This is a genomic window from Streptomyces sp. NPDC047017 (genome assembly GCF_040644175.1).
Classification (GTDB): Bacteria; Actinomycetota; Actinomycetes; order Streptomycetales; family Streptomycetaceae; genus Streptomyces.
Genome location: NZ_JBEYVW010000011.1, coordinates 83,145 through 198,487 on the forward strand (window position 1 = coordinate 83,145; position 115,343 = coordinate 198,487).

Genomic DNA, 115,343 nt, shown 5'->3' on the forward strand with positions numbered 1-115,343 from the left:
GGCCAGCGCCTCGGCGACCGCCGAGAAGAACCGGACGGCCTCGTGCGGCAGCGCGCCCGCCGGGGCGGGCGGGACCGCGGCGAGGACGTCCGCCGCGGCGAAGTCCGTGCCGTCGACGGTGCAGACCGGCTCGTCGCCCCGGCCGTCGAGGAGACGGCGCAACGGCTCCGTGTCCACGGCGTCCGCCTCGGGTGCGGTGGCGTGCCACAGGTACTGGCCGGCCGGGGCCGGGCCCGCGGTGTCGTCCGGATACCGGGCCCGGACGGCGAAGCCGGCGTCGGTCAGGTCCTTCTCCCACTCCCCCACCGTCGGGAAGACGGTGTCGGTCCCGCCGCGGCGGTCGGTGAAGCGGGTGCGCGGGTCGGCGGCGTGGCCGGACGAGGCCGGCGGGGAGAGCAGGAACTGCATCGAGGTCAGGACGGTGTCGCAGTCGCCCGCCGAGTCCACCAGCAGCAGTGTGCCGCCGGGTGCCAGCAGGCGGCGGACCCGGCGCAGGGTGGCCGGTACGTCGGTCGCGTTGTGCAGCACGTTGGCGGCCACGACCACATCGGCGGCGCCCACCGGGAAATCCTGGGCGGTGAAGTCGGCGTCGATGTCGAGCGGCGCCGTCGCGACGCCGAGGCGGTCGGCGGCGGCACCGGTGTGCAGCGGGCTGAGATCGGTGAACAGGTAGTCGGACGCGGACCGGTGCGGCAGGGCCTTGAGCACCGCTTCGGTGGCGGCCCCCGAGCCGCCGCCCAGTTCCACCACCCGGACCCGGTGGGTGCCGTCGCGCCGTCCGGCCTCGGCGGCCACCAGATCCGCGCACCGCTCGTGCAGCCGTCCCGTGAAGGCGTTGCGCTGGTAGGCGCCGAGGGAGGTGACGGCGTCGCTGTCCTCGGGCAGCAGGTCGGTCAGGGTGACGCGGTCGCTCAGCAGGTCGGGCAGGTGGTCAAGGGCGGCGCGGTGCAGTCGGGCCATCTCGGGAGGGAAACCGAGCCGTGCGTAGCGGGCGGGCAGTTCGTGCGGGGCGGGCGAGTCCGCCGGGGCCGCCTCGTGGAGGACGCCGGCCTCGTCGCGGCGGACGACGCCGGCCGCGATGAGCGCGGCGAGCCAGCGGTGCAGGAGACAGCGGTGGCGGGGGGCCACCGACAGGGCGGCGGCGACGGCGTCCGCGGTGCCCGGCAGTCCCGGGCGGAGTGCGGCCGCCATGGCGCTGCGGCTGAGGTGATCCAAGTGGTGCAGCTCGCGTCGCAGCCGGAGTTCTCCGCGGGCGTCGACGGACATGGCGGTCACAGCGCCCCCACTTCGGTCACGGCGTCCGGCGCGAACGGGTCGGCGTCCTCGGGCAGCAGCTCGACCCGCGCGTACGGGGCCGTGCCCTCCCCCGCGGTACTCCGGGTGAGCGCGGCGACGGCGGTCTCGGCGTCGAGCACGTCGGCCGCGAAGTGCCGGCCGGGCGGTACCTCGCCGCGCAGCACACTCGTCGCCGTGTGCGCGGCGACCGCGCCGCTCAGCGGGGCGTTGCCGGTGCCGTGCAGGACCGCGGTACGGGTGGCGCCGCCCGTCCTGAGCACCACGGCCAGGGTGACGGCGGGCGGGCGGCCCGCGAGGTCGAGCCGGGCTGCCCGGCACAGGCGGTGCGCCGCCTCGTCGGGCGGCAGCACGTGCACCCGGTCGAGGGCGGCGAGCACGTGCTCGCCCTGGATCAGGGTCAGCCAGTCGCCGTCGCGGACGCCGAGGGCCCGCGCGGTGCGGGCGTCCTCGGCGCAGAGCTGGGGCAGCTCGGTGCCGGTGCCCGGGAAGAACGGCAGGTCGGTGACGGTACGGCGGGTCAGCGCGCGTCGCCGTGGCGCTCCGTCGCGCCAGGCGGCCAGGGGTCCGGGTCCGATGGCCGAGGCGCCGTGCAGGTACTCCAGGGCGGAGGTGGTGGTGAACAGGTCCAGCACCCGGGTGCGCACGGTGACCGTGTCGGGCCGGCTCGTCCCGGCGGCCCGCGCCCACCGGGCCACGGCCCTGGGGAACAGGCCGGTCAGGCCGGGGCGCAGGCCCGCGGAGAGCACGGCGCTGCGGCCCGCGTGCCGGTAGCGGCCGTCGTCCAGGACCGCGTGCAGGGCGTCGTCCCCGGCGGCGTCCACGTAGTCGACGCCCGTCCGCAGCGCGGCGCAGGCGGCGGTGGCGCCGGTGAGGTGCGACGGTCCGGCGCAGTTGACCAGGACGCTCAGCCCGTCGGAGAACGCCGCCACGCTGTCGCCGTCGCGGACGTCCACCACCCGGTGTTCCACCGGCGCGCCGGCCGGCAGCGGGCGGGCGCAGAACTCGGCCGCCGCGGTCGCCGACCGCCCGCCGACGCGTACGGGGTGCCCGGCCCGGAGCAGGGCCAGGACGGTGTGGGCGCCCACGTCGCCGTAGCCGCCGATGACGCCGATCACCGGGTCACCTCCGCCGTGCCGTCCGGCACCAGGCGCCAGCCGCGGCTGCGGCGGCGCCGCTCCCAGAAGCGGGCGTACAGGCCGTCGGCGGCGAGCAGTTCCTCGTGGGTGCCGCGCTCGCCGATCCGGCCCTGGTCCAGGACGAGGATCTGGTCGGCGGCCACGACGGTAGACAGCTGGTGGGCGATCACCAGCAGGGTGGAGTCCCGCATGAGGGTGCGCAGGGCCTGCTGGACGTACTTCTCGTTCTCCGGGTCGAGGGCCGCGGTGGCCTCGTCCAGCAGGACGACGGGGGCGCGTTTGAGCACGGCTCGGGCTACGGAGACGCGCTGGCGTTCCCCGCCGGACAGGGCGGCGCCGCCCTCGCCGACGCGGGTGGCCGAGCCGTCCGGCAGCCGCTGGACGATCTCGTCCACGCCGGCGATCCGGGCGGCCTCGCGCACCTCCTCGTCGGTGGCGTCGGGCCGGCCGACGCGGATGTTGCCCTCCAGGGTGTCGTCGAAGAGGTACACGTCCTGCTGGACCAGGGAGAGCTGGGTCATCAGCTGTTCCACCGGCATTCCGCGCACGTCGGCGCCGCCGACGCGGACCGCTCCGGCGTCCGTGTCGAAGAAGCGGGCGATGAGCCGGACCAGCGTGGTCTTGCCGGCGCCGGACGCGCCGACCACCGCGGTCATGGTGCGCGCCGGGACGCGCAGGGAGACGTCGCGCAGGACCGGGTCGCCGTCCTCGTAGCCGAAGGTGACCTTGTCGAAGACGATCTCGCCGGGCTTGTCGAGGGCGGCACGGGCGGCGGTGTCGGGCAGCGGCGGCTCGTCCAGCAGGGCGGCGAGCCGGCCGAGGTCGTTGCCGGCCATGCGCAGCATGCCGCTCATGCCGGCCGCCTCCGACAGCGGGCCGACGAACCGGGCGGCGAGCGCCAGGAGCGCGACCAGGGCGGCGGGCTCCACGGCGTCGTGCAGGGCGAGGGTCACGCCGGTGGCGACCAGGGCGGCGAAGCAGAGCTGGACGGCGAGCCCGTTGGCCAGCAGCCGCGGCATGGTCTCGGCGAGCATCCGGCCGCCGGCCGTGCCGCGTTCCTCCACCGCGGCCTCCAGCGGGGCGTAGCCCTCGCGGTCCCGGCCGAAGGCCCGCAGGGTCTGCTGCGCCCGGGCGAACTCCACCACCCGGTTGCCGGCGAGGGCGTCGGCGGACTCCCGCTGGTGCTCGCTGCGGCCGATCCAGGAGGCGGACCAGCGGTGGGTGGCGTACAGCAGCGGCGCGCAGCACACCAGGACCAGGCCGAGCCGCGGGTCCAGGACGAGCATGGCGAGGACGACGGTGGCGGGGGTGAGGACACCGCTGACGACGGGGGTCAGCAGGTGGGCGAAGACGTTGGTGACGGTGAAGGTTCCGGTGGTCGCCGACCGCGCGACCCGGCCGACCTTCTCGGAGGTGAACCAGCCCAGCGGCAGCCGGACCAGATGGTCGCCGAGCCGGTCGTGCAGGGTGGTGAGGGTGACGACGGCCAGTGCGAAGCCGCGCATGGCCTGCTGGTAGCGGGCGGCGCAGGTGGCCACGACGAGGACCGCGAGCACCGCGAGGTGCCGCAGCGCCCCGGAGGTGTCGCCGTCGAAGACCGCTCGCAGCACGGGTACGAGGAAGGCCATGGCGACGCCCTCCAGGACCGCGTAGGCCGCCAGCCAGCTGAAGTAGCGGCGCAGCTCGCCCCGGTGCTCGGGCCCCAGGACGGTGGCCAGGTGGCGGATCATCGGTCGGTCTCCTCGGTCCTCTCGGTTGCCTCGGCCTTCTCGGCCGGCCCGGTCTTCTCGGCCGGCCGGGTCTCCTCGGTCGGCCCGGTCTTCTCGGCCGGCCCGGTGCCGGGTGTGCCGGCGGGGCGGTGGGCCGCCCACATGCGGGCGTAACGGCCCTTCGCGGCGACCAGTTCGGGGTGGGTGCCCTGCTCGGCGATCCGGCCCGCGTCGAGCACGACGATCCGGTCGGCGCCGGTGATGGTGGACAGCCGGTGGGCGATCACGAGGACGGTGCGGCCTTGTACCAGGGTGGACAGGGCGTCCTGGATCTCGGCCTCGGACTCGGGGTCGGCGTAGGCGGTGGCCTCGTCGAGGACGAGCACCGGCGCGTCGGCGAGCAGGGCGCGGGCGATGGTGAGGCGCTGGGCCTCGCCGCCGGAGAAGCGGGCGTCCTCGCCGACGACCGAGTCGTAGCCGCGCGGCAGCCGCGTGACGCGGTCGTGGACGCGGGCGGCGGTCGCGGCGGCGACGAGTTCGGCGTCGGTGGCGTCGGGTCGGCCCAGGCGCAGGTTGTCGGCGACCGTGCCGTGCAGCAGCTGGACGTCCTGGAGGACGAACCCGACGTGCCGGTACAGCTCTTCGGGCGCGATGTCGCGCACGTCGGCGCCGCCGATACGGACCGCGCCGGCGTCCACGTCGTGGAACCGGGGCACGAGCGCGGCGAGTGTGGACTTCCCGGCGCCGGACCCGCCGACCAGGGCGGTGACGGTGCCCGCCCGGCAAGTGAGGTCGATCCCCCGGAGTACGGGCCTGCCCGGGTCGTAGCCGAAGACGACACCGTCGAGGACGACGTCGTGGCCGTCGGGCCGCTGCGGCCGGTCGGTGACGGGCAGTTCCGGGACGTCCAGCAGCGCGGTGATGCGCCCGGCGGCGGCCACCGCCTTGCGCTGCGCGGTCAGGCCCTGGTTCAGGGTGAGCAGGGTGGTGGGCAGGACGGCGGCGACGAGCACCTCGGCGAGGACGTCGGCGGGTGTCACCCAGCCCTCGTGGGTGAACCAGACGCCGCCGGCCAGGCCGACGACGGAGATCACCGGCACGGACAGGGCCATGGAGGTGTACGCCTCCAGCCTGAGCACCGGCCGCACCCAGCCGGCGTACTGGTCGCCGTAGGCGTGCACGGCCTCCCGGTAGCCGGCGTGGGCCCGGCGGGTGCCGCCGAACACCTTGACGACACCGATGCCGTGCACGAACTCGACCACGGCGGCGCTCACCCGGCCGAAGGCGGTGTCCAGTTCGGTCATCTTCTCGGCGAAGCCGCGCATCATGACGGCGTACGCGGTGAAGTAGACCGGCAGGGTGGCGAGCGCGAGGAGGGCGAGGCGCCAGTCGGCCCACAGCAGGTAGCCGAGTCCGGCGAGCGGCAGCGCGACCGCTCCGGAGAGTTCGACGTCGTGGTGGGCGATGTGGTGGTGCAGGTCGTCGATGTCCTCCTGGGCCGCCTTGCGGACCTGTCCGGAGGTGGTGGACGAGTACCAGCCGAGCGGTACGCGGCCGAGCTTGGCGACCATGCGGCGGCGCAGGTCGGCCTGGAGCCGGCCGTCGGCGAGGTGGGTGATCCACAGGGCGGCGCCGTTGCAGCTCCAGCCGACGACCAGGGTCACGGCGACGACGGCGGCCGCGGTGATCACCCGGTCGCGGTCCAGGGGGCCGTCGGCGAGCAGCGCCCGGCCGATCTCGGCGATGCCGACGAAGGGCGCCAGGCTGGTGACGGCGCCGAGCGCGCCGAGCACGATGCCGAGCCGGGTCATCCGGGCGACGGGGCGGCGCAGTTCGCGCAGGGCCTCGGCGGTGCGCCGGCGTTCGTCACGCTCGGTGTCCGGTGCGGTCCCGTCCGGCCGCTCGGGGGCCGTCGCGGGTTCGGTGGTGGTGATCGTGCTCATCGGGGGGTGTCTCCCTCGGTGTCCCGGGCCGGCCGCAGCGGGGCCGCGAGATGTTCGGCGACCGTGTGGACGTACGGCGGTTCGATGACGCTGAAGTGGTTGCCGGGGACGTCGGTGACGGTGAAGCGGCCGAGGCACATCTCGGCCCAGAACGGCTCGGCGAGGTGGCCGACGCCGCCGGTGACACCGAAGGACTGCTGTTCCTTCGCGCGCAGGAACGTGATGTCGCCCGCGTAGGGCTCCAGTTGGAGGTGGGCTGCCTTCATGCTGTGCCGGCAGGTGCGGAACAGGGCCGGTACCAGCTCGGCGTCGACCGGCACCTGGGCGTTCTCCCCGGCGGCGCGGGCGTAGGCGGCGAGCCGCTCCTCCTGCGGGCGTCCGGCGGCGCGGCGGGCGGCGGCGGCCACGGCGGCCAGTGCCTCGTCGTCGTCCAGTGCGGCCAGCGCGCCGGCCGGGATGCGTCCGCCGCCGCGCTCGGTGAGCAGTTCGACCGCGCGGTAGACGTCCTCGGCGGGGACGCCGGGTCCGAAGACGGCCGGGACGGGGTCGAGGCCGAGGTTGGGCACGAAGATGGATTCGTAGGCCAGTTCCTCGTCGGTGTCCAGGAACATCGGGATGCTGTCGACCAGGGTGAGGTCGTCCACGCGCAGTCCGCGTTCGGTCAGCCGCCGGGCCACCTCGGTGGCGAGCAGCCCGCCGAGGCAGTAGCCGATCAGCTGGAAGCGGGTGTGTCCCTCGTCGGCCAGGCGCCGGGCGTACCGGTCCGCGACGGTGGCCACCAGCCGGTCCGTCGAGGTCGCCGTGTACTGGCCGGCGTCGGCGACGGCGACGCCGATCACCGGGCCGAGGTCCTGGGCGGCGAGGGCGCGGCCGAGGTGCTGGAAGTAGTCCAGGGTGCCGAGGGCCGCGTGGAACATGACGCGCACGGTGCCGTCGGGGTGCGGAGCGCCGCCGAACGGGACGAGCAGGGCGTTGCCTCCGGTGTCGCGGGCCTGGCCGGTGGCGGGTCCGGGGGCGGGGCGTGCCGTGGTCCGCAGGGCGCGGGCCAGTGCCTGGACGGTGGGCTCGTTGAGCATCTGCCGCAGCAGGGTGTCGTAGGTGAAGTCCGCCGCCTCGGGCAGTTCCTCCCGCAGCCGGCCGGCCACGCGGGCGAGGATGAGCGAGTCGGCACCGCGGTCGTAGAAGTTGTCCTCGGGCGTGAGCGCGGTGATGCCGAGGGCCGTGGCCCACAGCGCGCACAGGCGCTCCTCCAGTCCGGCGTCGCCGTCCGCCACGGCCGGCTCGGCGCCGGCCAGTGCGCCGGGCCGCCGGGCGGCCAGGGCCCGGCGGTCGATCTTGCCGTTGGCGGTGACGGGCAGTGCGTCGACGATCTGAAGGTGGGCGGGGACCATGGCCGCGGGCACTCGTTCCGCGGCGAAGGCGGTGACCTGCTCCGGCCGCACCGGTGTCCGGTCCGTCTTGGCGCGCAGCACGAACAGCCGGTGTCCGGCGGCCTCGAAGGGGTGGCCGGGGCCGGGTAGGGTCAGGACGTGCTGGGCGCCGGCCCGTTCGAACAGGTCGCGCCAGCCGGCCTCGTCCAGCAGCGGGCACGTCCCGTACTCGCGGTCGCCGTCGCCCGGCTCCATCATGAACCCCTGGGTGAGCAGGATGTGCGGGTGGGCGCCGACGGGTTCGGTCACCACCAGCAGCCCGCCCGGGGCGAGGAGCCCGACCGCGGCGCGTACCGCACGGGCACTGTCCCGGGCGCTGTTGAGCATCCCGGCGCAGATCACGAGGTCGGCGGAGTTCGGCGGCAGCCCCTGGGCGAGGAGGTCACGGTCGGCGTCGACCACTCCGTAGCGCACTGCCTGCCCGTGGAACGCGGTGCGTGCCCGGGGCAGGAAGGACGGGCTGACGTCGGTGAACAGGTAGTCGACGTCGAGACCGTCGAGCAGCGGCAGGACGGATTCCGTGGTCGCGCCCGTTCCGGCGCCCAGTTCGACCACACGCAGCGGCCCGGGGCCGTCGTGCTCGGCCGCCCGGCGGTGGATCACGGCGGCGACCGCGGCGTTGAGGTGCCGGGAGAGGGCGTCGTCCCGGTAGACGGCGTGGGCGGGGGTGTCGTCGCCCTCGGGGAAGAGCAGGTCGAAGGGGTTGAGGCGGTCGTCGAGGAGTTCGTCCAGGTGCTCGGCGTGCGCGCGGTGGTAGGCGAGGTACTCGTCGGTGCACAGGCCGTCCGCGACGCCGCGTGCCGCCTCGTCCCAGGCGCGGGCGGCCTCCTCGTCGCCGGTCTCCCGTACGACGCGGTAGCGGTCGTCCGCGTCCCGGCTCAGCAGTTCCGCGTCCGTCAGCGCCGCCAGCCAGTGCCGGACCAGCCAGCGGTGGCGCGGGGCCACCCGGGCGGCGTCCAGCACCTCTTCCGCACTCCGGGCGCCATCGGACTCCGCGCTCCGGGTCTGCTCGGATTCCGCGCTCCGGGCCTCGTCGGTCAGTGCTCCGCGCCGCCGCAGGGCGTCGGTCATCGTCAGCAGGGACGCCCGTCGCAGGGCCGCGTGGTGGGCGGTGATCCGCTCGGCCGCGACGCCGGGCAGGACACGGTCGGCGTACCGCTGCGCGGCGGTGCGCAGCCGGGTGTCCCCGGCGGTCTCGTCCGGCGGGGTACGCGGGGCCGGTTCGACGAAGCCGAGCAGCGTCCGGTCGCCGTCCTCGTCGCTCACCACGGCCGCGGCGGCGCCGATCGCGGGGTGGGCCAGCAGGGCGGCCTCGACCTCGCCGAGTTCGATGCGGTGGCCGCGGATCTTGATCTGGTTGTCCTCCCGGCCGAGGAACTCGATCTCCCCGCCGGGCAGATAGCGGCCCACGTCCCCGGTCCGGTACAGGCGCTGTCCGTCGTGGGGGTGGTCCGGGAAGCTGCGGGCGGTGAGGTCCGGGTCGCCGAGGTAGCCGAGCGCCAGCCCGTCTCCCGTGATGCACAGCTCGCCGGGGACCCAGACCGGGCAGTCCAGACCGTCCTCGCCCAGGACCCGGAAGCCCTGGTTCCGCAGGGGGATGCCGTACGGGATGCTCGCGCGGGTGTCGTCCGCCTCGGTGATCGGGTGGTGGATGGACCAGATGGCCGCCTCCGTGGCACCGCCCAGGGACATCAGCGACAGGCCGGGCAGCAGGGTCCGCGTCCGGCCGGGCAGCGGCACCGGGATCCAGTCGCCGGAGAGCAGGGCGATGCGCAGGGTGGGCAGTTCGGTGGGCTCGGTGGTCAGGTAGTCGGCGAGCATGTGCAGTTGCGCCGGCACCGAGTTCCACAGGGTCACGCCGTGCTCGGCGATCAGCTGTGCCCAGTGGGAGGGGTCGGCGCCGCGTGCCGGGTCGGTCAGGACCAGGGCGGCGCCGGTGGCGAGCGCGCCGAAGACGTCGTACACCGACAGGTCGAAGCCGAGCTGGGCGAGCTGGAGCACCCGGTCGGCGCCGGTGACGGCGAACCTGTCGTTGATGTCGGTGACGGTGTTGAGCGCGGCGCGGTGGGAGGTGACGACTCCCTTCGGGTCGCCGGTGGAGCCGGAGGTGTGGATGACATAGGCGGGTGCGTCCGGGTCGCCCGCCTCCGGCACGGGTATGAACGCGCGGGGGGCGAGGCGGTCGACGTCGATGCGGTCCACGCCCTCGGGCCGGCCCGCGCCGTCGTCCACCCAGGACTGGGTGAGGACGTGCCGGACGCCCGAGGCGGTCAGCAGCCGGGCGCGCCGCAGCGCGGGCTGGGTGGTGTCGACGGGCACATGGACGCAGCCGGCCAGCAGGACACCCAGTACGGCGGCGGCCTGCTCGGGGCCCTTGTCCATGACGACGGCGATCCGGTCGCCGTCCGCGCGGCCCGCCGCGTGCAGGGCGTCGGCCACGGCCCCGGCGCCGCGGGCCAGCTCGCCGTAGGTGACCGAGCCGAAGGCGCCCAGCAGGGCGGGCGCGTCGGGGCGGTCGGCGGCGCGGGCGAAGAAGCCCTCGTGCAGCAGGCCCTCGGGCGACGGTCCCGCCGTGTCGTTGGCGGCGCGGCGCTCCTCGTCCTGCCAGGCGGGCAGCGCGACGGGCTCGGCGCGGTCCCACGCGCCGGGGTCGCCGGCGAGCGTTTCGAGCAGTGCGCCGAAGGCACCGAGCATGTCCTCGGCCATGCCGTCGGGCAGCACGCCCCGCCTGATGTCCCAATGGATCTCCAGGTCGCCGGAGCCGTCGCCGACCTGGCAGTCCAGGAAGACCTGCGGGGTCTGGGTGATGCCCGCGCCCAGGGTGCGGCCACTGCGTTCCGACGAGCCGGGGCCCAGCCCCAGGGAGCTGGTGAACACGTACGGCATGAGGGCGGCGTCGCGGCCGCGGGCCCGGGTGAGGTCGCGGATGACCTCCACGCCGGAGTACAGGCGGTGGTCGAGGTCGGTGAAGAGCCGCTCCCCCAGCCGCTTCGCGCGTTCCGCGGGAGCCGCCCCGGTCTGCTCCTCGACCGCGAGCAGGGTGACGGAGGTGAAGTCGCCGACCAGGCGGTCGACGTGGGGGTGCAGGGGCAGGCGGCCCAGGAGCGTCAGGTTGACGGTGAAGGACTTGCGGCGGCTCCAGCGCTCCAGGACCGACACGTACGCGGCGAGGACGGCGGCGGTGGGGGTCAGTCCGCGGGCCGTCGCCTGTTCCCGCAGCCGCTGCCACGCCGGCCGCGGCAGGCGGTGGGACAGCCGCACGAAGCGGGGCTGTCCCTCGGTGGGCGTGGTGACCAGCGGCAGGTCGGGCGCGGGTGGCAGGGAGGCGAGACGCGAGCGCCAGTAGTCGCGGTCGCGGCGGTGGCGCGCGGTGTCCCGCAGCGCGCGTTCGGCCAGGACGTAGTCGCGGAAGGAGATCGCGCACGGGGGCAGAGCGGTGGTGTCCGAGGGGTCGGGCGAGGCGAGGAGGGTGTCCAGCTCGTCGAAGAGGATCGCGGCGCTGGCCCAGTCGGCGACCAGGGAGTCCAGCGAGAAGTGCAGTACGTCGCCGTCGGGCAGCCGGGTCACCCGCAGCTCGAACAGGGGCCAGCGGGCGGTGTCGTAGGTGCGGTGGCCCATGACGGCCCGCGCCTCCTCCATGTGCTGTGCGCTGCGCCGGGGGTCCTCGCGCAGGTCGGTGACGGCGACCCGGCAGCGCGGCACCTCGGGCAGGACCTGCTGGTAGCCGTCCTCGTGGACGATCGCGCGCAGCATGTCGTGCCGGGCGATCAGGGCGTTCCAGGCGTCCTCCAGGGCCGGGGGGTCGAGCCGGGGGTAGTGGATCTCCAGGTAGCCGTGGCAGGCGACGCCGCCGTGCCCGAACGGGTCCCGCCGGCCCAGCAGATAGGCGCTCTGCACGTCGGTGAGCGGGAACGGCTCGTGGGCGGCCGCGGGATCGGCGGTGACCGTACGGGCGGTGCCCTCCGCGTCGAGCAGGGCGACGATCCGGTCGCGGTGCGTCCGCAGGGCGGCACGGCGTTCCTCGGTGAGGACGCCCTGCGGCGCCCGGAACCGTATCCGGCCGTCCTCGCTCCACAACTCGACGCCGAGAGAGGTGAGTTCGTCGAGGAGCGCGGCAGCGGTGGTGGGTGCGGTCATGACGTGGAGGACCCCTTGCCGTGGGTGGTGGGCGGTACGGGTGTGGTGTCGGCCGGGAGCAGTACGGCGCCGTGCAGCAGGGCCGGTTCCAGCGGGTCGGCCAGTCCGGCGATGTGGACGGCGCGGACGGCGGTCACCGGTGCCTCCTCCAGCCGCAGGTCCGGTGCGTCGCCCGCGAGGCGGGTGACGGCGGGCAGGTCGTCCGGCCGGACTCCGAGCACGATGCGCGTGATCGCCCGGGCGCCGTTGGGGTGGCTCGTGCCGGCCGGATGCTGGCGCGGCTCGTAGGGCGTGACGAGGAACGGGAGGCGTCCGGATCTGGGGTAGGCGAAGGCGAACCGGGTCTCGGCGCCGTCGGGGCGCCGGCGCGTCCAGCGCACGGCGCGTCCGCAGGGCACCCCCTCACCGGTCAGTTGCGCGGTGACGGCGGCCAGTTCGGCGTGCTCGACGAGCAGGGCGAGGTCGCAGAAGCCCTCCTCCTGGCGGGCCCAGCGGACCATGCGGCCGCCCGCGCCCCGCCCGAAGCGGAGATCGACGGGCAGCCGCATGAAGCGGGCTCCGGGCGGCGTGGTCAGCAGCTCGATCACCGGGCCTTCCCGGAACCAGACGTGCGCGTGCAGCGCCCTGTGCTCGGGAGCGGTCGCGTAGGCGACCTGGAAGCCGGCGGCGCGGAAGCTGTCGACCGCGCGGGGCAGGTCGTGCACGCGTACCAGGACGTGGCCGCACCGCTGTGCGACGGACCGGCGGGGAGCAGGGTGGGTCATCGGGGCGGGCCTTCCGCGGGGTCGGTGGCGGACGGGGCGGCGGCGCCTTCCGCGGCGTCCCGCAGGGCGGTGACAGGCACGACGGGTGGCTCGGGTGGGCTGATCAGCTCCGGCATGCCGAGCTGGGCGGTCAGGTCGGCCCAGCAGCGGGACACCGACAGCGCCCACTGCCCCGCGCCGGGGCGCAGGACGGGGTCGGCGGCGGCATCGCGCAGGCGGCGCAGGGCGGTCAGGACGGCCCCGGGCCACAGGCGGGCGAAGACGTGGTGGTAGCTGTCGGCGGCCGGGTGCAGTTCCACGGTGGAGGGCGTGGCGAGCCGTTCGGTATCGGGGCCGGCGAGGACCAGGCGGCCCGTGGCGTCGCGGGGCGCGTGCAGGCGCGGGTTCCACAGCACCGGCCCGTGGGTGTCGGCGAGGGTGAGGACGCCGGCGTCGGTGCCGAGGGAGACGCGGTGCAGCAGGTGGGAGTGGTTGTCGGGGTCGTCCGGGTGCACCTCGTTCTGCACCCGCAGGGTGACGGGCGCGCCGCCGACGACGGCGTGCAGGGTGCGGAAGGGCTGCGTCCCGTCGGTGAGCCCGGCGAGTTCGGCGCCGGGTCCGGATTCGGCCCGGAAGGCCCAGGGCCGCAGCGCCCCGGCGGCCCGGCCGAGGACGTCGAGCAGGGGGTAGGCGACCTGGCTGTTGCAGGCGGCGTCGATGAACCGGAGCGGGCCCCGGGCGCGCAGCGTCTCGGCGGCGGCCAGGAAGGCGCGCACCGGCGCCAGGTCGGGGTAGAGGGTGCCGACGGCGTAGGCGGCGTCGCCCTCGCGCGCCGCCCGCAGGTTGTCGGCGAGTTCACCGGCGTGGACGGGGTGCTCCTGGAGGACGTGCAGTCCGCGGCGCAGTGCGGCGCGCGCGAGGTCGGAACCGGGGCCTCCGGTGGCGCCCGAGCGGACGACGACGCACAGGACGTCGGTGTCGTCGGGCAGCTCGGTGACGTCCGTGTGGAGCGGCACTCCGGACTGCTCGGCCAGCTGCCGGGAGTAGTCGCCTCCCCTGGCGAGGATGCCACTGAGGGTGAACCCTTCCGGGTCGCTACGGACCGCGTCCAGGTAGACGCGGCCGAAGGCGGTTCCGGCGACCACCACCCGCAGCGGTCGTCCGGCGCGGCTCACGAGGCGGTCACGGCTGCTTCGGCTGCCGCCCCTTCACTCTCGGGCACGGTCCCGTCCTCGGCGGCGTCCGCCGAGGTCGCGGGTACGAGGTGGCCGCTGACGGCGCGGAGTTTCTCCCGGGTCTCCTCCAGCTCCCGTGCCGGGTCGGAGCCGGCCACGACGCCCGCTCCGGCGCGCAGCCAGGTCCGGCCGTCGCGGCGCAGCACCGTACGCAGCACGAGGGCCGCGTCCAGGGTGCCGTCGGCCTCCAGCCGGACGACCGCGCCGCTGTACAGGCCCCGTTCCCGTTGCTCCGCACGCCGGATCATCGCGGACGCGGACCGCTTGGGTATGCCGGAGGCCGTCACGGCGGGGAACAGCGCGGCGAGCGCGTCCCACCGGTCGCGGCCCGGCGCGAGCCGGCCCCGCAGCCGGGAGGCGAGATGCTGCACACTCCCCCGTTCCGCGACGGCCATGAACTCCTCGGTGCGCACGGACTCGGGTCGGCACACCGTGGTCAGCTCCTCCTGCACCAGGCGCACGGAGACGGCGTGCTCGTACACCTCCTTGGCGTCCCGGTGCAGTTCGGCCCGGCGCAGGGCGTCCCTGCCGGGATCGCCGGTCAGGGCGCGCGTCCCGGCCAGTGGCTGCGCCGTGACCAGTCCCTCGGCGTCGACCCGGGCCACGATCTCGGGGCTGTAGCCGGCGGCTTCCCAGCCGCCGTGCCGCAACAGGAAGGAGCGGGCCGGCTGATGGGCACGCCGTCCCGCCACGTACGTGGCCGGCAGGTCCAGTTCTTCGGGCACGGTCACGCTGCGGGAGACGATGACCTTGTCCAGCTCCCCGGCGCGGATGGCGCGTACGGCGTCGGCGACGGCGGCGCGGTAGCGGTCCGCGCCCTCCTCCAGGTCCACGGTGACGCGCCCGGCGGCGGGTTCGGCGGCCGATGCCGCGGCCAGACGCAGTCGCCGTTCCAGCGTGTCGAGGGCGCCTGGGTTATCGGCCCGCAGTACGGCCGCGGACGGGGTCAGCCGGATCTCGCGTTCCGGGACGACGAACCGGGCGAGGGGGGCGGCGGCCGACGGCAGCTCGTCGCCGGAGCAGGCGTGGGTGAACTCGAAGGAGATCCAGCCGTGTGCCGATCCGACACCGCCGGTCCTCGACTGGAGGAGGTGCCCGGCGGCGGACAACGGGTCGGCTCCCGGCGGCAGTTCCACGGCCACGCCATCGGTGCCGTACGACCGGACGGACGCTGCGTCCACTTCGACGACCGCGGCCTCGCCTTCACTCCATACGACGGCGCCGTCCTGTTCGTACAGGAGATGGGGCGCTTCGGTGGCCGCGCAGAGGGCGGCGGCGACAGCCACGGGATCGCCGCTGAAGGGCAGTCCGCGTTCGGGGAAGGGGTCCCGAGGGGTCACGAAAGGTTCTCACTTTCCAGTCGACAGCGGGCGCCGGTGGCCGCGGCGGTACGGGTGATGTCCACGAGGAGGCGCAGCACGGGCTCACGGCGGGGGGTGAAGTAGAAGTGGCCGCCGGGGAAGGCGCGCAGCCGGAACGGGCCGGTGGTGTGTGGCGCCCAGGCACGGGCCTGGGCCTCGTCGACCTCGGTGTCCCTCTCCCCCAGCACGGCGGTCACGGGGCAGCCCAGCGGCGGGGACGCGGGGCGGTGGTAGGTCTCCGCGAGCCTGAAGTCGGCGCGTACGGCGGGCAGGTAGGCGTCACGGACGGCGGGGTCGGTCAGCAACTCGCCCCGGGTGCCGCCCAGCCGGACCAGTTCGTCGACCAACGCGTCGTCGGGCCGGGTGTGCGTGTCGCCGCGCGCGGGCAGCGAGGGAGCACGGCGACCGGAGACCACCAGATGGCCGGGGGCGGCCCCCCAGGCGGTCAGCCGGAGCGCGGCCTCGTAGGCGACGATCGCACCGAAGCTGTGCCCGAAGAGCACCAACGGCCGCTCGGCCAGCGGGAGAAGGGCCGCGCAGAGACCGGCCGTCAGGCTCCGCAGGTCGTCGGCGGGCGGTTCGGACAGGCGGTCCTCGCGCCCGGGGTACTGCACCGCGGACAGCTCCATGTCGTCGGGGAAGCGGGCTCCCCACGCCGCGTACGGGCCGGCCGTGCCTCCGGCGTGCGGCAGGCAGACCAGGCGGGCGGAGGGGCTGTGCCGGGGCGTTCGGCAGCGCAGCCAGGCGTCCGTCATGGGCGGTTTCTTCCCTTCGGTGGCAGCGTCCGGGCGAATCGGTCGCCTCATCGGGGCGCACACGAGGCCGCGCACGGCGGATGCGAATCGGCGGGATGCCGCCGGCGCCACCCATACAAGCCTTACTGAAAACGATTGTCAATCCCGTTAATGGGGGAAGCAGGCCACGCCGACTGCCGGGCCCCGGTCGTCAATACCGACAAGGCCCACTTGAGTTTGAAAATGATTATCATGTATGACTAGACGCGATTCCCGGCCCTCTGGGCGACCCGGCACCGTCCGTGCACGCGCCCATACGTACTCGGAGTGTCATGTCTCATCGCCCTTCCCTTCCCTTCCCGTCCGTGACCCGCCGCCATGTCCTGTCCCTGATCGGGCTGGGGGCCGCGACCGCGGCCGTCCCCTCGCTCACCGGCTGCTCTTCCGACCAGGGCACGGCGCCCACGGTGACCGGTGCGCCCACCGGCACGGCGCGGCGCGGCGGCACCGTCCGGCTCGCCTTCGCCGGAGCGGGTGCGGCCGAGTCCCTCGACCCCACCGTGGGGACCTCTCCCTGCGACCTCGCCCGCTACTCGGTCGTCTTCGACACGCTGTTCCTCTTCGCCGACGGCGAGGCCGAGCCCGCGCTCGCCACGGCCGCCGAGGTCGACACCAGGGCGAAGCGCTGCACCCTGACGCTGCGCCAGGGAGTCACGTGGCACGACGGAACACCCTTCACCGCCGCCGACGTCGTGCACACGCTCAAGTACCGCTCCTCCCCCGACCGCGTCTCGCCGAGCGAGCTGTCGGCCTACTTCGACCTCGCCGCCGCCGAGGCCGGTGACGATCACACCGTCGTCGTACCGACCCTCCGGCCCGCCGGCGACCCGGCGACCCTCTTCGCGGGCGCCGGGATCTACGTCATCAAGGCCGGCACCTCCTCCTTCGCCGCCAACTCCGTCACCGGCACCGGGCCTTACCGCCTGACGGCCTTCAAAGCGGGCGTGGAGACCCGGCTGGAGCGCTTCGACGGCTACTGGGACGGCAGCGGCCACGCCGACAAGATCGTCCTGCTCAGCGTCGACGACGCCCAGGCCCGGGTCAACGCGGTCAGGGACGGCCAGGCCGACTACGCCTCCGACATCTCCTTCACCACGGCGAAGGCGGGGGCGCCCGGCACCGGCCTGCAGATCCGTGACGCGGGCAAGAACCTGCGCACGACGTACGGGTTCGTCCTCAACGTCACCCGCCCCCTCCCCTCGGACCCCCGGGTGCGGCAGGCGATCAAGCTGGGCATCGACCGCAAGGCACTGGTCGAGGCCGTCTTCCTCGGCTACGGAGAGCCCGCCAACGACCTGTTCGGGGCCGGCGCGCAGTACTACCTCGACGACGTGCCCGTCCCCGAGCGCGACACGGCCAGGGCGAAGCGGCTGCTGAAGGAGGCCGGCGCCACGGGCAAGCCCTTCGTGGTGCGCACGGCCGAGTACGAGACGGGGCTGAACTCGTCGGCGGAGCTGTTCGTCGAACAGCTGAGAGGACTCGGTCTCGACGCCTCACTGGTCAAGGTGAGCACCACGGAGGGGTACGAACCGTCCGGCATGAAGGCGTGCGACGCCATCTCCTTCCCCCTCGGACCGGTTTCCCTGGCCCTGACCTACACCCGGTCCGCGGCCTTCGAGACGCTCGCCTTCCCGGACAAGGAGCTGACGGACGCCGTGGCGACGGCCGTGTCCACCACCTCGGAGACCGCCAGGGCCGATGCCTGGACCAGGGCCCAGCGGGTCATGGCGGACCGCGGCAACTGGATCGCCTGGGGGCGCGGTGACGTGCTGAGCCTGGCGAAGGCCACCCTGACGGGCATCGAGAACCGCGAGTCGCCGAAGTACCCCTGGCTGGGGAAGGTGGGCTTCACCGCGTGACAAGAGACCTGGTCCGGTATGTCACCGGGCGGCTCGTGACCGCCGTGGCCCTGCTGGCCGCGCTGTCTTCGGTGGTCTATGCCGGCGTCGATCTGCTGCCCGGCGACCCCGCCACCGCCCGGCTCGGGGTGAACGCCACACCGGACCAGGTGGCGGTGGCCCGCCAACGGCTGGGACTGGACGAGCCGTTGGCCCACCGCTACCTGAAATGGGCCGACGGCCTGCTGCACGGCAACCTCGGCACGTCGGCGAACGGCACACCCGTCGCCGGTATGCTCTCCGGCCGCCTGGAGAACACCGCGGTCCTGGCCGGCCTGACCGTCCTGCTCCTGATACCCCTCTCCCTCGTCCTCGGTCTCGTTCTGGGCCGCCGGGCCGAGCGGCGGGCCGACCGGGCCGGCTCCGCCCTGCTGCTCCTGACCACGGCCGTACCCGAGTTCGTGGTCGCGGCCATGCTCGCCCTCGTGGTGGGCGCGCAGTTGCGCTGGCTGCCCGCGACCTCCCTGGTCCCCGCGGGGGACTCCCCGCTCACCCATCCGGACGTGCTGGTGCTGCCGGTGCTCAGCCTGCTCTGGGTGAGCCTCGCCTACGCGACGCGTGTGATCCGGGCGCAGACGCTGGTCGCGTCGCGTGCCCCGCACGTGGAGGCGATGCGGCTCAACGGCATCCCCGAACGGACCGTGCTGTACCACGGTGTCCTGCCCGCCGTGCTGCCCTCCGCCGCCCAGATCTGGCTGATCACTTCGGCCGGGCTGCTCGGCGGCACGGTACTGGTGGAGGCCGTCTTCGGGTATCCCGGCATCGGCCAGGTACTGGTCTCCTCGGTCAGCACCGGCGATCTGCCGGTCGTGCAGGCGCTCGCCGTGCTCATGGGGGCCCTCACCCTGCTGGCCACCATCGCCGCGGACGTCATCGGCGCCGCGGTCGGAAGGACGCGATCCCAGTGAAGACCTCCACACCTCCACCGCGCGTTCGCGGCCCGTTGCCGCACTCCGCGGGTCTCTCCCGGTGGCGGGCCGGCAGGCGCACCCTGGTCGTGGCGGTCGTGATCGGCGTCGTGCTGGCCGTCGCCCTCGCCGGGCCGTGGCTCGCGCCGCATTCGGCGACGGAGATGGTGGCGACGCCGTACGCGCCGCCTGCTGCGGCACACCCGCTCGGCACCGACCACCTCGGCCGCGACGTACTGTCCCGCCTGCTGCGCGGGGGTCCGTCCGTCGTGCTCACCACGCTGGCCGCCACGGTCGTCACCGTGGCGCTCGGCACCTCGGCCGGGCTGGCGGCGGCCCTGGTCGCCCACCGCCGGCCGGCCGCCGAGGGCCTCGTCATGCGCCCCTTCGACGCCCTCGCCGCGCTGCCGCCGATGCTCGCCCTCCTGCTCGTGCTCACGGCGGTGCCCAGCCGGGCCGGTGTCGTACTCGCGGCGTGTGCCGCGGGCGTACCGCTGTCCGCGCGGGTCATCCGGTCCGCCGCCCTGCCCGTGCTGCGCAGGCCGCATGCGGAGTTGTCGCTGGCCCGGGGCGAACGGTGGCCCTGGGTGCTGCGCAACGAGGTGCTGCCACTCGTCGCCACCACGGTGCTCGCCGACGCGGGGCTCCGGTTCGTCTTCTCCCTCTATCTGGTCAGTGCGGCCGGCTTCCTGGGCGTCGGCGTCTCCGGTTCCGACTGGGGCACCCTCGTCTACGAGGCCCTGCCCGGCGCCGCGCTGCAGCCCTGCGCACTGCTGGCACCGCTGGTCCTGATCGCCGTCCTCGCCGTGGGCGTCAACCTGCTGTCCGACGACGTGACACACCCCGACGACGAGGAGTGAGCCAACGATGCTCGCAGTCGAGAAAACGATGCTCGCCATCGAGAACCTGGAACTGCGCTCCGCGCGAGGCCCCGTCCTGCGCGGCGTGTCCCTCACGGCGGAGGCCGGAGAGGCGCTGGCCGTGGTCGGCGCCTCCGGCTCCGGGAAGACCACGCTGGCCCTGTCCGTCCTGGGCCACCTGCGACCGGGCATCGCCCTGAACGGCGGCCGGGTACGGGTGGACGGGCACGACACACTGCCCGTGCCCCACCCCGCGTTGCGCGGCGGCACGGTCGCCTACCTCGGACAGGACGCCGGTACGACGCTCAACCCCTATCGCCGGCTGTCGAGCACGCTGTGCACGGCGCTGGGGACACGGGACGCCCAGGGGCCCGAGGCCCTGCTGCGCCGAGTCGGCCTGCCCGCCTCGTTCGCGCGCCGGCGTCCCGCCGAACTCTCCGGCGGCCAGCAGCAGAGAGCCGCCCTGGCCGTGGCCCTCGCACGCGGCCCCCGGCTGCTCGTCCTCGACGAACCCACCTCCGCCCTCGATCCCGCGGCGAAGGAGGAGGTCCGCGCGGAGCTTGCCCGGGTCAGCAAGGCCGGCGTCGGCCTCCTGTGGATCACTCACGACCTCTCGTCGGTCGCGGGGCTGGTCGACCGGGTCGTGGTCCTGGCGGACGGCCGTATCGCGGAGGACGCACCGGCCGGCCGGGTCCTCGCGGCTCCGGCGTCACGGCCCGCGGCGGCACTGGTCGACGCGGCCTCACCGGTTCCCCGTCGACCGCGCGGGCAGGCCCCCGGCACGCCACCGGTGCTGCGCGTCGACGCACTCGCCGCGGCGCTGGGCGACCGGCGGGTGCTGGAGGACGTCGGTCTCACCGTCCGCCCAGGACGGTGCCTGGCCGTCACCGGCGCGTCCGGCAGCGGCAAGACGACCTTGGCGCGCTGCGTCACGGGACTCCACCAGCCCGCGGGCGGGTCGGTCCTGCTCGACGGGCGCCCTCTGCCAGGGCGAGCGCGCAGGAGAGCGGTGACGGACCGCGCGGCGATCCAGCTCGTACCCCAGAGTCCGGCGGAGACGCTGCATCCTCTGCGGCCGGTCCGCGAGGCCCTGGTACGCCCCTTGCGGGTCCTGGGAGGGATGCGGGACCCGCACCGGATCGACGAGGAGATCGAGCGCCTGTTGTCCCTGGTCCACCTGCCGCCCGAGCTCGCGTGGCGCACCCCCGGCCGGCTCTCCGGGGGCCAGCGCCAGCGGATCGCCATCGCCCGGGCGCTGGCCGCCGGACCGCGGGTCCTGCTGTGCGACGAGATGACCTCGGCGCTGGACTCGGTGACCCAGGCGTCCGTCCTCGACCTCGTGCGCGGTCTGTGCGAGGAGCGGTCACTCAGCGTGCTCCTCATCACGCACGACCCCCAGGTGGTGCGGCGGGTCGCCGACGACGTCATGGTGCTGGAGGGCGGCCGCCTGCACCGAGGCGACGCCGTTCCCGCCCTGTCGTGAAGAGGCCCTGAGCCGGCACCGGGTGGCCGTGGCCGGCAGCGGGGCGAGGGACGGCACGGGGCGGGGGACGGCACGGAGGTGCCGTCCCCCGCCCCGGACGGATTCACCAGGACGACTTCGTCACTCCGGGCAGATATCCGGCATGGGCCTGCTCGCGCACGTTCACCCGCGAGAGGCCGAACTTGCGCAGGTGACCGCGCGGACGGCCGTCGACGCTGTCCCGGTTGCGCACGCGGGTCGCGCTCGCGTCCCGGGGCTGGCGGCGGAGTTCCGCCCGCGCGGCCGCCTTCTCGTCGTCCGTGGCCCGCGGCGAGGCCAGGACCGCCTTGAGTTCGGCGCGCCGCCGCGCGTAGCGGGTCACGATCAGCTTCCGCTTCTCGTTCTTCGCGATCTTGCTCTTCTTCGCCATCAGACACGCTCCCCACGGGCCCGGATCCGGGCGACAGCGGCCTCGATGCCGATGGCGTCCACGGTCTTGACGGCACGCGCGCTCAGCCGCAGCCGGACGTGACGCCCCTCGCCGGGCAGCCAGTAGCGCTTCTTCTGGATGTTGGGGTCGAACCGGCGCGGGGTGCGGCGGTGCGAGTGGGAGATCTTCTTGCCGAAGCCGGGTTCGGCTCCGGTCAGTTGACAGTGGGCGGACATGCGGAGGCTGCCTTTCTCTTCACCGGTTATCGGTAATGGAAATCATTGTCGTATGCTACCCCCATGGCACGCAACGAACTGCGCCCGATCATCAAGCTCCGCTCCACCGCCGGGACCGGCTACACCTACGTGACCCGCAAGAACCGCCGGAACGACCCGGACCGGCTCGTCCTGCGGAAGTTCGACCCCGTCGCCGGACGCCACGTCGACTTCCGCGAGGAGCGCTGACAGCACCGCCCTCGGCCCGACCACCACCACACCGACCCAGGGAACGCACCCCATGAAGCCCGGAATCCACCCCGCCTACCGCCCGGTCGTCTTCCGCGACAAGGCCGGAGACTTCGCCATCCTGACCCGCTCGACGATGACCAGCGACAAGACCGTCGAGTGGGAGGACGGCCACACCTACCCGGTGGTCGACGTCGAGATCTCCTCGGCGAGCCACCCCTTCTACACCGGCACCGCCCGCGTGCTGGACACCGCCGGCCGCGTGGAGCGCTTCGAGCGCCGCTACGGACGGGACGGGGGCCGCCGATGACCCTCGAAGGGCCGATGCCCGTGGTGATCGTCGGCGGACTGCACGCCGACGCCCGCCGCGCCACGGTCGACCGGCTGCTGCGGGAGGTGCCCGGCAGCGTCGCCCTGCACCACGACCTGTCCACCGCTCCGGCGGGCACCGTGCGCCGCAGCGTGCGCGACACCACGGGCGACACCTGCTGGGGCGAGACGCCGTTGGTCAACGACTGCGCCTGCTGCGCCCTGCGCGAGGACCTCGTCCCCGAACTGGAGCGGCTCGCCGACAGCGGCCTCACCCGCCTCGCGGTCGTGGAACTGTGGGACTCCGTGGAGCCCCGCGGGATGGCCGAGGTCGTCGCCGCGCATGGCGACGGCGCCTTCCGGCTCACCAACGTGGTGACCGCGGTGGACCCCGCGCTGGTCCTGGCCTGCCTGTCCAACGGCGACGACCTCGCGGACGCCGGACTCGCCGCCGCCGCGACGGACCAGCGCACCGTGGGCGACACCTTCGCACGGCAACTGGAATACGCCCCCGTCGTCGCCCTGGCCGACAGCCCCGCCACCGGTCTGGACGACCTGGCGCTCCTGCGGCAGTTGCACCCCACGGCCAGTCATGTCCGCATCGGCTCCGGCCGGTTGGGCGGTATCGCGGTCGCCGGTTTCGACGTGGACGCGGCGGCGGCCGCCCAGCACCCGGCCTGCGCCCGGCTCCCCCACGACTGCGACGAGGAAGGGGTCAGCACCCTGGTCTGGCAGCGCCGCCGCCCCTTCCACTCCGGCCGCCTCTACGAGGCGCTGGAGGACCTGTGCTGTGCCGCGGCCCGCAGCCGGGGGAGGTTCTGGCTGGCGGACCGGCCCGACAGCCTGCTCGCCTGGGACGCCGCCGGGGGCGCGCTGTGCGTGGAGAGCGCCGGGCCGTGGATGGCCTCTCTCCCGGACGCCGCCTGGGAGATGATGCCCGCCGAGCGCCGGACCGCGGCCGCGCTGGACTGGCATCCCGAGCACGGCGACCGCTGCCAGCACCTCGTCTTCACCTCGCCCGGTCTGGACCGGACAGGGCTGCTCTCGCTGCTCGACGCCTGTCTGCTCACCGACGACGAGCTGGCGTCCGGACCCGCCGCCTGGCCCCGGCCCACCGGCTTCGACCAACTGCTCGACCCCGTCGCCTGACTCGTCCCGCCTCACCGCCAAGGAGGGCTCCGTGCCCCGCCCCACCAAAGCCACGCTCGCCCGCAAGAACCGGCCGAACCCGCTCGACGCGGCCGGCATCACGTACATCGACTACAAGGACACCGACCTGCTGCGGAAGTTCATCTCCGACCGCGGCAAGATCCGCAGCCGCCGGGTCACCCGGATCAGCCGGCAGCAGCAGCGGCAGGTCGCCACGGCCGTCAAGAACGCCCGCGAGATGGCCCTGCTCCCCTACTCCAGCCGCTGACCTCCCCACCACCGCCCCTTCCCCGCAGACGAGAGGACCGTCATGGCCGTCCCCAAGCGCAAGATGTCGCGCAGCAACACCCGCCACCGCCGCGCCCAGTGGCGGGCGAACACCCCGCCACTGGCCCCCATCACCCTCGAAGGAACCACCTATCTGGTTCCCCAGCACCTGAGGAAGGCGTACGAGCGCGGCCTCCTCCGTCCGGAGGACTGAAGCAGCATGCCGCACGACCACCTGCCGGTGACCGTCCTGTCCGGTTTCCTCGGAGCGGGCAAGACCACGTTGCTCAACCACCTGCTGTCCAACCGCGAGGGACTGCGTGTCGCCGTCATCGTGAACGACATGAGCGAGATCAACATCGACGCCGCGCTCGTGCGCGGTGGCGGGGCCGCTCTCTCCCGTACGGAGGAGCGACTGGTCGAGATGACCAACGGCTGCATCTGCTGCACACTGCGCGACGATCTCCTCGAAGAGGTGGACCGCCTCGCCAGGGAGGGGCGCTTCGACTACCTCCTGATCGAGTCCAGCGGCATCTCCGAGCCCTTGCCGGTGGCCGCCACCTTCTCCTTCGCACGCGACGACGGGACGACGCTCGGCGACCTCACCCGGCTCGACACGATGGTCACGGTCGTGGACGCGGCCAACTTCCTCCGGGAGCTGGGGGACGGCGACGAGCTGGCCGCGCGGGGCCTCGCGCCCTTCGAGGACGACGAACGCACGGTGAGCGATCTGCTGATCGACCAGGTCGAGTTCGCCGATGTGATCGTCCTGAACAAGCTCGACCTCGTCGACGAGGAGTCGGCCGAGCGCCTGCGCTCCATCCTCACCCGGCTCAACCCGGGCGCACGCCTCCTGGACAGCGTCCGGGGACGGGTACGCGCCTGCGACGTACTCGGCACCGGCCTCTTCGACGTGGAACAGGCGCAGCAGGCGCCCGGCTGGGTGCGCGAACTCAACGGCGACCATGTCCCGGAGACCGAGGAGTACGGGATCTCGTCCGCCCTGTTCCGCTCCGACCGTCCCTTCCACCCGGGCCGTCTCTGGCGGCTGGTCACCGAGCGGTTCGACAGCGGCGAGTTCGGAACGGTCCTGCGCAGCAAGGGCTTCTTCACACTGGCCGGACGCACCGGGGTGACGGGACTGTGGTCCCAGGCGGGTTCGGTCGCCCGTTTCGAGCCGGCCGGGGTCAGCGACGCCGCAGCGCCGGAACAGCGGGCCCAGGAGCTGGTGTTCATCGGTACCGAACTGAACGCGGCCGCCCTGTGCACCGCCCTGGAGGACTGCCTCCTGGACGGCGACTGGACCGGCGGCGACGACCCCTTCCCCGTCTGGGACGTCCCGGAGGCCCGCGAAACCTGCGTACACGAGCAGCACGGCACGGCAGTGCCCGTCTGACGACTCCGGGCCGGGTGGTGGCCGCAGCCACGGCACCACCCGGCCCGGTCGGCCTGGTTCCGGCGTCTTCCACCGGGGAGGTGACCATGCGCGGCTTTCCTCCGGGGAACCAGCGCTCGACGCGGCAGCGCCGCGAACTCCTGACCCTGTTCCAGGCGTGCGAGGACTTCGTCTCCGCCCGGTCCTTGCACGCGACGGCGGAGTCCGCCGGCATCCTGATCGGCCTCACCACCGTGTACCGCACCCTGCGCATGCTCGAAGCCGACGGCGGCGCGGACGTGATCCGCGACCTGAACGGAGAACGGCTGTACCGGCCACGGCCCGCCGAGGGGCATCAGCACTACCTCGTGTGCCGGGAATGCGGACTGAGCCGCGCGGTGGAGGCCGAACAGGTCGAGAGCTGGGCGCGAAGCGTCGCGGCGGCCACGGGTTTCACCCGCGTCGACCACGTCGTGGAGCTGACCGGCGTCTGCCAGGACTGCGGCCGCCCGGAGCTGTCCGAGCCGCGCTGACGCCCGGCCACGCGAAGACGCGGAACCGCCGCCCGCCGGCGCATCCCGAGGCTTCCCACAGCCGGTCAGCCGTGAGGCGGCGGGCGAGTGGTCAGTGGTCGCCCGGGAGGAGGGTGAAGTCGGCCCAGTCGAAGCCCGGTGCCACGACACAGGTGACGAGCACAGGATCGTCACCGACCGGCCGGGCGCACTGCCACCGTCCGGCGGGAACGGCCGCCCACAGCGCCTGTCCGGCCGCCGGATCGGGGCCGAGGAGGGTGGTGGAGGCTGTGGCGGCCGAGGGCTCGGCAGCGTGGGTGAGGGACAGCGGGCTGCCGCTGTGCCAGAGCCACAGCTCGTCACACGCGACGCGATGCCGGCGCGACTGCTCGCCGGGACCCAGAAGATAGTGGATGGCGGTGGCGGCCGGACGCCGTCCCCGGCCGGTGTCGACCTGTTCGCCCGCCGACCACAGCCTTCGGTACCAGCCCCCTTCGGGATGCGCCTGCAAACCCAGCCGCACGGCCAGATCCGGCCGGTCCTGCCCGGCGGCACCCGTCACCGTGTACCGCTCCTCTTCCTCACCACTGTCCACCACGGCTCCTTCCCTCTCGCCCGCGAGACGCCCTTCCGTGACGTGCCCATGAGTGTCCTCCTCTCCCTTCCCTACGCCGCCCGATCTCACCTCCGGCACGCCGAGGACCCCGGCGGCGTCGTGGTGGAGGGCAGGGCTCAGGCGGAACTACGCCCGCCGGCTCATGGTGGAGGTGGCTGGTGCGAAGGCGGCGATCGCGTCGGCGAGGTCGGCCGGAGCTTCCAGCGGGATCAGGTGACCGGTGTTCGAGATCACCGTGAAGCCGGCTCCGGGGAGGTGGGGCAGCAGGTTGTCACGGAGCACCTGTTCGGGTTCGACACGGTCGTGCTCCCCGGCGACGAGGAGAGCGGGGACGTCGATCAGGCGGGTGTGTCCGGTGATGTCCTCCGCGATGCCGTGCAGCGGCCACTCCGTGCGGGCGGCCTCGGCGCCGGCGCGTGAATCGGTGACGATCTGCGACTTGATCGATGCGGGCAGCCCGGTCGCGGTGAGCACTGCGTCCCGTGCGCCGGCGACGGACTCGTCGGAGTCGTACGCGTGGGAGAGGCTTTCCTGGTACTCGGGAGTGATCTCCGCGGCGGGCTCGGCCGGTGCGGAAGCGACGAGGACGATCCCCCGGAGGCCCGCGGGCCGGGTCGCCGCGACCAGCTGTGCGACCTTGCCGCCCATGGAATGTCCGACGAGGACGTAGTCCGTGACGCCCGTGCCGGCGATCACGTCGAGCGTGTCCCCGGCGAGCCGGCGCAGCGTGCAGGGGCCGGACATGCCGCGTAAGCGGCTCCACCCGCGGAAGTCGACGGTGAGCATGTCGCGGCCGGTGAGGCGGTCGACGACGAGGTCCCATGTGCGGGCGGAGCCACCCCAGTAGTGCAGGAACACAAGAGTCGGCCCGGTCCCCGGCCGGTGGTCGTAAACGGGCAGCAGCGCCCGCTGTGTCGCGTTCATCGGTGACTCCCTCGATCAGCGTTTCCAGCGTTCCGCAGCGGAACTTCTCTGCTCCCATGGAATCTCCATCGCTCTGCCGGGGCATCGCCGCGACTGGTCGCCCGATGGTGGAAACTGGACACATGACCGTGATCCGGCAGATGACGTACCGGCCCGTCGGGAAGGGTGCCGCCGCTGTCGAGACGATGACGTTCGACCGCCTTCGCGAGCTGAACGACGGCGGCACGCAGCGCGCCGACTTCCATGTCCTCGCTGTCGTCGACGCCGGGCCCGGATCTGTCACGGTGGATTTCCGCCGGCACCCGCTCGGCGACCGGTCCGCGGTGTGGGTCGCTCCCGGCGCGGTGCACCGCTGGGACGACATCGCCGGCGTGACGGGGCACCTCCTGCTGTTCGTCCCGACCGCGCCGGTCACCCGCGCCACCCGGGAGCTCGCCGCGGCCCCGCACCCGGTGGCGCGGTGGACCATTCCCGAGGCCGACTGGCCCTTCGTCGACGCCGCGCGGAACCACCTCCTCCTCGAAGCCTCCGATGCGCCCGGGGACAGGGACACGACGACGGAGTTGCCCGAGATCCTGCTCTCCGCGCTCATCGTCCGGCTGCGGCCACCGCACGGCGCGGCCCGGTCGGCGAATCCGCTGTTCGGACTGTTCCGGTCCAGCGTCGAAGCGCATTTCCGGGAGCATCACGACGCCGGCTACTACGCCCGGGCTCTGGGATACGCGCCGCGTACGCTGTCGAGAGCGGTGCGGCAGGCCACCGGCCGCACCGCGAAGGCGTACATCGTCGACCGGATCGTCCTGGAAGCCAAACGGCTGCTGGCGCACCACCGCCTCCCTGCGGCCACCTGCGCCACCAGGCTGGGTTTCCCCGACGCGTCCAACTTCTCGGTGTTCTTCCGCCAGGCGACCGGCATGCCGCCGGGCGCCTGGCAGGCGACGGTGACCGTCGAGTGAGAGCGGCGCGGCGGACTGCCTGCCGGACCGTTCCCGGTGGGCCGGCCGTGGTCCGTCCGCGGGCGTACCGGCTTCTTCACCAGGCGAGTTCCGGGTGCCGGTCGCGGACCGGGCTGACCGATTCGAGGGCCGCCCCCAGCCGCAGCAGGGTGGGCTCGTCGTACCAGCGTGAGACGAGCTGGACGCCGATCGGCAGGCCGTCGGCGGCGGCCCCGAACGGCAGGGAGAGGGCCGGCAGCCCGGTGAGATTGAACGGGACGGTCGCCCGCATGATCCCGCGGGCCGGCACGGTCACCCCGTCGACCTCGAACTTCGGCCGGGCGAACGGAGGGGCGGGGATCGGGCACACCGGGCACAGCAGCACGTCGTAGCGCTCGAAGTAGCCGGTGAACAGCGAGCTGAGCGCATCGACCTGTTGCTGCGCGTCGAGGTAGTCGGCCGCCGACACCTCCGGTGCCTCCAGTGCCCGCAGGATCACCCGGTGCAGGTCGCCCTCGCGGCCGGCGGCGACCCGGCGGAAGTACGGGACCACTTCCGCGGTGAACAGCGTCGCGCTCAACTCGGTCGCGTCGACCGCCTCCAGGCCGGTGAGCGGTGCCGGTTCGACGACGCAGCCCAGCTCCCGCAGTGCCTGACCGGCGGCCGCGACGACGGCCGTCACTTCGCGGTCCACCGGGCCGAACGCGGGCTCGCAGGCCCAGCCCACCCGCAGACCGGCCGGTGCCGAGTGGCCGTCGACGGCCGCGTCCAGCGGCGGCGCGTGCCGTACGTGGCCGTCGACGCCGTCCGGTCCGGCGAGCGCCACGAGAGCCGTGGCGATGTCCCTCACACTGCGGGCCATCGGCCCGACATGCCAGTAGCGGCCGGGTACTTCGGGCCAGTGGCCGGTGATCGGGACCCGCCCGCGGGTTGCCTTCAGGGCGACGATGCCGGTGTCGTGGGCGGGTCCGCGCACCGAGATCGCCACATCGCTGCCCAACCCGAGGGCCGACATCCCGGCGGCGATGGCCGCCGCCTCGCCGCCGCTCGATCCGCCGGGGGTCCGCTCGCCGTTCCAGGGATTGCGCGAGAGGCCGAAGAGCAGGTTGTCGGTCTCGGTCCAGTACGAGAACTCCGGGAGGTTGGTCTTGGCCACCGGAATCGCGCCGGCCGCCCGCAGCCTCGCCACTGCCGTCGCGTCGGCCTCGGGGACGCGGTCCCGGAAGAGAACCGAGCCACGGGTGGTCACGGCCCCTGCCACGTCCAGCGCGTCCTTGACCGTGAACGGCACACCGTGCAGCGGTCCGACCGGCTCTCCGGCCGCCACGGCCGCGTCCGCCACCCGCGCCGCGGCGAGCCCCTGCTCGGCGAGCACGGCCACCACCGCGTTGAGTTTCGGGTTGACCGCCTCGATCCGCTCCAGGTGCGCTCGCATCACCTCCACCGCGGACATCCGTCGTGTGCGAACGCGCGACGCCAGCGCGGTCGCGTCCAAGTGGAACAGCTCGTCCCCGTCCACCGAGCACGCCCTTTCCGTCACCATGGACTCCTCTCCTGCGGCCGATCAGTGTCCGTACGTGCTCTTCCCCCGAAGTCCGGCGGCGAGCCGGCGTTCTCAGTGTCAGGCGGTGGCCATGAACGGTGTCACCGACCGGCTCTCCGACCTGGCCGCTCACACCGGCTGGGCCACCTTCCACCACGCGGCCGGGGCCTGGATCGACAACTCCTCGCAGAGCTTGGCCACACATCTGCGCCAAGCCGTCGACGATCTGCGCTCCCTCTCCGTGACGGCCCGGTCACCCTCACCCCCAAGCACGGCATGAGCGTCGACACTGCCCCGCCCACCATGTGGACTTCGGCGCTCTCCCGCCCGTCGAAGGAACGCGCGGTTCAGGTGAGCTCGCACTCCGCCGAGTCGTCGATCCGCACGGCCTCGAACGTGCCCAGCCACCGGTCGACGAGGGACTCGGGCCGGATGCACGTGGCTCCGCCCTTGGTGTCGCCGATCCAGACCGTCTCGTGGCGGGTGTTGATGACCTGGAGCGGGGCGGGCAGCGGGGCCGGCAGCTCCTGCCAGGGGCTCACCTCGTCGTACTCCTAGACGACTTGGCCGTCCTTGACGAAGCGGACAAAAGGGTATGCGCAGGGCGCCGCGGGGATCGGCGGGTCCGTGGGCTCGGCTTGCGCGGTGGTGGCCGCCCCGCCGAGCGGAAGCACGGTGGCCGCCGGTACGGTCATGAAGCCACGCGACCCGGCAATTGCCCTCACACGTACCCCGGTTGTTGAGAAGTCCTGATCGAATTGACCCCGATCGACACACTGTCCCCACAGGTCGCAAGTCTGGTCAAGGACCGGGACGGGCACCGAATGGCCGGCCGGCCGAGAGGCTGCGCTGGTGCTCGATTTGCGCCGATGTGCGCGAAGTCCCTCGCCGCCCACTGCGCGGGCCTCTTGGTCGAGTAGAGTATCGCCGGGTGCGGCAAGATACGAGGAGTCTGTCTTGACCGCGGTCAGCCTTGAGCACACCACCGTCCCCGCCGACACCGGCGAGGTGACGCTCCTGATAGCCCGTCGGGTGGATCCCGGCCATGAAGCCGCGTTCGAGCGGTGGGCGAGGGGCATTCTCGACACCGCCGCGACGTTCCCCGGCCATCTCGGTTACGGCTTCTTCCGCTCCTCCGGCGGCGACGCGCCCTGGTTCCTCGTCCACCGGTTCCAGGACGCGGAAGCCTGCCGCGCCTGGCAGGAGTCACCCGAGCGCGCGGCCTGGTTCGCCGACTGCGACGGGCACCACCACACCGAGATCGCCCGGCGGACACTGACCGGCATGGAGACCTGGTTCGCCAAGCCGGGCTCCACCCGGCCGGCGCCGCCCCGCTGGAAGATGGCGATCAGCGCGACCCTGGCCATCTACCCGGTCTCCGTACTCGGCGGCCTCTTCCTCGTGCCCCACCTGACCACACTCCCCGTCCTCCTCAGCAGCGCGGTCACCGCCTGCACATTCAACGTGTTCATGACGTACGTGTCGATGCCGGCCGTCAGCAGGCTCCTGCGCGGCTGGCTCACCTCCGCATAGGGGCACCACGCATAGGGGCACCTCCCGCCGCCCTCTATCCGCCCTCCTCCGTTCGCCCGCTCCGCTCCGTGGACCACTGGTGCAGGATGAGGGCCGCGTGCAGGTCGATCTGGCCGCGCGGGTCGGACACCCGGCGGCCGGTGAGGGCTTCCGCTCGCTCGATCCGGTAGTGCACGGTGTTCACGTGCAGGTGCAGGGCGGCTGCCGTGCGGGTCCACGACGATCCGTTGTCCAGGAAGGTCGCCAGCGTCTGGAGCAGTTCGGTGCCTTTCTCGGCGTCGTACGAGATGACCGGGCCGATCGTGTTCGCCTGGAAGGCGTGCGACACCGTGGGCGGCAGCCCTCCCAGCACCGCGCCCAGGCTCGTGACGGCGGAGGTCGTGCAGACTCGGGGCACCGGGTCCGGTCGCTGTCCGGAGGCATCCGCGAGATAGCGGGCCCCGCGCAGGGCCGGCGCCAGGTCGCGCGGCAGGGCTTCCGGGCCGACACCGACCGCGAGGGCGAGGTCGGCGTCGATGAGGCCCTGCACGTCCGGGAGGTGCTCGGTGAGCCGCTGGGCGAACCGGTCCGGCGGCGCGGCGACGAAGCCGACCGACTCATCGGTCCCGCCCGGGCACACGGCGAATTCCACCGCGCATGCCGCGAGCAGTTCGTTGGCGGCGTCGACGGCCCAGGCGGCCGACGCCCCGGGGGTTCTCACCACGACCGGAGTGAGCGTGGTGTCGCCGGGAAGACCGCAGTCCTGCACGATGCCGGCTGTCGCCGCGGTGTCCTTCGCTTCGAGCGCGGCGAGCAGCGCACCGGCTCTCGCGCCGCGTACGGTGAGCCGTTTGCGGTGCTGCGCCAACCTCGTGGACAGCAGGGCCGCGACCTCGTCGAGCACCGGCCGCTGGCGTGCGGCGACCGCCGGCGTGGTGCACAGCCACCACCCGTCGAAGGGCGACCCCTGGTCCGTACCGACCGGCACCCGTGCGCCGCGTGCGCCGGGCCGGGCGCTCGCGGCATGCGGATGCGTGCTCGCGATCACTCGGCCGGCGAGAGAGGTGAGCGTCAGCTCCGACAGCCCGAGGCGCTCGACCGCCAGCCGGAGCGCGTCATCGAGCGGGGCCGCCGAGGCGATGCTGCCGAGAAGCTCGTCCCTGACCATGGACGGCAGGGCCGGGGCGTCGGATGCGCGCACATCGGCCCAGAGCCGGACGTAGATGCTGTCGAGGACCGTGCGGAATGTGGTGCTCCGCGGCACGGAGAACAGCGGAAGCTCGTGGTCCCGGCACGCCTCGACCAGCTCGTCCGGGATCCCGCCGTGCACCCCTTCGCCGGCGATGAGCGCCACGGCGCCCGCGGCCCGGACCGCGGAGACGAACGCCCGCGCGGTCCCACAGCGGTCCGGCTGCCACCAGACCAGGCCGGTCAGTACGATCTCCCCCGGCGACAGGTAGGTCGAGGGATTCGCCATGTCGGCAGTCGTGACGCCCGTGACGGCGCGCCGCAGCGCGTGGGGCGGCGCCCACAGCGGCGTCAGCCCGAGGTCGGCGAGTTCCATCACCTGTTTCACCAGCACAGTGCCATCAATATCAGCCTCGGTATGGCTCGATCACATCGCCCACCGGCGGTTCGGTCGATCAACCGAACGCGGGCCCGGAGATCCGTATGCGGCGGGCATGCCGGGCGGCGGGCCCGGAGCGCTTCACTTGTCCCGTTCCGAGCCGTCGATCCCCGGCGGCGCACGTGGCGATGGGGTGCGCGGTGGACTTGAACACGATCGAGACGTGGCGTCCGGCGCGCACACGGCAAGATCTCGTGCTGGCGCCGGGTGAGGTGTTCCTCGGCGGCGGGACCTGGCTCTACTCGGAGCCGCAGGTGGGAACGACCGGTCTGGTCGACCTGGCGACGATGCGCTGGCCTTCGGTCGAGGACACGCCTTCAGGGGGGCTGCGTATCGGAGCCACCTGCACGGTGGCCGAGCTGTCCCGTATCCGGCGGCGCGAGGGCTGGGCGGCGCATCCGGTCTTCTTCCAGGCGGCCTCCGCCCTGCTCGCCTCGTTCAAGATCTGGAACATGATGACGGTCGGCGGGAACATCTGCCGCTCGTACGCCGCGGCGTCCATGGTGTCGCTGGCCGTCGCGCTCGATGCCACCGCGCTGATCTGGACCGCGGACGGCGGCGAGTACACGATTCCCGTCGCGGACATACCCACCGGAAACGGAACCAATACGCTCGCCGAAGGCGATGTGCTGCGCTGCATCGACATCCCCGCCCACGCGCTGCGCGCGCACACCGGGTTCCGCAAGATGGCGCTGGTCGAGATCGGTCGCAGCGCGGCGGTGCTCACCGGCCGGCTGGACGAGTCCGGTGCGGCGGTGTTCACCATCACGGCCGCCACCTTGCGCCCGGTGGTGCTGCGCTACGACGCCCTGCCCACGCCCGTCCGGCTGCGCGAGGACGCGCTGGGCGCGGACGGCTACTACACCGACCCCATGGGCAGCGCCGACTGGCGCCGCGCCGTCAGCGCCGTGCTGCTCGCGGAGATCCTGGAGGAGCTGCAGGCATGGAACTGAACATCAACGGTGAGGACTGCGCGGCCACGCCCCGCCCCGGGCAGTGCCTGCGGACCTTCCTGCGCGACCAGGCGCACTTCGAGGTCAAGAAGGGGTGCGACGCGGGCGACTGCGGGGCCTGTACGGTGCTGGTCGACGGCAAGCCCGTGCACTCGTGCATCTACCCGGCCCAGCGGATCGAGGGGCGGCGGGTGACCACCGTCTCCGGCCTGGGGACGGTGGACCGGCTCCATCCGATGCAGCAGGCGTTCGTCGACAACTTCGGTTTCCAGTGCGGTTTCTGCACCGCGGGCATGATCGTCACCGCTTCCACGCTCGCGGAGGACCAGCTAGACGACATGCACCGGCTGATGAAGGGCAGCCTGTGCCGGTGCACCGGGTACCGGTCCATCCGCCAGGCCATCGCGCAGGGCGTCATGGCCGCCGGTGCCGAGGACTCGGGCAACTCCCCGGGAGCATGCGGGTCCGGCGCCCGGCCCGAGGGCGTTCAGCCGGGCATCCCCTGCCCGAAGTCGAAGGTCGGGACCTCGGTGAACCCGCCCGCCGCCAAGCGGGTGGTCACCGGGACCGAACCGTACACCTTCGACATGGAACTCCCCGGCGCACTCCATGTGCGCGTACTCGGCTCGCCGCACGCGCACGCCCGCATCCTCGACATCGACACCACGGAGGCCGAGCGGCTGCCCGGGGTCGAGCTGGTGCTGGACCACCGCAACGTCCCCAGGACCCGCTACTCCACCGCGCAGCACGAACGCCGTACCGACGACCCGCACGACACCAGGATCCTCGACGACGTGGTGCGCTTCAGGGGGCAGCGTGTCGCGGTCGTGGCCGCGGTCTCCGCGAGCGTCGCCGAGCAGGCCTGCCGCCTCATCGAGGTGACGTACGACGTGCTGCCCTCGGTGCACGACCCGGAAGAGGCCATGTCACCGGGCGCGCCCATGCTGCATCCCGAGCTGCTCGACAGCGACCAGCCGGCGGAGGAGCTGCCGCGGGACCCGGCACGCAACGTGGTCGCCGCCCTCCACAACGGCGTCGGCGGGGACGTCGACCAGGCGCTGGCCGATTCCGACGTCACCGTGCACGGGGAGTGGCGCACCCAGCGCGTCTCGCACATGCAGTTGGAGACGCACGGCAGCCTCGGCTGGCTCGACGACGACGGCAGGCTGGTCATCCGCACCAGCTCGCAGGTGCCCTTCCTGACCCGCCGCACGCTGTGCCGGCTGCTCGACCTGCCCGAGGACAGCGTGCGCGTCTTCACCAAACGCGTCGGTGGCGGTTTCGGCGGGAAGCAGGAGATGTTCTCCGAGGACATCATCGCCCTCGTGGTCCTGCGCACCGGTAAGCCCGCCATGTACGAGATGAGCCGCAACGACGAGTTCGCGCGCACCTCGGTACGCCACCCGTTCCGCGTCCGGGTCACTCTGGGGGCCGAGCGGAGCGGCAGGCTGACCGCGATCAAGCTGCGTGTGCTGGCCGACACGGGTGCCTACGGCAACCACGCGCCCGGGGTGCTGTTCCACGGCTGCGCCGAGTCGATCAGCCTGTACAACGCTCCGGTGAAGCGCGTCGACGCCGAGTCGGTGTACACCAACAACGTGCCGTCCGGTGCCTTCCGCGGCTACGGCCTCGGACAGGTGATTCTCGGCGTCGAGTCCGCGATGGACGAACTCGCGCTCGCCCTCGACATCGATCCGTTCGAACTGCGGCGCATCAACATGGTCGCCGACGGTGACCCCCTCGTGGAGGCGCATCCGGCCGACGACGGACTCGTCTACGGAAGCTATGGCCTCGACCAGTGCCTGCAACTCGTGAAGGAAGGGCTCGACCGCGGCAACGGCGTGCTGCCCCCGGCGGGCGGGCACTGGCGTGTCGGTGAGGGCATGGCAGTCGCCATGATCGCGACGATGGCGCCCTTCGGCCATGTCTCCAAGACCACGCTGACGCTGAAGCCGGACGGGACCTACGTCGCCGGTGTGGGAACCAGCGAGTTCGGCAACGGCACCACGACGGTGCACACCCAGATCGTGGCGACCGACATGTCGACCGAGCTGGACCGGGTGCGGCTGACGAATTCCGACACCGACGGGGCGATCTACGACACCGGGGCGTTCGCCTCGGCGGGCACCACGGTGGCGGGCAAGGCCCTGCACGCCGCCGCGATCTCACTGCGTACGCTGCTCCTCGGTGTCGCCGCCCAGCTCACCGGCAGCGAGCCCGCCGACTGCTCGCTGTTCCCCGACGGCATCCGGACCCCGAAGCGGATCGTCCGCTTCCGTGAGGCCATCCGTGCCTGCCCGGTGGCCCACCGGGACGGCGACGGCGTGTTCGCCCGCGGTGACGAACTGGGCGAGTTCCGCTCGCTGGCCTGGAACGTGCACGGGGTCCGCGTCGCCGTCGACGTCCGCACCGGCGCGGTACGCATCCTGCAGTCCGTGCACGCCGCCGACGCCGGCACCGTGATGAATCCGCAGCAGTGCCGCGGGCAGGTGGAGGGCGGCGTCGCCCAGGCCCTCGGCACCGCACTGTCCGAAGAGGTCATGCTCGACGAGCAGGGCAACCTGCTGACTCCGGTGCTGCGCGCGTATCGGATCCCGCAGATGAACGACGTCCCGGAGACCGAGGTCTACTTCGCCAAGACGTTCGACGAACTCGGGCCCTTCGGCGCGAAGTCGATGAGCGAGAGCCCCTACAACCCCGTACCGGCCGCCCTGGGCAACGCCATCCGCCGCGCCGTCGGCACCCGGCCCTACGAGACGCCGTTCTCCCGGGACCGGGTCTGGCGCATGCTCAACGACCCGGACGCGGTGCCCGGCTGGTGGAAGCTGGCGCGCGTGCGCGTCGAGAACCGGACCAAGCAGCTCTCCGTCACCGGCTGAACGCGGCCGCGCGCGGCCGGCCATACCGGAATCAGTCCCTCCCCTCTCCCACCGATCTCCCTCGATGACGACGCACGGATGTGGTACCTATGCGGGACATCGCCGCACAACTGCTGGAATGGATCGACGCGGGTCAGCCGTTCGTCGTCGCGTCGGTGACCGGTGTGAGCGGCAGCGCGCCCAGGGGGCCGGGCGCCGCGATGGCGGTGCGCGCCGACGGCGCCGTCCTCGGCAGCCTCTCCGGCGGATGCATCGAGGGCTCGGTGCACGACGCCGCGATGGAGGTGCTCGACACCGGCGTACCCGTCCGGATCAGCTTCGACTACGACCCGGACAACCCGTTCGCCGTCGGCCTGACCTGCGGGGGTGTGATCGACGTGCACATGCAGCGCTTCACCCCCGCAGCGGGCGGCACCCTGGCGGCGGCGCTGCGTGCCGCACGCTGCGGCGAGCCGGTGGCGGTGGCCCGCGTGCTGGACACCGGCGCCCTGCTGGCGGTGTACCCCGCCGGCTACGACGGCACCACGGGCGACCCCGGCCTCGACGCACGCATCGCCACGAAGGCGCAGGGCCTGCTGGCGCTGGGCAGGACCAAGCTGCTGACGTTGTGCCAGCCGCCCGCGGGCGCCGATCCGTCCGGCCCGGAGGTCTTCGTGGAGAGCTGGACGACGCCGCCCCGGATGCTCGTGTTCGGCGCCATCGACTACGCGGCGGCGCTGGCCCGGATGGGCAAGTTCCTCGGCTACCACGTCACCGTGTGCGACGCGCGCGCGGTGTTCGCCACGACCTCCCGGTTCCCGGACGCGGACGACGTGGTCGTGCAGTGGCCGCACAAGTACCTCGCCGACTGCGAGCCCGACGAGCGGACCGTCATCTGCGTGCTCACCCACGAAGCCAAGTTCGACGTCCCCGTGCTCCAGGAGGCGCTGCGGGGCAAGGCTTGCTATGTCGGCGCCCTCGGCTCGCGCCGCACGCACACCGACCGCCTGCGGCGGCTGCGCGACGTGGGACTGAGCGATGTCGAGCTGTCCCGACTGCACTCCCCCATCGGGCTCGATCTGCGCGCGAACACGCCGGAGGAGACGGCGGTGTCCATCGCCGCGGAGATCATCGCCACCCGCACCCACGCCCCGGCCCGATCCCTCACCCACACCAGTGGACCCATCCACGTGACGCTGCCGTGAGGGCCGCCCGCCGCGTCGACTTGTCGACCTGAGCCGGGCCCGGCGATGACGGACCCCGCGGGCGGCCGATGACGGACCTCGCGGGTGGCCCATGGTTCACGTCATATCAGGCCCTGCGCCCGGAGGTCGGCCGCGTACTTGATGATCAGGTCCGGTGACAGGTGCGGGATGTCGTTCTCCTCGTCGAGGGCCGCGGCCCGTACCGCCGCACGGAACCGGTCCGCCGGAAGGGCCGATCCGGTGAGTGGCTTCTCCGGCTCGGCGAAGGCGTGCAGCAGGGGCAGCAGCGAATGCCGCTTCTGGCGGTCGGGCAGGCCCCGCAGGGCGGTCTCGAAGCGGGCGAGCCACTCGGCGTGGTCCTCCACACGGGTCAGGGGGTGTCCGGCTGCGGCCAGCCAGTCGACGAACGTGTCGAGGGAGATGCCGTCCTCGTGCGGGTTGACCACGTTGTAGGTCCAAAAGCCTTCTCGTACGTCGTCGCCCAGCGAGGTGACGGCCCGCGCGGTGAAGTCCACGGGGAGTGCGTCGTGGTGTGCGCCGCCGTCACCGGTGCCCCGGGCGTAGAAGCTGCCGGGCGCGATGCCGGTGGCCAGCAGGCTCAGCAGGAGGCGGGTGAAGACGTCCGGGATGTTGAGCTGGCCGCGGTAGCGCGGGTGCGCGAGGATCAGGTTCGAGCGGAGGACGGCGACCGGCAGGCCGAACGCCTCGTGCGCCTCGCGCAGCAGCACCTCGCCGGCCCACTTGCTCGCCGCGTAGCCGTCGGCGTACTCACCTTCGAGGTCGCGGGTCCGGCAGGCGGTGCGGATGTCCGCGGACTCGTCGGCCGCCGCCTCGTTCCCGAAGGCGACGGCGACCGTCGACAGATAGGTGAACTGCTTGGCCCGGGAGGTGATCGCGAGCCTGATCAGTTCGGCCGTTCCCCGTACGTTGGGACCGAACAGCTGGTCGTAGGGCAGGAGATGGTTGACCAGGGCCGCCGGGTGGACGATCAGGTCCACGGTGTCGGCCAGTCGCCGCCAGGTCTGCTCGTCGAGCCCGAGGCCCGGTTCCCCGATGTCGCCGGCGATCACCTGGAGATGCCGGTCGGCTGACTTGCGGTAGCGCTCCATGAGTTCGGGGTCGCCGCTGTCGAAGGCCGCGTCGAGCCGTGCCCGGGCCGCCTCGGCGCAGGAGCCGCGGACCACACACACCAGGGTGCCGCCGCGCTCCGCCACGCGCTCCAGCCACTCAAGGCACAGGAACCGGCCCAGGTAGCCGTTGGCGCCGGTCAGCAGCACGGTACGGGCCTCGGGCAGCGGTCCGGCCGGCCGCGCGGCCTGCGCGATGGTCCGCGCGTCGAGGAACGCGTCCAGCCGCAGATCGGCCGCGTCGAGCCGCGTCGCGTCAGGGCCGTGGACGCTGTCTGCGGTGGGACGGCGGTGTTCCGAGTCGAGCGCCCGTTCGATGTGATCGGCCACCTGCCGCAGCGTGTTGACCGGGTTGAGGACCACGTCGACAGGGACGTCGACGTGGAAGATCTCCTTCAGCAACTGGGAGAACGACAGTGCCGTGAGGCTGTCGCCGCCGAGGTCGAGGAAGCGTGCGCCGGGTTCCACGTCCCCGTCCTCCTGCCCGAGGAGCGCTCGCGCGACCCGCAGCACGGTCTCCGGTACCGGGTGGTCGGTGCCGGCCTGGCGCAGTGCCCGCAGTTCGTCGGCCTCGCGGTCGGACAACTCGGTGTACAGCGCTTCGAGACGCTCGCGGTAACGCTTCGTCAGGGCGGGTCGCAGTGGCTTGCGCATGCCGGAGAGCAGCCCGTTCTCCTGCGTGAACGGCTCGCGCTCGATGAGGAAGTCCCGTGGGATCTCATAGGAGTTCAGTCCCGCCTCGACGGCGAGGGTACGCAGGGACTCGCGCAGGATCGGCTTGAGGCGGCGGGCGTCCCCGGCGGCGCGGTCGACGGCTTCCTTGGTCGGCACGACGACCGCGAGCAGGTAGGCGCGGGCGCTGTTGCCGTACAGGAAGATCTGCCGGACGACCGGGCTGCCGTCGAAGAGCGCCTCCAGGCGGGAGACCGTCACGAATTCGCCCTGGGACAGCTTGAGGACGTTGGAGCGGCGGTCGACGTACCGCAGTTCGTCGGGGCCGACGCGGGCCATGATGTCGCCCGTGCGGTAGAAGCCGTCCTCCTCGAAGGCCTCGGCGGTGGCGTCCGGGCGCCGGAAGTAGCCGGGGACGAGCCGGTCGGACCTGACCAGCAGTTCGCCCCTGGGGTGCGGCGAGTCGGTCGTGAAGTATCCCAGCTCGGGTACGTCGGCCAGCTTGTGGCCGGTCACCGGCGGGCGCAGCACCCGGCCGTCGAGGGAGACGATGCCGGCTTCCGTCGACCCGTAGCCGTCGAGCAGTCTGACGTGGAGGCAGTTCTCGACGAACGCCGTCATCTCGGCGCTGGGCGGGGCGGAGCCGCTGACGGCCCGCAGGAGGCGGCCGCCCATGACCTTCTCCCGCAGTTCCTCCCTCACCTGCTCCGCCGGGTCGGCCGCACCGCCGCCCTTCCCGGTCCGGCGGGTCAACTCGGCCTGGTAGTGCTGGAAGAGCATGTCGGTGATGCGGGGCACCAGGAGGAACTCGGTGGGGCGGACCAGGGAGAGGTCCTCGAAGAGCGTCGACAGGTCGCTGGACGCCGCGAAGCAGGCGAGGCCCCCCTTGGCGAGGGTGCTGAACAGCACGCCCCTGCCCATCATGTGGCTCAGGGGCAGGTAGTTCAGCACGATGGAGGGCCGGACCGCTTCGCCGGGTACGAAGTCGACCCAGAACCGCCTGACCAGACGCTCGGGGTACATGGCGCCCTTGGGGATGCCGGAGCTGCCCGAGGTGTAGATCAGTGCGCTGAGCGCGTCGGCCGCCGATCCGTCGGGAACCTCGGGGAGCGACGGCAGCGTCCTTCCCCGGTCGATGACCGAGGCCAGCGTGTCCAGGGTCACGCCCCGGCTCCGCGCCGCGAGCCGGCCGCGCGCGGAGTCCAGTTCCTCCTGGTGGGCGGTGACCTCCGGGCGGTGGCCGATGACGATGATCCTGCCCAGCGAGGGGGCGTTCGCCGCGAGGTCGAGCGCGACCTCCAGGTGGTCGGCGTCCACCACGAGCAGGCGCGGTCCGGTCTGCTCGACGATGGGGGCCAGGTGTTCGGCCGAGGACCCGGCCTGCAGGGGGACGGACACCGCGCCGGAGCGGACACAGGCCAGATCGACCACGGTGTACTCGGCGCTCGTGGGACCGAGTACGGCGACGAAGTCACCCGGCATGACGGCGTGTTCGGGGTGATGCCGCCACTCGGAGGCGACGGCGCCGACCCGTTCCCACAGTTCGGCGTAGGTGAGGGTGTCGAACCGCTTCAGGAGGCGCAGGGTGGTGCGGCCCGTCTCCGGCTCGGTGACCGGCTCCGTGGCGCGCTCGCCCAGGGCGGGGCGGTCCGCGTACGCCTCCATCACCGTGGCCACCAGGGCGGCGAGCGGCAGTCCGGGCCGCCGGATCGCCTCGGTGACGGCGTCCAGGGGCGCGGTGTCACGGAACTGCGCGTCGGTCGCGTACAGGTGGGCGCTTCGTCGGTCGGTGCGTGCGTCGAGTTCGTCGGTCAGGCGTCGGGAGCGGGGCACGGGTGGTCTCCTTCGCGGCCGTACGGGCGTGTTCACGTGTTCCTGTGGGCGGCGTTGCCGCTCGGGTGGGGTGGTCGTGTCAGCGGGAGGGCCGGCGCAGGCGGCGGTCCTGTCCCGCGCCGTGTCCGGCGACCGCCGTGGCGATGCCGAGGACGGCCAGGACGGTGAGCGGGAGTGTCCAGCTGTGTGTGGTGTCGTGCAGGATGCCGAGGAGGAGGGGGCCGGCCGCGGCCACGAGGTAGCCGATGGACTGTGCCATGCCCGCCAGTGCGGCGGCTTCGCCGGAGCTGCCGGCGCGCTGGCTCTGGAAGGTCAGCGCGAGAACGAGGCACGCGCCGCCGCCGAGTCCGAGCAGGGTGCAGGCCAGGACGGACAGCGCGGGGGCGGCGACCAGTACGGTGAAGCCGCCTGCCACCAAGACCGAGGCCCCGGCCGCGGTCCAGCGCTGGTCGTGCCGCCCCCGGGTGAGCAGGGGCAGGAGGCTGCCGGCCGCCAGGGACACCACCTGATAGGAGAAGAGCATCCATCCGGCCGTGGTGCTGCTCATGCCGCGGTCGATCAGGATGCTGGGCAGCCAGGCGACGGCGGTGTAGAAGGCCAGGGACTGCAGGCCCATGAAGAGCGTGACCTGCCAGGCCAGCCGCGACCGCCAGGGCACCGGGCTGTGGCCGCCGCCGGTGGACACCTGTGGCTTGTCACCCCGCATCCGCGGCAGCCAGGCGAGGAACGCCGCGACCGTGAAGGCGGCACCCCAGGCCAGCGCGGTACGCCAGGAGCCCGGCACGGTGTGGGCCAGCGGCGCGGAGATCCCGGAGGAGACCGCGGCCATGAGGCCCATGACGGTCACGTAGAGAGCGCTGACGCCCTGGATACGGTGTGCGGGCACGCTCCGTCTGATCAGCGCGGGCAGCAGCACATTGCCGAACGCGATGGCCGCGGACAGGATCACCGTCCCGGCGAAAAGGCAGAGCACGGAGGGAAGGGAGCGCACCACCGTGCCGACGGCCAGCACACCGAGCGCCGCCACCAGCAGGCGAGCGCTGCCCAGCCGGTGGGAGGCCCGCGCGACCAGCGGCGAGGTCGCGGCGAACGTCAGCAGCGGAAGGGTGCTCAGCAGCCCGCCCCAGCTCGATGTCAGGCCGCTGCCGTGCTCGATCTCCGGCAGCAGGGCGCCGACACCGGTGAGAGCGGTGCGCAGGTTCGCCGCCACGAGACAGATCGCGACGAGGAGCCCGACCGGCACGACGGCGGGCCGGGCGGGGCCGGCGGCCGGTGACCCGGAGACGGAGACGGAGTCCTGAGGGGACATCGCGGTCGGCCGCGGACTCACCGCTCCCCCACTGCTCGTGGTGTGCCGGTCTCGTGGTCGCGGGTGAGCCGCACGATCGCGGCCGCCGCGTCGCGGGCGCCGCCCTCGTCCCGGGCCTCGATCGCGTCGACGAGCCGCCGGTGCAGGCGGGCGTGCTCCTCGGCGTGGACGGCGTCCCAGGACAGGCCCCCCAAGGACGAGGTGAGCGCCGTACCGAGATAGTCGTACACCTCCATCAGCAGGTCGTTCCCGCTCGCCCGGACCACGGCCCGGTGGAACAGCGCGTCGACACTCGTGGCCGCGGACGTGTCCTCACCGGCGCAGGCCGCGTCGGCGTCGGCCAGCAGCTCCCGCAGCTGCTGCAACTGGCTCTCGCTGCGACGCAGGGCCGCGGCTCCCGAGGCGTACTCCTCCAGTACGGTCCGCAGCTCCAGCACCTTGTCCCGCTGCGCGGAACTCGCCCGCCGCACCATGACCGACTGAAGCTCGCTCGACGAGCGGACGTAGGTGCCGTCGCCGGCCCGGGGCTCCAGCAGGCCCAGGTGCACCAGCGCCCCGACCGCCTCCCGCAGCGTGCTGCGCCCGACCCCCAGCTCCTCGATGAGTGCCTGCTCCGGCGGAATCCGCGTGCCCACCGGCCACCCGCCCGACTCGATGTGCGAGCGGAGACTGTCCACGAGCTGAGCGGACAGGCTGGCGGTGCGGCGGGGTGCGCTGATGCGTTTCATGGAGACACCGTACACAAACATCAGACGTTTGAACATCATGTCTTCGAGGCCCGCTCGACGAGACGAGAGAGGACCCCGATGCCGCCCTGATGCCGCCGGCTCGATGACTCCGGGCTGTGCTCCATCCGCGTGACGCGAGGGGGGGCCCGGGGGGGGAGGGCAAGGCGCCGAACGCCCTACGGCACCGGCCGGTCCACCGAGGCCCTCGCCGGGCGTTGCCTGACCGCCTCGCGAGCATCGCCGGAGTCGCGGTGAACGCGGCGTACCGCACGACCGCGGCCGTCCGGGACGACGACCGGATCAAGACGCTGAAACGCCGAGGGGTTCGGCCGCGCCGGCTTCGAACTGTCTACGCAAGCGCGCCCCGCTCCACTCGTGGAACTGCTCAAGACGCGTCGCCGATCAGCCCGAAGTCTTCCGGGAACGCTTCCAGGAACCCCCGCGCTCTACCGGCGGACCGCCGAGATCAGGCCCCCGGGCCGCTCTTCGCGCTGTGGCGGGGTGCTGATCGGGCGGCCGTAGGCGGCAGCGCGCTCGCGCAGGGTGTGGCTGTCGGCCTTCCAGCCGTGCCCGGCCAGCCGGCCCACCGGGTCGTCGGGCATCCCCGAGACCCACAGGGAGGCCGCCGATCCCGGCGCGGCCTCCGCGCCGAAGCGCTCGATCACGCCGCGCGAACCCAATGTCAGCCCCATCCGACTGCCCGCCGCCGACCGCGCGCCGATCCGGGCCAGCAGCAGCTCGACCGCGTCCTCGGGCAGATAGATCAGCAGTCCTTCGGCGATCCACACGGTCGGCACGGCCGGGTCGTGCCCTGCGGCGGCCAGCGCGCCCGGCCAGTCCTCCCGCAGATCCACCGCGACAGTGATGCGCTCGCAGCGTGCGACGGCCCGCTCCTGGCACAGCACCGATGCCTTGAAGCGCAGTGGCGCGGCGGTGTCGACCTCGAACAGCCGGGTGCCCTCGGGCCAGTCCATCCGGAAGGCCCGGCTGTCCATGCCGGCGCCGAGCGACACGACCTGCCGGATCCCGGAGGCGGACGCCTGCCGCAACAGGTCGTCGAGGAACTTCGTCCTGATGACGATGGAGAACGACACGGCCAGCCGGCGGCGTCGCGCGGCCTCGTCACCGGGCGGCGGCGAGGAGGGCCACAGGCCGCCTGCGGCGGCGAAGGCCCGTGCCAGTGGGTCGCGGAACAGGGCGTTCTCCCGCCCGGTCTCCAGCGCCCGCACCCTGGCCACCCCCACCGCGGTGGCCCACACTCCCGACGGCCGCACCCGCTCCTGCTCATCAGTCACCGCGCCACCTCAGATGAACGAATACAAGGCCAGGCGCGGCACCCATGGACATGGACGCCGAAGCCCGGGTGCCGCCGCCATCGAACGGCGCCGGAAGGCTCGGTCGCCTCCTGGTCGTATCCGGCGGTGAGGCCGGCTCGGTCAGTAGGCCGAGTTGACGTTGTCGATGGAGCCGTAGCGGTGGGCGGCGTAGTTCGCGGCCGCGGTGATGTTGGCCACCGGGTCGGTGATGCTCTGCGCGGTACCGGCGACGTGGTAGGCGTTGAAGGTGGGGTCGATGACCTGCAGCAGGCCCTTGGACGGGACACCGTTCTTTGCGTTGACGTCCCAGTTGTTCTGGGCGTTGGGGTTGCCACCGGACTCGCGCATGATGTTGCGCTTGAGGCCCTCGTAGCTGCCCGGGATGCCCTTGGCCTTCATGACCTGCAAGGACTCGGTGATCCAGCCGTCGAGGTTGTCGGCGGTGCCGGCCTTGTGCCGGCCGGCGTCGTGGCTGGTGTGGGTCGAGACCTTGGCCGCGGTGGCGGCGGGCGCCCGCGTCGTCATGTCGGCGGCCTGCGCGCTGGCGGGCATCAGGGTCAGGGCGACGGCCGCGGCGCCGGTCGTGGCGAGGCCCGTGAGACCGATGGTGCGCAGGCGGGCGATGCGGGTGCGGGTGGTCATGGCCATGCGAAAGCTACCTTCCGTAGGGGACATCGTCTGCCGACCGCTGGCGTACCGCGGCGGCACAGGGGCAGCCGCGATCAGGAGCGGCAGGCCCACAGGGAGTCGCTTGCGTCCGGTCGTACGGCTCGCAGCGACGACAGCCATGATTAGCGGCGGTCGGCACGGGGCGCAATGGTGTGATCTACTACCCACTTACGGAGAAATGGCCCGAGGTGGGCGCAAAGTGGAGATATTCCCTTTTCAGGAGCTTCGGCAGGTACGGCCCTCTTTAGGATGTGACCTCCCTCGCATGGTCGGCATCACGCCCCGAAGCGCCAGGCCCCTTGCCGCACACCCTTGGCTCCAAGCGCCACTTGAGGGAGGTTCGCTCAGACTCCGGACCTGATTTGTGCGCCTACGGGGCTTGCGCGAGGCGTACGGGAAGCACGGCGCCGTCGACGGACTCGATCTCGACATCCGGCACGGCGAGATCTCCGGCATCCTCGGGCCGAACGGTGCCGGCAGGAGCACCACCGTGGAGATCCTGGAAGGCCACCGCCACCGCGACTCGGGCGAGGTGGACGCGCTCGGTGAGGACCCCCGCCGGGCTCGAACTCACGGTGGCTGACCGCGACCGACCGCCCCGGACGACGACCCCGTCCTTCCAGTAGGGCTCCAGGAGCACCAGCGATGATCCGGATCCTGCTCGTCGACGACCATCCCGTGGTGCGGGAGGGCCCGTGCGGCATGCTCGATGGCCAGCCCGGACTGGAGGTCGTCGGCAACGCGTCGTCGTCCTCACCACCTACGAGACGGACCGCGCCATCCTGCGCGCCGTGGAGGCCGGTGCCGCCGGGCACCTCCTCAAGGAGGGCTCCAGCGCCGAGCCGGCCGAGTCGGTCCGGGCCGGCGCACGCGGTGAGACGGTGCTCGCGCCCACCGTGGCGGCGCTCGTGTCCCGGCTGCGCGGGGGCGAGCCGGACCGGCCGCAGCTGTCCCAGCGGGAACTGGAGGTGCCGGCCCTGGTCTCCGAGAGATCAGAAGTCGTACGGCTTTTCGGTGCTCCAGTTCAGCACGTCGGCCTCGCTCCAACTGAACTGCGCCTTCTGGCCCTTGACGTCGACCGAGGAGAAGGGACCTTCGTGACCATCCGCGCCGCGCAGCGCGATGGCGAACGAGTGCGCCGTGTGGCTCTTCGAGCCGTACTCGAAGAGGCTCACCGCGCTGTAGACCTTGCCTCCAGGGCGTAGCGCGATGTGCTTGTCGCCACCCGGGTTGTCCTTATTCGAGTGCGGCAGTGCGGCAGCATCCACGTCCCCGCCCAGCTTCACGGCCGGGTACGAGGTGACCCAGCACGGCTTGGTGCCCTCGTTGGACATGGTGACCAGCAGGTGGTCGCCCTGCTGGTCGGCGAACCGGTGCACCGCCGTGACCAGCACCCCGTCTCCGCGGCACTGCGGGGCGCCGCCCGAAGTGTCCTTGCCTGCGCCCTCGCCGCCCCCACCCGAGGTGGCCTTCGGGCTTGCCCCCTCCTGGCCGCCACCACCGCTGACGGTCGGCTCCGCGCTGCTCTTGCCGGGGCCACTGGATGGGGGCTGGCTCTGCGCGGTATCAGCCGCGTGGTCGCCGCCCGCCGCCTTCGAGCCGTCATCGCCGCCGCAGGCGGTCAGGCCCAACGCCAGCGCCGCGGTGACGGCGGCCAGGGCGGCGGAGCGGGCGGTACGGCGGGCACGGTGCGTGGACATGATGACAACTCCCCATGGTCTGTCAGGACGCGGCACCTTACCCCGCTCCCGCCGGGCGGCCGCATCGGCTGTTTCCCTGTACCCCATGAGATGACACGCGGACGGGCGTCGTTCACCCGGATGTGTCCGCATCGGGTAACAGGACAACTGAGACAACCGGGTCCGGGCACCACCGTGTTGGCGCCGACTCCCCCACCGCAGAGGCGGTTGGAGCTTCCCCACCGTATTGAACAGTGATTCAATCCTTGCCGAGCCGAGGCAGCCTCGGCGCGGCAGCCCCCACGAGGATGCGGAGGTCCCTGCGGTGAACCTGACGTGGATGCTGGAGGGGTCGGCCCGCAGTTGTGGCGATAAGCCGGCCCTCGTGTCCGATCTGGGGTCGATGACGTATGCCGAGTTGCTCGCGGCTTCGAAGCGGGCCGCCGCCGTGCTGCGGGAGCGCGGAGTGCGGCCGGGGGACCGCGTAGGGGTGATGACGTACAACACCCCTGCCTTCGCCGTGGCGGCGTTCGGGATCTGGCGGGCCGGGGCCGCACTGGTGCCGGTCAACCACAAGTTGACCGCGTCCGAGCTGACTTACCTCGCCGGGCATTCGAAGCTGCGGGTCGCCGTCGTCGCGGAGGAGTTGTCCGGGCGTATGCGCGAGGGCGCCCCCGAGGCCGATGTGCTCACCACGAACGACACGGGTGACGGAGAGTTCGACAGGCTGGTCGCCGGGGCGCCGGAATGGGAGGGGGTGGAGGTCGGGCCCGAGGCCGTCGCGCAGGTGCTGTACACCTCCGGGACGACCGGCGCGCCCAAGGGCTGTCTGCACTCGCACCGCGGGCTGTCCGCCGTGCCCGCGTACACGACGGCCGGCGCGGGGCTGCGCCGCGAGGACCGGTTCCTGCTGGCCATGCCGATCTGGCACGCCTCGCCGCTGAACAACTGGTTCCTGTCGATGATCTACCTGGGCGGCACCGTCGTCCTTTTGAAGGAGTACCAGCCCCTCGCCTTCCTCGAAGCCGTGCGGAAGCACCGGGTCACGGCCTTCTTCGGTGCCCCCATCGCCTATCTCGCCCCGCTGAAGGCGCTGTCCGCGGCGGGAGTCGGCCTGTCCGGCTTCGACCTGTCGAACGTGCGGCTGTGGGCCTACGGCGGGGCGCCGCTGGGCGCCGAGACGGTACGGACGCTGGAGGCGGCGTACGGCCGGGGCCGCTTCTGCCAGGTGTACGGGATGAGCGAGATGGGGCCGGTGGGTTGCGTGCTCCCCCCGCAGGACCAGCTCGCCAAGGCCGGATCGATCGGGGCGGGCGGCATGCCGGGCGTGGACATCCGCGTGGTCAGGGACGACGGCCTGGACGCCGGGGCCGGCGAGACCGGGGAGCTGTGGCTGCGGTCGGGGACCCGCATGCTGGGGTATCTCGACGATCCGGAGGCGACCGAGCGCGCTTTCGAGGGCGACTGGTACCGGTCCGGGGATCTCGCGCGGGTGGACGAGGACGGTTACCTGTTCCTCGTCGGACGGATCAAGGACGTCGTCATCACCGGCGGGGAGAACGTCTACTCGCCCGAGGTGGAGGAGGCGATCCTGCAGCATCCGGCGATCCGGGACGCCGCCGTCGTCGGGCGGCCGCACCGGGACTGGGGCGAGACCGTCGTCGCCGTGGTGGAGGCCGATGCGGCGGTGACACTGGAGGAGTTGCGCGGGTTCCTGTCCACCAGGCTGGCGAAATACAAGGTCCCCCGGGATCTGGTGGTGGTCCCGTCGCTGCCGCGTACGCCCTCCGGCAAGGTGCAGAAGCACGTACTGCGCGAGCAGGTGCGGAGTGGCCAGGCCAGTCAGACCGGCCAGACCGGCCCCTGACGCGCCTGGCGCCATGGGCCGGGCCCTCGGCGAGACCCGACGGCCCGGCCGGCCCTCGTATGTCTCAGTTGTCTCAGTCCTCCTGCTTGCCCGCCCGCACGATCGTCCCCTGCGCCAGGGCGACCAGGCGCTCCTCTCCCTGCTCCGAGACGACGTAGATGGAGCACTGGCACACTGCCTGACGCCGGGTTGTCGCGGTCGCCTCGGCGCGGGCGACGACGAGGGCGCCCACGGCAGGCCGAATGTAGTTGATCTTGTATTCGGCGGTGAGCGCGTCGCCGCCGAGGGCGAGTCCGCCGGCGAAGGTCAGCGCGTTGTCGGCCAGGTAACTGAGGACTCCTCCGTGGACGAAGCCGTGCTGCTGCTGGATCTCGGGCCGGTTGGCGATGCGGATCTCGGCCGTGCCGGGCCCCGCGGAGGTGAGTTCGGCGCCCAGGAACATGCTGAACGGCTGAGCCTTGAAGATGCCGTGTGCGAAACCGGCGAGGTCCGTGGTCACGAGTGCTGTCCTGTCGCTCGGGGTGCGGCGGGGGTGGAGGTGGGGATGGGGGCGGCCGGGTCCGGCTCCGGGCCGGTGAGGCGCTCGTCGATGGTCTGCTGGAACATCGCGAGCAGTCCCTCGGCAAGGCCCAGGACGTGGTGGTCGCTGCCGCCGTGCAGCAGGTGCCGCTGCACGTTCTCGGCGATGGCGAAGTCCTCCTGGTCGAAGACCGTGTCATTGGTGAACTGGAAACGCTTGGCCAGCGCGCTCTGTCCCGCGGAGCCGGGGAAGTCGCCGTCGCGGTAGAGCATTTCGTGGGTCCAGATCGTGCGGTCCGGTGCCAGGGGCCAGAAGGTGTTGATGGACACGTAGTCGGGATGCAGGATGAAGAAGGTGTTGGGGAAGAGCGTGTAGTACACCGAGGCGTAGTCCAGGATGCGCCACTCCTCCTGCGGTTTCAGAGCCGTCTCGCCGATGTTGGTGCGCGCGGCGGACAGCCGTATGTGCGGCCCGTCCTCGTCGTGCGCGATCACCCCCTTCTTGAAGGCGAAGGCGAGGGTGTCCCGGTGCAGATACGGGACGTGGTAGCCCTCCAGATACGTCTTGATCAGCAGCTTCCAGTTGGCCTCCTTGATCACCTTGGTCTTCTTGTACTGAACGAGCGAGGCCACGTCGAAGTTCACCAGGTCCTCGTAGAACGTCCCGAGGAATCCGGGGATGTCGAGCGTCTGTCCGGGCGTGCGGCCGACCCAGATCAAGCCGCCGGCCTCCGCCGCGGGCAGTTCCACAAGACCGTAGTCGCAGGTCTTGACGCCGGGGAAGTCATGAGCCCGGGTGATGCCCTTCAGAGTGCCGTCGAGTCCGTAGACCCAGCCGTGGAAGGGGCAGATGAAGTTCTGCACCGTTCCCGCCGGCTGGTCGGCGAGGCGGGCTCCGCGGTGGCGGCACTGGTTGTAGAAGGCGCGGACCCGGCCGTCCTCGCCCCGGACGACGACGTAGGGGAACTGGTCCCAGTCGCTGGTCAGGTAGGCCCCGGGTTCGCCGAGCGCCGAGGCGTGCCCCGCGATCAGCGGGTAGTGGGAGAAGGCCGAGGCGATCTCCCGTTCGAGGAGGTTCTCGTCGGTGTACTTGGTGACCGGGATCGTGACGACCTCGTCGAGCATCTTCTCGTCGCGGCGCGTCTCGCGCAGCGCCAGAAGACGCTCGATCATCGCCACTTGTTCGCTGTGCTGCATCGGGCCCCCCGTGACAGGTCAAGCTCTGAATACTTGTTCAATTCATGGTACGGACGGTACGGGGGCCAAGGCAATGAGACTCAAGGACTACCGGGTGGTCGGGTCAGGAAGGTACGCGGCCGAGGGCTCGCAGGCAGAAGTCGCGGATCTCCGTGACCAGTTGCTCGTCCGGCACCTCCGCCTGCCGCGACACCTCCGGTGTGAGCCTGCCGACCAGCGCCTCGGAGATGGCGCCGATGGCCGCGCCGGCCGCGATGGCCGCGTGCTGCCGAGCGAACAGCCCGGCCGTGATGCCGTCTCGGATGACGCCCTCGCACAGCTGCGCGTACTCGCGCCGGTACACCAGCCGCTCCCGCTCCACCACCGGCGAGACCGGTTCGAAGAGCAGGGACCATGCCAGCCGCCGCCCGCGCAGGGCTCGCCGCGTGAACGTGTCGGTGAACGCCTTGAGCCGGGCCTCGGGATGTATGGGCGCGGCCTCCACCGCACCGCGTACGGCGGCCAGTTCCCGCCCCGCGGCACGCCGGAAGACCTGCGCCAGCAGCTCGTCCCTGCTGCCGAAGTACGAGTAGAGCGAGCCCGCGCTCACCCCGCACGCCGCGGCGACCGCGGCCACCTTCGCCCCGGCGAAACCCTCCCGGGCCACCAGCTCGTGCGCGGCGCGCACGAAGGCCTCCTCCTTCGTCTGAGCGTGCCGCTTCGTACGCTCCGTACGCCGATACACCATGGCCGGTGCTGCGCCTTCCGTCTTGCTGGCAGGAAGCAACAGTGAACCAGGAGACACTCGGGAAACACCTGCGGGGTGCGACAGCGGGGTTCGCGCAAGGGCGCGGAGGCCCCTGCAACCGGTACGTGCCGCCGGCCCGCTCCAGGTCAGGTCCGGGTGCCGCCGGGCCGGGGATTCCCGAGGCGGATGAGCGCCCGCTCCTTCGGGTCCGAAGCCTCGCCGGGCGGGTACAGCGACTTCCACAGCAGCGCCGACGCGAAACTCCTGTACGGCGACCAGGGAGCCGCCTTCTTGCGCGTCTCCCCCACCGTCGGCAGACGGGTCATGCCCCACTGCCGGCGCATGGCTTCACGGATGCCTTTGTCCTGCGCCGGGAGAACGTCCGGGCGGTGCAGCTGTCGCATGAGGAAGGCCTGTGCCGACCAGAGGCCCACGCCCTCCACGGTGGTCAGCACGTCGATGACCCCGGCATCGTCCATGCCTGCCAGCGAGTCCAGGTCCGCTGTCCCCGCCACCTGCTGACGGGCCAGGTCGAGGACGTGGTTGGCCTTGGCATCCGACAGTCCGAGGGTCCGCAGGCGCCGTGTCCCCAGGGACAGGATGCCTTCCGGGGCGGGCACTCCTTGAAGTTCGTCCGCGATCCTGTCGTAGACGGTGAACGCGGCGACAGCGGAGATCCGTTGGCCGGCCAGGTGCAGCACCATGGCGGCGAACAGGCTTGTTCCGGTCCGTCCCCCGTCGAACCACACGTAGGGGTCGGGCCGCCCGTACCTCTCGACCAGCTCTGCGAGAACCGGCTCCGTGGAAGCCAGCCGCTCGTACTCTCGCTCGAACCTGCCCGGCACGCCTACCTCCTCGCCGCCGCCGAGGGACATCGCCCGGCGCGCCGGCGAGGAGACCCGGCGCCCTGCGTGCGGTCCTTGTGGCCCCGAGTTATCCCGACGAGGTTCCCCGGAGGCCGATCCCACCGTGTGTCGCCGCGCGGTGTCGGAGCCACTCGGCCTTCGTGCTGCCGACCCAGGACCGAAGGGCATCCGCGCGTTCCTGGATCAGCGCCATACGTGCCTCCCATTCAGCTCCGGCCTTGTGATCGGGGTGTGTGGTGATCTGGCCCCCGTGCTTCCGGTAGACGAGTCCGGTCTCGCCGATGAACCATCCGTCCGCCAGGGCGTCGAGTCCGAGCAGGAGCCCCGTGTCACCGGAGGCCGGCAACGCCATCCATCCGCCGAGCAGCGCCAGGAGGGGCCGTCGGACGCACAGCGTGGCGGGGTGGATCTGAGGGCGGCGGTGCTGAGCCCAGAAGCCGTAGGCGCTGCCCCGAGAGAGCCGGCCCGGTGCCGGGTCGTCGAGTTCGAAGGAGGCGGTGCTGCCGTCCTCCAGCAGATCGATGGCCCGCGACGTGGTCCAGCCGACGGTGGGTTCGCTCTCCAGGAGGGCGATGTCACGGGCGAGGGTTCCGGGGGTGAGCTGGTCGTCCGAGTCGAGGGTCTTCACGTAGCCGCCGGTCGACCGGGCGAAGGCCAGGGTCCGTGCCACATGCGGACCGCCGTGGCGGGACGCCGAGATGCGGATGCGCGGGTCGTCCGTGGGCAGTTGGGCGCCGGCCCCGACGTCGCTTCCGTCCTCCTGCACGCACCACTGCCAGGACCAGCCGCTGGGAAGCGTCTGCGCGGCGAGCGACGCGTACGCGTCCGGAAGGAACTTCGCACTCTCACCGTGCACGGGCGTGACGACCGAGATCACCTTGTTCATGCATGCCTTTCCGCAGTCGTCGCCTCGTCCCGGGGTCGATCGCCCGATCGGGTGAGTGTTGCATGCGTTCGGCATGGTGAGCGCGGCGGGTCGCGGCTCCGGGGGCCGTCGTGTGTCCGGGGCCGTCAGGTCGCGGTCACGTACGAGTTCGGCGGCGTGAGCACGCTGAAGGTGGTCCGCCGTCGTGGATCTCCCGCTCAGCGCACCGTGCGGGTCACCGCTGCTCGGCGTCGGTGGCCGGCTCGCCGAGGTGTTCGGCGAGTTGGAAGAGCGCGGGCAGTGCGTGCGCGATGGCCGCGCGGTCGCTGCTGCCGAGGGCGGTGAGGGCCACGTCGATGCGCCGTTCGTGGGCGGTGGTCCAGGCGGCGAGTTTCTCGTGACCGGCGGCGGTGAGGGCGACGACGGAGGCCCGGCGATCGGCGGGATCGACGTCACGGGTGACCAGGCCGGCGGCGATCATCTGGCCGATCAGGCCACTGACCGTGCTCGGTGCCAGGCGCCGGCGGGCAGCGAGGTCGCTGATCCGTGCGGGAGAGTGCTCACCCAGCACCTGCAACAGTTCGACCTGCGCCATGGGGAGGGTCTCCCACGGGTAGTCGGTGCGGATCGAGGAGCGCAGCGCGCGGCGCAGCCGGGTCACGGCCTCGGTGAGCTGGCGGGCCTCCGGCTCCGTCCCGGCGGGACGGGAGGCGGTGACGTCGGACCTGGGCTGCGCAGACATGGGGAAAGAGTATCCGGATCAAACTCGGGTACGGGAAGCCGCCCACGCCTCGGACGCCCCTGCGTCGGCTCCTCGGACGCGCCTGCGTCCGCTCCTCGAACGCGCCGGTGTCGGCTCCTGGGGCACGCCTCGTACGCGACAGTCTCGGCCCCTCGGCCGCCCGCCATAGAAGCTTCGGTATCCGATGTATCGTCGGGTGGATCCTTCCCGGCCCGCCGCCGGGCCCGCTGCCTGCAAGAAACGGTCCAGCCCATGAACCTGGCGTACCTGCCCAGTCCCTCGCAGGGGGTCTGGCACCTCGGTCCGGTGCCGATCCGCGCGTACGCGCTGTGCATCCTGGCCGGCGTGTTCACCGCCGTGTGGCTCACCGGCCGCCGCTGGGCGGCGCGGGGCGGGCGCCGCGAGGACATCGCCGACATCGCCATCCGGGCCGTACCGTTCGGCATCCTCGGCGGCCGCCTCTACCACGTCATCACCGACCCCGAGCTGTACTTCTCCGCCGGGCAGCAGCCCGTCCGCGCCTTCTACATCTGGGACGGCGGCCTGGGCATCCCCGGCGCCGTGGCCCTCGGCGCCGTCGGCGCCTGGCTCGGCTGCCGGCGCCGCGGCATCAAGCTGTCCGACTTCGCCGACGCGGCCGCGCCCGGGCTGGTGCTGGCCCAGGCCATGGGCCGCTGGGGCAACTACTTCAACCAGGAGTTGTACGGCCGCCCCACCCACCTGCCCTGGGCCCTGCGGATCGACCCCGCGCACCGCCCCACCGACATGCCCACGGCCGGTCTCTACCACCCCACGTTCCTGTACGAGTCGCTGTGGGACCTCGGCGTCATGGCGCTGCTGCTGTGGCTGGACCGCCGGCACCACGGGCGGCTGCGCCGGGGACGGCTCTTCGCCTGCTACGTCCTCGCCTACACCACCGGCCGCGCCTGGATCGAGGCCCTGCGCATCGACCACGCCAACCACTTCCTCGGCCTGCGCCTGAACGACTACGTCTCGCTGATCCTCTTCAGCGGCGCGCTCATCCACCTGATCTGCACCCGGCGTCCCCGCGAAGACGACGACGCGCCGTATCCGCCGGGTGAAGCAGCGGAAGCGACGTCCGCGCCTGATCGGACACCGGCACGCGAACAGACGTGACGGCCCGGAGGAGGCGGCGCGCGTCGACTCCGCGGAGCCGTCCCCGCGGCCCACTCGATCCTCATCGGAGTGCCAGGGCCGCATCCGTGCGGGGGCTCAGCCAGGCGGACACGATCGCGATCGCCGAGGCGGCCACCAGGACGGCGGCGGCCAGCCGGGCCCCGGTCTGCGTCCCGCCGCCCGCCAGGTGCAGGGCGAGCGTCACCAGGGCCACGCCGAGAGCGGTACCCAGACCGCGCGTCATGTTGACCAGGCCACCGCCGGTACCGGAGGAACGGGCCGGTATCGCCCCCATGATCATGGCGTTGTTGGCCGGGGTGAACATCCCCAGCCCCAGTCCCGTCACGGCCAGTACGGGCACCAGCCAGGCGATGGTCAGCGGGACGATCAGCAGGGCGGCCGGCGCGAGCAGGAAGACGACGGCACCGGCCACACACCGCGTACGGTCCGCGAGGCCCGGCGGCAGGAACCGGTCACCGCCGGTCGCGGCGAGCGCGAAGCCGGTCGGCAGCGCCGTCAGTACCAGCCCCGCGGTCAGTTCGGACGTGCCCCGGGCCGTGAGGACGACCGGCACCAGCACCAGCGGACCGAACAGCACCAGATACCCGCTCAGCGCCCCGATGAGCCCGGACATCACCGCCGGCACCTTGAGCAGGGCCAGATCCAGCAGCGGCGCCTGCGCCCGGCGCTGCCGGCGGACGAATCCCCAGCCCGCCACGACCGCCGCCACGAACAGGACGGCCACCCCCCAGCCGGGCACCGCGAGCCCGGATGCCGCGGAGACGCCCATCAGGGCGCTGGTGGTCGCCACCGCCAGCAGGGCCAGCCCGGCCCAGTCGAAGCGGGCGACACGCGTCCGGGCCCGGGTGCGCGGCAACAAGTAGTGCCCCCCGACCAGCGCGATCACGCCGATCGGCACGTTCACGCCGAACACCCAGCGCCAGCCCAGCGTCGACACCAGCGCCCCGCCCACCGTCGGTCCCAGCGCCAGTCCGAGTGCCTGGGCGGCGGCCTGCACGCCCAGCGCGGTACGCATCCGCTCCCGCGGCGCGCTGGTGGTCACCAGGGCGACGCTGTTGGCCTGCATCATGGCCGCCCCCGCCGCCTGCACCACACGGAACACCACGAGTGCCGCCAGGGAGGGAGCGAGGCCGCAGGCGGCGGAGGCCAGCGTGAAGACGGCGAAGCCGTACAGATACAGCAGTTTGCGGCCGTGCGCGTCCGACAGCCGGCCGACGGGCACCAGCAGCGCCACGAGCGTCAGCAGATAGGCCAGCGACACCCACTCCACCGCCGCCAGCGACGTGTGGAACTCGGCGCGCAGACTGCCGTAGGTCAGCGTCACGATGCTGGCGTCCAGTTGCCCCATGAACGCGCCGAAGCAGACCATGCCCACGGCCAGCCACCACGCGTTCGGCCATGACCGCACCCCTTCGGGACGGGGACGCTCGGCGGTGAGCAGCGTGGCCCAGCGACTCATGGACGCGGGGGGACGTATGCGGGTGTCCATGCCCCGATAATATATCGGTCCCCGAAATACTTTGCTACCGGCCTATTCGGGCCCTCGCGGCGGCGAGTGAGCCTCCCCTGTTCGCGGCGCTCAGTTCTCCTCGCCGTCGGTCTCGGCGAGTCGGGTGGTGACGTCGTCGGCGAAGCGGGAGAGGAGGCGGACGAGGTCGTCGCGGTCCTGGCGGGGCCAGTCGGCGAGGGTGTCGGTGAACCAGCCGAGCAGGGAGGCGAGGTAGCGGTCGACGGCCTCGGCGCCGGCGTCGGTGAGCTCGATGAGGCGAGCCCGGGCGTCGTACGGGTCGGGGACGCGGCGCACGAGGTCGCGCTTCTCCAGGAGCTGGACCTGGCGGGTGATGTGCGGACCCACGACCTGCATACGGTCGGCGATCTCCCCGATCCGCAAGGGTTCACCGGCCGTGCGCAGGGTGACGAGCACACCGACCGCGGAGCGATCGCGTCCCAGACCCGCGTCCTCGGCGGCGCGTTCGACGAGGCGCCCCCGGCTGACGGCGGCGCCGAGCCGGGTGATCCGGGGCAGCACGGCGAGCAGGTCGGGGCGCGGCGGGGCGCCCGGTTCGCGGGCCTCGCGGGGCTCGGAAGATTCGGCGGGCATGGACACCTCCGTTGCATACCTGAGTTAGGTATCTGTATGGTGGGGGTCAGTCGCCGCCCACAGGGGGCGATGTACGACCTTCGTAAAGATACCTCACTCAGGTACGCATCTGCTGTCCATCCGGTGCGTGCCGTCGACGAGCCGGCGGGGATGCCCCCGCCGGGAAAGTGAGAGGCCATGAACACCGAGTCACGTCCCGCCCGTCGCGTACTGATCTCCGGAGCGAGCATCGCGGGCCCCGCGCTCGCGTACTGGCTCGACCGGTACGGCTTCGAGGTGACCGTCGTCGAGAAGGCCGCCGCGGTGCGGGGAGGCGGCTACGCCATCGACATCCGCGGCACCGCCCGCGAGGTCGTCGAGCGTATGGGCCTGCTGCCGCGCCTGCGCGCCGCCCACGTCGACAGCCGGCGGATCACCTTCATCGACCCCGCCGGGCAGGCCGTCGGCTCGCTGCGCCCGGAGCAGCTCACCGGCGGCGAGGCCGGTCTCGACCTGGAGGTGCGGCGCGGTGATCTGGCCGACGCCCTCCAGGAACCGCTGGGCGACCGGGTCGAGTTCCTCTTCGAGGACTCCATCGCCGCGCTGGACGACGCCGGGGACGCCGTCCAGGTGACGTTCGACAGCGGCACCCGCCGCAGCTTCGACCTCGTGGTCGGCGCGGACGGACTGCACTCGAACACGCGCCGGCTGGTCCTCGGCCCCGAGGAGCCCTTCCACCACTATCTCGGGCACGTCTTCGCCGGCTTCACCCTCCCCAACGAGTTCGGCTTCGCCCACGAGGCCGTCATCTGGAACGACGTCGGGCGCTCCGCGGTGCTGTACGCGCACGAGCCCGCCGACCGCATCCACGGCTTCCTCACCTTCACCCGCGATGTCCCGCCCTTCGACGCCTTCCGTGATCCGCGGGCCCAGCGCGAACTGGTCGCCGCGCGCTTCCCGGAGCGGGCCTGGCACGTTCCGCGTCTGGTGGAGGCGATGCGCGACGCCGACGACCTCTTCTTCGACATCGTCAGCCAGATCCATCTGCCGGCCTGGTCGCGCGGGCGCGTGGTGCTCGCGGGCGACGCCGCGCACGCCACCTCGTTCCTGTCCGGTCAGGGGTCGAGCGTCGCCCTGGTCGGCGCGTACGTCCTGGCCGGCGAGTTGGCCGCACACGCCGACCACACCGCCGCCTTCGCGGCCTACGAGCGCCGGATGCGTCCCTTCGCCGAGCGCAACCAGGCGTTGGCCACCGGTGGCGGCACCATGGTGACACCGACGACACGTGAGCAACTGGAGTCCCGTAACGCCCTGTTGCGCGACCCCGGGGCCGTCGACCAGGAGATGGCGACGGCGGGCGCCCGGGCGGGCCGGGACGCGCACTCGGACCTGCGGCTGCCGGACTACGCCGGGACGCTCTGACGCACAGCCCGCCCGGCCCGTCCCACCCAGCGCCCCCGGCACGCCCGGTCCGTTCGGTACCCCTCCCCCAGCCCCCACCCCGCGCCGTCGAAAAAGTTTCCGGTTCGATGCAACCCGGTGCCGGGCCCGTGCGTATACGAGGCGATACACGCACCTCGCACGGGGGAGATCTCATGTACTTGGACCGTTCGGCCGGTCGGACCGCCGGCCGTCTCGGCGCCGCTGTCACGGCCTGTGTCGCTCTGTTCTCGGCCGCCGGCTGCTCGACGGACGGCGGCACCGGCGTCCGTACGGCCGCCGACGCGCCGGCCGCCCAGGCCGGCACCGCGCCCGCGAAGGCCACGGGCGCGGACAAGGGCGGCACCGGCCGGGCGTCGGACGGGCGCCCGGCACCGGCCGTGCCGGAGCCCGCCGTGCTCGCGCACGCGACGGTGCACGTGACCGACGGTCAGACGGTCGGTGTGGGCCTGCCGATATCGGTCACCTTCCCCGAGCCGGTCCCCGCCGCCGGGCGCAAGGCCGTCGAGGACTGGCTGCGCGTACAGACCTCGTCCGGCACGGCCGGCGCGTGGAGCTGGGTGAAGGACCGCAACCTGCTGGACGGGCAGCGCGTCGACTTCCGCCCCGACACCACCTACTGGCAGCCCGGCACCAGGATCACCCTCCGGGTCGGCTCGCACGGCGAGCGCCACTTCACCATCGGCCGGTCCCTGGTCGCCACGGTCGACGTGAGCAGGCACGAGATGACCGTCCGCACCGAAGGCGGGACCCGGCACATACCGGTCACCACCGGGAAGCCGGGGCTGGACACCTGGAAGGGGACGATGGTCGTCATGGACAAACAGTCCAAGATACTCATGGACTCGCGCACCGTGGGCCTCGGTGCCGAGTACCGCGGCGACTACTACTGGGCCGTGCACCTGACGACATCGGGGACGTACGTGCACCAGAACCCGCGGGCGAACACCGAGGCCGGACACCGCAACGTCACCCACGGCTGTGTCGGCCTCGCCACCGACGGGACCGCCGAACGCTTCTACGACCAGGTCATGGTCGGTGACGTCGTCACGGTCACCGGGTCGGCGAAGGACACCGTCGCCGCCGGCAACGGCTACGGTGACTGGAACCTGACCTGGACGCAGTGGCTCGCGCACAGCGCCGCCGGCCGGACCACGACCGCATGACCCTCCCCGCACCAGCTGTACGCGACGCGCCCGGCGCCGTGAGAGAGAGCACGGCACGATGACCGAGGACGAGTTCGACAGCTTCTACACGGCTGCCTACCCACGGCTGGTCGGGCAGCTGTACGCCCTCACGGGGGACCACGCGGAAGCACAGGACGTGGTGCAGGAGGCGTTCGTACGCGCCTGGGACCGGCGTTCGTCCGTCCTGACCGGCGACCGGGCGCCCGAGGCATGGATCCGCACGGTGGCTCATCGCCTGGCGATGAGCCGCTGGCGGCGGGCGCGCCACTGGTGGGAGCTGGTCCGGGGCGAGCAGGCGCCCCGGCCGGTGCCCGAACCGAGCCCGGACCATGTGGCGTTGGTCGCCGCCCTGCGGCACCTGCCCGAGGCCCAGCGGACCGCGATCGTGCTGCATCACCTGTGTGATCTGAGCGTGGAGCAGATAGCCGCCGAGACCGGCGCGGCCGTGGGCACCATCAAGGCGCGCCTGTCGCGCGGCCGCTCGGCACTCGCCGCGCACCTGGTGAGCGAGGAACCCCACCCGACGGAGGAAGCCTGTGTCTGATCAGCCGCCACCGCATCCCCTGACCGCGGCGGACCTGTCGTCCCGGCTCCGTGGCCTGGCCGAACACGGCGAGACGGCGGCGCCGGCCACGGGGGCGCAGGTGAGAGGCCGGGCGGCACGCCGCCGCCGCGGCCGGCGCGCCGTGCTCTCCACCGGTGCGCTGGCAGCGGCGGCCGTGACCACCGTCGCCGCCGTCACCACCGGCGCGCTCGGCTCCTCGCACAAGCCGGCCGCGCCGCAGGCCTCCCCGTCCCCGGCGCCCGTCCAGCGGGTGACGGTCGATCTGGACGCCCACACGCTGACCGTCGAAGGCCACAGGTTCACCATCGGCGCGCCGGTGAGCTTCTGCCCGATCGGCGAGACCACGGTCACGGTCACCGCCAAGTACCCCGTCGTGAACCTCCGCCCCAGCGAGCAGCACGTCGGCCGTGCGGGGCCCCGGAAATGGGCGGTGACCTTCACCGACCGCGGTCACCGCCAGCGGCTCCTGCTGTTCGCGATGGAAACCTCCGACCTGCCCGCACTCGGCAAGGACGGCATCCTCGGCGCCGTCGCCCTCGCGCCCGCGGACGGGAAGCGGGTGTACGACATCATCCGGCCCGGCGCCCGCGTGGAGTTCACGGGCCGGCAGGCCGCGCGCACGACCGCCTCGGACGCCGCGTGCATCGACCGGCAGCCGGTCACGGGCGGCCACTGAGGCCGGCTCGCGGGGGCGGGCGGGCCGGGAGGAGGGGTCGCGTTCACCGTCGAGGCGGGGCCTCTCCTGCGGGGCCGCCCTCGGCGGGACCGACCGGAAGTTCAGGATCCGACCGGTGTGCCGGGGGTGATGTCGTACGCCTTCCGCACCAGGTCGGGGCGGCGTCCGTCGTTCAGCTGCCGGTCCCACTGGGAGTCGACCTGTGCGCGGATCTGCGGCTCCGTCTCGGCGGGGAGGACGTTGCGGTAGCGGCGTTCCTCGCCCAGCAGGACGCTGACGGTCTGCCGGTAGACCGGCTCGGGGTCGTACTGCTCGTGCGGGAAGGCCAGTTCGGCGTAGTCGTAGAGGCGGTCGGCGGGATCGTCGCGCCATTCCTTCCACGTCTCGAACATGGTGTCGTTGAACCCGGTCAGGAAGGGGCCCGGGTTGATCGTCGCGACCGTGACACCGAACTCCCCGAGTTCCTGGTCCAGAGCGTCGGCGAACGCCTCCACCGCGTGCTTGGAGCCCGCGTAGGCGCCGGTGAACGGGTCGACGGTGAGGCCCGCGACCGAGGACATGAACACGATGCGTCCGCTGCGGCGGGCCGCCATCTGCCGGGCGATGCCCTGGGTGAGCAGGACGGGCCCGAAGACGTTCACCTCGAACTGCCGGCGCAGCCGCTCCTCGGGGATGTCGGCGCCGGCGCCGCCCTCGGCGACCCCGGCGTTGTTCAGCAGGACCTCCACGTTCCAGCTCCAGGCGTTCTCGCGGTCGCCGGGCTCGGTGACGTCCAGTTTCTCGACCCGCAGCTCGACGCCCCGCTCCCGGGCCTCGGCGCGGACCGCGCTGACCTGGGCGATGATCTCCACACCCGCGATCACCTCGTGTCCGGCCGCGGCGAGCCGCAGCGCGACCTCCTTGCCGAATCCGCTGCCCGCGCCGGTGATGAGAATCGGTCCCGCCATGTTCTCGCGCCCTTCTCCTGCTGGTGTCCGGTTCCTCCCGGACCATGGATGTCCTTCGGCTGCTCGTACCCGCCTCCGGCGCGTCTACAAGGCCACGCTTGCCGCCCTGGCCACGGGGCTGTCCTGTTCGCATGAGCCGCCGATGACCCTGCGGGCCTGGGCGAGACCTGCTGTCCGAGCAGCGCACATGAGAGCCACGTTAGGTCCCGGACAGGCCGGACGCCTTTCGGCAAGGCCGTCCAAGAAGTCCCCGCCTCCCCCGGCGGGGCCGTGCTCCGACGCGGCCTGGGGTGTCCGGCGAGGCCGGTCCTGTGCTGACGGTCGTGCAGGTACTGGGGGTGAGCAGCGAGGACGAGATGGTCGCCTGCTTCTTGGGCGGTGAGCTGTCCAGCCGGAGGTCCGGCCAGAACCTCCGGTCCCACCTGGCGGCAGCCGGGCAGGTGGAGCAGTCGCTGACGCATCCGGACCTCTCCGACGCCGGAGCGAACCGCGCACGTCGCGCCCTGCTCGCTGCGACGCGCGGGTACGGGGAGAACCGCGGCCTGTTCGAGAACTTCCCCGCTCACGTCAGGTGGACCAGGGCGCTCCTGACCGCCGGGGAGGCGGCCGGCGTGCGCTACCTCGACTGTTCCTACTGGGTCGAGCTGTCGGGCGGCAGCCGTCGGCCGGCCGACGCGGCCGCACGCGTCAAGGCGGGGCTACGGGGGTTCGCCGTGCCCAACGAGCCGTTCGTCGAGGCAGCCCCCGCGCTCGCCCGAGGCGAGTGCTTTCCTCCGCTCGTCCTCGTCGGCGAGAGCCAGGACGACCTGGTCTGTCTTGAGGGCCAGCTGCGCCTCACCGCGTACGCCCTCGTCGGCTTCCCTGCCGGTATCGAGTGCCTGATCGGTACCTCGCCGGCCATGGGGCGCTGGGCGCGGTAGTGCGGTCACGCCAAGCGTCCGGCGCTCCCCCCTCCCGCCGTCGACGGAGCTGCCCGCCCCAGCACGACGCGGCGCGGTCCGGGTGCCGGCCCGCGGACGGGGTTCGTCTCGGTGAGGCGGCGGTTCTACGATGATGTTCCTGCGTTCCAGGTGCGGACAGGAGGCGCGGCGGCAGGTGTTTTCGGTGGACGTCAGACCGGTGGGTGCGGCGACGGTGCTCGGGCTGCGCGGGGAGCTGGACTTCGACAGCGCGGTACAGCTGCATGAGGCCGCTGACGCGGTTCTGGTCCAGCGACCGGTGACGAAGCTGGTGGTGGTCGACTGCGCCTCTTTGGAGTTCTGTGACTCCTCCGGTATCGGCGCTCTGGTCCGGGTCCACCAGCGTCTGTCCGGTGCGGACGGACTGCTGCGGCTGGCGGCCGTGCCGGCGTCGGTCGCCCGGGTCTTCACGCTCACGGGCCTGCACCAGGTGATCGCCATGCACGCCACTACGCAGGAGGCCCTTGCCGCCGGCTGGGGCGGGCATGACAGTCTGGCCGGTGACCGTGCCGGATCTGACGCTGTGGAGGGGTGGGAAAGATGACCGGGAGCCCACAACGGCCGGACGCCCCGTCCCGACCCGAAGGGGTCCGGGAGCGGTCTGCGGAGGGAGTCCGGGAGCGGTCTGCCGAGGCGGACCTGCGGGCGTTGTTCGGTGAGTCGACGGCTGTCTTCGCCTCCATGGCCGGCCCCGCCCACCTGCTGGAGACGGCGAACCCGGCGTTCTTCGCCGCCATCGGCCGTACCGGCCCGCCTCGCACGGGGCTGCCCATCGGGGAGCTGATGCCGGAACTGGCCGAGCAGGGCTTCATCGGCTTGCTGGACCGGGTCTACCGCAGCGGTCGGCCCTACACCGGCCGGGACGCGCGGGTACTGCTTGGTACGGGCTCGCAGGCGCGGGAGGCGTTCTTCGACTTCTCCTACGAGCCGCGCCGCGACCTGGGCGGCAATGTCATAGGGGTGCGGGTGATCGGGGTGGAGACCACCCAGGTCAAGCATGCCCAGAGGCTGACCGCCGAGCACCGCGCTTTGCTGGAGCAGATCGCCCGCCAGGCCCCGCTGGACGACGTTCTGGACGGCATGGCACGAGTCATCGAGGAGCTGTCGCCCGGGGTGCTGGTCTCGGTGCTGCTCGCCGACGAGGACGGACGCCACCTGCGCCACGGGGCCGCCCCGAGCCTGCCGGACTTCTACAACCGGGCCATCGACGGCATCGCCACCGGCGACGGCGTCGGGTCGTGCGGCACCGCCGCCCACCGCCGGCAGCCGGTCATCGTCACGGATGTCGCCACCGACCCCTACTGGGACGACTTCCGTCACCTGGCCGACCGCGCCCGCCTCGCCGCCTGCTGGTCCACTCCCATCCTGGCCCGCGACGGGCGGCTGCTGGGCACCTTCGCCATGTACCACCGCGTCCCGCGCGCGCCCTCGGACGCCGACCTCGCACTCGCCGGCGTCTTCGCGGACACCGCGGCACTGGCCATCGAACGCCATCTGACCGAGCAGGCCCGCCGGGCCGCCGAGGCCCGGGAGAAGGCGGCCCGGGACGACCTGGCCTTCCTGCTCAAGGCCAGCACCGAGCTGGGCGCCGACCTGGACCACGCGCAGATCCTCCAGCGGCTGGCCGACCTGTGCGTGCCGGCCCTGGCCCCGCTGTGCGCCGTCGACATCGTCGAGTCCGGCCGGGTACGCCGGGTGGCCACCGCCGCGCCCACCCCCGGCGACCAGCGGCTGCTGGCCTCCCACATCCCGGTGTACGACGCCGACGACGACGCCGTCGCCCGTGTGCTGGCCTCGTCCCTGAGCGAGGTCGCCCGCCGCACTCCCACCGGCCCCGGGCCCTGGAGCGACCTCCAGGTCACGGGATACGTGTGCGTGCCCCTGGTCGACCGCGGGCACGCCTTCGGCGCCCTGACCCTGCTCAGCACCGGCGGGCACACCTTCGACGGGCACGCCGTGGCCCTGGCCGAGGAACTCGCCCGCCGTGCCGCCTCCGCCGTCCGCAACTCCCGCCAGTACACCCAGCGCGTCACCCTCGCCCGCGATCTGCAGGCCGGACTGCTCCTGCCCGACCTGCCCACTCTGCCCGGGGCCGAGCTGGCCACCTTCTACCACCCCGCCGGCGAGGGACTGGAGATCGGCGGCGACTTCTACGACGTGTTCCCCCTGGATGACGGACGCTGGGCGTTCATGCTCGGCGACGTCTGCGGCCGCGGCGCCCTGGCGGCCACCACGACCGCGCTGGTCCGCCACACCGCCCGCGCCGTGGCGCCTCTCCTGCCCGGCCCCGAAGCCGTCGTGCAGGCGGTCAACCGCGCCCTGGCCAGGAGACACGGCAGTCACGGCACCGGCTTCGTCACCCTCGTCTACGGTCACTTCGCGGCCACCGAGACCGGCCTCGACATCGAATTCGTCCGCGCCGGCCACACCCTCCCCGTGCACCTGTCCGCCGACGCTGCCCACCTCGTCCACAGCGACGGCGCCCTCCTGGGCGTGGTGCCCAGTCCTCACCTGTGCGCCCGCCGCCTCCACCTCACCCCCGGGGAAAGCCTCGCTCTCTACACCGACGGCATCACCGAGGCCGTCAACGCGGAGAAAGAGCAGTTCGGCGAAGAACGTCTCGTCCAGTCACTCACCCCGCCCCCACGGGGCGCCTCCGCCGTCCTGGACGCCCTCACCCGCGCCGTCCGGGACTTCACCGGCGGCAACGGCACGGACGACGACCAGGCCGTCCTCATCCTGACCGCCACCGCCCACACGCCGGCACCTGTCTCCGGCTGAAACTGACGCTGGTCGAGCACGAGGCCTACGCCAACGACGCGCAGAAGAACGTGTTCGACGCCGTCCGCTGAAAGGAGCCCGCCCCGTCCACTCGCCCGGCCGTCGCGTCATCGGACGTGGCATCGGCCGGAAGGCGGATCCGTCGCCGGACTCGCCGTCGTTGGTGGAGACTGGGCTGCTATCTGGGTGGGAGGGGCCGGACATGGTGAGTACGCCGCTGACGCCGTGTGGGCGCGCTCGACAGGCCGCGGACGTCGGCCGTGACGCGTGCGGAGGAACGTCGCCGACGCGGATTCTCGATCGGGGGCATCCACGGGTCCGGTCGGCCGTACGGAATCTCGGCATGACGGCCCAGGACATGGAGGGGCCTTCGGCGAAGGTGGCGGCCCTCCGCCACGCACATCGGTGGATCTCCACGGAGGTCCGTCCCGTGTACTCGGTGGAGGAGACGCGGCCGGTGTCCCGGGTCCTGCGGCTCGGCCGGGGCTCCTGCAGTCAGCGGATGGCCGTACTGGAGGCGGTCGCGCGAGCGTGGGGCGTTCCCTCCCGGGTGCGTGGTCTGGTCGTGGACGGCACCTTCTGGTACCCGCGCTTCCCCCGGCTGCGCCGGCTCGTTCCCGACCGAGTGGTGCTCGCCTGGCCGGAGTTCCGCATCGACGGGCTGCCGGAAGCCGATCACGCCGCCGCGCCCTGGCTGCCCGTGTCCGAACTCTTCGGCGGTGCCGGCGCGCCGCCCGGACGGATCGGCGGCGGCTTCACGAACGCAGGTCCAAAGACGCTCTTCGAGGCACTGGCCAGGACGAACGTCGACTGGGACGGGGCCATGGCCTGTCCCGCGTCGGACGGTTCGTGTGACCTCTCGGCGTACGTGCTCACGGATCTGGGGCGCTTCGACTCCCGGGACGAGTTCTTCGCCCGGCACGGCCAGACGCTGTGCGGCCCGGCGAGACTCCTGGCCGAACCCGTCCTGGGCCGACGAGCCGCCGGAGTTTAGCGCGAGCCGGTCGGGGACGGGTTCGCCTGTGTGCGCGCTGCGCTCGGCGCCGGTCTATCGCAGGTGACCGGTGACCGGCCCTGTGGCCGGCCGTCAGCGACCCGTCTCCCGGTCCTCCATGCGGTAGCGGAACGGCACCGTTCCCGGGTCGAGTGCCGTGGTGCCGCCGTCCACCGTGAGGGTCGCGCCGTTGACGAAGGAGGCCGCGGGCGACAGCAGCCAGGCGATCGCCTCGGCGACCTCGGACGGGTCGCCGGGGCGCCCGGCGGGCACCAGTCGCGTGGCCGCCGCGTACGCCTCCTCGACGCCGCCGCCCAGGCTCTCCTCCGCCGCGAAGCGGGCCATGCGGCCGTCGGCCATCTCGGTGCGCACCCAGGTGGGGCACACGGTGTTGGCCCGCACCCCCTGGCTGCCGTAGTCGACGGCCACCGAGCGGCACAGCTGGAGGAGCGCGGCCTTGGAGGTGGCGTACACGGCGTTGCCCCAGCCGTTGCGCAACGCCGAGACGGAGGCGACCGCGACGACCGCGCCGCGGGCCGCCAGCAGGTGCGGAAGGGCGGCGCGCAGCATCAGGAACGGGCCGGTCAGGTTGGTGCGCAGTACCTCGTCCCAGGTCTCGTCCGAGAGGTCGCCGACCGCGCCGCCGCGGCCGATGCCCGCGTTGAGGACGAGTCCGTCGATCCTGCCGTAGCGGGCGACCGCGGTGTCGACCAGGTCCTGGATCGCCGCCGGGTCCGCGAGGTCGCCGGGGTGTGCCAGGACGCCGGTCTCGTCGGCGAGTTGTCGCAGCGGTTCGGGACGCCGGCCGCCGACGACGACCTGGTGTCCGCCGGCCCGCAACAGCCGGGCGGTGGCGGCACCGATGCCGGTACCGCCACCCGTGATGACGACAACGCGTTCTTCGGACATGGTCGTTGGAGTTCCTCACCGGTCGGGGCTGGATCTGGCGTTGCGATCCTAAGTGATCTGCGTCGTGAATCCTTTGGGGGTTGATCAGTTTCCGGGACTGCCGTTCGGACGGCAGGTGACCTCGGGTGGGCGTGGGCTGCTGTGGCTCTCCGGCTCGCGGATGTCCTCGGACCAGTCGGCTCCCAGGGTCTCCGCGAGGCGCTCCAGTGCCTCACGGCTGCGGCCGTAGACGGTGAGTTCGCGGAGGTAGTCGCTTTGCGGGTCGTGGCAGACGATGACGTCGAGGCCGCCGTAGTACTCGCTGCGGCAGGTCATCTCGCGCCAGGGTTCGAAGCCCAGAGGGGTCAGCTTCTCCTTTACGCGGGCGAGGAGTCCGGCGCCGGGCTCGTCGTCCTCGACGGTCCAGCCGTAGTGCGGGAGCAGCCGGACCACGGCGAGCAGCAGGAAGAACTCCGAGACGCTGTGGGCCTGGCGTATCCAGCCTTCCTCGCCGTCGTCGTCCATGGCGGACACGAGGACCGGTGGGTCGGCGAGGTGGGCGCGGGCGGCGGGGTAGCCCCACTCGTTGCAGTACTGGTTCTCCGCCATGAACACGCAGACGCGTGGGTCCTCGTGCGGTTCGGTGAAGGGGTTGTCGCTCGGCAGCCCGTCCGAGGCACCGTAGCCGCCCGGGTCGGGGCGGACGGTGGGCGGCCACTCGGGGTTGGTCTCGTACAGCTCCGAGCGGTCGGCGAACGAGTTGAAGGGCAGGTTCCACCATTCGTACAGTGCCGCCGGTACCGGGACGCGGGGGTCGACGCTCTCCGGCCGGTCGTCCTCCGGTCCGTCCGAGTGCTCCGCCTTCAGCCCGGCGGGGTACTCCCGGTGGGGGTCGGGCGCCTCCCGCTCCCGGCGCTCGCCGCCCGTCGGTGTGTACCCCCACTGCTCCTGGAACTCGCGTAGCAGCTCCCAGCGCGGCCCGGTGGCCGCCATGCCCGGCTCGCCAGCAGGCCGTTGGCCCTCCAGCCGTTCCCGGAAGCGTCCGTAATCGATGATCTCCGTCACGGCGGTGAGCCTAGTTCGGCATGCCGGTGTCGTTCCTGTGCGCCCGTTGCCAGAGTTCGTCCCAGCCGTACGGGGTCTCCGGCACGAGCCGGTGCTGCCGCCCGCACGGACACGGCTCCCGTACCCACGCGCACCGGCCGCACAGCTCAACCCGTCCGTGCCCGGTCGCGTGCGGCTCCGGTGATCCCTCGTCGCCGCAGGCCGGGCAGCCGGGCGGCTCGGCGCCGCCCAGCAGCGCGTGCTGCCGACGCACGTACGCGGGCAGGCGCAGCGGCGGGTGGCGGACCGGGTCGTCGTACCAGGCGCGGTCCGGTCCCTCCCACCGGTTCCGCAGCCACCACGGCCGAGGGTTCGGTACGGCCCGCCGCCCGGCCCGCTTCTCCGTCCGGCGCCACGCGGCGTACTCCTCCGCCCGCGCGAGCCACAGCACCCGCGCCTCGTGCGGTTCCTCCACCGCCCGCACCAGCGCGTCCGGGTCCGCCTCCAGGCGCCGGGGGATCGCCGCGCTGAGTGTGAGGTGGTGGTACGTGGCCCGCAGGCCGTAGGGCGCGAAGACGGTGAGGCGGGTACGCAGCGCGCTGTGCCGCCGGTGGGCGGGGAGCCGGGTGTCGTGCACGTACGCCCGGTGGGTCAGGAAACTGGTCAATCGGTGGGCTCCAGGTCCAGTGCCCGGGCCAGGGCGGCGGTGACGGCGGCGGCGTGCGTCGGGAGGTGTTCCGCGGCCCAGTTGCCGGCGAGGCCGAGGAAGTCCCGCACGTCCTGCCAGGCGGCGGTGACCAGCTCTCAGTATCCCGGGCAGAGCGCCCTGCCTGTCGGTGCTCACGTGGTGCATCGGGCCGGGCGGGGACTCGCTTCAGGCCGCGTGGCCACGGCCGCCTTCCGTCACCCCTTCAGGGCAGCAGGCACAGCCCGGTCAGTGGGTTCGGGAGGGTGACGACGTCCCAGGGGGTCCGGGCCGCGGCGGGGCCGTCGGGGAGGGGGACGGCTCTGATGTGGCCGCCGAGGTCGGAGACGTAGGCCAGGCCGGCCTCGCTGTCGACGGCGAGGCCGATGGCCTCGGCGAAGCCGGTGGCCAGGATCTCGGGGGGCCGCCCGTGTGTGCCGGGGGCGGGGACGGGTGCGCGGTTGAGTGTGTTGCCGTCGGGGGCCGCGCCGCGGTCGGTCCAGTACAGCCAGTCGCCGTCCAGGTGCAGGTCGATCGGCTCGGGGAGGCCGCTCCAGAGCAGTTCGACGTCGGAGCGGTTCTCGGCGTTCTCGCCGGGCGGCATGTCCAGGCCGGTGCGGAAGATCCGGCCCTGGCCGCCCTTGGCCGGTCCCTTCTGCGTCCAGTACAGGTGCCCTCGGGCGGGATCGACGGCCACGCCGACGCACTCGCCCAGGATGCCGTCACCGGCGGGGGTGACCACCAGGTCGGTCAGGCCGGTGCCGTCCGTGCGGACCCTGCTGATCCGGTGGCCTTCGCGATCGCCCCAGTACAGTGTCCCGGCGCCGTCGGAGGTCAGCTGCTTGCCGGTGGTGATCGCTCCGGCCGGGAGTACCTCGCGTGGTGTTCCGCCGTCGAGGGGGAAGGCGTGGACGCCGCCGTTGCGGCGGGAGAAGTCCTGCCCGGCCTCGCCGGGGGTGTCCGGGTCGGTCGTGGGCGTTCCCATGGTGGTCCAGTAGGCGACGCGGGAATCGACGACGATGCCGTCCGGTGCGGCGCCGGCGTCCTCGACGAGGGCGTGCACGTCGCCGTCGCCGGTGCTCACGCGGAGCACCTTTCCTGGCCAGACCTGCAGTGCCAGCAGTTCCTTGGACACGGTGGCTGTCCTTCTTCCTGTGCCTGGTCCGTTCCCGATCTGTCCTCGTCCGGCTCCGGGCGGGGCGGGTGTCACCGCCGGGAGCCGCCGTCCGTGCCGGGTTCCCGCCGGCCCAGGGGGTCAAGGACGGCGCGGGTGCGCTGGTCGCGCAGCCCGGCTCCGCCAAGGTCCGGCCGCGGGGCGCAGATCCGCACCTCTCAGCCGGCCGAGCGCCGATGCCGTTTCCCATGGGACGAGGCGGCGCGGGACCGGGCAAACCAGGAGAGCTGAATGGAGTCGGCAGGCGCTTCGACCGGCACCGCGGCATCGCCGGCGGCGGGCTGTCAGGCGATCAGTCCACACCGCCGGCCGATCCAGCGGCTGGAGCGGTCGGTGGGTGCGCTGCCGTTCTCTTACCGGTCCGGGCGTGGGCCGGATACCGAGGCGCTGTCCCGTACGTGGCGGTTGCGGGAAGCCAGCAGGCCGAAGACGGCCTGGAGGACGAGCAGTGCCAGCAGGACGGTCAGTGGCAGGGTCCAGGCGCCGGACGTGTCGTGCAGCGTTCCGAGCACCAGCGGACCGGAGGCGGCCAGGATGTAGCCGAAGCACTGGGCCATGCTGGACAGTTGCGCCACGTGGCGGGTGTCGGGAGCCCGCTGCACGATGAAGAGCATCGCCAGGCTGATCGCCCCGCCCTGACCGAGGCCCAGCAGGACCATCCACACGTACGGCGCTGCCGCCGGGGCCGCGAGGAGGCCGGCGATGCCGCTCGCGGAGAGCACGGTGGACGCGGTCGCGACGGCTCCGGCCGGCATGCGCCGTTCCGCGAGCACCGGGGCCAGGAAGGAGCCGGCGATGCCCAGCAGTGAGGAGAAGGACAGCATCCACCCGGCCGTGCCCTGGCTGAGTCCCGCGTTCTCCAGCAGGGTCGGGATCCAGGCGGCCGCCGCGTAGTAGGTGAGGGACTGGAGTCCCATGAAGGCGGCGACGTGCCAGGCCAGGGGCTGGCGCCACAGGCCCCGGACGGGGTGGGTCGCCTCGGCCGCCGCACGGGAGGAGACGCGCGAGCGCTTGCGTACCTGCGGCAGCCACACGGCCAGTGCCAGCACGGCCAGGGCTCCCCAGCAGGTGAGCATGGCCCGCCAGCCCAGCCCCGACAGATGCTGGACCGGCACGGTCAGGCCGGCCGCCGCGGCCGCACCGGCGAAGAGCGTCATCGAGTACACGCCCATCATCGGTCCCACGCGGTGCGGGAAGTCCCGCTTGATCAGGCCGGGCAGCAGCACATTGCCGATGGCGATCCCGGCTCCGATGACCACCGTCCCGCCGAAGAGCGCCGCCATGTCCGGGATCAGGCGGATCGCCGTACCGACGATCACCAGGACCATCGCCACCAGCAGGGCCCGCTCCATGCCCAGGCGGCGGCCGAGCCGGGGGGAGACCGGGGCCAGCAGGCCGAAGCAGAGCAGCGGGAGCGAGGTGAGCAGGCTGATGGCGGACGAGCTGAGCCCGGCTTCCCGGCCGATGACCGGTGTCAGCGGCGAGACCGCGACCAGTGCGGGGCGCAGGTTGAGGGCGAGCAGCACGATGCCCGCGACGGTGATCCACGCGACGCGTCCTGCGCTGCTGCCGCTTTCTCCGTTGCGTTCACCGGCCGGCGGCAACTGTCCGCCGTCCGTCTGTACGGCCTTCTGTGTCATGGTCGGGTCTGTCCTTTCTTGCGGAACTCTTCGCGGCGCGCGGAACGGGCGGACCGAGCAGAACGCCGGCGGTCTACCGCGCTCCGTCACCTGGCGTGGGACGCCGTCACCGGGAGAGGTCGCGAAGTGCGTCCGCCGCGGCCGAGAGGTGATGCAGTGCCGCCTTCTCGGCGGCTTCCGGGTCGCCGCGCTCGATGGCGTCGACGATGGCCGTGTGCTCGGCCACCTGGCGGCGTACCGCTTCCGGCAGCGGGGCTCCGACGACCGAGTGGAGCGTCAGGTAGAAGGAGTCACTGAACTGGTCGTACAGCTCCGCGAGAACGGAGTTGCCCGCGGCGGCGGCCACCGCGCGATGGAAGGCGAGGTCGGCCTCGATGAACGCGGAGGTGTCGTCACCGCCCTGGTTCCAGGCGTCCTCCCGGACGGCCAGCGCCTGCCGGATGCGGGCGATGTCCTCCTCCGTGCGGCGCATGGCGGCGTAGCGCGCGGCGTCGCGTTCGAGGCTCGCACGGACCTCGTACGCCTCGATCGCGGTGCCGTACCGCAGCCGGCGCTTGACGGCGGCGCCGAGTCCGCTGCTGGCCAGCACGTACGTGCCGTCGCCGGGGCGGGGCCCGAGCAGACCGGTGTAGGCGAGGGCGCGCACCGCTTCCCGGACCGTGTTGCGGCCCACACCCAACTGCTCCACCAGGACCGGCTCGGCAGGGATCTTCGTGCCCACGGGCCACTCGCCCCGGCCGATGAGGTCCTCGATCTGCCCGATCACGGAGTCCACGAGGTTCCTGCGGGGAGTGTTCTGCAGTGGCATTCGCTGTCCTTCACCCATCGCCGCACCAGACCGTCTCCGAACAGCCTAACATCCCATGTTTCGATTCGACCTATCATCCCATGTTTGCCCCGGGGCGCACCACAGCAGGCCGCTCGAACCCGCCCCGCCCCTCGTAGGCGATCGGCGCGCTCGGATGTCAGTGGGCCGTGCTTCGAATGCCGGTGGGCCGTGCCTCCACGGCCGATATAGAGGTGTGGCCGGCATTCCGGGCCGTGCCGGTGTGACCGAAAGGGCCGGAACTCATGGCCTCTAGGGCAACGATCGTGCGGCTTTCCCCACCCGAGCGGCCATGCACCGAAGGGCTGTCGGCCGGCCGATCGGGCACGCTGCTCCGGCATTCCCGACGACCGTCGCCCGGACCGGACATTCGCGACCCGCTCTTCTCCATGACCACTCCCGGGCGCCGGTCGCCTATGACGGCCTTTTACCGATCGGACACCGGAAATTCGACTTCTCCGGGTTTACCGCGTCAATCCGGGACCATCGACGCATCGGCGCCGATGAGAGCGCTTCTGCCACCCGACAGCCTGTTCTCGCTAAGGAACTCGTCATGCGGAGAGACGACAGCGACTGGAACAGGACAGGGAGAATGGCGAACCGGCCATTTCGCGGAACGGAGCGCTTCGTTCCAGAGGCGCGGAGAAATCCAGGGCGGTCCGGACTTCGGCACCCTGAAATGTCGGAATTATCTTCATGTAATGAAGGCCGGATCGGTTCCGACCCGTGCTTGACACGACTGACGCGGCACCATAAACCATGCTGTGTGGATCACGGCGCATGATCCATCCGGTCCGAAACTCCGACACAGTGAGCACACGGGTGCTTTCCTCGCCCGCCCTGTGGGGTTGCGGTCAGGCCCCCGGCTGAAAACACGCATTCCGTCGCCATATCCGCCACCCGACCATGACACCCGCAATTCCGGATATCCAGGGGCGGGTGACGAAGGAGTGTGCACATGACGTTCAACGCCCTGATGGGCACATCCCCGAACGACGACCGGTTGTCGCGGGCCGGCGCCACCGCGCGGCTCCACGCCGTGATCGACGGGCACTGGTCGTCGGACGTTCTGCTGCGCCTGGGCCTGCGGCAGTGGCCGGACCCGGCGGAACCAGCGCTGGAAGGCCATGAGGTGGTCGCCCTCGACGACGGCGGCTACGCGCACTCCGTGGACACCGGTGCCGGTTTCGTCACGGTGCAGTTCACACCCGAGCCGGACTGCGCGCCGTACGCGCTGGAGCACAGCGATCCGCCCACCCCGCGCTGGCGCGCCGCCGTGCTGACGGAAGGCGTCCGGCCGGACGCGCCGAGACCGACCGCCGTCGCGTGGGCGCTGGCCGAGGCCCTGCGAAGCGAGGGTGCCGCGTTCAGCGACACCGAGGTGGCGACGCTGTGGGAGGCGATGCCGCTGCTGCGCCGGTACGCGACCGAGGACAGCGCGCTCGCCGACTGGGCCCTGATATTCCGCGACCACTACGTGGAGAACAGCGTCGGCTTCCTGCTCGCCGCCGAACGCGCCGGATTCTCGCCGCAGTGGATCTACGCCTTGGACAAGGGTGACAAGACGTTGCGCCGGGACCGCGTGCACGGCTGGTTCCTGTCCCGGGGCTACCGCAGTGCCACGCTCGACAACTCCGTCGTGAACGGCACCGCCACCGACGAGGAGGTGGCCCGCGCACGCGACGTGGGTGCCGACGTCGACGCCTTCATCCGCGCGGCGCGTACCGAAGGCAGACGTGTGCTCATGGTCGACGACGGCGGCATCATCGCCCTCGGCTCCGCCCACGACCGACTGGTCACCGAACAGCCGGACGCCGCACTGGAGTTGACCGTCAGCGGTCTCAAGCGCATCTCGGCGGCCGATGACATGCGCCTGCCCGTCTTCAACATGGCGCGCTCCGAGGTCAAGACACACCTGGCGTACAACGAGATCGCCGACTCCTGCGTCCGGCGGCTGCGCGCCATCGTGCCGGGAGAGAAGTTCGTGGGGCGACGGGTGCTGTCGCTGGGCTTCGGGACCCTCGGCGCCCGGATCGCCAGGGCGCTGCGCGCGGCCGGGTGCCGCGTCACCGTCGTGGACACCGACACGCTCGCCCTCGTACGCGCCGCCGAGGAGGGGTTCGACACCAGCCGCTCGGCCCGTGCGGCCCTGCTGCGCATCCGCCCGTTCCTGATCCTCGGCACCACCGGCGAGGACGCGCTCACCGAGGCCGATCTGGGACTGCTGCCCGACGGCGTGCTCCTGGCCGGATTCGCCACCCGCGACTTCAGCCTGCTCAGTGAACGCCGTGTCGCCACGACGGTGACACCCGTCCCCGGTGTGGGCGTTCGCCACACCCTGCCCGGCAGCCGCTCGGCGATCCTCCTCGGTGACGGCCGGTCGCTGAACCTCTTCGCCTACGAGGGCATCCCGAACCGTGGCTACGACGCCTACCGCGCCGCCACACTGATAGCCGCCAAGCACATGTGCCGTGCCGCGGCGACACTGTCGTCCGGGGTGCACCTCGGGGTCGTGGACGAGGCGGTACGGGAAGCGGGACTGTACGACGCCTATTACGAGACGTATCTCGCCGACACCGCCGGGCCGGCCGCCGGGCTCGTCGAGGACGGTGGCGACGCGCATGCATGAGCTGCCCCGTGTGTGCGTCGTCGGCTACGGAGTGGCCGGCCGGCTGCACCACCGGCTGCTGGAAGCCGCCGGCCTGCGCGTCTGCACCGTCGATCCGGACCCGGCACTGACCGGTGTGCCCGCCGGCGCCTACAACCACCGTCCCGTCGAGCACCGGTCCACGGTGCGGGAGGTGTCGGCTCCCGTGCACCTCTGGTCGCTCTGCACGCCCACGCAGACTCATGTCGACGCCCTGGCGGCGGTCCTGGAGCGCGATCCGCGGGCCCGGGTCATCATGGAGAAGCCGGCCTGCCGGGCGCAGGACGTGCCGCGCCTCCTGGGGCTGCTGGAGCAGCATCCCGAGGCACGCGTGGTGGTGATGAACCAGTACCGGCACGCCCACGCGCTGCGCCTGCTGGACGACCTCCGGCGCCGGCACATGCCGGCCCACCCGGTGACGGCGGTGCGTGTCGCCTTCAGCAAGGACCGGCGCGCCGACATGGAGGCGGGCCGGTTCGTCGACCGCGACCACGGCGTCTTCGGGTACGAATGGCCGCACATGCTGGCGGTGGCGAGCCGGTTGCTGCCTCCCGATGCCTACCGGGCCTACGTCGAGAGCCCGGTCGAGGACGTGCGCGGCGTCGTCCACGAGGACTACTTCGTGACGACCGCCCGCGAACGGGCCACGGTGGCGGACGGCGTGGAGCTGGAGCTGTACTCCTCGGTCGTCGGCGATCCGCCGGGTGCCGCCGACGTCCCCGACTGGGTCCGCGCCTTCGGGCGCTCCACCGGCGGCCGGCGACGGCTCGCCCAGATCCAGGCGGGACCCGCGCTGTTCACCGCCGAGCTGGACCCGGTGGCGCCGGCGGACGGTGGCCGGCTGCCCGATAACACACACCGGCTGACGGCCCACCTCCCCACCGGACGCCAGGAGATGCTGGTGAACGACTCCCCCATGGACAACGCCCTGCGCATCGCGGTCGCGCAACTGTTCGGCGACCTGCCGCTGCCCCCGGTCGACCTGCGGCCCGTGCACCGCATCAGCGCTCTCGCCGGCCACTTCGGCCGTGACCGTGCCCCCGCCGCGGTGGCGCAGCTGGGCGGAGGCGTCGCATGAGCAGGCTCCGCTTCGGTGTCATCGGCTGCGGTGTGATCGGCGGCCTGCACGCCCGGGTGCTCACGTCCTATCCCCCGCTCGCCGCGCGGGCCCGCCTCGTCGCCGTCGCCTCGCCCTCGCCGGAGCGCGCGCACCGGCTGGCGGCGGAGACCGGCAGTGAGGCGACGGACGTCGCCACCCTCCTCGACCGCCCTGATATCGATGTCATCAGTGTGTGCGCGCCCAGCGGACTCCACGCCGAACTGGGGCGACAGGCCCTGGCCGCGGGCAAGCACGTCGTCGTGGAGAAGCCCATCGACGTGACCGCCGAGGCAGCGGACCAGCTGATCGACAGCGCGCGCAAGGCCGGACGCGCCCTCGCCGTCATCAGCCAGCGCCGCTACGACCCCGCCTCCCGGATGCTGCGTTCCGCCCTCGGCGCGGGGGAACTCGGCACGCTGACGTCCGGTCTCGTGGAGGTCCCCCTGTGGCGCGGCCAGTCGTACTACGACTCGGGTGACTGGCGCGGCAGCCGCGCCCTGGACGGCGGGGGCGCGCTGCTCAACCAGGGGGTGCACGCCGTCGACCTCGTCCAGTGGCTGATGGGCCCGGTCGTGGAGGTCACCGCGCACACCGCTCTCAAGGGCCACCAGGGCATCGAGGTCGAGGACGTCGTCACCGCGAGCCTGCGGCACGCCAGTGGCGCCCTGACGTCCCTGCTGGCGACGACCGCCGCGTACCCGGGGCGCACCACGCGCCTGACGGTGCACGGCGACCGGGGCAGCGCCGTGATCGACAACGACGAACTCGCCTACTTCCACGCCGCGGGACCGGACGACGACACCTCGGCCTACGGCGCCTACGGGGCGGGCAACCAGGCCGCGGAGCGCCGCCCGGCCGCCCCCGAGCAGCCGCGGGACGCCAGCGGCCTGCTCCCCGCGCCGCACGGCGACCAGCTCCTCGACTTCTGCGACGCGGTCGCCGAGGGCCGCCCGCCCGGCGTCGACGGCGAGGAGGGCCGCAGGGCCCTGCTGAGCGTTCTCGCGGTGTACGAGGCCGCGCGCACCGGCACGGTCGTACGGGTGCCGTCGGCCCCGGCCCCCTCGACCTCACCTGCCACCCCCGCCCCCATGACCCCGGAGCCGGCATGACCACCGTATGTTTCGTCGTCGCCGCCGACGAGTTCGAGCGCGACTTCCTGCAGATTCCCCTGGACGTGGCCAACGCGGCCGCGGTGCTGCGCCAGGACGGGGTCGGCGTCGTCGTCTGGGACCGGCGCCTGAGCCTCGCGGCGCCCCCCGTCGGCCAGGTCGACGTGGCTGTCGTCGTCACGGCGATCGCGGACCGCGCCCAGTGCTACCCCCTCGATCTGGGCCCGGTGCGGACCGCCGTGGAGGAGGTGCGGCGGACCTGGCCGGGGGCCGCGGTCGTCGCGGTCGGCCCGCACGCCACCCAGCTGCCCACGGCCACGCGGCGCGAGCTGGGGGCGGACCATGTGGCGCGGGGCGAGGCGGACGCGGCGGCGGTGCACGGTGTCCGGGAGTTGCTGAGCGGCAGGCCCGTACTCGGCGAGCTGCCGCTGAGCGGGACGTACCCGCCGCTGGACCTCGACGAGGCGCCCCTGCCCGCCTACGACCTCCTGGACCTGACCGCCTACACGGCCGAGACGTTCACCGGCGGGCGGGTCAGGCGCGGAGCGTGCGGCATGGTCCTCGGGGTGCGCGGCTGCACGTACGGCTGCACGTTCTGCCATCTGCCGTTCGGTACCCGGATGCGCCCGCAGGGCGTGGGGCGCACCCTCGCGGAGATCGACGCCATGCGCGAACGCGGCGTGGACTCGCTGTTCTTCCTCGACTACGTCTTCGGCCTGCATCCGAGCTTCTACAAGGAGCTGTGCGCGAGCCTCACCGGAGCCGGCATCGGCTGGAGCGGTCAGAGCCGGGCGGAAGTGGTGCTGCGGCAGGACGTCGGCCTGTGGGCGGCCGCCGGGTGCAACGGCATGTGGCTGGGTGCCGAGTCGCCGGCCGTCGCCGAGACCGGCGTCGGCAAACGCGTACCGGCGGAGAAGATCGACGCGGCGATCCGCAAGCTGTCGGCGGCCGGGATCACGCCGTTCGCCTTCATCCTGCTGGGCCTGCCCGGCGACCCGGCCTGCCTGAGCGGCGAAGTGGTCGACTGGGCCGCTTCACTGCCCGGGTACTTCGGGCTCAACCAGCTCTTCCTGCGCCCCGGCACCCCGCTCTACGACGACCTGGCGGCCGGCCTCAACGGGGGTGCCATGCCGTCGACGTGGGCCGAGGTGGAGGCGGTCACCCGCCGCTACCGGGAGCGCTACCCGGTCAGCCTCGACGAGTTGTGGAGCCGGCTCGTCGCGTTGCCGAACTACATCGGCAACGCGATGGCCGCGGTGTGAGCGCCGCGTTCCCGGTCGCCGGCGGCGCCCCGGCGCACCTCACCGTGCCCCTCCACCCCGTCCTCACCGTGCCCGTCCTTGGAAGCGAGGAGTCCGTCACCCCGTGACCACGGATGCCCAGGACACCGCGCGTGCGGCGGCAGACGCCCGGCCGGCGCTGCCCCGCGCGTTCTGGTGGCTGTGGACCGCCATGCTCGTCAACCGGCTCGGCGGCTTCGTCCTCGTGTTCCTGTCGCTGTTCGTGACGCTGGAACGGGGCCGCTCGGCGTCCTTCGCCGGTCTCGTGACCACGGTGTACGGCGTCGGTGGCGCGGTCGGCGGCGGCGTGCTCGCGGACCGGCTGGGCAGGCGGGTGACCCTGTTGGGCAGCCAGCTCCTGACCGCCCTCGCCACGGGGGCGCCGGCGTTCGCGCAGGGCCGGGTGGCGCTCCTGGTCACCGCGTGCCTGGTCGGCCTGGCGGGCAACGCGTCCCGTCCGGTCGTCCAGGCCGTGGTGGCCGACGTGGTCACCGCGGCGGCCCGCGTGAGGGCTTTCTCCCTCCTGTATTGGGCCGTCAACATCGGTGTGGCCGTCTCGGCCGCGCTCGCCGGGGTGCTGGCCGGGCGCGGCCATGTCCTGCTCTTCCTCGCCGAGGCGGCGCTGACCGTGCTGTGCGCGCTGACCGTGTACCTCACCGTGCCCGAGACACGGCCCGATCCGGCGGGGCCGGCGAGCGCCACCAGCCCCGCGGGAGCCGGGGGTTTGGCGCGGCATCGCCGCTTTCTCGCCTTCGTGGCCGTGACCTTCGTGGCCGGGCTGCTGATGCAGGAGGTCAGCACCGCGCTGCCCCTCAGCATGGCGCGGGCGGAGCACACCGCGCGGGACTACGGCCTGGTGATCAGCCTCAACGGCCTTCTCGCCGTGGCGCTGCAACTCCCCGCGGGCCGGGTCCTCTCGCGGTACGGTCCCGCGGGTCCGCTGGTCGTCGGGGCCCTGCTCCTCGGCGGAGGACTGGGGCTGACGGCAGTGGCCGGCTCCCTCACGGCGTACGCCCTGACCGTGGTGGTCTGGACGGTCGGCGAGATCGTCCTGGCGCCGACCTCCACGGCCACGGCGGCCGAGCTGGTACCGGGCCATGCGCACGGGCGCTACCAGGGCGTGTGCAGCTTCGCCTGGGCCGCGGCGGCCTGCGTCGCCCCGGCGGTCTCGGGATACGCCCTGGACACCGTGGGTCCGACCGCCCTGTGGGGCGCGAGCGCGGCGCTGGGGGCGGGGCGCTGGCGGCCTGCGGGTACTGGCTCGTCCTGCGCGGACGGCACGACGACTGACGAGCAGAGAGAGGACAGAGATGGCCGATGAGATGACGTTCTGGGACTGTTCGAGGTCGCAGGCGCTCAGCCGCTACAACGGTTCGAGGATCGACCCGCGCGAGATGGTGGAGCTGTGCGGCATCCGCAAGGAGACGGACCCGGTCGATCTGCGGCTTCCCGCTCCGGACGAGGTGGCGGGAATCCATCCGCTGGCACTCAAGCGGCCGCGCCGGTGGGAGGCGGCGATCGCGGCGATGATCTACGCGTGCAGTGGTCAGGCCGCCGCACGGCAGGAGATCATCAAGGCGAGAGAGCTTCTGGACCGGCTGCCCAGACCCCAGCGCAGCGACCTCACCGTGTCGCGCATGCTGGCCCTGGTCCCCACCATGATCGCCGGCTTCCGTTTCAGCCGGCAGAGCGAGACGTTCAACCCGGAGGCCAACCGCTACCTGGAGGGCGCGCGTTTCCTCTCGGTGCTGCTGGAGGACCGGCCGTCCCTGGACGTGGAGATCGGGCTGTGCGCGCACCGGGCCGGGGTGAGCGACCCGGTCCTTCCCGAGCACGTCAGCGACACGGGTGCCCGCCGCATGGTGGCCTTCGTCGCTTCGCTGATGGACAACTCGCTCGCGAGGAAGCGGACGGTCAACGTCTCCCAGCAGACGGCGACCGATCGGGCCGCCGGCACGGTGAACTCCCTCGTCTTCACGCGTTACGCGCTCGACGGGAGGATCGAGCACCTGCTCCGCCTCCTCGATCAGCACGCGGACGACATACGGACGTTGCTGGCCCGGCACCATGCGGCGGCCGCCCCGGGAACGGAATTCCGGTTCACGCCGCTGGACCCCTTCAGCGACGCGGTCGAGCGTGACATGGAAGAGGCGTTCGGCCCGGACTGGGCAGGGGCGCCCACCGACCCCCGTTGGAGCAGCGGCGGGACGCTGGACTCGGCCGTCGAGGAAGCGAAGGGAAAGATGGCGCGCTTCCTGCGCAACGAGCCGCTCGACCTCGACCGCCTGCTCCGGCTCCACAAGAACTCCGAACATCCCAGCGAACGTGGCGTGTCGGCGCTGCGCTGGTTCGACCGGCACCAGCGCCAGCCACTGGAGGTCCGGGCTCGCTACGACGTCGCCTTCCACCATCGCCTGGCTCTGACCACCTTGCGCAAGGGCGGCGTGGGCATCGGCATGGAGCGGGGCTGGGACGCGTATCAGTGGCTCGCCTGGAGCGCGGCGTACGGCCCGCCCGGTACGGCGATGCCGCTGCTGTACGCCAGAAGCTCGACCGAGCCCGCGAGCCGCGTCTCCTTGCGGTCCTTCAACCTCCGGCAGTTCTGGTGAACGTGGGGATCATCAAGGGCACCGCAGCACAGGGCTGTTGGGTAGGGTGCCCTCGTGGCCATGGGACGACAGAACACCGACGGCTGGCTGGACGACACACGGACGTCCTATGACACCGTCGCTGCCAGTTACGCGGACCTGACACGTCACCTCCTGGACGAGACGCCCGAGGAACGCGCGGTCCTGGCGTTGTTCGCCGGCCTCGTGCGCGCCCGGGGCGGCGGGCAGGTCGCGGACGTGGGGTGCGGGACGGGAAGGATCACGGCCCATCTCCGGCACCTGGGCGTGGACGTGTTCGGGATCGATCTGTCGCCCGGAATGATCGAGGTGGCCCGTCGCGATCACCCCGGTCTCCGGTTCGATCTCGGCTCCATGACGGACCTGGACCTCCCTGACGCGTCGGTGACCGGTCTGATCGCCTGGTACTCGTTGATCCACGTCCCCGACGACGAGATCGGCCCGGTCCTCGCGCACTTCCGGCGGGTGATCCGGCCCGGCGGACCGCTGCTGCTCGGCTTCCACGTCGGTGACGAGTCGCGGTGGAAGACCGAGGGGTACGGCGGCCACCCGATGAAAGTCCGCGTCCATCGCCGGCGGCACGACCGGATGACGGCGTGGCTCGACGAGGCCGGCTTCGCGGTCGAGTCACACCGCACTCTCACCTCGGCCGAGAGCAGGCTCGGGGGGATCATCCTCGCGTACCGCCGGGCCACCGCCACGGACAAGTGACCTCCACCCAGGTCCGGAACGCTTCCGGCGTCGCGCCCTAACCGTCACCGCGCTCGACGCGCAAATGGATCGGCCCGCGCAGAATGGGGCTGCGTCGGTACGGTGGGGGGTCGCTCACCAGTCTGGGCTGGTCGAGGCGGCGTACCAGTTCGGTCAGGGCGATCTGGGTCTCCCGGCGGGCCAGCGGGCCGCCGAAGCACAGGTGGATGCCGCTGCCGAAGCCCAGGTGCTGGTTGTCACGGCGGTCGGGGTCGAAGCGGTCGGGGTCGGGGAAGCGGTTCGGATCGCGGCTGCCCGAGGCCAGCATCAGCATGATCTGCGAGCCCTGGGGGATGACGGTCTCGCCGACGGTCATCTCGCTGTACGCGGCTCGCCAGGGGATGATGTGCACGGGCGGTTCGTAGCGGAGCAGTTCCTCGACCAGCGGCACGATCAGGTCCGGTTCGTCGCGCAGCCGCCGCAGCACCTGGGGCTGGCGCAGCAGCGTCAGCATGCCGTTGGTGATGAGGTTGACGGTGGTCTCGTGGCCGGCGATCAGCAGGAGGTTGGCGGTGGAGACGATCTCGTCGTCGGTCATCCGGCCGTCGGGCCCGTCGTCGTTGGCCAGCTGTGACAACAGGTCGTCGCCGGGCCGCCCATGACGTCGCTCCAGCAGCCCGCCGAGATACTCGCGGAGATCCTTACGAGCCTGTACGCCCTTGTCCAGCTTTTCCTTCGGGTCGGTCTTGGGGTCGTAGTCGATCGAGTTGATGATGTCGTCCACCCAGACGTGGAAACGGGGTTCGTCCTCGCGTGGCACACCGAGCAGGTGGCAGATCACGGCGACGGGGAACGGGTAGGCGAAGTCGTCGACGATGTCGATCTCTTCCTTGCCCGCGAAGTCGTCGATCAGGCCACTGACGATGGCCGCCAGAGCGGGCTCCATGCCGGTCACCAGCCCCGGGGTGTGCGGGGGACCGAAGTGACGCATCGCCATACGGCGCAGACGGTCGTGCTCGGGCGGGTCGAGGTTGATGAACGCCGGTGTGGTTCCTGCCTCGGCGCCGGGCGTGGGATGCGAGAGATTGCGGGTGTCCGAACTCAGGTAGGGGTTGTGCAGGATGTCCGCGATCTCGCGGTAGGTGCTGACGACGTAGCTGCCGTCCTCCTGCCGGGCCACGGGCGTCTTGCGCAGTTCGGCGTAGAGCGGGTAGGGATCGGCCCGGGAGGAGTAGTCCAGGATCCGCTGGAGCGTTCCGGGTGCTTCGGTCGTGGTCATCTCGCTCTCGCTCCTACCGATGCTGCTGGTATGCGGCCGTGACGCGCCGCTCACTCGGGTTGTGACCGGTGACGACCACGGTGGCGCCCTGGGCGAGCAGGGTGGGGCCGGGGAAGTCGACAGGCACCGGTTTCATGTCGGCGGGCTGGTCGGGCGCGGGGCAGGGAGGCGGGAAGGGCGCGGCCGTCTCGATGAGCCCGCGGTAGTGGTCCAGCCACTTCGCGTTGTTGAAACTCACCGCCGCGGTGACGCGGCCGTGATAGCCGTATGCGGCGACGAAGCGGTGGTCGGACACCGATCCCTGGGTGACGACCACCTCGTCGGCGAAGGTGGGTACGCCGACGGACTTGATGTTGACCCCGAACTGGATCGACCAGAACAGCGGGATGGACAGATGGGGCCAGCGGTCCGCCTGGCCGCTGACCATGTTGTGCGCCGCCACCTCGGCCTGCTCCACCGCGTTGGCCCAGTGCTCCAGGGAGATGAGCCGGTACTCGTAGACGGGGTTCGGGCAGCGTGCCACGTCTCCGGCGACGAAGATGTCATCGGTGACCAGGCCGTTGAGGTCGAGGGCGCGGCAGCCGGTGTCGCAGGCGATCCCCCAGACACCCGCCGCGAGCCCCGAGCCCCGCAGCCATTCGGTGTTGCGGATGCCGCCGAGGGCGACCACCGCCACGTCCGCGTCGATCGTGGTGCCGTCGTCGAAGTGGGCGCGGCGAAGACGCCCCTGCGCGTCGCCCTCCAGCCGGGTGACCTTGACACCGCAGCGCAGGTCGACGCCGTGATCACGCTGCATGTCCGCCGCGACCTGGCCGATCATGGCGCCGAGCGCACCGACCAGCGGGGCCGGTGCGAGTTCCGCGACGGTCACCGGGATGTCTCTCTCGCGGCAGACGGAGGCGATCTCGGACCCGGTGAATCCCGCGCCGATGATCAGCACGCGTGACGGCCCGGAGGCGAGGGCTCGCTGCAGGGCCGCGGCGTGTTCGCGCGTCCGCACCACGAAGACCCCGTCCAGGGCCGCCTCGCTCTCGACGAACCAAGGCCGTGCGCGCACACCGGTGGAGATCAGCACCCGGTCGAAGGGTACGTCGCGTCCGTCGGCGAGACGCACCTGATTGGCCGCCAGGTCCAGCCCGCGGGCAGGCACGCCCAGCAGCCATTCCGCGTCGATGTCACGACGGCGTGGCAGTGCGGTGTTCTCGGCCGGCACCCACCCGGTCAGAACCTGCTTGGACAGCGGAGGCCGGTCGTAGGGCTCGCCCAGTTCCTCGCCGATCATGGTCAGTGATCCGGTGAATCCCTCGTCGCGCAGCGCCTCCGCGGCCCGCAGTCCGGCCAGCGATGCCCCGACGACCACGATACGGCCGTCCCTCTTGAACGCTTGCAGGTTGTCGGCGCTGGTCATGGCGTCGACGCCTCCGCCGGCGAGACCCGCCCCTCCAACTGGTCGACCAGGATGGCCTGGACCGGGCAGGCAGCCGCAGCGCGCAGCACCTGTTCGCGCCGGTCGTCATCCGGGTTCGGTACGTACATCAGCGCTTCCTCGCCGTGCATCCGGAACGCGTCCGGAGCCAGGAAGGCGCACTGCGCATACCCTTCACATCGGGAAAGATCGACGACAACTCTCATCCCGACCTCCACGGTAATGGGGACTGCGGCGCTGGAAGCCGGTGTCACTCGGTGCGCTGCGAGCACACCGCGCGCGGGGCGCGAGACGGGAGAGCGAAGGGACGCGGCCGTTGCTCAGCTCCGCGGAAGCGAGGAGTCGCACCGCGTTCGTCGGGTCGCCGCAGGAGCTTGTGATGATCGCGTACAACGCGAACCAGCGGGGTGAACCGCCTGGACATATCGATGTTCCTGCCGTAAAGCCTATCCCGCGCGTTCGCCGCCCGCACTCCGGAGGAAGCGGCTTTGCCGGCCGGATGCCGGAGTCGCACGCCGCCGGCATCCGGCCGCGTTCGACCGTTCGGCGCAATCCGCACGCCCCCGGCGTGTGGGGTGGGCTCGGGGATGGTTCGTTGTCGAGAGGGGCCGACCAGGCTCGCACGAGGCCGGGGGGAGCCAGTGGAGAAGGAGAACCGGCGTGAGCGTGACCCAAGGAGCCCCTCGGGGCGTCATTCCCTCGCAGCTGCTCAAGGGGCAGAAGGCACTCGTCACCGGTGCCAACTCGGGCATCGGCAAGGCGACGGCCATCGGCCTGGGGCGTGCCGGGGCGGACGTGGTCGTGAACTACGTCGCCGGGCGCGACGAGGCCGAGCAGGTGGTCGAGGAGATCACCGGTTACGGCGTGCGCGCGATGGCGTACGAGGCCGATGTGTCCCAGGAGGATCAGGTCGTCGCGATGGTCGGCCGGATGGTGCAGGAGTTCGGGACCGTCGACATTCTCGTGGCCAACGCCGGGTTGCAGCGCGACGCTCCGTTCACCGAGATGACGACGGCGCAGTGGCAGAAGGTACTGGACGTCAATCTCACCGGTCAGTTCCTGTGCGCCCGTGAAGCGACGAAGGAGTTCCTGCGCAGAGGGGTCGTTCCCGAGGTGTCGCGAGCGGCCGGGAAGATCATCTGCATGAGTTCCGTGCACCAGCTCATCCCCTGGGCCGGCCACGTCAACTACGCGGCGTCCAAGGGCGGCGTCCAGATGATGATGGAGACGCTGGCCCAGGAGCTGGCACCGCACAGGATCAGAGTGAACGCGGTCGCTCCGGGAGCCATCCGGACTCCCATCAATCGCGACGCCTGGACCACCCCCGACGCCGAGAAAGAACTGCTGCGGCTGATTCCCTACGGGCGCGTCGGCGATCCGGAGGACATCGCCCACGCGGTCGCCGGGCTGGCGTCGGACCTCATGGACTACGTGGTGGGCACCACCCTCTATGTGGACGGCGGCATGACTCTCTTCCCCGGATTCGCCACCGGCGGCTGAACCGCCCGCCGTCCTTGACGGGCCGGTGGCTGCCGGTCTCACTCACGCTGTTGGTCGAGGGCGTCGTCCAGGGTGGTGGCGGCCATGATCAGCGACAGATGCGTGAAGGCCTGCGGGAAGTTCCCCAACTGCTCGCCACTGGGACCGATCTCCTCGGCGAACAGGCCGACGTGATTGGCGTACGTCTGCATCTTCTCGAAGGCGTAGCGCGCCAGGCGAGTCCGTCCGGCGAGGGCGAGAGCGTCCACATAGAGGAAGGTGCAGAGGCTGAAGGTGCCTTCGGAGCCGCGCAGGCCGTCCGGGGAGGCCGTGGGGTCGTAGCGGTAGACGAGGCTGTCCGACACCAGCGTGCGTTCCATCGCGTCCAGGGTCGACAACCAGCTCGTCGTCCTGGGTGCCAGGAACCCGACGCGCGGGATGAGCAGCAGCGAAGCGTCGAGGACATCGCTTCCGTAGTGCTGCACGAGGGCCTGTTCCTTCTCGTTCCATCCCCGCTCCATCACCTGTTCGAGGATGGTGTCGCGGGCCGCGGTCCACTTCAGGGCGTCGGCGGGACGGCTGTACTCTCTGGCCAGGCGCAGTCCTCGGTCGAAGGCCGTCCACGCCATCACCCGGCTGAAGGTGAAGTCCTGGCGCCCACCGCGGGTCTCCCAGATGCCTTCGTCGGGGCGATCCCAGGAATCAGCCAGCCAGTCCAGCGTCCGAGCGAGGTTCTTCCAGCCGTGGTAGCTGCCCCCTTGGGCGACCTGATGTCCTTCCGACACGGCGTAGAGCGCCTCCCCGTAGATGTCCAGTTGCAGCTGATCGGACGCCGCGTTCCCCAGCCGGACCGGATGCGACCCCTGATAGCCCTCAAGGTGCGAGAGGATCTCCTCCGGCACCTGGGGGTCGCCGTCGACGCGGTACATGATCTGCAGCGGTTCGCCGTCCACGCCCTCCCGGGCCTGGAGACGATCACCCATCCAGCGTGTGAACTGGGCCGCTTCCTCCGCGAATCCCAGGTCGAGCAGGGCACGCACGGACAGCGAGCCGTCGCGGACCCAGGTATAGCGGTAGTCCCAGTTGCGTTCGCCTCCGATCTGCTCGGGCAGGCCCATGGTGGCCGCGGCCACAGGGGCGCCCGTGGGTGCGTAGGTGAGCAGCTTGAGAGTGATCGCCGAGCGGTGCACCACCCCCGGCCACCGGCCGTGGTACCGGGACGAGCGCACCCAGCGCTGCCAGAAGTCCACCACGTCCCAGAAGCGCTCCATCGCCCGGTCAGGAGTCACCGGCGGCGGGAGGGCGCAGTCCGGTCCGCCGACGGTGAACACCGCCGCGGCCACCTCGCCCGCTTTCAGGGTGACCGAACTCCGTACGTCCGTGCCGTCCCGCTGCAGGGGGAAGGTGCTCTGGAGATAGGCGGTGACGTCCGGCGCCCGGAACGTGGCGGTACTGTCCTGCACGTCGAGACGGTGGGTGGCCCGGGCGTAGTCGAAGCGCGGTCGGCACTCCAGAGTGAAGCGCACCGTGCCGCGCACCGCCCGCACGCCGCGTATCAGCACATGCTCGTCGGTGGGGGTGCCGGTGCGATCCGGTGGCATGCAATCGAACACCTCGCCGACCCCGTCCGGCGACATGAAACGCGTGACCAGGACCGCGGTGTCCGGATAGTAGAGCTGCTTGCAGGTCGTGCTCCGGTCTTCCGGCGCGAACAGGAAGTGGCCGCCGCGGTCGTGGTCGAGCAGGGCGGCGAAGACGCTGGGCGAGTCGAACCGGGGCGCCGCGAACCAGTCGACGTCCCCCTGGTACGAGACCAGAGCGGCAGTTTGCAGGTCGCCGACGAGGCCGTGGTCGGCGATGGGCGGGTAACGGTTCATGGTCTCTCGTTCCTGTGAAGCCCCTGCTTCTGAAGCCCCTGCTTCCACTGTCCGCCCTGCGCGACGCGGTCGCCATGGGATGCCGCACCACGAGCGCCGGCACGGGGGGCTTGCCAGGAAGAATCCGGCCAGGAGTAGGAAAATGAGGGGGGAGACGTGCCGAGTACGCCCTCCTGGCCATGTTCCCGCTGCCACATCGGTGTGGTCGCCCGCATCGGTGTGGTCGTGCGGACACGTACAGCAGTCCACAACGTCCGGGGCAGTCGCGGGACGGGACTGAGTCACCGGTTCGCGCCGGATGCGACTCGATCGTCACGCCTGGCCCCGGCTGGAGACAACCATGGGCAAAGTCCTCGGTGACGTGCTGGGCCTTGCGGCCGGCGTCGCGATCAGCCCGCTCCCGATCATCGCAGTCATCCTCGTACTCGCCACGCCGCGGGGGCGCCTGAACGGAGTCCTCTTCACCGTCGGCTGGCTGCTGGGGCTCGCCGTACTGGGCGCGGTGATGCTGGCGATCGCCTCCCCCGCACGTGCCTCGGCACACCATCATCCGGCCACCTGGGTGGGAGCCCTCAAGCTCGCTCTGGGACTGCTCCTCGTCCTCTTCGGCTCCCGGCAGTGGCACCGGCGTCCCAGAGACCCGTCACAGGCCCAACTGCCCAAGTGGATGGGCGCGATCGACCGACTCGCGCCCATCAAGGTCTTCGGACTCGGCCTCGCCCTGGCCGCGCTCAACGCCAAGAACGCCCCGCTGACCATCGCGGCCGGCGCCGCGATCGGCTCGGCCGGGCTGCCGGTCGCGCAGCAGATCGGAGCACTCGCGATCTTCGTGGTCATCGCCACCCTCGGCCTGTTGGCTCCGCTGGGGGTCTTCCTCCTCGGGGGCGAACGAGCCAAGTCGACGCTCGGCAACTGGAAAGACTGGGCGGCCCAGCACAACGTCGCCGTCATGGCCGTCCTGTTCTTCGTGCTCGGGCTGAAACTGGTAGGAGACGGTATCTCGGTACTCACCGCCTGACAGCCCGGGAAGGCGTGGCCGGAGATCTCCACCAGGGCAGCGGGGACCGTGCCCGTCCGGCTGCCGCCCGTGACCGTTCCTGCCCGTTTGGGCTGCGCGGCACCGCAGGTCGGACGGTCGACGGCGGCTGTCCCGTACGGGAGTTGCCCGGACCCGTGCCGCACGGCGCCCGGGTGGCGGTGGGGTACGGGCGGCGCCATCGGTGCTGAACCTGTGGCAGGTTCTTCGGTGGTCCCGTCAGGACTGGCGGGGCCATGGCCGTGACAATCGCCAGACCACCGACCCGGAGGCTGGCGATGCGTCCCAAACTCAAGTCCGACGTGCTGTACGTGCCGACCGACGACGGAGTGCATGTGTTCGGGGCGGGGGCCGATGTCGCCCTGCGCGGCCGGGCCGCCGCCCGATGGCTCGACCGGCTCGCCCCGCACCTCGACGGCCGGACCGAGCTGGCGGAGCTGGTGCGGGGCCTGGCGGAGGACAAGCGGCGGGCCGTGGACGCCCTGGTACGGCGGCTGCACGCGGCCGGATCCGTCCTCGACGCCGCCGAGGACCTTCCGCACGGGCTGACCGAGCGGGAACTGGAGACCTACGCGGCCGAGATCGCGTTCGTCGAGTATTACCTCGACTCCGCCCCGAGGCGGTTCGAGACGTACCGGGACAGCAGCGTCGTCGTGATGGGTGCGGGCCCGGTGTTCGTCTCGCTGGTCTGCTCGGCGCTGCACTCCGGGGTGCGGCGGCTGCGGGCGGTGCGGACGGCCGAGGCGGCGACGGACTCGGGGCGGCTCGCGGAGCTGGCCGCCGAGGCACTGCGCCGTGACCCCGAGCAGGAGGTGGAGCACGCCGCGTGGTCCGACGCGGAGGAGGCGGCGGCAGCCCGCGCCGATGTGGTGCTGCACGTGGTGTCCGCCGGGGACGCGGTGGACCGCGCGGTGCGCCTTGACCGGCTCTGCCGGGACTCCGGCGCCCTCCTGGTGCAGGGCCTGGTCCTCGACGACGTCGCCTGGCTGGGTCCGTGCGGGCCCGGCTGGGCTTCGGCCTGGGCCCGGCTGGGGGCGGCGGGACCGTACCGGGACGGCCGCTTCCTGGGCGGTCCGGCCGCCGCCGTCGTCGCCGGGCATCTCGGGCTCGCCGCCTTCAAGGCCCGCACCGGGATCAGCGGCTCCCACGAGACGGAGCTGACCCGTGTCGACCTGGAGACGCTGCGCACTTCGACCCACGCCTTCCTGCCGCATCCGCAGGCGCGGACCGCCGTGCGTCCGGAGCGGGAGGCGGAGTTCGCCGGCCGGGTCCGCGCGCTCCAGGCGGCCGGGCCGGTCGGCGCGGAGGAGTTCTCCGCGCGTGCGGCGCGCTGCTTCGATCCCTGTCTCGGTGTACTGCGCGGCCTGGACGAGGGCGAATTCACGCAGGTGCCGCTGAACGTCACCGAGGCGGTCCGGCCCACGGACGACGGCGGCCCGCGCGTGTTCGGCGCCGGGACGAGCTTCGCCGAGGCCCGCCGCGCGGCCGCCCTGCGCGGCCTCGCGGCGTACGCGGCGTGGTGCACGGACCCCCGCCGCGTCGACGCGGACGCCACCGTGTGGGGCTGGGACGTGATGGACCGGTGTGCGCGGCGGGTGCCCGCTGCCGTGGCGTCGGGGCTCGGGCCCGGGGTGGCGGCGCGGCTCGGCTGGGACGACGCGGTGGCCGACGGGGTGGCCCAGCAGTGTGTCCGGCTGGCCGTGGCGGACGTGGTCGGCGGGCGGGCCAGGCCGGTGGCCCTGGACCTCGCCCGGGCCACGCTCGACACCCGGGCCGAGTCCCTGCTCGGGCTGCTGCGCGCGGCCGGTGGCACGGTCCGGGTGGCCGACGCGGGGGCCGCGCTCGGTGTGCCGGTGCTGGTCTGGTGGCAGGAAGGCCGTGCGGTGGCGGCGACCTGCGGTCCGCAGGCGGTGGCGGACGGGCTGGAGCAGGTGCTGCTGGACCGGCAGTCCGTGTTCACGGGCGAGCCGGCGTACGCGCCGCCGACCGTGCCGGGGGTGGGAGCACCGCCCGGGGAGGGTTCGGCGGCCGGTGCTCGGTGGCCGTCGGCGCCCGGGCCGGAGCGCATGGTGGAGTGTCTGCGTGCTCGCGGGCTGCGCCCGGTGGCCGTCCCGCTGGACCACGACCCCGCCGTGCACGAGGTGCTGCCGTCCCTGCTCCGCGTCGTGGTCCTCGATGACTAGCGCGGCGGACATCGGCACCAGCACCAGCACCAGCACCGGGGCGGCGGACGGCACGACCGGTGCCGCCCCCGAGTCCGACTCCGTCGGGCTCCGCTTCTGGCACCGCACCTTCGAGGGGGTACGGGAACTCTTCGCGGAGGGCCACGGCGAGGAGGGCGGGGCGGACGATCCGCTGCCGGCCAAGACGTACCGCGGGCTGCCCCGGCACCCGCTGAGCGCGCCGGGCCGTGCGGTGGGCGACGCGCGGTGGTCCTTCGCCGCCTTCCGCCGGGCACACCCCGGCGGTGCCCCGGATCCGGACCGGCTCGACGAGCCCGCCGTCTCGGCGCTGCTGCACTGCGCCTACGGGATGGGCCGCATGGAGGTGGGGCCGCACGCCGTCTGGCCCTATCACCGGCTGGTGGCCTCCGCCCGGTGCTTCTATCCGGTGGAGCTGTACCTGTGGACGGCGGACCGCGCCGGTGACCTGCCCGCCGGCTGCCACCACTACGACCCCGCGCACCACGCCCTGACCCGGCTCCGGGCGGGGGCCGTACCGGACGTGCTGCTCGACGCCGTCGGAGCGGAGCGCGCCGCCGCCGCGTCCGGGGCGGACGGGGGCCCCGCCGCCCTGCTGGTGGCGGCGGTCTGCTTCCGCAAGGCGGCCTTCCGCTACCGCGACTACGCCTACCGCCTGTGCGCCCAGGAGGCCGGTCTGACGGTCGGCAACGTCCTGCTGGCCGCGGGTGCGCTGGGTCTGCGTGCCCGGGTGCACCACCGGTTCGACGACCGGATCGTCAACCGGGCCCTGGGCCTGGACGGGACCGAGGAGACCGCGGTCGCCGTACTCGACCTCCGCACCGGCCCGCTGCCCGCGCTCGTCCCCGCCCCGGCGCGCCCTTCTCCTCCCCCGCCACCGCCCAGTACCGCCCACGTGACCCCTGCGGCCGACACGCTGCCCGTCATCCGGCCGGCGCAGGTGCGGACCAACACGGTGGATCGCGCCGCCTGGTCGGGCCTGCTGGAGGTCGACCGCGCCGCCCGGCGGACCTGGGCGGCCGGACGCCCCGTGGTGGACCCACAGGCCTTCCACCTTCCGGCCGATGCGCGGGAAGACGGGCCGGTACTGTCCCTGGCGGTGCCCGAACCGGTCCCGGGAGGCGTCGAGTTGGCCGCCGCCCTGCGGGCCCGTGACTCCGGTGGCCGGATGTTCCTGCCGGGCGGCGAGCCGCTGCCCGTCCACCAACTCGCCGCCATCCTCCGGCACGCCCTGGAGCCCGTACCTTCCGACCACACCGTTCGGGACTGCCGCCCGCTCGTCGACTGTCATGTCCTCGCACTCGGCATCGACGGCCTCGATACCGGAATGTACCGGCTGGACCCCTCCCCCGCGCTGGTACGCCTGCCCGGGCGCGACTGGCGCGCGGTCCCCGCGATGCTCTGCGACCGGACTCCCGCGGTGAACTCCGCGAAGGCCGACGCGCTCGTGTTCCTGACCGTGAACCGGATAGCGGGCGAGCGGGCGTTCGGGGCCCGTGGCTACCGGGTCCTGCACCAGGAGAGCGGGATCGTGGCCCAGCGCGTCAGCGTGCTGGCCGCCGCGGCCGGGCGCTCCGTACGGATCACCAACGGGTACCACGAGGGCGTCGTCCGCGAGTCGCTGGGTGTCACCGACCCGGCGTACGTACCCGTGTTCTGCATGGCCGTCGGCCGCCGCCGGCCCACCGCGCAGTACGAGATGCCGCTGACCTGGTGAAACGCGGCTCCCCGGGTCCGGACCCGGGGCCAGGGTCGCGCGATCCTACGGGCGGGACTGCGGTCGCACCGTGAAGACCCCGGGGCCCCTCCCGGCCGAACATCGAACCCGGCCAGATCCCTGGTCGCCTGCACAACCGACAACCTGGAAAGGGGAATCCGATGGAGAAGGAACTCGTCCTCGACCTCGCCGACCTCAGCGTCGACGAACTGGACGTTCTGCCGACCTCCCCGGGCGCCGGCCTGGAGTCGATCAACGTGGGTCACGCGATGGTCGAGATCGGCGCGTCCAACTGCACCTCGACCGGCACCCCGGCGAGCTGCTGCTCGTGCTGCTGCTGCTGACGCGGCGCTGAGCGGCGCGCGCCGCTCGGCTGGAGCGTCACACATCGCACCGTCGTGTCCGGCGGGCTCCTCGCCCGCCGGACACGGCACCGCTCCCACCGACGAGGGAAGTGACCGTGACCGACACCGCCACAGCCCGCCCCGCCCCGGTGGCGGTCCTCGGCAAGGGCCTGCTCGCCACCGCCATCCGGGCGGCGCTCTCCCACAGGCGCGGTACACCGCCCGGCGGCGACGACGCCACAGCCACAGCCACAGCCACAGCCACAGCCACAGCCATGAACAGCGGGGCCGACGCCACCGACACCGGCTTCCCGGAGACCGATGGCGCCCCCGCCGTGACCGTCGTCGCCGACGACGGCTGGGCCGCGGACTGCGCCGCCGTCCCCGCGCACACGCGCCGGCTGCCGGTCCGGGTGGAACTGGGCAAGGTGGTCATCGGGCCCATGGTCGTCCCCGGACGCACGGGCTGCGCCCGGTGCGCCCGCACCCGGCGGGAGCGTGCCCTGGGACCGGACAGCCCCCGGGCCGAGCTGGTACGGCGCTTCGGTGAGCGGCTCGCCGACCGCCCCACGCCGGTCCTCACCGCCTGGGCGTGCGACGCGGTCGCGGAGCTGGTGGCGGACGAACTCGACCACCCGGAAGGGCGGTTGACCCGGCACGGCCTGGTGATGCTGTCGCTGACGACCATGGCGGCCGACGCCCGCCCCTTCCTGCCCGACCCCCGCTGCACCGAGTGCGGCGGACTCCCGGACGACCGGCCGCCGGTGCTCCTGGACACCGCCCGGCCCAAACTCGGCCGGGACACCTACCGGGTCCGCGATCTGCGGGACGGCTGGGAGTCGTTGGTACGGACGTACGTCGACGGGTACACCGGTGTGGTCCGGCAGCTCGACGTGCGCACCGACTACCGCTATCCGATGGTGTCCGCCCCGCTGTACCTGCCGGACGGGCAGCAGGAGGCGGGCTTCGGCCGCGATCTCGCCTACGCGTCCTGTGAACGCACCGCGCTGGCGGAGGCGTTGGAACGGCTCGGCGGTGCCCGCCCCGGCGGCCGGCGCACGACCGTACGGGCCTCCTACCGGGAGGTCGCCGACCAGGCCCTGTGCCCGGTCGAGCTGGGGCTGTATCCGCCCGAACGGTACGCCGAACCGGGCTTCCCCTACCCGCCGTTCGACCCGAGGACGGCACTCGACTGGGTGTGGGGGTACTCGTTCGCCCGCGACGCGCCGATCCTCGTACCCGAGGACTACGCGTACTACCGCACCCGGCACGGCGATCCGGACGCCCTGCCGCTGGCGTACGAGGTGTCCAACGGGTGTGCCCTGGGCGGCTGCCTGGAGGAGGCGGCACTGCACGGGGTGGTGGAGCTGGCGGAGCGGGACGCGTTCCTGCTCACCTGGTACGCGCGGCTGCCGGTGCCCCGGGTGGACCTGGCGACGGTGTCGGACCCGCGGATCGCGGTGCTGGCCGAGCGTATCCGGCAGGACAGCGGACACCGGGTCCTGGCCTTCGCCACCACGCCCGAGCACGGCATCCCCACCGCGTGGGTCATGGCCGTGCATCCCACGGCGGCCCTCTCCCCCGCTTCCGGGCAGTCGGCGGTGGAGCCCGCCGCCGTCTGTGCCGCCGGCGCGCACTTCGATCCCGAACAGGCCGTGCTCAACGGCCTGTTGGAGCTGTCGGCCAATCTGGGCTGGAACCGGGACGCCTACCGGGAGGAGCGGGAGCGGATCGGGGCGTTGGTGAGCGACCCTGATCAGGTGCGGGAGATGCGGGACCACGCCCTGCTGTACTGCCATCCCGGCGCGTTCGAACGATTCGGTTTCCTCCTCGGTGACGGGTCCTCCGGCGACGACGTACCGGGACTCCCGGTGGCGGAGGCGTTCGCGCGCGCGGACTGCCGGCCGCGCGGCACGGATCTGCGGGAGGACCTCACCGAGGTGGCGACCCGCTTCACCCGCCGCGGCCAGGACGTGATCGTGGTGGACCAGACCACGGACGAGCACCGGGCCGGTGGGCTGGCCTGCGCGAAGGTGATCGCTCCCGGCCTGCTGCCGATGACGTTCGGCCACGGCATGCGCCGCACCCACGGACTACCGCGGCTGCTGCGGCTGCCCGCGCTGCTGGGCTACCGGGCCGGCCCGCTGACCCCGTCGGAGATCAATCCGCACCCGCACCCGTTCCCGTGACTGGAGTCGGCCATGACCGCGAACCACACCACCCCGGACGTCTTCGGCGTGCGCGTCGGCGGCCTGCCGGTGCCGATGCTGGACGACATGGGCTCACCGGAGCTGTGGCACCGGGTCGAGTCGGTCCTGGACGGCGAGCGGGCGCTCAGCGCCGCGGAGGGCGGCCTGTCCGACGCGCTGTACGGGCTGATCGGGCAGGCGACGACGGGCAAGTCCTCGCTGGTGGCGCTGCGCCGGGCCGTCCACAACCGGCGCGCCCTGACCGGCCGCTACTGGAACGACGAGGTGCGGGCGTCGCTGCCGCCCGCGGTGACCGCCGCGGTGCGGTCCTGGACGGAGCTGCTCGCCGCGCACGAGCGGGCCACCGTACGGCTGGACGAGCTGGTGGCGCACCGGACGGCCGAGCAGCACCTGCTGTTGCGCAAGGCGGTCGCCGATCCCGGCTTCCAGCACGGTCTGGTGCTGAGCAGTCCGGTGCTCTACCGGCAGGTCCGCAAGTGGCTGGCGCGTCCGGACGAGGCGGTGCCGGACCGCTCCCTGGCCCTGCGCCTGACGAAGTACCTGGCCCGGGTCACCATGAAGACCAGCCCCTTCAGCACCTTCACGGTCAGCGGTCTCGGCGTCTGGCGGGAGCCGGGCGCGCAGCCGGCCCGTCCGCCGGCCTCGGGGCCCGCCGTGGTGACGGTCGCCGAGATCAACGTGTGGGTGGTGCAGCAACTGGTACGGCAGCTGAGCCTGCGCCCCGGCCTGGCCGCCCGGCTGCGGCTGCGTCTCAACCCCAGCGCCCAGCCGGCGGACGGGCGCTGGGAGTTCCTCGGGCCGGGGCCGGAGGAGCCGTTGCGCGGGCTGCCGGCGGGCGCCGCGCTCGCGGCCTGCGTGGCGGCGGTCGGCGCGGCCGGGCGGGTCCGCGCGGACGCCGCGCGCGAGGTCGCGGCGCGCACCGGGAACGACGTGGCCGCAGCCGACGCGTATCTGGGCCGGCTGGTGGAACTGGGACTCCTTGAGGCCGAGCGGCCCTTCGCCGACCAGGCGCTGGACCCGCTCGCCGCCCTGCGGGACTGGCTGGCCGGCACCGGCCCGGAGACCGCGGAGCTGGTCGGTGAACTCGACGTGCTGGCGGCTCGGGTGGCGGAGTACCCGACGCTGCCGGACGCGGCGGACCGGCTGCGGTGCGGCACGGCGATCGAGGACGCGCTGCGCCGCGTACGGGACCTGGCCGGGCCCGAGCGGATCCAGCTGCCCGCCAAGAACAGCGTGATCGAGAACGCGCTGCTGGCGGAGCCGCTGGCCGGTCCGGCGCGCCAGGACTGGGAGCCGGTCCTGCGGGACCTCGACACCGTCCGCCGCGTCTACGCCGTACTGGACCCGGCGCTGCCCGGCCGGGTGGCCCTCGCCGACACCTTCGCCGACCGTGTGGGCGTCGGTGCCACCGTGCCGTTCCTGGCCTTCCACCGGGCGGTGCAGGAGTGGCTGCGCGAGGACCCGGAGCTGCCGGGCCTGCTGTCCATCGCCACCCACGGCTACGCCTCCCTGCTGGAGCACCGCTCACCCCGTATCCGTGAACTCGCCGCCGTCCGGGCCGAGGTGTGCGCGCTCGCCGCGCCGGAGCACGCCGGCGCGGACGGCGTGGTGCGGCTGGACCCTGCGCGCCTTGCGGAGCTGGTCGACGGCCGGCCGCGGTGGATGCGGGCCCCGGACTCCGTGGCGTTCTACGGGCAGCCCCTCACCGGGCCGGAGCCAGGATTCGTGGTCAACGCGGTCAACTCCGGGCACGGCCGGGGGCGGGACCGGATCAGCCGGCTGCTGACGCAGGCGGGCATCGAGGCCCGGGCGGACACGGCCGAGCCGGACGACGGTGTGACCGTCGCGGACACCTGTCGGCACTTCGGCAGCAACGTGGGGCTGCGCCGGTCCGCCGTGGCCGACGAGATCGACTACCCGGGAGGGCACAGCGAGCGGGCGGCCGGGCACCGCATCGCGCTGTCGGATCTGCTGGTGCGCCACGATCCCGCGCGGGGCCTGCTCGTCCTGTGGTCGCGCGGCCGCGACAGCGAGGTGCGTCCGGTGCATCCCAACCTCATCGCCGAGCTGTGGCTGCCGCCCGCGATCCGGCTGCTGCTCCAGGCGTTCGGGGCGACGTCGAACCTGCTCATCCCGGGCCGCCGGATGTTCGGGGACCCGTCCCTGGCCGAGGTGGGCGGCCTGCTGGCCGAACCCCGGGTGATGGTCGGCCAGACCACGGTCAGCCGCCGCCAGTGGGTGTTCCCGGCGTCCGCCGTACCGGTCCGCGAGAAGGGCGCGAGCGACCGGGCGCACCTGCTGCGACTGGCCGGCTGGCTGCGCGAGCACGGCATCCCGCGCCGCTGCTTCGTGCGCGCCCTGGACCCGGCCTCCGTGGTCGGCGGCAGCGTGTGGCGGATCAAGTCGCGCAAGCCGCTCTACGTCGACTTCGCGAACCTGCTGCTGGCCGGCGTGTTCGAACGGGCGGTGACCGGTGACGGGCAGGTGCTGTTCCTCCAGGAGGCGCTGCCCGACCCGGACGACATGCCCGGCTACGGGGACAGCGGTCCCCGGGTGACCGAGTTTCTGATCGAGATCAACGGAGGACAGGATGCCGGAGAACGACAGCGGCCCGCTTGACCCCGAGACCGCCCGGGGCGCGGACTGGGTGTGCGCGCACATCTTCTACGACACCGACCAGGATCTGCTGCTCACCGACTGCGTGCGGCCCCTGGTCGCGGAGCTGACCGCTGAGGGGCAGGTGCAGCGGTACTTCTTCCTGCGGTACTGGGAGGGCGGCCCCCATGTGCGGCTGCGGCTGCTGCCCGCGCGGACGGCGGACCGCGCGGCGATCGAACGGCGCGCCGGGGAGCACATCCGGGAGTTCCTGGCCCGCGCACCGGCCGCGGACGTGGTGGACCGCTCCCGCTTCACCCAGGTCGCCGCCGGACTGGCCGGCCTGGAGGGCCGCAGCGGGCACGACGACCTGGTGCGCCCCAACAACTGCGTCGAGTTCCTGCCGTACGAGCGCGAGTACGACGACTACGGCCGGGGTGCGGCGATCGCCGCCGTGGAACAGCACTTCTTCGAGTCGAGCCGGCTCGCGCTGTCCGTGGTCGCGGCGGGCGCGACGGTGGAGCAGCGCGCGCTGCTCGCCTTCGACCTCGTCGTGGGTGTGTTCGCGCTGTGCGACGAGGTCCGCGACCAGTGGGCGCGGCACGGCGGGCCCCCGCTGCCCTTCGGCAGCGGCCCCGAGGCCGACGACGTGGCGCCGCGCTACCTGGCGCAGCGCGACAGGCTCCGTGCGCGGGCCCGCCTCACCTGGCTGACGGCGCAGGAACCGGAGGCGGGCCGGCAGGACCAGCGGACCTACTGGCTGGCTTCGGTACGGCGGCTGCGTGAGCGGTTGCACGCCTTGGAGGAGACGGGCGCGTTCACCTCCGCGTGGGCGGCCTCGCCGCTCGCGGAACCCCTCGGGCTGACCGACACCCGGCATCCGGGCACGAGCCTGGTGCTGCTGCGCTGCGCCCATCTGGTCAGCAACCGGCTGGGCCTGACCCTGTGGCAGGAGAACCAGCTGCGGTTCCTGGTGGGCCGGGTGCTCGCGGAGCTGCCCGAGGCGCTGGCCGCCTCGTGACCGGGACGGCCGCGCACTGGTACAGCCTCCATGTCCACCATCACGACGAGGAGGCCGAGCCGGACCTCGTCCTGGACGCCGTCCGGCCCGCTTTCGAGGCGGTGGCGCCGTGGGTGGAGGGGGCCTGGTTCGGCCGGCACTGGCTGCGCGGCCCGCATCTGCGGCTGAACTTCCGCTGTGGTCCGGTGGATTGGGAGGAGCGCGTCCGGCCGACGGTGACCGGGATCGTGACGGACCATCTGCGTGCCCGTCCCTCCCAGGTGCGGCTGGACGAGGAGGCGCTCGCCCCGGTGCACGCCCGGCTGGCGGAGCTGGAGATGGAGACCGGCCCGAGGCACCCGTGGGTGCCCGACAACACGGTGCTGGAACAGCCCTACGACCACCGGCTGCCCGTACTGGAGTCGCTGCGGGCGAGCGAGCTGCTGGCCGGTTTCCTCAGCGACACCGACGGCCAGGCGTTCGGCGCGTACGAGCGGGTGCGGGCGGGCGGTGCGCTGCCGCTGCTCGCCCTGGACCTGATGTGGACGACGGCGTCCGTCGCGGCCGTCCCCTTCACCGCGGGCGGTGAGCCGATCGAACGGGGCTTCCTGTCCTTGCGGTCGCACGCCGACGCGTTCCTCTCCCGCACCCGGGACCCGGTGGCCGTGCGGGCCGATTTCGACGACCGGTTCCGGCGGCAGGAGAGCGTGCTGTGCGAGCGGCTGCGCTCGGTGGAGGCGACGCTCGCGGGCGGCGGCGACGCGGTTCCCTTCGTCACGGAGTGGGCGGCGGCGGTGCGGCACCACCAGCGGATCGCGCAGCCGCTGCTGGCCTCCGGCGAGGTGTCGATGGGCGGGGCCGCCCGGGCGCCCCGGATGCCGACGCGCCGGACCAGCGAGTTCCACGCGGTGCTGCGGTCGGACCACGGGCATGAGGACTTCGTCCGGACGGACGACTGGTTCTCCTCGTTCCGGCTGATGATGAACTACCTCTACCTGCACCTCAACCGGCTCGGACTCAAGCCCGTCGACCGGGCGCTGCTGTGCCATCTGGCGGCGCACACCGTCGAGGCGGTGCACGGCGTCGACGCGGTCGGCAGCTTCCAGCGGTACGTCGCCTCCGCCGATCCGGCCTCGGGGCGGCCCGAGTGGCGCCGGACCGGCGAGGCGTGGGCCGCCGGCGGAACCGGCTGAACCGGACCGCGGCGACCGGGACACGCGCCGGACCGGACCGGCGCGTGTCCCGCCCCCGCTGCTACACCCGGCCGCCGCCGCTGCCCAGCGGTGCGGGGATGACGTCGGCCAGCTGGTCGCGTCCGGAGATGCCGAGCTTGCGGTAGGCGCCGGAGAGATGGAACTCGACGGTCCGCACGGTGACGAACAGCTGGCCCGCGATGGCCCGGTTGGTGTGCCCGGCCCGCGCCAGGCCCAGGATCCGCTGTTCCTGCGGAGTGAGGCCGCTCAGGGCGGGCGGGACCCGGTCGTCGTCCACCGCCGGGCACAGGCGTTCGCGGTCCGTGAGGATACGGCGCACCAGCGGCTGGGCGCCGCAGGACTCGGCCAGGGAGAGCGCGGCGCGGAACTCGGTGCGCGCGGTGTCGGCGCGTCCCGCCTCGCTCAGCGCGGCGCCCAGGTCACGGCGGGCGCAGGCGAGTTCCAGCCGGGCGGGCGAGTGCGCCAGGGTCTCCACGGCCGAGGCGAGCCGGCGCACCCGGCGCTCGCCCGTCTCGGTGAGGGCGAGCGCGTGCAGGGCCGTGCCGATCGCGCGCGGGGTCGCCCAGCGGCGGGCGTCCTCCCACTCGGCGGCGGCCGGCGCGGACGCCTCGGTCAGGTCGCCGCGGGAGGCGAGCAGCCGGGCGGCGCGGGACCGCCATGGCAGCACCGCGGGGTTGCGCACCCGTGAGTCGGCCAGCAGCCGTCCGGCGGCGTAGAGGTCCTCCAGGGCGCGCGCGGTGTCCCCGGCCTGTTCCCGTACGCGGGCGCGGGCGGCCAGGACCGCCACGGTGTCCTGGCGCGGCGGCAGTTCGCCGTCCAGTGCGCAGTCGGCGAGGAGGGCGAGGGCGGCGTCCGTGTCACCGGTCTGCGCCCGCACCTCGGCCAGGGCCGCCACGGTGAGGGTGGCCGGCAGCCGGCCGGCCCGGGCGGCCGGGCGCAGCAGGTCCGCCAGCGGGGTCAGGACGGTGTCGGCGGCGGTGAGATCGCCGCGGGCGCGCAGGACGAGGGCCCGCAGCAGATCGACGCCGACGTCCGCCCACGTGCCCGGCCGGGGCTGGTCCGGCAGGCGGGCCCGGCTGCAGTACGTCCACGCGTCGGCGAGTTCGTCGGCACGGATCAGGACCTGGCAGCCGTGCCACAGCAGGCGGCTCGGGACCTCGCTTCCGGTCAACGCCCCGCGGGCGTGCCCCACGGCGGCGTCCCGGTCGGTGCCCTCGCGCAGGGCGTGGACGGCTCGCAGCACGGACAGTTCCCGCTGGGCCTCGTCGTCGGGCGGGGCCTGTGCGGCCAGGCCGTCGGGGAGGTCGACGGACAGGGCGGGCGTCGGTGCGTCCAGGCAGGTGAGCGCCTTGTACAGGCGCAGCCGCCAGCGCTGGTCCGCCGCTGCCGGGGCCAGCCGCTCGGCGGTGTCGTCGAGGACGGCCACCGCGTCCTCGGGCTGTCCGCACTCGGCCAGCAGGGTGCCGAGGGCCACGGCGTAGTCGGTGGCGCAGCGCGGGTCGTCGGCCTCGCGCCGGGCGGCGTCCAGCCGCCGTACGGCGCTGTCGGGGGCGACGAACCCGTCCAGCGCGGCGAGCTGGCGCTGCACGGACGAGCGGTCCCGCGGTCGCAGGCGTTCCCGGAGCATTCCGCGCAGATGCCGGGCGGCCTCCTCGTGCCGGCCCTCGCGTTCCAGCTGGTTCGCCGCGAGCCGTATCGGCCGGACGGTCCAGGCGAGGCCGAGGGGTCCGGCGGCGACCAGTTGCCGGGCCACGCGGGTGGCCCCGAAGTGCCCGTCGCGCAGGATCCCGGCGGCGGTGAGGTGCAGGGCGGCCCGGGTGCCGGCCGGGACGCGGTTGATGACCATCCCGGCGAGCAGGGGGTGGCGGAAGGACAGCGGGGTGCGGTTGGCGAAGAGGGAGCGGGCGACGAGTTCGTCGACCAGGGGCAGCGCTTCCCGGACGGAGAGGCCCGCCAGTTCGGCGCACTGGGTGATCTCCGCGTGGGGGCCGAGGACGGCGACGGCCCGTGCCAGCGCGAGGGCGGGTCCGCCCAGTCCGGCCAGCCAGCGCTCGGCGCCGGGCAGCACCGCCGACGCGGCGGTCTCGCGCAGGTCGTCGGCGGTGGGTGCGGTGCCGGTGTGCCCGGTGAGCAGGGCCAGCAGCAGGGCGGGGTTGCCACCGGTCAGCTCGTGGCACAGCGTGGCGGTCGGCGCGTCCAGCGCGACGTCGCGGTACGCCGCCGCGAACGCGCCCACCTCGTCCGGTTCCAGCCCGGTGAGTTCGAGGTGCTCGGTGTCGGCGGCGAGCGCGGCGGCCGCCGGGTCCTGGTCCGCCTCGGCGGTGTTCCCGCCGGTCAGGGCGATGACCAGGGGCAGGTCGGAGGCCGCCGCGTGCAGGCTCGCGAGCCAGTGCAGCGACCACGGGTCGAGATGTCCGATGTCGTCCAGGCAGATCGCGACGGGAGTCCGTGCGGCCTGTCGGCACACCGACTCCACGAGTTCGCACAGCAGTTGCCCGCTCGGGGCGGAGCGGGGGCGCACGGGTTCGTCACCCGGCTCCGGACGATGTGCGGTGGGTTCGTCGGTCGGCTCCGAGCGGTGTGCGGTGAGGTCGTCGCCCGGCTCCGAGCGATATGCGGTGGGTTCGTCGGCCGACGCCCGGCGGTGTGGTGCAGCGTCGGCCGACCCGGGACAAGGGGGTGGCGTCTCGTCGTCCGGCTCGGGACGGTGCGCGGCGCGGTGCGCTGCACGGTGGTTGGCGTGTGTGGCGCCTCCGGCGGGTTCGGCCATCGTCGCCTCCAGCCGGCTGACGACGCGTAGGGCGGCGCCGAGCGGGTCCCCGGGCTGATTCCGCCCCGCTACGGCGGCCACCCGGAACCCGGCATCGGCTGCGAGCGACGCGAACTCGCCCAGCAGTACCGACTTGCCGATCCCCCGCTCCCCCCTGACGACGACGCTCGCCGGTCCCCGTCCGCCGTGTGCTCTGTCGATGACTGCCCGAAGCCGTGCCCGCTCGCGTGCGCGCCCGATTCGATCCATTGAGGTCAACTGCTCGCCTCCTTGCACGACGTACCGTGCATCCGCGGTCAACCGGATGTACGAGCACCTCAATCTAATAGGCGTTGACCTGGGAAGATGCGACGATCGACGCAACATGACCTGAAAGCGAGCATTCCGGCGCACAGCGCTCGCCCGACGCCGGGCCCGTCATACCTCAACTGCGGCCTGCTCCCCGCCGCCGCGTGCCCGCCGGTGACCGGGGACGAGCGGCCGGGGGGATTAGGCGCGAACCGAGCGATTCCCCATCGGATGAGGTGTGTCCGAAACATAGGCAACTTCCACGCGCTTGTGTCCGTCTATCCGCCTGAACTCACAGTCGGCACACCACGAAACGGGTCCGTGGAGTGGGGTAGGAGGAGGATGTGCGGCACCTGATCGAACGACATCTCGGCAAGGTCGTAGCGGGTGGATCGCTCGCTGTGGCCGCGACCGCCGCGCTGATAGCGGTCGTGCTCCCGCATCAGGCGGAGGACGGGGGGCGGAGTGTGTCGGCGGGCACCGCCCGCCAGGACGCTGTGGCACCCGACGGCAAGGTCGAGGCTGTACCCGCGGAGCAGGACCAAGGGGTGGGGAGCGACCCGCTCACCGATGCGGAGACCGCGCGAGCCGAGCGGATCGCGCTGCAGAACGGCGGGATGAATGCCGCCGCCCGGGACGTGGAGGGGGGCAGCGGCCCGCAGCGCATCGCCACCAATCTCGCCGAGGACGGGACGGGCCAGGGCGCTCGCCGCGCCGAGGTCATGTTCTACGACTACAAGAAGAACGTCACCATCACCAAGACGGTCGACCTCGCGACCGGCACCGTGACGTCCACGAACACCGCCCAGCACGTACAACCGCCGCCCAGTCACGAAGAACTGACCGAGGCCGCACGGGTGTTGATCACCGACGCACAGGGCGCGGGGCTCAAGCAGGACTACAAGAAGGCCACCGGCAAGGTCCTCACCGGGCCCGCGGAACTCGACCTCAGCGGATTCGTCTTCCGCAAGGAGACCGTCAAGCGGCTGCCGGCCGGTCTGGAGCCGTGCGGCGAACACCGCTGTCTCCAGGTCGTGGCCAAGGTCAAGAACGGCCCCTGGATCGACACTCGGGCGTTCGTCGTCGACCTCAGCGCCCGCTCCGTCGGCCGGCTCGGCTGATCTCCCCGTTCCTCTTCCGGTGAAGGAGCCGACCGCTCATGCATGCCCCGCACCACACCATGATTCCGCGCACCCGCACACGCACCCGCACACGAGCCGCGGCGATGTTCGCGACCGCCACCCTGCTCGGCTCACCGTTCGCCTTCACGAGTCCCGCGGCCGCCGCACCGCGTGCCGCCCCGAACGCGTCCGCCGCCCCGGCCGACTGCAGCGCCGCGTACAAGATCGAACAGACGCTGGACGGCGGCACCACCTGGCGCATGTGCTGGCACTACAACACGCTCTCCGGCCTGGTTCTGGACAAGGTCAGCTACCAGCCCAAGAGTGAGGCCAAGCCCATACCCGTACTCGCCAGCGCACGGCTCGCCCAGGTCCACGTGCCCTACGACGACGGCCAGGCCGAGTACGACGACATCACCGGCACCGACTTCGGGCAGCAGCTCCAGAAACTCAAGCCCAGCGAGTGCCCCGGGGGCACCATCAAGTCCGTCAAGGTCCCTGACCGGGGGACGGTCCAGGGCCTGTGCGTCACCACCCGCGCCCGCGGGCACGCCTACCGCCTCAACAACGACGCCAGCACCAACGGCAACGGCAACGTCTACACGGCCCAGGGCAAGGACCTGCTCGTCTACACCGTCAACAAGGCGTCGTGGTACGAGTACATCACCGAGTGGCGCTTCGCCTCCGACGGCACCATCAGCTCCAATGTCGGCGCCACCGGCAGTCTCTCCCCGTACGACTTCGACGGCGGCGACACCCGCGGCTGGCCCATCGGCAAGGGCAACCAGGCCAAGGCCGAGAGCCACGCCCACAATGTCTTCTGGCGGATGGACTTCGGCCTGGACGGCTCGCCCAAGGCCAAGGTCGAACAGTACGACTCCAAGGTCACCCCTCCCAGCGGCCGCGGCAGCCCGACCACCAGCACCAGCCGTACACCGATCACCAAGGAATTCATCGGTGACCGCACCGACATGCGGTGGTGGCGCGTGGTGAGCACCGCGGGCAAGAACAAGGACGGCCACCCCCGCTCCTACGAGATCGTGCCCGGCCCCAGCCAGAAGCACCCCGGGCGCCCGTACACCAAGCACGACGTGTACTTCACCGAGTACAAGGCGTGCGAGCAGTACGCGAGCAACAACCCGGGGTGTCCGAACGGCAGCCCCACCAGCGTGGACAAGTTCGTGAACGGACAGCCGCTGACCCACCCGATCACCTGGGTGAACATCGGTTTCCACCACATCGCCCGGGACGAGGACCAGCAGCCGATGCCGGTGCACTGGCAGGGATTCTCGCTGGCCCCGCGTGACGTGACCGCCATGAACCCGCTCACCCCGCAGGACCTGGCAGGCATGAACGGACGCCCCGCCAACTGAGGAAGGAAAGTCCCGCTCGGGCGGCAGTGGCACGGCCCGGGCCGGAGGTCACCCGGTCTCCCCGGTCCGCCTCCGTCGCAGGTCGGAGGCGGACCGGGACCAGAGACGGATGACGCCGGCCCGGGCGGTCGCTAGCGTGGAAGGCGGCTCTGGCGCCCAGGGGCAGGAGGCCCGACCGATGGCAGTCGAACTCAACCACACGATCGTCGCCGCGCACGACAAGGCGGCGTCCGCCCGGTTCCTCGCGGATCTGCTGGGTCTGGAGGTGTCCCCGCAGTACGGCCCGTTCGTTCCCGTGCGGATACCCAACGGCGTGACGCTGGACTACATGGCGACCACCGACCCGATCACCCCGCAGCACTACGCCTTCCTCGTCTCCGAGGACGACTTCGACTCGATCTTCACCCGGGTCCGCGAGGCGGGCCTGACCTACTGGGCGGACCCGCACCGCGACCGCCCCGACGAGATCAACCACAGGGACGGCGGCCGCGGGGTGTACTTCGACGACCCGGACGGACACCGTCTGGAGATTTTGACCAGGCCCTACGGCAGCGGCGACCGCTGAGCCGGCGCAGGCCGCTTTCCGGGGTGAGGCGCCCGGCGCCCCGCTGTTTCACGCTCGCGCGATGCGACAGCGGGGCGCCGGGAAGGGGCGGGGAAGATCGGGAACTGTCGGCTCAGCGCAGTGCGCCGCGGTCGTCGACGCGTCGGCCTATGAGATCCAGCAGCACGCTCCGGTACGGGGTCGTGGCGCCGTCGATCGCGAGGGGCTTCCAGCGGTCGGTGCCGGTGCGGGCCTCCAGCGGGCGGGGACGGGCGCGGAAGGGGGAGGGCGAGCGCCGCAGATGTGACCAGGGGTGAAGCGTGCCGTCGACGGTCAGCCCCGCCGTGGAGAGGGTGTGATCGCCGAAGGTGACCGAACCGGTGCGTTCCCACTGCTCCCGGGCGCGGGAGGCTTCCGCCGTGTCGGCCAGCCGGGAAATGACGTCCGCCTGGCGCGAGTTGGTCAGATGGCGTATCTCCCGCCCCTCGCGGGTGGTCAGCTTCAAGTGACGCGTGTCGAACCGGTTGTTGCCTTGTCCGACAGGCCGGGAGGTGGTCGTCCAGTCGTAGACGAGCACCTCGTGCCAGGCGAACGCCTCGACTCCGTCCTCGGTCTCCTGAATCAGCCCCTCCTGGCAGCAGTGCAGTACGCGCGCCGTCGGGCGCCGCGTCCGGCGGTGGCGCAGCCACGCGCCCAGCACGACCAGCGGAACGGCGGCGAGCAGCCCGTAACCCACCGTGTGCGCGGTCGCGGGCCAGGGAAACGGCAGGCTCAGCACCAGGCCGGGAACGGTCAGCAGGACGCAGAGGCACCCAGCGGCGAGGTCAGGGCCTTCGAGGGGGCGGACGGCCACGGTGGTGACGGGTGGCCCGAATCCGCGCTCGGCGGCGAGCTGCCGAACCCGTAGCGTCGGCACCGCGTCGGAGCTGCCCATGACGCCCCCCTTCTCGGCGGACCACCCGAAGTGCTCCCCGGCATGGCAAGTGTGCGCGGTGCGCCGCCCGTACGCGAGGCCCGCGGGAGAAGTGGTTCCAGGTTGTGCGCGAACCATTGACGCGCCGTCCGGCCCCTGGCTAGCTTCTTCCCCCTGAGAGCGCACTTCCCCAGCCGTGGGCACCTCATGTGTCGCATCGCCTTCCAGGAGTCCTCCATGCGTTCCTGCCCTGTTCACGCGCACGCACACGGAACCGCTCTGACAACGATGTCAATCCCTCGAAGGCGTGAACTCGGCGGTATATGACGGCTCGGGACACCGACACCGGACCCGGTGTCACCCTCCCCCCAGCAGACGGCAGATGGCGATCCTCCATCACCGCCTCCCCCATCCCACCCCCTCGGGAGGAAGAAAGCCATGCACAGGGTTGTCATGTCCACACGTGATCGACATCTCCGCAGCCGACGACGCCCCGCGGGCCGCCGGGGCCGCACCCTGACCGCCACTCTCGGCATCGGCACCGCGCTGGTCTGCGTCGCCGCGCTTCCCGCCCAGGCGGCACCCCAGGACGCCGCGAGTGCGAGCACGGCGCGGGTCGCCCCGGTCTCCGACCCCGCCTCGCTGGTCAACCCGTTCATCGGCACCTCGAACGCCGCCGACGACTTCCCCGGCGCCGACACGCCGTTCGGCATGGTCCAGTGGAGCCCGGACACCCCTTCGCGCCCATCCGGCGGCGGCTACGAGTACAACGACTCCTCGATCACCGGGTTCAGCCTGACCCACATCGCGGGGCCAGGCTGCGGCGCGGCCGGGGACATCCCCGTGCTGCCCACGGTCGGAGCGGTCGACACGGGCGCCACCGACGCCTTCTCGCACAGCAACGAGTCCGCCACGGCCGGCTCGTACAAGGTCGGCCTCGGCAACGGGGTGACCACCGAACTGACCGCCACGCCCCGCAGCGGCATGGCGCGCTTCACCTTCCCGGCGAGCAAACAGGCCAATCTGGTCCTCAAGCTCGCCGGCAGCCAGAGCACCGCGTCCAACACCCAGTTCACGAAGGTCTCCGCCACCGAGGTCAGCGGGCAGGTGACCAGCGGCCACTTCTGCGGTGCCGGCAACACCTACACCGTCTACTTCGACATGACCTTCAACCGGCCCTTCACCACCCAGGGCACCTCGGCCGCGCCCGCCGCCAAAACCCCCTCCGCCACCCCGCACCTGTCCAAGAACGCGCCGGAGACGCCCAACAAGCCACGACTGCACGGTGCTACGCCCACATCCCCGGCGACCGGGAAGGCCGTCGCACCAAGGGCGGCGGCCTCCAACGGGTACGTCACCTTCGACACCACGTCCGACCACGTCGTGCAGGCCAAGGTCGGCATCTCGTACGTGTCGGCGGCCGGTGCCGTCGCCAACCGCACCGCCGAGAACCCCGGCTGGAACTTCGACGCCACCCGTGATGCCGCCAAGAGCGCCTGGACCACGCTGCTGGGCAGGGCACGCATCTCGGGCGGCACCACTGACCAGCAGACACAGTTCTACACCGCGCTCTACCACTCCCTGCTGCACCCGAACGTGATCAGCGACACCGACGGCCGCTACCCCGGCTTCGACGGCACCACGCACACCGTCGACTCCGGCCACGCGGCGGCCTACGCCAACTACTCCGGCTGGGACATCTACCGCACCCAGGCCCAGCTCGAAGCCCTGATCGCACCGCAGGTCGCGTCCGACACGGCGCAGTCGATGGTCGACGACTACGCGCAGACCGGCCGCTTCCCCAAGTGGTCCGAGAACAACGGCGAGTCGTACGTGATGGTCGGTGACCCCGGCGCCGCGATCATCGCCGACTACTACGCCTTCGGAGCGCGGAACTTCGACACCGCCGCCGCCCTGAAGGACATGATCGCCGAGGCGAGCAAGCCCAACAACAACCGCCCCGGACTGAACTACCTGTCGAAGCCCGGCTATATGCCGCACGACGGAAGCTACGGCTGCTGCAACTTCTACGGCCCGGTGGCCACCACCCTGGAGTACGACACCGCCGACTTCGCCCTCTCCGCGTTCGCCGGGGCGCTGGGTGACAAGACCACGCAGCAGACGTACGCCGATCGCGCGCAGGACTGGCGCAACGTGCTGAACCCGGCATCCGGGTTCGTCCAGCCGCGCAACGCCGACGGCACCTGGACCGGTGGCTTCGACCCCACCAGCGGTACCGACATGGTGGAGGCGGACTCCTGGATCTACACCGGCATGGTGCCGTTCAACGTGGCCGGACTGTCCCAGGCCAAGGGCGGCAACGCCGCCATGAACGACTACCTGGACACCGTGCTGCGCAGCTACACCGGTGCCAACGGCTACGCCTGGGTCGGCAATGAGCCCAGCATCGAGCTGCCGTGGGAGTACGACTACACCGGGCAGCCGTACAAGACGCAGGCCACCGTCCGCCGTGTCCAGGACCAGATCTGGTCGAACACCCCCGGCGGGCTGGCCGACGGCAACGACGACCTCGGCGCGATGAGCGCCTGGTACGTGTGGTCCGCGCTGGGCATGTACCCGATGACGCCGGGCACCTCCGACCTCGCCCTCGGCTCCCCGCTGTTCCCGCGGGCCGACATCACCCTGCCGTCCGGCAAGACCCTCACCGTGACCGGTGCGGGCGCCGCCGACAACGCCCCCTACGTGCAGTCGGCGACGTTCGGCGGCTCGGCCTGGAACAACGCCTACGCTCCCGGTTCCGCCCTCACCGCGGGCGGCACCCTCGCGTACACGCTGGGCACCACGGCCAACACCTCCTGGGCGTCCGCCCCCAGCCAGGCGCCTCCCTCCTACGGCGGCTCCCTCGCCCCTCCGTCCCGCCCGCGCATCGGAGCGGTCACCTCGGGGGTGTCCTCGTCCCTGTGCCTGGACGCCGCCAACTCCGGTACGGCCGACGGCACACACGTCCAGATCTGGGGATGTGACGGCACCTACGCCCAGGACTGGACGATCGCCGGCGACGGCACGATCCGTACCCTCGGCAAGTGCCTGGACGCGTCCAACAGCGGGACCAGCAACGGCACCCCGGTCCAACTGTGGACATGCAACGGCACCGGCGCCCAGCAGTGGAAGGCCGGTACCGGCGGCTCCCTGGTCAACACGCACTCCGGTCTCTGCCTGGACGACCCCGACTCCTCCACCACCGAGGGCACACAACTACAGCTGTACACCTGCAACGCCACCGGCGCCCAGAAGTGGGGACTGCCCACCTGACGGCCCTGCCCCGCGGTGCCGACGGCTCTCGGCCGGCACCGCGGGGACCGTCCGGCAGACGAGTTCGCGGCGCGGCCCGGCATGAGTGATCCAGAGCGGATCGTCAGCATCACCCAAGTCGGCCATGACGCGTCCGAGCGGGCCATGACCGGACTGGGGATGCGTCTGGTCCGTGAGACCGTCAATCCCGCCGGTGGTCGGCGCGTACGCGTCTTCGAGTTGGCGCCGGACCAGTACGTCACCACCACTCGTTGACGGCGGCACCGGGACGCCAAGCCTCGTAGCGGACCACGACGCCCGGCCGGCCGCTGCCGTGCACCAGCTCGTCAGCGGTACGCGCGGTCCTGCATGCGGGCGCGCAGCAGCAGCGCGATCCAGCTACGGTACGGGCGCCAGGTCTCGGCGAGCGCCGCGAGGCGGCCCGGATCGTCGGCGGTGGCTGCGTCGAGGCCGTACTCGGTGGCCGTGGCGCGGTGGACGCGAGGTTCGCAGGCGGGGAAGACGTCGGGGTGGCCCGCACCCCGGATGAGGATCAGCTCGGCGGAGAACGGGCCGATGCCTGGAAGTTCCTGGAGTGCTTTCAGCGCGTCGTCGGCGCTCCGGGCGCGCAGGGAGGCGGCGTCGAGGTGTCCGTCGAGGGTCGCTTCGGCCAGGGCGTGGAGACGCTCGACCTTGACGTCGGTCAAGCCCGGGATGTCGTCCAGGCGGCGCAGGTCGTCCGGGACGGGGAAGGCATGGAGGGTCTGTCCCGCGACCAGGACGGGCCGACCGTGGTCGCGGGCGATCCGGGCCTTGACGGCGGCGGCCTGTGACCTGCGGATGCGGTTGCCGATGATCGCCCAGGCGGCGGCCTCGTAGGGCGAGTGGAAGCAGACCGGGCGCAGACCGGGGAATTCGGCTTGCAGGCTCGCGACCACCGGGTCGTGTGCACCGAGCGCCGGGAAACCGGAGCCGTCGACGTCCAGGGACAGGATGCGCGCGACTTGCGCGCGGGCGGCCGCCCACTCCGCCTCGCCGGGGTCGATCGGTCCGCCGTCGCCCGGGTGGAGGGTGAGGTCGGCGGTGACCGGGCCGGTACCACCTGCCGCAGCCTGCTTCTGCCGCAGGGCGCAGCCGATGACGTGGTGGTTGTCGTCAGCGGGGAAGGCCAGACGCAGTACGTCGTCGTCGGCGTGGTCGTAGGAGGCGGGGGTGAAGCCCTCCAGGAACCGGATGGAGGCGGCCAGCGAGAAGGGGCCCTGGGGGACGAAGGACGCGGCGGTCACAGTCGAACCCCGCGAACGGCCAGAGCGTGGACGTCGGGTCCGTCAATGCCGGTGGGCATCAGTGTCTCCTTCTCTCATTGTCAGCACTTTGACAAGGTCGACGCTAGTCCCACGTCCCCCAGGTGTCAAAGTCCTGACATTCGAGATGCTTCGCACGTGATCGTCTGGTGTCACCTGTGCGGTTCGAGGGGACTGGATCTGTTCCAAGACATTGATCACATTGATCACTCCGGGAGGAGATCACCAGTGAACTGGACACTCGGCGAGGAATTCGAGACACCCGACGGGGTGGTGCGGTGGAGCGCCCTCGGGAGCGGAGACCCGGTCGTGCTGGTGCACGGCACACCGTATTCCTCCTACCTCTGGCGGGACATCGCTCCAGCGCTCGCCCGCACCCGCAGGGTCTTCGTCTTCGACCACCTCGGCTTCGGCCAGTCGGACCAGCGCGAGGGCCAGGATCTCAGCCTGGCGGCGCACGCCAGGACCTTCGCCCGGCTCCTCGACCACTGGGACCTGTCCGGCCCCAGCGTCGTCGCCCACGACATCGGCGGCGCCGTGGCACTGCGGACCCTGCTGCTGGAGGAGAGGAGTTACCGGGACCTGACCCTCTTCGACGCCGTCAGCGGCGGTGAGTGGGAGCGCGGGCTCTTCCAGCTCATCCTGGAGCACGCGGACGTCTTCCGGCAGCTCCCGGACTACGCGCACGAAGCGCTGGTCGCCGCCCACATACGGCACGCCACGCACGTCGGCCTCCGGCCGGAAGTCCTCGACGCGTTCCTCGCGCCGTGGCGGGGAGCCGAGGGGCAGGCCGCGTTCTACCGCCAGTACCGCCAGATCAGGCAGACGGACACCGCGGCGTACGAGCACCTGCTGAGCGGGATGTCGCTTCCGGTACGTCTCGTCTGGGGCCGCGAGGACCGCATCCTCCCCCCGGAGTACGCCCACTGGCTGCACGAGCGCGTCCCGCACGCCGAGTTGCACTGGATCGAGGGTGCGGGCCATCTTCTCCAGGAAGACGCACCGGGGCAACTGATGGCTTGCCTCACCGGGATTTTCCCCGGCCAGTGATGGTGACCGGGGGGGGGCGGACGAACCCGGAAAACGCTCCGGCGGGGCCGTGTTGCGGCAGTTCGCCTCCGAAGAGTGCCGAAGATTGAGCTGTCGGCCGGCGGCCACCATGGAACGGGGGTTCTCCGGGTAGGTGTCTGACAGCGGTCTTCTCCGCGTGAGGCAGGCAGCCGGGACGGCACATGGTCGGCGGGCCGGTGGCGTACGTCAAGGAGGTGGGCGATGGGTTGGTGGGTGTGGCTGGTCGCAGCCGTGATCGTGATCGCTGTGCTGTTCGGTTCCGTGCTGGCGGTGCAGGCGCGCAGGCGCCGCGGCCGCGTGATCGTGGTGCGGCGGAACCGTTCCGCAGGGCGGAGGATGTGATGGCGGAACTCTTCACGGGTGCGGAGCTGACCGGGCGGCCGGTGGTGACGCTGGACGGTGAGGCCGTCGCCCAGATCAAGGACACCGTCGTCGACGCGCTCGGCGGAAGGGTCGCCGGGTTCACGCTGGCGGGAAGGGGCCTGTTCGCCGGTCCCCTGCGCCGGAGCCTGCCCTGGACGGGCGTCCACGCTCTGGGACCGGCCGCGGTGATGATCCCGACCGCCGAAGTACTCGTCGAGCCGGCCGCCATCGCCTCGGCCACCGAGGCGTCCCACGGCCGGCTCCACGGCGCCACGGTGCTCACCGATCGTGGTGTGGCCGTGGGCACCGTGCTGGACGTCGTCATCGCGTCAGGCGGCAGCGGGCTCCTGGTCGGTGTGGAGATCGCCTCCACCGAGGCCCTGCGCAAGAGCGAGCGCACGCTCTACCTGGCCCTGCGCGGCGAACCGGCCATGACCGGCGACACACTGGTGATCCCGGAAGAGGACACCTGTCATGTCGCCGAGAACCTGACCGAGTTCGCCCACGTCCTCGCCCGGATGGGTACGGCCGACCCGTTCACCCCGAGGAGTACGGAGAAACGACTGTGACGATGGTCCTGAGCACGACCCTCGGCCGAAACGTCATCGACGTCGGGGACGCCCGCCGTCTCGGCACGGTCCAGAGCCTCGTGGTGGACGCGCGGCGCACCCGGATCACCGCTCTGCGCCTGCACGGCGCGAAGTCCGGTGCCGGCCTGATCGCGTGGGCCGACCTCCAGGCGGTGGGGCCGGACGCGGTCATCGTGGACGCCGCCCGGACCACACCGGTCACGGTGACCGACCGGGAAGAGGAGGAGTTGCTGGGCAAACGGCTGCTGACCGAACTCGGTGAGGACATCGGCACGTTGGACGACCTGTCCTTCCATCCGGACAGCGGCCTCATCCACACCCTCTTCACCAGCCACGGCCACCAGCTCGCCGGCAGCCGGCTCCTGGGCGCGGGATCGTACGCCGTCGTCGTGCGCGGCCTCCCACCCGAGGCACCCAAGGCACCCGAGGTACGTGAGACTTCGCCGCGTTGACCGTCAGGCTCCGCCGCTTCGACCGTCGCCGCGTCAGGCCGCAGGCGCCGTCGCTCGCCGTGGCGGGCGCGGCGCCGGGCCGTCCTCGGCAGCGGCCTGTCCCGCGCCGCCCTCAGCGCCTGCGGCCGCGGACCGCCCAACCGGTCCCCACACCCGCGAGATGCAGGGCGAGCAGGATGAGGCCGAGGAGCATGATGTTGGTCGAGGTGAAGGTGTGGTTCGTCGAGATGTCAGCCGCGTTGATCAGAAAGGAGATGAAGAACAGGACCGCGGAGGCGATGGCCAGCATGATGTGCGTCCTTCCGGTCGGGCGTCGCGAGTCGAATCCGCAGCCGACAGGCTGCCGTGCAGTGCGGATGCCCCGGAGTCGGTGTTCGACGCGCATTCGTCCCCTCTCAGCGACGTGAAGCCAACCGCTCGCCGCACCGCCCCGGGCCCGGCGGGGCCGGGCAGCGGGGCGGTGATGACGGCCGGCTCAGTGTTCGGCCACGAAGACGTGCGCGGCGGTCGGCGTGGGCACTTCGACGGTCGCCCGGCCGGTACCGACCGTGACGCCGCCGGGCGACGACGTCACACTCACGACCGTGCCGGGGCGCACCCCGGCGTACCGCAGGGCGTACATCAGCCGTGAGTCGGTCTGTGCCGGCTCTCCGATACGGCGTACGACCGCGTTCACACCGTCCGGACCGGTCTCCATGTCGCTGAGGCTGACCGTGGTGCC

At 72.4% G+C, this 115,343-nt stretch carries 98 protein-coding genes and 2 pseudogenes (1 of these 100 only partly in view); 54 read left to right on the top strand and 46 right to left on the bottom strand.

The annotated features are described in order from the left end of the window. From ABZ858_RS19800 to ABZ858_RS19840, 9 genes are all read right to left on the bottom strand, one after another. A partial coding sequence (locus ABZ858_RS19800) for a class I SAM-dependent methyltransferase (protein ID WP_361379766.1) occupies positions 1-1,266 on the bottom strand: 1,266 nt, incomplete at its 3' end. Positions 1,267-1,271: 5 nt separating this feature from the next. Further along, on the bottom strand, positions 1,272-2,411 hold the full coding sequence (locus ABZ858_RS19805) for a saccharopine dehydrogenase NADP-binding domain-containing protein (protein ID WP_361379769.1): 1,140 nt from the start codon (positions 2,409-2,411) through the stop codon (positions 1,272-1,274). Further along, positions 2,408-4,162: an ABC transporter ATP-binding protein gene (locus ABZ858_RS19810; RefSeq protein ID WP_361379772.1), complete on the bottom strand. Its 1,755-nt coding sequence runs from the start codon at positions 4,160-4,162 to the stop codon at positions 2,408-2,410. Before ABZ858_RS19810 ends, ABZ858_RS19805 begins: the two co-directional genes overlap by 4 nt. Next, complete coding sequence (locus ABZ858_RS19815) at positions 4,159-6,084, bottom strand: ABC transporter ATP-binding protein (protein WP_361379775.1); 1,926 nt, start codon at positions 6,082-6,084, stop codon at positions 4,159-4,161. Before ABZ858_RS19815 ends, ABZ858_RS19810 begins: the two co-directional genes overlap by 4 nt. Beyond that, on the bottom strand, positions 6,081-11,651 hold the full coding sequence (locus ABZ858_RS19820) for an amino acid adenylation domain-containing protein (RefSeq protein ID WP_361379776.1): 5,571 nt from the start codon (positions 11,649-11,651) through the stop codon (positions 6,081-6,083). Before ABZ858_RS19820 ends, ABZ858_RS19815 begins: the two co-directional genes overlap by 4 nt. Then, entirely contained in the window at positions 11,648-12,415 is a 768-nt protein-coding gene (locus ABZ858_RS19825) for a VOC family protein (RefSeq protein WP_361379777.1), read from the bottom strand. Before ABZ858_RS19825 ends, ABZ858_RS19820 begins: the two co-directional genes overlap by 4 nt. Beyond that, positions 12,412-13,569, bottom strand: coding sequence for a Gfo/Idh/MocA family oxidoreductase (locus ABZ858_RS19830; RefSeq protein ID WP_361379780.1), 1,158 nt, complete (start codon positions 13,567-13,569; stop codon positions 12,412-12,414). The genes ABZ858_RS19825 and ABZ858_RS19830 overlap by 4 nt, the downstream gene beginning before the upstream one ends. Next, the gene (locus ABZ858_RS19835; RefSeq protein ID WP_361379783.1) at positions 13,566-14,969 is read right to left on the bottom strand and encodes a salicylate synthase; all 1,404 of its coding nucleotides are present in this window, start codon (positions 14,967-14,969) and stop codon (positions 13,566-13,568) included. Before ABZ858_RS19835 ends, ABZ858_RS19830 begins: the two co-directional genes overlap by 4 nt. Continuing rightward, a complete protein-coding gene (locus ABZ858_RS19840; protein WP_361379786.1) occupies positions 14,966-15,745 on the bottom strand; it encodes an alpha/beta fold hydrolase in 780 nt (259 codons plus the stop codon). The genes ABZ858_RS19835 and ABZ858_RS19840 overlap by 4 nt, the downstream gene beginning before the upstream one ends. Positions 15,746-16,089: 344 nt before the next feature. On the opposite strand from ABZ858_RS19840, the gene ABZ858_RS19845 reads away from it, so the two are divergent. The 4 genes from ABZ858_RS19845 (at position 16,090) to ABZ858_RS19860 (ending at position 20,933) form a co-directional block, all read left to right on the top strand. Beyond that, positions 16,090-17,643 (top strand): ABC transporter substrate-binding protein, encoded by a 1,554-nt coding sequence (locus tag ABZ858_RS19845; protein ID WP_361379789.1) that lies wholly within the window; start codon positions 16,090-16,092, stop codon positions 17,641-17,643. After that, entirely contained in the window at positions 17,640-18,590 is a 951-nt protein-coding gene (locus tag ABZ858_RS19850) for an ABC transporter permease (RefSeq protein WP_361379792.1), read from the top strand. Before ABZ858_RS19845 ends, ABZ858_RS19850 begins: the two co-directional genes overlap by 4 nt. An 89-nt stretch (positions 18,591-18,679) precedes the next feature. Further along, positions 18,680-19,450 (top strand): ABC transporter permease subunit, encoded by a 771-nt coding sequence (locus tag ABZ858_RS19855; protein WP_361379795.1) that lies wholly within the window; start codon positions 18,680-18,682, stop codon positions 19,448-19,450. Between the two features lie 7 nt (positions 19,451-19,457). Continuing rightward, positions 19,458-20,933: an ATP-binding cassette domain-containing protein gene (locus ABZ858_RS19860; RefSeq protein WP_361379798.1), complete on the top strand. Its 1,476-nt coding sequence runs from the start codon at positions 19,458-19,460 to the stop codon at positions 20,931-20,933. A 103-nt stretch (positions 20,934-21,036) separates the two neighbouring features. On the opposite strand, the gene rpsN is transcribed toward ABZ858_RS19860, so the two are convergent. Both rpsN and rpmB read right to left on the bottom strand, forming a co-directional pair. Then, positions 21,037-21,342 (bottom strand): 30S ribosomal protein S14, encoded by a 306-nt coding sequence (gene rpsN / locus ABZ858_RS19865; protein ID WP_361379801.1) that lies wholly within the window; start codon positions 21,340-21,342, stop codon positions 21,037-21,039. Continuing rightward, positions 21,342-21,578 (bottom strand): 50S ribosomal protein L28, encoded by a 237-nt coding sequence (gene rpmB, locus ABZ858_RS19870; protein ID WP_361379804.1) that lies wholly within the window; start codon positions 21,576-21,578, stop codon positions 21,342-21,344. Before rpmB ends, rpsN begins: the two co-directional genes overlap by 1 nt. Before the next feature lie 63 nt (positions 21,579-21,641). Between rpmB and rpmG the strand changes: the two genes are divergently transcribed. The 7 genes from rpmG (at position 21,642) to ABZ858_RS19905 (ending at position 25,439) form a co-directional block, all read left to right on the top strand. Beyond that, complete coding sequence (gene rpmG / locus ABZ858_RS19875; protein ID WP_361379807.1) at positions 21,642-21,806, top strand: 50S ribosomal protein L33; 165 nt, start codon at positions 21,642-21,644, stop codon at positions 21,804-21,806. Positions 21,807-21,858: 52 nt separating this feature from the next. Beyond that, on the top strand, positions 21,859-22,116 hold the full coding sequence (locus tag ABZ858_RS19880) for a type B 50S ribosomal protein L31 (RefSeq protein ID WP_361379810.1): 258 nt from the start codon (positions 21,859-21,861) through the stop codon (positions 22,114-22,116). Next, positions 22,113-23,264: a GTP-binding protein gene (locus ABZ858_RS19885; protein ID WP_361379813.1), complete on the top strand. Its 1,152-nt coding sequence runs from the start codon at positions 22,113-22,115 to the stop codon at positions 23,262-23,264. Before ABZ858_RS19880 ends, ABZ858_RS19885 begins: the two co-directional genes overlap by 4 nt. Before the next feature lie 31 nt (positions 23,265-23,295). Next, positions 23,296-23,532 carry a 30S ribosomal protein S18 gene (gene rpsR / locus ABZ858_RS19890; protein ID WP_361379816.1) on the top strand — a complete coding sequence of 79 codons (237 nt, stop codon included), beginning with the start codon at positions 23,296-23,298 and terminating at the stop codon, positions 23,530-23,532. A gap of 42 nt (positions 23,533-23,574) precedes the next feature. Next, entirely contained in the window at positions 23,575-23,745 is a 171-nt protein-coding gene (gene rpmF, locus ABZ858_RS19895; RefSeq protein ID WP_361379819.1) for a 50S ribosomal protein L32, read from the top strand. Positions 23,746-23,751: 6 nt separating this feature from the next. Beyond that, on the top strand, positions 23,752-24,927 hold the full coding sequence (locus ABZ858_RS19900) for a GTP-binding protein (RefSeq protein ID WP_361379822.1): 1,176 nt from the start codon (positions 23,752-23,754) through the stop codon (positions 24,925-24,927). An 86-nt stretch (positions 24,928-25,013) separates the two neighbouring features. After that, a complete protein-coding gene (locus ABZ858_RS19905) occupies positions 25,014-25,439 on the top strand; it encodes a Fur family transcriptional regulator (protein ID WP_361379825.1) in 426 nt (141 codons plus the stop codon). A 91-nt stretch (positions 25,440-25,530) separates the two neighbouring features. On the opposite strand, the gene ABZ858_RS19910 is transcribed toward ABZ858_RS19905, so the two are convergent. Further along, a complete protein-coding gene (locus ABZ858_RS19910; RefSeq protein WP_361379828.1) occupies positions 25,531-26,013 on the bottom strand; it encodes a cupin domain-containing protein in 483 nt (160 codons plus the stop codon). 147 nt (positions 26,014-26,160) lie between these two features. Further along, on the bottom strand, positions 26,161-26,958 hold the full coding sequence (locus ABZ858_RS19915) for an alpha/beta hydrolase (RefSeq protein WP_361379832.1): 798 nt from the start codon (positions 26,956-26,958) through the stop codon (positions 26,161-26,163). A gap of 122 nt (positions 26,959-27,080) precedes the next feature. Here ABZ858_RS19915 and ABZ858_RS19920 point away from each other — a divergent pair, with 122 nt between their 5' ends. Beyond that, on the top strand, positions 27,081-27,914 hold the full coding sequence (locus ABZ858_RS19920; protein WP_361379835.1) for a helix-turn-helix transcriptional regulator: 834 nt from the start codon (positions 27,081-27,083) through the stop codon (positions 27,912-27,914). A gap of 76 nt (positions 27,915-27,990) precedes the next feature. Here the strand turns inward: ABZ858_RS19920 and ABZ858_RS19925 are convergent, their stop codons facing one another. Beyond that, the gene (locus ABZ858_RS19925) at positions 27,991-29,436 is read right to left on the bottom strand and encodes an amidase (RefSeq protein ID WP_361379838.1); all 1,446 of its coding nucleotides are present in this window, start codon (positions 29,434-29,436) and stop codon (positions 27,991-27,993) included. 91 nt (positions 29,437-29,527) lie between these two features. Here ABZ858_RS19925 and ABZ858_RS19930 point away from each other — a divergent pair, with 91 nt between their 5' ends. After that, a complete protein-coding gene (locus ABZ858_RS19930; RefSeq protein ID WP_361379841.1) occupies positions 29,528-29,716 on the top strand; it encodes a hypothetical protein in 189 nt (62 codons plus the stop codon). Between the two features lie 67 nt (positions 29,717-29,783). Here ABZ858_RS19930 and ABZ858_RS19935 read toward each other — a convergent pair whose 3' ends face one another. Further along, positions 29,784-29,978: a hypothetical protein gene (locus tag ABZ858_RS19935; RefSeq protein ID WP_361379844.1), complete on the bottom strand. Its 195-nt coding sequence runs from the start codon at positions 29,976-29,978 to the stop codon at positions 29,784-29,786. A gap of 415 nt (positions 29,979-30,393) precedes the next feature. Between ABZ858_RS19935 and ABZ858_RS19940 the strand changes: the two genes are divergently transcribed. Then, positions 30,394-30,969: an antibiotic biosynthesis monooxygenase gene (locus ABZ858_RS19940; RefSeq protein ID WP_361379846.1), complete on the top strand. Its 576-nt coding sequence runs from the start codon at positions 30,394-30,396 to the stop codon at positions 30,967-30,969. 34 nt (positions 30,970-31,003) lie between these two features. Here ABZ858_RS19940 and ABZ858_RS19945 read toward each other — a convergent pair whose 3' ends face one another. Then, positions 31,004-32,530 carry a PucR family transcriptional regulator gene (locus tag ABZ858_RS19945; RefSeq protein ID WP_361379848.1) on the bottom strand — a complete coding sequence of 509 codons (1,527 nt, stop codon included), beginning with the start codon at positions 32,528-32,530 and terminating at the stop codon, positions 31,004-31,006. A gap of 185 nt (positions 32,531-32,715) precedes the next feature. Here ABZ858_RS19945 and ABZ858_RS19950 point away from each other — a divergent pair, with 185 nt between their 5' ends. From ABZ858_RS19950 to ABZ858_RS19960, 3 genes are all read left to right on the top strand, one after another. Beyond that, positions 32,716-33,528, top strand: a complete 813-nt coding sequence (locus tag ABZ858_RS19950; protein WP_361379851.1) for an FAD binding domain-containing protein — start codon at positions 32,716-32,718, stop codon at positions 33,526-33,528. Next, positions 33,519-36,407 (top strand): molybdopterin cofactor-binding domain-containing protein, encoded by a 2,889-nt coding sequence (locus tag ABZ858_RS19955; protein ID WP_361379854.1) that lies wholly within the window; start codon positions 33,519-33,521, stop codon positions 36,405-36,407. Before ABZ858_RS19950 ends, ABZ858_RS19955 begins: the two co-directional genes overlap by 10 nt. A gap of 89 nt (positions 36,408-36,496) precedes the next feature. Continuing rightward, positions 36,497-37,591: an XdhC/CoxI family protein gene (locus ABZ858_RS19960; protein WP_361379857.1), complete on the top strand. Its 1,095-nt coding sequence runs from the start codon at positions 36,497-36,499 to the stop codon at positions 37,589-37,591. 101 nt (positions 37,592-37,692) lie between these two features. Here the strand turns inward: ABZ858_RS19960 and car are convergent, their stop codons facing one another. The 5 genes from car to ABZ858_RS19985 form a co-directional block, all read right to left on the bottom strand. After that, on the bottom strand, positions 37,693-41,223 hold the full coding sequence (car, locus tag ABZ858_RS19965; RefSeq protein ID WP_361379860.1) for a carboxylic acid reductase: 3,531 nt from the start codon (positions 41,221-41,223) through the stop codon (positions 37,693-37,695). Positions 41,224-41,302: 79 nt separating this feature from the next. Next, complete coding sequence (locus ABZ858_RS19970; RefSeq protein WP_361379863.1) at positions 41,303-42,553, bottom strand: MFS transporter; 1,251 nt, start codon at positions 42,551-42,553, stop codon at positions 41,303-41,305. Further along, complete coding sequence (locus tag ABZ858_RS19975) at positions 42,550-43,260, bottom strand: FCD domain-containing protein (RefSeq protein ID WP_361379866.1); 711 nt, start codon at positions 43,258-43,260, stop codon at positions 42,550-42,552. The genes ABZ858_RS19970 and ABZ858_RS19975 overlap by 4 nt, the downstream gene beginning before the upstream one ends. A 446-nt stretch (positions 43,261-43,706) precedes the next feature. Further along, positions 43,707-44,519: a class I SAM-dependent methyltransferase gene (locus ABZ858_RS19980; RefSeq protein WP_361380220.1), complete on the bottom strand. Its 813-nt coding sequence runs from the start codon at positions 44,517-44,519 to the stop codon at positions 43,707-43,709. Positions 44,520-44,696: 177 nt separating this feature from the next. Next, positions 44,697-45,218: a transglycosylase SLT domain-containing protein gene (locus ABZ858_RS19985; protein ID WP_361380223.1), complete on the bottom strand. Its 522-nt coding sequence runs from the start codon at positions 45,216-45,218 to the stop codon at positions 44,697-44,699. A 391-nt stretch (positions 45,219-45,609) separates the two neighbouring features. On the opposite strand from ABZ858_RS19985, the pseudogene ABZ858_RS19990 reads away from it, so the two are divergent. Together ABZ858_RS19990 and ABZ858_RS19995 are read left to right on the top strand one after the other, a co-directional pair. Continuing rightward, positions 45,610-45,801, top strand: a pseudogene (locus ABZ858_RS19990) (ATP-binding cassette domain-containing protein); the annotation flags it as partial. A gap of 89 nt (positions 45,802-45,890) precedes the next feature. After that, positions 45,891-46,234 (top strand): annotated as a pseudogene (locus ABZ858_RS19995) (DNA-binding response regulator); the annotation flags it as partial. A 3-nt stretch (positions 46,235-46,237) separates the two neighbouring features. Here ABZ858_RS19995 and ABZ858_RS20000 read toward each other — a convergent pair. Further along, positions 46,238-46,945, bottom strand: a complete 708-nt coding sequence (locus tag ABZ858_RS20000; protein WP_361379869.1) for a DUF4232 domain-containing protein — start codon at positions 46,943-46,945, stop codon at positions 46,238-46,240. Between the two features lie 319 nt (positions 46,946-47,264). On the opposite strand from ABZ858_RS20000, the gene ABZ858_RS20005 reads away from it, so the two are divergent. Then, complete coding sequence (locus ABZ858_RS20005; RefSeq protein WP_361380226.1) at positions 47,265-48,791, top strand: AMP-binding protein; 1,527 nt, start codon at positions 47,265-47,267, stop codon at positions 48,789-48,791. 73 nt (positions 48,792-48,864) lie between these two features. On the opposite strand, the gene ABZ858_RS20010 is transcribed toward ABZ858_RS20005, so the two are convergent. The 6 genes from ABZ858_RS20010 to ABZ858_RS20035 form a co-directional block, all read right to left on the bottom strand. Then, positions 48,865-49,290: a PaaI family thioesterase gene (locus ABZ858_RS20010; protein WP_361379872.1), complete on the bottom strand. Its 426-nt coding sequence runs from the start codon at positions 49,288-49,290 to the stop codon at positions 48,865-48,867. Further along, positions 49,287-50,483, bottom strand: a complete 1,197-nt coding sequence (locus ABZ858_RS20015) for an SRPBCC family protein (RefSeq protein ID WP_361379875.1) — start codon at positions 50,481-50,483, stop codon at positions 49,287-49,289. The genes ABZ858_RS20010 and ABZ858_RS20015 overlap by 4 nt, the downstream gene beginning before the upstream one ends. A 127-nt stretch (positions 50,484-50,610) precedes the next feature. Continuing rightward, positions 50,611-51,174, bottom strand: a complete 564-nt coding sequence (locus tag ABZ858_RS20020; RefSeq protein ID WP_361379878.1) for a TetR/AcrR family transcriptional regulator — start codon at positions 51,172-51,174, stop codon at positions 50,611-50,613. Positions 51,175-51,380: 206 nt separating this feature from the next. Then, positions 51,381-52,079 (bottom strand): hypothetical protein, encoded by a 699-nt coding sequence (locus ABZ858_RS20025; RefSeq protein ID WP_361379881.1) that lies wholly within the window; start codon positions 52,077-52,079, stop codon positions 51,381-51,383. Positions 52,080-52,167: 88 nt separating this feature from the next. After that, positions 52,168-52,986, bottom strand: coding sequence for a glycosyltransferase (locus tag ABZ858_RS20030; RefSeq protein ID WP_361379884.1), 819 nt, complete (start codon positions 52,984-52,986; stop codon positions 52,168-52,170). A 214-nt stretch (positions 52,987-53,200) separates the two neighbouring features. Further along, positions 53,201-53,707: a MarR family winged helix-turn-helix transcriptional regulator gene (locus tag ABZ858_RS20035; protein ID WP_361379887.1), complete on the bottom strand. Its 507-nt coding sequence runs from the start codon at positions 53,705-53,707 to the stop codon at positions 53,201-53,203. A gap of 252 nt (positions 53,708-53,959) precedes the next feature. Between ABZ858_RS20035 and lgt the strand changes: the two genes are divergently transcribed. Then, positions 53,960-54,844 carry a prolipoprotein diacylglyceryl transferase gene (gene lgt, locus ABZ858_RS20040; protein WP_361379890.1) on the top strand — a complete coding sequence of 295 codons (885 nt, stop codon included), beginning with the start codon at positions 53,960-53,962 and terminating at the stop codon, positions 54,842-54,844. Between the two features lie 61 nt (positions 54,845-54,905). Here the strand turns inward: lgt and ABZ858_RS20045 are convergent, their stop codons facing one another. Together ABZ858_RS20045 and ABZ858_RS20050 are read right to left on the bottom strand one after the other, a co-directional pair. Beyond that, on the bottom strand, positions 54,906-56,354 hold the full coding sequence (locus ABZ858_RS20045) for an MFS transporter (protein ID WP_361379893.1): 1,449 nt from the start codon (positions 56,352-56,354) through the stop codon (positions 54,906-54,908). Between the two features lie 90 nt (positions 56,355-56,444). Then, positions 56,445-56,966 (bottom strand): MarR family transcriptional regulator, encoded by a 522-nt coding sequence (locus ABZ858_RS20050; protein ID WP_361379896.1) that lies wholly within the window; start codon positions 56,964-56,966, stop codon positions 56,445-56,447. A gap of 177 nt (positions 56,967-57,143) precedes the next feature. Between ABZ858_RS20050 and ABZ858_RS20055 the strand changes: the two genes are divergently transcribed. From ABZ858_RS20055 to ABZ858_RS20070, 4 genes are all read left to right on the top strand, one after another. After that, the gene (locus ABZ858_RS20055) at positions 57,144-58,367 is read left to right on the top strand and encodes an FAD-dependent monooxygenase (RefSeq protein WP_361379899.1); all 1,224 of its coding nucleotides are present in this window, start codon (positions 57,144-57,146) and stop codon (positions 58,365-58,367) included. 173 nt (positions 58,368-58,540) lie between these two features. Beyond that, positions 58,541-59,551, top strand: a complete 1,011-nt coding sequence (locus ABZ858_RS20060; protein ID WP_361379902.1) for a L,D-transpeptidase — start codon at positions 58,541-58,543, stop codon at positions 59,549-59,551. A gap of 58 nt (positions 59,552-59,609) precedes the next feature. Next, positions 59,610-60,116 carry a SigE family RNA polymerase sigma factor gene (locus ABZ858_RS20065; protein WP_361379905.1) on the top strand — a complete coding sequence of 169 codons (507 nt, stop codon included), beginning with the start codon at positions 59,610-59,612 and terminating at the stop codon, positions 60,114-60,116. Then, complete coding sequence (locus tag ABZ858_RS20070; RefSeq protein ID WP_361379908.1) at positions 60,109-60,813, top strand: L,D-transpeptidase; 705 nt, start codon at positions 60,109-60,111, stop codon at positions 60,811-60,813. Before ABZ858_RS20065 ends, ABZ858_RS20070 begins: the two co-directional genes overlap by 8 nt. A 101-nt stretch (positions 60,814-60,914) precedes the next feature. On the opposite strand, the gene ABZ858_RS20075 is transcribed toward ABZ858_RS20070, so the two are convergent. After that, the gene (locus ABZ858_RS20075) at positions 60,915-61,760 is read right to left on the bottom strand and encodes an SDR family oxidoreductase (protein WP_361379911.1); all 846 of its coding nucleotides are present in this window, start codon (positions 61,758-61,760) and stop codon (positions 60,915-60,917) included. Between the two features lie 338 nt (positions 61,761-62,098). Here ABZ858_RS20075 and ABZ858_RS20080 point away from each other — a divergent pair, with 338 nt between their 5' ends. From ABZ858_RS20080 to ABZ858_RS20095, 4 genes are all read left to right on the top strand, one after another. Beyond that, positions 62,099-62,680 (top strand): hypothetical protein, encoded by a 582-nt coding sequence (locus ABZ858_RS20080; protein WP_361379914.1) that lies wholly within the window; start codon positions 62,099-62,101, stop codon positions 62,678-62,680. A 130-nt stretch (positions 62,681-62,810) separates the two neighbouring features. Then, complete coding sequence (locus ABZ858_RS20085) at positions 62,811-63,263, top strand: STAS domain-containing protein (RefSeq protein WP_361379917.1); 453 nt, start codon at positions 62,811-62,813, stop codon at positions 63,261-63,263. A gap of 137 nt (positions 63,264-63,400) precedes the next feature. Next, positions 63,401-65,500, top strand: coding sequence for a SpoIIE family protein phosphatase (locus ABZ858_RS20090; protein ID WP_361379920.1), 2,100 nt, complete (start codon positions 63,401-63,403; stop codon positions 65,498-65,500). A 202-nt stretch (positions 65,501-65,702) separates the two neighbouring features. Next, entirely contained in the window at positions 65,703-66,494 is a 792-nt protein-coding gene (locus tag ABZ858_RS20095; protein WP_361379923.1) for a transglutaminase domain-containing protein, read from the top strand. Positions 66,495-66,587: 93 nt separating this feature from the next. Here ABZ858_RS20095 and ABZ858_RS20100 read toward each other — a convergent pair whose 3' ends face one another. From ABZ858_RS20100 to ABZ858_RS20125, 6 genes are all read right to left on the bottom strand, one after another. Then, complete coding sequence (locus tag ABZ858_RS20100; protein ID WP_361379926.1) at positions 66,588-67,403, bottom strand: SDR family oxidoreductase; 816 nt, start codon at positions 67,401-67,403, stop codon at positions 66,588-66,590. Between the two features lie 84 nt (positions 67,404-67,487). Then, a complete protein-coding gene (locus tag ABZ858_RS20105; protein ID WP_361379929.1) occupies positions 67,488-68,447 on the bottom strand; it encodes a hypothetical protein in 960 nt (319 codons plus the stop codon). Between the two features lie 10 nt (positions 68,448-68,457). Further along, positions 68,458-69,093, bottom strand: coding sequence for a hypothetical protein (locus tag ABZ858_RS20110; RefSeq protein ID WP_361379932.1), 636 nt, complete (start codon positions 69,091-69,093; stop codon positions 68,458-68,460). A 244-nt stretch (positions 69,094-69,337) separates the two neighbouring features. After that, positions 69,338-70,246 carry a hypothetical protein gene (locus ABZ858_RS20115; RefSeq protein WP_361379935.1) on the bottom strand — a complete coding sequence of 303 codons (909 nt, stop codon included), beginning with the start codon at positions 70,244-70,246 and terminating at the stop codon, positions 69,338-69,340. A gap of 392 nt (positions 70,247-70,638) precedes the next feature. After that, positions 70,639-71,925, bottom strand: a complete 1,287-nt coding sequence (locus ABZ858_RS20120) for an MFS transporter (protein WP_361379938.1) — start codon at positions 71,923-71,925, stop codon at positions 70,639-70,641. A 106-nt stretch (positions 71,926-72,031) separates the two neighbouring features. After that, a complete protein-coding gene (locus ABZ858_RS20125; protein WP_361379942.1) occupies positions 72,032-72,733 on the bottom strand; it encodes a FadR/GntR family transcriptional regulator in 702 nt (233 codons plus the stop codon). Between the two features lie 976 nt (positions 72,734-73,709). On the opposite strand from ABZ858_RS20125, the gene ABZ858_RS20130 reads away from it, so the two are divergent. From ABZ858_RS20130 to ABZ858_RS20160, 7 genes are all read left to right on the top strand, one after another. Then, positions 73,710-75,380: a hypothetical protein gene (locus ABZ858_RS20130; protein ID WP_361379945.1), complete on the top strand. Its 1,671-nt coding sequence runs from the start codon at positions 73,710-73,712 to the stop codon at positions 75,378-75,380. Next, the gene (locus ABZ858_RS20135) at positions 75,373-76,476 is read left to right on the top strand and encodes a Gfo/Idh/MocA family oxidoreductase (RefSeq protein ID WP_361379948.1); all 1,104 of its coding nucleotides are present in this window, start codon (positions 75,373-75,375) and stop codon (positions 76,474-76,476) included. The genes ABZ858_RS20130 and ABZ858_RS20135 overlap by 8 nt, the downstream gene beginning before the upstream one ends. Beyond that, on the top strand, positions 76,473-77,606 hold the full coding sequence (locus ABZ858_RS20140; RefSeq protein WP_361379951.1) for a Gfo/Idh/MocA family oxidoreductase: 1,134 nt from the start codon (positions 76,473-76,475) through the stop codon (positions 77,604-77,606). Before ABZ858_RS20135 ends, ABZ858_RS20140 begins: the two co-directional genes overlap by 4 nt. Further along, complete coding sequence (locus ABZ858_RS20145) at positions 77,603-78,868, top strand: radical SAM protein (RefSeq protein WP_361379954.1); 1,266 nt, start codon at positions 77,603-77,605, stop codon at positions 78,866-78,868. The genes ABZ858_RS20140 and ABZ858_RS20145 overlap by 4 nt, the downstream gene beginning before the upstream one ends. 103 nt (positions 78,869-78,971) lie before the next feature. Further along, positions 78,972-80,207 (top strand): MFS transporter, encoded by a 1,236-nt coding sequence (locus ABZ858_RS20150; RefSeq protein ID WP_361379957.1) that lies wholly within the window; start codon positions 78,972-78,974, stop codon positions 80,205-80,207. Continuing rightward, positions 80,197-81,495 (top strand): hypothetical protein, encoded by a 1,299-nt coding sequence (locus ABZ858_RS20155; protein WP_361379960.1) that lies wholly within the window; start codon positions 80,197-80,199, stop codon positions 81,493-81,495. The genes ABZ858_RS20150 and ABZ858_RS20155 overlap by 11 nt, the downstream gene beginning before the upstream one ends. Positions 81,496-81,555: 60 nt before the next feature. Further along, positions 81,556-82,224, top strand: a complete 669-nt coding sequence (locus ABZ858_RS20160) for a methyltransferase domain-containing protein (protein ID WP_361379962.1) — start codon at positions 81,556-81,558, stop codon at positions 82,222-82,224. Positions 82,225-82,261: 37 nt separating this feature from the next. On the opposite strand, the gene ABZ858_RS20165 is transcribed toward ABZ858_RS20160, so the two are convergent. From ABZ858_RS20165 to ABZ858_RS20175, 3 genes are read right to left on the bottom strand one after another with little or no spacing between them, the layout of a single operon-like run. Continuing rightward, positions 82,262-83,482 carry a cytochrome P450 gene (locus ABZ858_RS20165; RefSeq protein WP_361379965.1) on the bottom strand — a complete coding sequence of 407 codons (1,221 nt, stop codon included), beginning with the start codon at positions 83,480-83,482 and terminating at the stop codon, positions 82,262-82,264. 13 nt (positions 83,483-83,495) lie between these two features. After that, on the bottom strand, positions 83,496-84,890 hold the full coding sequence (locus tag ABZ858_RS20170; protein WP_361379968.1) for an FAD/NAD(P)-binding oxidoreductase: 1,395 nt from the start codon (positions 84,888-84,890) through the stop codon (positions 83,496-83,498). Next, positions 84,887-85,114 carry a ferredoxin gene (locus ABZ858_RS20175; RefSeq protein ID WP_361379971.1) on the bottom strand — a complete coding sequence of 76 codons (228 nt, stop codon included), beginning with the start codon at positions 85,112-85,114 and terminating at the stop codon, positions 84,887-84,889. The genes ABZ858_RS20170 and ABZ858_RS20175 overlap by 4 nt, the downstream gene beginning before the upstream one ends. A gap of 454 nt (positions 85,115-85,568) precedes the next feature. On the opposite strand from ABZ858_RS20175, the gene ABZ858_RS20180 reads away from it, so the two are divergent. Beyond that, entirely contained in the window at positions 85,569-86,408 is an 840-nt protein-coding gene (locus ABZ858_RS20180; protein ID WP_361379974.1) for an SDR family oxidoreductase, read from the top strand. A gap of 38 nt (positions 86,409-86,446) precedes the next feature. Here the strand turns inward: ABZ858_RS20180 and ABZ858_RS20185 are convergent, their stop codons facing one another. Further along, entirely contained in the window at positions 86,447-88,264 is a 1,818-nt protein-coding gene (locus ABZ858_RS20185; RefSeq protein WP_361379977.1) for a glycoside hydrolase family 15 protein, read from the bottom strand. Between the two features lie 340 nt (positions 88,265-88,604). Between ABZ858_RS20185 and ABZ858_RS20190 the strand changes: the two genes are divergently transcribed. The 8 genes from ABZ858_RS20190 to ABZ858_RS20225 all read left to right on the top strand — a co-directional run bounded on the left by ABZ858_RS20190 (position 88,605) and on the right by ABZ858_RS20225 (position 100,560). Further along, a complete protein-coding gene (locus tag ABZ858_RS20190) occupies positions 88,605-89,282 on the top strand; it encodes a GAP family protein (protein ID WP_361379980.1) in 678 nt (225 codons plus the stop codon). Between the two features lie 296 nt (positions 89,283-89,578). Next, positions 89,579-91,483: a hypothetical protein gene (locus ABZ858_RS20195; protein ID WP_361379983.1), complete on the top strand. Its 1,905-nt coding sequence runs from the start codon at positions 89,579-89,581 to the stop codon at positions 91,481-91,483. Further along, complete coding sequence (locus ABZ858_RS20200) at positions 91,476-93,218, top strand: SagB family peptide dehydrogenase (protein ID WP_361379986.1); 1,743 nt, start codon at positions 91,476-91,478, stop codon at positions 93,216-93,218. The genes ABZ858_RS20195 and ABZ858_RS20200 overlap by 8 nt, the downstream gene beginning before the upstream one ends. A 161-nt stretch (positions 93,219-93,379) precedes the next feature. Further along, the gene (locus ABZ858_RS20205; RefSeq protein WP_014677372.1) at positions 93,380-93,562 is read left to right on the top strand and encodes a hypothetical protein; all 183 of its coding nucleotides are present in this window, start codon (positions 93,380-93,382) and stop codon (positions 93,560-93,562) included. A 116-nt stretch (positions 93,563-93,678) separates the two neighbouring features. Further along, positions 93,679-95,751, top strand: a complete 2,073-nt coding sequence (locus ABZ858_RS20210) for a TOMM precursor leader peptide-binding protein (protein ID WP_361379990.1) — start codon at positions 93,679-93,681, stop codon at positions 95,749-95,751. Between the two features lie 12 nt (positions 95,752-95,763). Continuing rightward, positions 95,764-98,391: a lantibiotic dehydratase gene (locus ABZ858_RS20215; protein WP_361379993.1), complete on the top strand. Its 2,628-nt coding sequence runs from the start codon at positions 95,764-95,766 to the stop codon at positions 98,389-98,391. Then, positions 98,363-99,388 (top strand): lantibiotic dehydratase C-terminal domain-containing protein, encoded by a 1,026-nt coding sequence (locus tag ABZ858_RS20220; RefSeq protein ID WP_361379996.1) that lies wholly within the window; start codon positions 98,363-98,365, stop codon positions 99,386-99,388. The genes ABZ858_RS20215 and ABZ858_RS20220 overlap by 29 nt, the downstream gene beginning before the upstream one ends. After that, positions 99,385-100,560, top strand: a complete 1,176-nt coding sequence (locus ABZ858_RS20225; protein ID WP_361379999.1) for a thiopeptide maturation pyridine synthase — start codon at positions 99,385-99,387, stop codon at positions 100,558-100,560. Before ABZ858_RS20220 ends, ABZ858_RS20225 begins: the two co-directional genes overlap by 4 nt. Before the next feature lie 61 nt (positions 100,561-100,621). Here the strand turns inward: ABZ858_RS20225 and ABZ858_RS20230 are convergent, their stop codons facing one another. After that, complete coding sequence (locus tag ABZ858_RS20230) at positions 100,622-103,717, bottom strand: AAA family ATPase (protein WP_361380003.1); 3,096 nt, start codon at positions 103,715-103,717, stop codon at positions 100,622-100,624. A 266-nt stretch (positions 103,718-103,983) separates the two neighbouring features. Here ABZ858_RS20230 and ABZ858_RS20235 point away from each other — a divergent pair, with 266 nt between their 5' ends. The 3 genes from ABZ858_RS20235 (at position 103,984) to ABZ858_RS20245 (ending at position 106,698) form a co-directional block, all read left to right on the top strand. After that, complete coding sequence (locus tag ABZ858_RS20235; protein WP_361380006.1) at positions 103,984-104,760, top strand: Tat pathway signal sequence domain protein; 777 nt, start codon at positions 103,984-103,986, stop codon at positions 104,758-104,760. Positions 104,761-104,864: 104 nt separating this feature from the next. Further along, entirely contained in the window at positions 104,865-106,133 is a 1,269-nt protein-coding gene (locus tag ABZ858_RS20240; RefSeq protein ID WP_361380229.1) for a copper amine oxidase, read from the top strand. Positions 106,134-106,311: 178 nt separating this feature from the next. Continuing rightward, positions 106,312-106,698: a VOC family protein gene (locus ABZ858_RS20245; RefSeq protein WP_361380009.1), complete on the top strand. Its 387-nt coding sequence runs from the start codon at positions 106,312-106,314 to the stop codon at positions 106,696-106,698. A 112-nt stretch (positions 106,699-106,810) separates the two neighbouring features. Here ABZ858_RS20245 and ABZ858_RS20250 read toward each other — a convergent pair whose 3' ends face one another. Continuing rightward, positions 106,811-107,611, bottom strand: a complete 801-nt coding sequence (locus ABZ858_RS20250) for a hypothetical protein (protein ID WP_361380012.1) — start codon at positions 107,609-107,611, stop codon at positions 106,811-106,813. A 432-nt stretch (positions 107,612-108,043) separates the two neighbouring features. On the opposite strand from ABZ858_RS20250, the gene ABZ858_RS20255 reads away from it, so the two are divergent. Beyond that, a complete protein-coding gene (locus tag ABZ858_RS20255) occupies positions 108,044-110,863 on the top strand; it encodes a lectin (protein ID WP_361380015.1) in 2,820 nt (939 codons plus the stop codon). An 81-nt stretch (positions 110,864-110,944) separates the two neighbouring features. Next, the gene (locus tag ABZ858_RS20260) at positions 110,945-111,118 is read left to right on the top strand and encodes a hypothetical protein (RefSeq protein WP_361380018.1); all 174 of its coding nucleotides are present in this window, start codon (positions 110,945-110,947) and stop codon (positions 111,116-111,118) included. A gap of 71 nt (positions 111,119-111,189) precedes the next feature. Here ABZ858_RS20260 and ABZ858_RS20265 read toward each other — a convergent pair whose 3' ends face one another. Continuing rightward, positions 111,190-112,128, bottom strand: a complete 939-nt coding sequence (locus ABZ858_RS20265; RefSeq protein WP_361380022.1) for a DNA-3-methyladenine glycosylase 2 family protein — start codon at positions 112,126-112,128, stop codon at positions 111,190-111,192. 246 nt (positions 112,129-112,374) lie between these two features. On the opposite strand from ABZ858_RS20265, the gene ABZ858_RS20270 reads away from it, so the two are divergent. The 4 genes from ABZ858_RS20270 to ABZ858_RS20285 all read left to right on the top strand — a co-directional run bounded on the left by ABZ858_RS20270 (position 112,375) and on the right by ABZ858_RS20285 (position 114,622). Beyond that, a complete protein-coding gene (locus ABZ858_RS20270) occupies positions 112,375-113,196 on the top strand; it encodes an alpha/beta hydrolase (protein WP_361380025.1) in 822 nt (273 codons plus the stop codon). A gap of 222 nt (positions 113,197-113,418) precedes the next feature. Further along, positions 113,419-113,559: a hypothetical protein gene (locus ABZ858_RS20275; protein ID WP_361380028.1), complete on the top strand. Its 141-nt coding sequence runs from the start codon at positions 113,419-113,421 to the stop codon at positions 113,557-113,559. Further along, positions 113,559-114,149, top strand: coding sequence for a PRC-barrel domain-containing protein (locus ABZ858_RS20280; RefSeq protein ID WP_361380031.1), 591 nt, complete (start codon positions 113,559-113,561; stop codon positions 114,147-114,149). The genes ABZ858_RS20275 and ABZ858_RS20280 overlap by 1 nt, the downstream gene beginning before the upstream one ends. Then, a complete protein-coding gene (locus ABZ858_RS20285) occupies positions 114,146-114,622 on the top strand; it encodes a hypothetical protein (protein ID WP_361380034.1) in 477 nt (158 codons plus the stop codon). The genes ABZ858_RS20280 and ABZ858_RS20285 overlap by 4 nt, the downstream gene beginning before the upstream one ends. 112 nt (positions 114,623-114,734) lie before the next feature. Here the strand turns inward: ABZ858_RS20285 and ABZ858_RS20290 are convergent, their stop codons facing one another. Continuing rightward, the gene (locus tag ABZ858_RS20290) at positions 114,735-114,911 is read right to left on the bottom strand and encodes a hypothetical protein (RefSeq protein ID WP_361380037.1); all 177 of its coding nucleotides are present in this window, start codon (positions 114,909-114,911) and stop codon (positions 114,735-114,737) included. Between the two features lie 186 nt (positions 114,912-115,097). Then, on the bottom strand, positions 115,098-115,343 hold the final stretch of the coding sequence (locus ABZ858_RS20295) for an iron dependent repressor, metal binding and dimerization domain protein (protein WP_361380040.1). Its footprint extends 489 nt past the window's final position; 246 of the gene's 735 nt are visible here — the last part of the coding sequence; its start codon lies off the right edge, out of view; it ends in the stop codon at positions 115,098-115,100.

Coding starts and splice junctions, on each gene's coding strand:
- ABZ858_RS20190 (WP_361379980.1), top strand. CDS start 88,605: ATGGGCAAAGTCCTCGGTGACGTGCTGGGCCTTGCGGCCGGCGTCGCG.
- ABZ858_RS20130 (WP_361379945.1), top strand. CDS start 73,710: ATGACGTTCAACGCCCTGATGGGCACATCCCCGAACGACGACCGGTTG.
- lgt (WP_361379890.1), top strand. CDS start 53,960: ATGAACCTGGCGTACCTGCCCAGTCCCTCGCAGGGGGTCTGGCACCTC.
- ABZ858_RS19920 (WP_361379835.1), top strand. CDS start 27,081: ATGACCGTGATCCGGCAGATGACGTACCGGCCCGTCGGGAAGGGTGCC.
- ABZ858_RS20195 (WP_361379983.1), top strand. CDS start 89,579: ATGCGTCCCAAACTCAAGTCCGACGTGCTGTACGTGCCGACCGACGAC.
- ABZ858_RS20275 (WP_361380028.1), top strand. CDS start 113,419: ATGGGTTGGTGGGTGTGGCTGGTCGCAGCCGTGATCGTGATCGCTGTG.
- ABZ858_RS20090 (WP_361379920.1), top strand. CDS start 63,401: ATGGCCGGCCCCGCCCACCTGCTGGAGACGGCGAACCCGGCGTTCTTC.
- ABZ858_RS20200 (WP_361379986.1), top strand. CDS start 91,476: ATGACTAGCGCGGCGGACATCGGCACCAGCACCAGCACCAGCACCGGG.
- ABZ858_RS20035 (WP_361379887.1), bottom strand. CDS start 53,707: ATGTCTGCGCAGCCCAGGTCCGACGTCACCGCCTCCCGTCCCGCCGGG.
- rpmF (WP_361379819.1), top strand. CDS start 23,575: ATGGCCGTCCCCAAGCGCAAGATGTCGCGCAGCAACACCCGCCACCGC.
- ABZ858_RS20000 (WP_361379869.1), bottom strand. CDS start 46,945: ATGTCCACGCACCGTGCCCGCCGTACCGCCCGCTCCGCCGCCCTGGCC.
- ABZ858_RS19825 (WP_361379777.1), bottom strand. CDS start 12,415: ATGACCCACCCTGCTCCCCGCCGGTCCGTCGCACAGCGGTGCGGCCAC.
- ABZ858_RS19885 (WP_361379813.1), top strand. CDS start 22,113: ATGACCCTCGAAGGGCCGATGCCCGTGGTGATCGTCGGCGGACTGCAC.
- ABZ858_RS20175 (WP_361379971.1), bottom strand. CDS start 85,114: ATGAGAGTTGTCGTCGATCTTTCCCGATGTGAAGGGTATGCGCAGTGC.
- ABZ858_RS20125 (WP_361379942.1), bottom strand. CDS start 72,733: ATGCCACTGCAGAACACTCCCCGCAGGAACCTCGTGGACTCCGTGATC.
- ABZ858_RS20160 (WP_361379962.1), top strand. CDS start 81,556: ATGGGACGACAGAACACCGACGGCTGGCTGGACGACACACGGACGTCC.
- ABZ858_RS19860 (WP_361379798.1), top strand. CDS start 19,458: ATGCTCGCAGTCGAGAAAACGATGCTCGCCATCGAGAACCTGGAACTG.
- ABZ858_RS19985 (WP_361380223.1), bottom strand. CDS start 45,218: ATGACCACCCGCACCCGCATCGCCCGCCTGCGCACCATCGGTCTCACG.
- ABZ858_RS20260 (WP_361380018.1), top strand. CDS start 110,945: ATGAGTGATCCAGAGCGGATCGTCAGCATCACCCAAGTCGGCCATGAC.
- ABZ858_RS20245 (WP_361380009.1), top strand. CDS start 106,312: ATGGCAGTCGAACTCAACCACACGATCGTCGCCGCGCACGACAAGGCG.
- ABZ858_RS19915 (WP_361379832.1), bottom strand. CDS start 26,958: ATGAACGCGACACAGCGGGCGCTGCTGCCCGTTTACGACCACCGGCCG.
- ABZ858_RS20075 (WP_361379911.1), bottom strand. CDS start 61,760: ATGGCGGGACCGATTCTCATCACCGGCGCGGGCAGCGGATTCGGCAAG.
- ABZ858_RS19900 (WP_361379822.1), top strand. CDS start 23,752: ATGCCGCACGACCACCTGCCGGTGACCGTCCTGTCCGGTTTCCTCGGA.
- rpmG (WP_361379807.1), top strand. CDS start 21,642: ATGGCACGCAACGAACTGCGCCCGATCATCAAGCTCCGCTCCACCGCC.
- ABZ858_RS20145 (WP_361379954.1), top strand. CDS start 77,603: ATGACCACCGTATGTTTCGTCGTCGCCGCCGACGAGTTCGAGCGCGAC.
- ABZ858_RS20100 (WP_361379926.1), bottom strand. CDS start 67,403: ATGTCCGAAGAACGCGTTGTCGTCATCACGGGTGGCGGTACCGGCATC.
- ABZ858_RS19960 (WP_361379857.1), top strand. CDS start 36,497: ATGCGGGACATCGCCGCACAACTGCTGGAATGGATCGACGCGGGTCAG.
- ABZ858_RS19815 (WP_361379775.1), bottom strand. CDS start 6,084: ATGAGCACGATCACCACCACCGAACCCGCGACGGCCCCCGAGCGGCCG.
- ABZ858_RS19905 (WP_361379825.1), top strand. CDS start 25,014: ATGCGCGGCTTTCCTCCGGGGAACCAGCGCTCGACGCGGCAGCGCCGC.
- ABZ858_RS20140 (WP_361379951.1), top strand. CDS start 76,473: ATGAGCAGGCTCCGCTTCGGTGTCATCGGCTGCGGTGTGATCGGCGGC.
- ABZ858_RS20050 (WP_361379896.1), bottom strand. CDS start 56,966: ATGCCCGCCGAATCTTCCGAGCCCCGCGAGGCCCGCGAACCGGGCGCC.
- ABZ858_RS19840 (WP_361379786.1), bottom strand. CDS start 15,745: ATGACGGACGCCTGGCTGCGCTGCCGAACGCCCCGGCACAGCCCCTCC.
- ABZ858_RS20120 (WP_361379938.1), bottom strand. CDS start 71,925: ATGACACAGAAGGCCGTACAGACGGACGGCGGACAGTTGCCGCCGGCC.
- ABZ858_RS20205 (WP_014677372.1), top strand. CDS start 93,380: ATGGAGAAGGAACTCGTCCTCGACCTCGCCGACCTCAGCGTCGACGAA.
- ABZ858_RS20095 (WP_361379923.1), top strand. CDS start 65,703: ATGGTGAGTACGCCGCTGACGCCGTGTGGGCGCGCTCGACAGGCCGCG.
- ABZ858_RS19930 (WP_361379841.1), top strand. CDS start 29,528: ATGAACGGTGTCACCGACCGGCTCTCCGACCTGGCCGCTCACACCGGC.
- ABZ858_RS19925 (WP_361379838.1), bottom strand. CDS start 29,436: ATGGTGACGGAAAGGGCGTGCTCGGTGGACGGGGACGAGCTGTTCCAC.
- ABZ858_RS20055 (WP_361379899.1), top strand. CDS start 57,144: ATGAACACCGAGTCACGTCCCGCCCGTCGCGTACTGATCTCCGGAGCG.
- ABZ858_RS20290 (WP_361380037.1), bottom strand. CDS start 114,911: ATGCTGGCCATCGCCTCCGCGGTCCTGTTCTTCATCTCCTTTCTGATC.
- ABZ858_RS20155 (WP_361379960.1), top strand. CDS start 80,197: ATGGCCGATGAGATGACGTTCTGGGACTGTTCGAGGTCGCAGGCGCTC.
- ABZ858_RS20255 (WP_361380015.1), top strand. CDS start 108,044: ATGTCCACACGTGATCGACATCTCCGCAGCCGACGACGCCCCGCGGGC.
- ABZ858_RS19880 (WP_361379810.1), top strand. CDS start 21,859: ATGAAGCCCGGAATCCACCCCGCCTACCGCCCGGTCGTCTTCCGCGAC.
- ABZ858_RS20185 (WP_361379977.1), bottom strand. CDS start 88,264: ATGAACCGTTACCCGCCCATCGCCGACCACGGCCTCGTCGGCGACCTG.
- ABZ858_RS19975 (WP_361379866.1), bottom strand. CDS start 43,260: ATGAAACGCATCAGCGCACCCCGCCGCACCGCCAGCCTGTCCGCTCAG.
- ABZ858_RS20060 (WP_361379902.1), top strand. CDS start 58,541: ATGTACTTGGACCGTTCGGCCGGTCGGACCGCCGGCCGTCTCGGCGCC.
- ABZ858_RS20065 (WP_361379905.1), top strand. CDS start 59,610: ATGACCGAGGACGAGTTCGACAGCTTCTACACGGCTGCCTACCCACGG.
- ABZ858_RS20165 (WP_361379965.1), bottom strand. CDS start 83,482: ATGACCACGACCGAAGCACCCGGAACGCTCCAGCGGATCCTGGACTAC.
- ABZ858_RS20045 (WP_361379893.1), bottom strand. CDS start 56,354: ATGGACACCCGCATACGTCCCCCCGCGTCCATGAGTCGCTGGGCCACG.
- rpmB (WP_361379804.1), bottom strand. CDS start 21,578: ATGTCCGCCCACTGTCAACTGACCGGAGCCGAACCCGGCTTCGGCAAG.
- ABZ858_RS20015 (WP_361379875.1), bottom strand. CDS start 50,483: ATGATCGAGCGTCTTCTGGCGCTGCGCGAGACGCGCCGCGACGAGAAG.
- ABZ858_RS20170 (WP_361379968.1), bottom strand. CDS start 84,890: ATGACCAGCGCCGACAACCTGCAAGCGTTCAAGAGGGACGGCCGTATC.
- rpsN (WP_361379801.1), bottom strand. CDS start 21,342: ATGGCGAAGAAGAGCAAGATCGCGAAGAACGAGAAGCGGAAGCTGATC.
- ABZ858_RS19955 (WP_361379854.1), top strand. CDS start 33,519: ATGGAACTGAACATCAACGGTGAGGACTGCGCGGCCACGCCCCGCCCC.
- ABZ858_RS20215 (WP_361379993.1), top strand. CDS start 95,764: ATGACCGCGAACCACACCACCCCGGACGTCTTCGGCGTGCGCGTCGGC.
- ABZ858_RS20220 (WP_361379996.1), top strand. CDS start 98,363: ATGCCGGAGAACGACAGCGGCCCGCTTGACCCCGAGACCGCCCGGGGC.
- ABZ858_RS20230 (WP_361380003.1), bottom strand. CDS start 103,717: ATGTTGCGTCGATCGTCGCATCTTCCCAGGTCAACGCCTATTAGATTG.
- ABZ858_RS20135 (WP_361379948.1), top strand. CDS start 75,373: ATGCATGAGCTGCCCCGTGTGTGCGTCGTCGGCTACGGAGTGGCCGGC.
- ABZ858_RS20280 (WP_361380031.1), top strand. CDS start 113,559: ATGGCGGAACTCTTCACGGGTGCGGAGCTGACCGGGCGGCCGGTGGTG.
- ABZ858_RS20030 (WP_361379884.1), bottom strand. CDS start 52,986: ATGAACAAGGTGATCTCGGTCGTCACGCCCGTGCACGGTGAGAGTGCG.
- ABZ858_RS20005 (WP_361380226.1), top strand. CDS start 47,265: ATGCTGGAGGGGTCGGCCCGCAGTTGTGGCGATAAGCCGGCCCTCGTG.
- ABZ858_RS19820 (WP_361379776.1), bottom strand. CDS start 11,651: ATGACCGCACCCACCACCGCTGCCGCGCTCCTCGACGAACTCACCTCT.
- ABZ858_RS20085 (WP_361379917.1), top strand. CDS start 62,811: ATGATGTTCCTGCGTTCCAGGTGCGGACAGGAGGCGCGGCGGCAGGTG.
- ABZ858_RS20240 (WP_361380229.1), top strand. CDS start 104,865: ATGTTCGCGACCGCCACCCTGCTCGGCTCACCGTTCGCCTTCACGAGT.
- ABZ858_RS19810 (WP_361379772.1), bottom strand. CDS start 4,162: ATGATCCGCCACCTGGCCACCGTCCTGGGGCCCGAGCACCGGGGCGAG.
- ABZ858_RS20250 (WP_361380012.1), bottom strand. CDS start 107,611: ATGGGCAGCTCCGACGCGGTGCCGACGCTACGGGTTCGGCAGCTCGCC.